The sequence below is a fragment of the Bacteroides sp. GM023 genome (genome assembly GCF_014750685.1).
Lineage (GTDB): Bacteria > Bacteroidota > Bacteroidia > Bacteroidales > Bacteroidaceae > Bacteroides.
Genome location: NZ_JAAXGE010000007.1, coordinates 403,701 through 519,043 on the forward strand (window position 1 = coordinate 403,701; position 115,343 = coordinate 519,043).

Genomic DNA, 115,343 nt, shown 5'->3' on the forward strand with positions numbered 1-115,343 from the left:
ACTCGTAGACTGCTTCCCCCGTCTTTACATTCACCAGCAGGTTGGAACCGCCTTTCAGAAAGACTTTCATCACGTCCGTTTGAGGGAAGTAATGTTTGGTGTAATTGCCAGTCTCTCCCAGTGGTTCCAGTAAAGTAAGTACTTTCTCCTTCTTCATTCCGGCTTTGTCCGGCAGGTTTTCTGTTATCTTATATTCTTTCCGCGTGATGGAGAAGTTCGGATTAATCGTATCGCGATGATTCATCACAATGCCGGAAATGGCATATATCAAGACCATTCCGGCAAAGAAAAATGATAAATCGCGGTGTATAATCCGACTCCATTTGCGGACGCTACTACTCCACTTCATATGAATTAGCTTCCATAAAATAGAATGATAAATACTCTTTTCCTGCGTTTGCTTTACGGTCGGCTATCTTGGCGCGGAAGTCTGCAATGCGGGATTCGGGCGTGTTGGCTGTTTCGCCGCGCGCTTTCTTCTCTGTGTCGCATCCGGCTTCGCCTGTTCCGTGTTTCTCGGCGGCTTGCGCTTTGAGTTGGGCTTCCCAGTTTTGGAGATAGGCTTCGTCGATGCGTTGCTCTTTCAATGTACCGGTGACACGAACGATAGAGTTTATGCATTTGGGGTCGAATGCTCCCAGTGTTCCGGCTTCTACACGGATTACTTGCGTGTCGTCACTGCCCATCAGGAAGATTTTCTTTGCGCCATGTTTGCAGGTATGTGTACAAACGCCTTCGATGGTTACTTCTTTTCCGGCAAGGCTTTCGGCATTTGCCAGGAGAGAATCGATTTCTAAAGCGGAAGAGACGGTTTGTTCCGTAGTTGCTTCTGACGCGCTTTTTTGTTGTTTGTTACCACATGAAGTTCCGATAATGGTTATTGCCATGAGGGCAATTGCGATTGTTAGCTTTCTTGTTTTCATTGTTACTGCTTTTGTTTTTTATATAGTTTGTAAATAGTTTATTGTTTTGTTTATAGCTTATAATAGTCAGTCCTATACGTAATGAGTTTCATCCCTACTTGAAACTATCTGTTTCACACCGGGGAACACTTTGTTTCATTACTTGAAACCATTCGTTTCACACCGGGAAACAAACAGTTTCAAGCCTTGAAACAAATATTAGCCTTTGGGAGGACGAATTAGTCTCTTACGCAACGGAGTTGCATACCAGCTTTGATGCTGACATAAGATAATGATAATCTGCCTTCCGGATACTTGGCTGTATTGATTGTACTCATCAATCCAAAGAACTGTATGTTGGTAAGTAGTCCGCTGGTGCTATTGTATATGGGCTTGAAGGCAGTCGAAGTCATATAATAGTTCATTGCCGGTTTTCCATGCCATGCAGCTTGAATTTTGTCATCACTGGCTATTGCAGTCTTTTGATAACTCCCCGCACCTGTAAGACTTGTTGCCATGCGAACACCGGAGAATTGATAATTGAATCCTGCGTCATTAAGTGACGGAATTTTGGCTCCATCATAAGCTGTATCATAGAAAAGAGCTTTATCACCGTCTTCCGGTACTTTGCCATCAACATCATTAGTAGATTTTCCTACCAGATTAAAGTATTCCAGGCGTGTCGGTATATGCCATCCCTTCGGACAGATACCTTGTGCTCCTTCAAAAGAGGTCAGATTAGTTTCTGTAATTTCCTTACCGCCAAATGCAGCTTGCAGGTCATAAAGATAACCTAATTCTTTTATTGCCTTTTCATCTGTTGTAGCTACGGTTGCACCTTCGGCTGTGATTTCATACGGATACCAAACATGGCTGTCGGCAGTCGGGTCGGTAGAAGGTGTGAGTCCTTTCGGTAAGTAGATAAGCGGTTCAGCCATCCAGGTTGTACCATTCGTCAAAGTTACAGTATTATACTTCACTCCATCATATAAGAAATAGTTCTCATCGAGATGTTCTTCGAATGGAACCTCATTGTCTGCACCGATTTCTCCTTCATCCGTCCAGTTCTCAATCTCACCGTTAAGAGTAACGATAATATCATCGGGTAATACACGAACGTTCACACTGTATTGTCCGCCTTGAGCCAACTTGGTAGAAGCGAGTTTCTGTGATAAAGTCTTGCCATCGGAAGTCGCTACTTCAAGCGTGAAAGCTACCGTTTGCGGAATTACGATGGCACGGTAAGTTTCGTTTGCCTTAACAACTTGTGCGGTAATATCTGTTGCTGTGGCGTTCTCGTCTGCTGTCACCGAAAGAGCTGCCAGGTCGACAGCAGCAGTAGGAACAGAACCTTTCAGTGCAACTGATAAAAGGTTGAATTCAGTGTCATTTTCCACATTGATAACCAGTTTGGTAAGGATATGCTTAAAGTTCATAACGACAGCATTGGAAGAAGGCAATACGCCTGACTTGCTTGCAGCGATAAGGTCGGATGCACTGTATCCGGTGGCCTGGTCAGTTTGGTTGGCTTTTACGGTGAATGATGTCGGAGCTCCGGCTGAATTATAAGGATAATAAGCCACTATCTGCGACTCGTCATTTCCTTCCGTGTACCAAAGTAAATCACCGGTGAATACTCCGTCGCTGAATGTCATCAGCTTATTTGCTGCATATACGAAGTCATTGCTTCGGGTGATTGTTACACCGATTTGGTCTGTGTTTTCGAAATTTGTTTCCGTAGCACGTGTGATAATAGGAGCGATGGTGATACGGCTATCGGTATCAATGGGCGTTGTTTCATTCTCTTCCTGCTGGCAAGATACCAACAGCGCAACTGCGAACATAAACGTCAAAATCTTTTTCATTGCTTAATAATTTAGTTTATATAAATATTACTTGTTTTTAAAAAGTGTATCCTAACTTAATGCCTTCGTTCCACCGGCTCGAACCTTCTATATAGTTGAGGTTGAAACCGTGCGTATAGCTTCCCTGTATCTCCGCGTAAATCCCATGATTGAAATGATAGCGTAATCCGAGATGGAGAGTGGCGTGCGTGGCGGTTGCATATTCATTTTGCAGGTTATAATAATCCGTCAAACGATAAGGCGGATTGCCCGGCTCTGTCTCCGTTTCGGCAGTCCGGCTTTTCTCGGTGAAGTTTCCCGTAGAAAAGGAAGCGGCTGCTTTCAGGTCGAATCTTCCGGTATGAAGAGTGCCGGAGATATAAGTCCGGCTACACAGCATCTTTTCCGAAGCGACATATGGGTACATTTGAGTCGTTAGACGCTTGAATGTAGATAATTCAGTGCCCAGGCGAAGCTCTCCGCGAGGACTTATAAGTTCATATTCGGGATGGACAAAGAAGGCGTCTTTCTCAAAGATACGGTTAGAACCTTGTATATGACTGGTTGTTATTCCGTTCACTGTTTCTTTGCTTATCACGTTTTCGTTGTTGACGAGGTGAGCCCATTTCAGATGTAATCGGATAAAATGTTCCTTATTCCCTTGTTTGAAACGATAACTCAGATGAGAAGTAATGCGGTCGGTAGGGAATTTGAACCAAATAGTCTCTTTTTCACCCGCCGAACCGGAAACGTGTGAATATTCAATATCTCCGTAAAATCCCTTCCATTGAAGTTGCAATGCTGCTCCGTGAGACAGTTCTTTGATAGGAAAGCCATTGATACCCGATTCACTTAGGTGGATTCCGCTGCCGTTCCATGCTTCATAAGCTCCGTACATAAGCCCCTTGTCCAAAAAGGCGTTGTATGAAGTTGCTGCTGTACCGATAACTTCCGCTTTCACCGATTCGCTGTTCTTGTTGAAGATATACGAAAGGCCGATTGCCAGTTCATCGACGTGATACATGACACTGGGAGCTACTTGCAGGTCGAGCCTGTAATTGGTATGCCGCAAGTCTTTTCGCTTTGAATAATTGGCGGAGGCAAAATCAATCTTTCCGCCCAATCGCCAGTTGGGGGCGATATCGGTTGCTATGCCGCCCATGAACGTATAAGTCTGCAAGTCTTTGCGTCCGGGAGTGAACTCCAGGATATCTACCGGATAGAATCCCGGATGGATAAACATAGAACCGCTCATATTCTTGCCCGAAGTATGGTCAAATGAGAATGAACCGGTCAGGGAGTAGCCTTTCAGATGGGTGATGGATTTAGCTATCGCCCCGGCGCTCCATGATTTTTCCGCTTCGGAATAGTTGCGGAAATCCCCGTGATTGTTTCGTCCGTACAGTTCGGCGTAAGAAGTGGTGATGCTGTCCATCATGATGCCTGTGACATTTGCTCCGGTATTCCAGGAGTTACGCCGTTCTATAATGTCATAGGTCTGTGCCGAAGCTGCGGACACCATGCATAGTAGCAAAAGACAGGCTATATATTTTTTTCTCATATCACTCATGCAAAGATTGTTTTTCTCGTTCATAAAAATCGGCGGAAGAATTGTTGGTATCCACCAGTATTTCATAGCCGGCTTCCTGTGTCGCTTCTTCATCTACATAGCGGTGCAGGCTGCGTCCGTTGTAAGTGGCGCTTTGCGTCACATATCCTGCGTCGATAGAAGGAGAAATACGCTTTTTATTGCTTGAAGAACCGCCGTAATATACTTCCGCACCGTCGATAATCCATTCCCAAGGGACGGCTATCACGCGGTCGCTTGTGCTGCCGGGTTTTTGTACGATGTTATCCTTTTCCAAAACGAATTCCTGTATGGTAATGTCCTTTGCCTTGAAAATAATTGTAGCGGGAGAGGATATCGAGTATGTATAAGCATTGGCCTGTCCCGTCTTTACTACAACGTTCAGATAATGTTCCGGTGTGATTTGGTCGCCCGGAGCCGGATGGTACTGGGTATTCGGGAAATGCACGTTGTTGTAGCAGACAAAATATCCGGGTTTGTTCAGATTGACGGATTGCGGGTATTGGGCTGCATGGTCGATAGCTCCGTTGATGGCAATTACTGCATCTTCTCCCGGCTGGAGCGGAAATGTCTTTCCGGTGCCGCCAAACTGCCATATACATTGGACGACGGGAGCGAAGTCACGGAAGAGTGTACTCCCAGTTATTGGGTCTTGTGACACCCATACATTGGTGGCTTGTGAATTGTAAGGGTCGAGTGTCCCGAAGCATAGACTGTCGAGATACTGTACTTCCGAATCGTTATTGTGCAGGATAATGTATTTGTCAGACTGGTAATCTCCTTCCAACGGCAGCTTCGTACAGCCACCGCAATAGATTTCCTTGATAATAATCGCTCCGGCTTTGGAATGAAGCAATGGAAGATTGAAAGTCATATTGTTATCACTCAGTTTCACATTGTCCGCCAGTCCGTTGAATATGTCCTGTCCGCTCTTGTCACTGATTTGTATGCGGTATATCCCTTTTGCCAGTGAGAATTTTGCCGCTCCGTTCTTGTCGGTTTTCGCTTTATAGGAATACCCTCGGTCTACATCTTCTATTTTCACGGCTACTCCTTCCCGGAGATATTCAGTGTATCCGTCCGGATAAACGGCGGTGACTTGTAAGGCATGTAACTGGCCGTCGTACGGATTCTCTTTATCTATGTCTGTACATCCCGTCAGGATGCTGATAACTGTCAGTAATACTATATAGATGGATTGCTTCATTGGTTTAAAGTTTAATGCGACAAGTGAGACCATAGTAGAAATCCGGGGTGAAGATGGCACTTATACCCGTAGCACGGGATTTCACATAAGGTCGTGAGTTTGTGAAATTGATAGCATTGAGAGACAGAGATATATGATCGCCAATCTCTTTGGTTATATTTATATTCGCAGAGAAATACGGATCGTACCCGTCAGCTGCGAATGTATAGGCATTCCCCGATTTACGTATCAGATAGGAGAATTCGGCTTTCTTCGCTTCCTCGGAAGTAAAAGGATGTATTTCATTATTCAGGTCGAGATACGCTACCGGCCAAATGGCTGTGTAGGAATCACCGTCATAAATACTTCCTCCTGTTTTAGTACTATTGCTTTCGCCTACATTGAAAGCGTATTCCTGTCCTTTATATTCCGAGATATTCTGCGAACGCTTCACAAGCGACGCTTCCAGTCGGCACGAGATAATCAGCCGGGCTTTCGGGATGCGGGTGATGGCTGTAATATTGGCGTCCAGTGAATGGGTACGCTTGCCATTGGCGGTTGTCGATGAATTGTCGCCATTGGCATAGATACCTACATATTGGTAGGAACGGTTGGCAAGATCGGTGTGCGACCATCCGTTCTGATAATAATAGGATAACGAATTATCTAAATACTTGGTATACGTATAAGCAGCATCTACCCGGATTTGTGTACGGATAGGAGTAATTTCCGGGAAATCGACAATCATTTCCGCGCCACGGCGAATCACATCCATTCCATTGTCAGGAGAGGTGGATTTTACAAAAGTCCGGTCGGTCACTTTCACATCCATCGGAGTCCAGTAATCCGCTGCATTGTCGCGTATATAAACCATTCCCGTCTGATTGTCTACATTGATTTGCGGATTCGCCGGCATAGTGAATCCATCCGGTGACTGGAGCACATCGTATGAAAACGGGGTATAAGTACTTGTGTATTTATACGGCAACTTCGTACGGTTGAAATATCCGACTAATGAAATCTTGGTACGGGCTATATTGAGGTCGATGCCTATCTCCGAGTTTTGGCTCTTTTGCCAACGAAGATTCTTGTTATGCAACAATGTATAAGGCTGGCTATAATACACATAAGACGACTCATTATTATTATAGGAGAAACCGAATGTCTGTATATCCCGGTATTCCTGTTTGGGATATAGCACATAGAAAGAAGGTAACTTCTCGGAAATCCCCCATCCGCCACGGATAGCGATATGCTCGTTCAACTGCCACCGGGCATTGAAGCGTGGAGAAAGACTGTTCAGACTCTTATATTCTGTCCCGCTGATAAACAGGTTTTCCCAACGTACACCTGCCATCAGCCTGAGCATCGTACTTCCGACAGGTAGCGACAAACTTTCTTCTGCATAAAAGGAAACATTATGCATATACGGATAGGAAGTATAAGGACGTGGACGGTAGCCGTTCGGAGCCAATGCAAGGTCTTTGTAATATTCCCCTTCACCTACATTCCCCGTAGCTTTCCACTGAACACCCGCTTTCAGATTACTGCTAACAGTCCCGAAACGGCGGTTCCATTCATACTTTAGAGATGCAGCATAATCCAGTTCCTTAGAATCAATCACCTGGTCGGCAAAATAAGTATATGGCAGTTTGTTTGCCAGAAAATATCCTTCCTGTGTGGCGTGTACTGCCGGTTGCTCTGATGCAGAGGAATTGAAAGTATGCGCATGCGAGTTATTATCATTATAATATACGGATGCGTCAAATTTCAGATTAGTTACCCATGACTTATTGAGCAACCATGACAATGAAGTGTTTGCACGGAATACGTTATCCCTCACTTTGGTATATTCGCCTGAATATGCGTCGGGGTCATCTTTCGTATTCATTCCGCCGATATTACCCGTAACACCGATATCGAACCGGAATACTTTGTTGAACGTATTGCTGTATCCGGCGGAGAAACTTCTTCTAGTATAAGAGGTATAAGGAGAAATCAGCTTTTGTGTAGCCTTTGTCCATTCTCCGTTCATGTTGATAACCCCTTTGTCATTCCCTAAATCAAATCCCTTTGCAAACGAAACCTGTTCCGTACGTGGATTGATGGACAGTAGAATATTCCAGGGGGTCTTTCCTTTCCTTGTGTGGATTTTAACCATGCCACTGTTCAAGTCGCCATATTCTGCGGATGGCACTCCTGTGATAACTTCCACCGATTCAATATCCGCCACGGCAATACTCCGGGTATCTGCACCGTTCATCTCGCCAAACGAACCATTATTGCCGATACGCACCCCGTCAACTTCTACGGCCGTTCCGAAAGCAGCATTGCCGGCTGTCGAACCGCCGCTGCGTAAAGAGAAAATGTTATTGGCAGTAAGGTCGGGAACTTTTGTTTTCCCCCCGGGAAGCAGAGCGGAAATGTCGCTCACATTGGATACCTGAAGATGCTCCAGGGCATTGCTACCGATAGTCAACGTCGTATTCAACTCATTCTTCGGAGCTTGTGCAGTGACAACCACATCTTCCAGTGCGAGCGTATTCTCTTTGAGCTGTATAGTCAGATTTTTAATATCGTTGCGTACATTTACAGGAACAGTCACTGGTACATATCCGAGGAAGGATACTTCTATATTATATTTCCCACTTTGTACTCCCGGTATCGTAAATTCTCCTTTCTGATTGGATACAGCCCATAAGTAGGTGCCTTTGATAATGATAGATGCACCGGGCAGGGGCGAATTTGTTTTAGCTTCGGTCACACGACCGGAGATTGTATAGATGTTTGAATCTGCAGCTACTTCTAATAGATTAAGAAATAGTAGCCCCCAGAATGCTATATTAAAAAGACAATACTTCATAGATAAGTTTTGCGCAAAATTCGTTAAAAACCGGGCGCTGGGCAATCGCAATAAGTGGCTATTTTAAGGAAGTAAAATACCTATAATAGGTGATGGTTGTATGAGTGTATACTTTTAAATCAAGGCAGTTACACCCAAAGTTAGTTCAAATCTGGTAGGGATATGAACCAAATGTTTTAGGCAAGAAACTCGAATGCTAAATTTATGCGCTAACTCTGTAAGAAATACTATTTCCAAGTGCATAAATTAATTCGTCGCACTATAGTCTTTCTTTCGTAGCACTATAGTCCAACGAAAGAGAGACTATAGTCAATGTTTCGTCGCACTATAGTGCTACGAATAAATATATGTATCTGAAGTGATTATATTTAGTATAACTCTGGAATAATTATTGCACACAGAGACAATAATTACAATCGTATGGGAAAGAAGCAGAATCCGTAGTTATCAAACTTATCCTGTATGAACTGGATGCTGCCAGCGTTCATAAGCTGACTATCAGAGAATATGAACCAGATTCTGAATATACTTATTGCTGGGGGACTGTCTGAGACAAGACTACTATTATGACGGTTGATGTATGGAATAAATATATGATGGAATATGCTCAAAAAATGTCAGCCTGCTTCTCGGTAGCATATTAGTATTTAGTTTAAAGGCTGGAAATGATTAAAAAGTGAGGAACCCTGTAACTATATGGGAATTCCCATCATCTTTTAGTAGAAATAATCTTTAGTGTAGTGGTTAATCTGAAACAAAGGGTTTAGTATATATTTGTTGTGTGAAGGTATTGGAGGCTGATTAAGTTCTTACAGAACTTGGTACATTGCTGATAGTAAACTTTCCATCCATGTTGGTGGTAGTTCCTATCGACGTGCCTTTCACTAGTACGGATGCCCCTACAACAGGCTGGTTGTCCTCTTCCGAAATGACAATACCTGTGATTGTTTTAGGTGTTTGGGCAATCGCCAGACCGATTCCTGCCAATAAGCAGGCCAATAACAACACAAATCTTCTTTTCATACGCTTACTAGATATTTGGTTAATATAATAGTTGTTTATTTGCTTGTATGCTTTTTGCAAAAATAAGCAGATTTTATTAAAATCAAAACAAAATAATAAAAAAAACATCAATTTATTTGCAGGGAAATTTGAAAGATGTAAGCGAATGCCGTTTTTCAAGAAAGCATATATTCTATGTTTGATAATATAGTGTTATTATTAATAAGGTATATCGTTACTTAATGGTGGTAAAGAGTACTTATGCCTTTAAATTCTTGATATCAGAGGATTATATTGACAAATATTCCCGATTTTGTAGAATAAATAGTCTTTAATATTAAGTTCTGTAAGAACTTTGAAGATCAGCTATATCGGGATGAAGACGGAAGAAATCCCCATTAAGCCGGGTGTCATGAAGATTGTTTTAAAATCAGATTCAGAAATTTTGCAGGAAGTGGTTGTAACGGGTATGACAAAAGTGGATAAACGACTTTTTACCGGTGCAGCCGACCGTTTGACAGCAGCAAGTGTAAAGCTGGACGGTCTGCCTGATATTAGCCGTGGATTGGAAGGAAGATCTGCCGGTGTATCAGTTCAAAACGTATCCGGAACTTTCGGTACGGCTCCTAAGATTAGAGTTCGTGGTGCTACATCTATTTATGGTAACTCCAAGCCATTGTGGGTAGTAGATGGTGTTATTATGGATGATGTTGTGGAAGTCAGCGCCGATCAATTATCTTCAGGAGATGCTGTTACTTTGATTAGTTCTGCTATTGCGGGACTGAATGCGGATGACATCGAAAGTTTTCAGATTTTGAAAGACGGTTCGGCCACTTCTATTTATGGTGCACGTGCTATGTCAGGTGTGATTGTTGTTACCACCAAGCAAGGTAAGGCAGGTACGAGCAGGTTGAGTTATACAGGTGAGTTTACTATGCGTATGAAGCCGTCTTATCGTAACTTTAACCTGATGAATTCACAAGATCAAATGGGCATTTATAAAGAAATGCGTGATAAGGGTGATTTGAACTTTGCCAGTGTGTATCGTGCTTCTAATAGTGGCGTGTATGGCAAAATGTATCAGCTAAATAATTGGTATGACAAAACCAATGGAATGTATGGATTGCCCCAAACTCCTGAAGCGCAGAATGCATATCTGCGCGAAGCCGAATATAGAAATACGGATTGGTTCGATTTGCTCTTTAGTAATGCCGTTATGATGAATCACTCCATCAGTTATGCTACCGGTACAGAAAAATCCACTTCTTATGTTTCTGTCAGCGCGATGGTTGATCCGGGATGGATGTTGCAGAATAAAGTACAACGATACACGGCTAACTTAAACAATAGCTATAAAATAGTCAAAGATTTGTCTCTTAACGTGATAGCCAATGCGTCTTATCGTCAGCAAAAAGCTCCGGGAACACTGGGACAGAGTTCTGACGCAGCTTCCGGTACGGTGAGTCGTGGGTTTGATATAAATCCGTATAGTTATGCTTTAAATACTTCCAGAACGCTCGATCCCAACGAGTATTATATGCGCAATTATTCTGATTTTAATATTTTCAATGAATTGAACGCTAATAATATCTCTTTGGATGTTATTGATTTGAAGTTTCAGGCTGAATTGAAATGGAAACTTTTTCATAAACTTGAATTGAGTGCCTTAGGTGCTTTGAAGTATTCCGCCACATCACAAGAACACAAAATACGCGAAAACTCAAATCAGGCATTAGCATATCGGGCTATGGGAGATGGTACGATTATCAACCGTAATTCGTGGTTGTATAAGAATCCGGATGATCCCTATGCACTTCCGGTATCTATTTTGCCTAAGGGAGGTTTTTATAATACAGCACAATATAAAATGTTGAGCTATGACTTTCGTGCTGCCGCTTCTTACAATGATATATTTAATGATACTCATATTATCAATGTTTATGCAGGTATGGAATCAAACGCTCAGAATCGTACGTCAAACAGTTTTGATGGTTGGGGTATGCAATATGACAACGGTGAGATTCCTTTCTTTGATTACCTTGCTTTCAAAAAACTCCGTGAAGGCAATACGAACTATTATGATCTTTCTAATAGTAAGAAGCGCAATGTAGCTTTCTTTGGTACTGCTACTTATTCTTATAAAGGACGGTATATTCTTACAGGCACAGGCCGTTATGAAGGTTCCAACCGTTTAGGTAAGTCCCGTGCTGCCCGTTGGTTACCTACCTGGAATATTGCTGGTGCATGGAATATGCATGAAGAAGAATTCTTTAAGAAATTAGAACCAGCTTTATCTCACTTCACGTTGAAAGCATCTTATAGCTTAACAGCAGACGTAGGCCCGAGTAACGTGTCCAATTCTAAGATTATTATTAATAGTTATACTCCTTGGCGTCCGTCGGCAGGTGTCTCTGAATCGGGATTGAAGATTGTAGACCCTGAAAATAGTGACTTGACTTATGAAAAAAAGCATGAGATGAATGTCGGTTTGGATATGGGCTTCCTTGATAATCGTATAAACTTTGAAGCTGCATGGTACAAACGTGATAATTATGACTTGATTGGTGCAATCACGACCGAGGGAGTTGGTGGGACGGTAGAACGTATGGCAAATGTGGCTTCTATGAAGTCTCATGGTTTTGAATTTACGCTTTCTACCCGTAATATTGAAAGCCGCAACTTTAGTTGGTCTACCGACTTTATTTTTGGATATAATAAGACAGAAGTGACAGATTTCAAATCACGTTCGCGTGTATTTGACTTGATTTCCGGTGTCGGCTTCGCTCGTGAAGGTTATCCGGTGCGCGGTTTGTTTTCTATTCCGTTCGAAGGCTTGGACTCTGACGGTTTCCCGATATTTAGTTTTAACGGGCAAACTGTTACAAAGGCAAACTATGGTAGTCTGAATCTTCAGCAATCGACAAATGTGGATTTCCTTAAATATGAGGGTCCTACTGACCCGACTATAACGGGAAGTATCGGTAATATTTTCACTTATAAGAATTTCCGTCTTAATGTATTCGTTACTTATTCAGGAGGTAACAAGGTACGTTTGGATCCAATGTTCCGCTCTTCATATAGTGACTTGGATGCCACTCCGAAAGATTTTAAAAATCGTTGGGTACTTCCTGGTGATGAAAATGTGACGGATATTCCGGTACTGGCCAGTTCTTTTGAGCGAAATCAGTATGCCAATCTAAGTATTGCTTACAATTCGTATAACTATTCTACTGCACGTATAGCTAGTGGTGCCTTTGTTCGCTTGAAAGAGATATCCCTTTCTTATGATTTCCCCAAAACATGGTTGAAATCCACTCCTATCAGTACTATTGGACTAAAGATACAGGGAACGAATCTTGCCTTGCTTTATGCCGATTCGAAATTGAATGGACAAGACCCCGAGTTCTTCCGTTCCGGTGGTGTGTCGGCTCCTGTCCCCAAACAGTTTACTTTGACATTAAAAGTTGGATTTTAAATAGTTGAAAGCGTATGAAAACAAGAAATAAAATAATACTATTGCTGGCGTTCGCATTGATGTCTATAATTACTTCATGTGAAAGTTATTTGGATACCATGCCTGACCAGCGTACGGAATTGAATTCCGTGAGAAAAGTGAAAGATTTGCTGATGTCTGCTTATCCCACAGCCTCGTCTATACAAATGGAAGAATTTATGTCGGACAACCGCATGGACAATGGCGAGAAATATGGTTTTCCTTCCAACATACTGATGCAGGCTTACCATTGGGAAGAAATGACTGATATTAATCAGGATACACCAAGATATCTGTGGGATGGATGTTATGGCGCTATTGCTGCTGCCAATCAGGCTTTACAAGCTATCGAAGAATTGGGTGACCCGGAAGATGCACAACCGTATAAAGGAGAAGCCCTGATATGTCGGGCATACGGACATTTCATTCTGGCTAAAATATTCTGTATGGCCTATGGGGATGATGCGGATACTGACTTGGGAATTCCATATATTACAGCTCCCGAAACAACTGTAGGTGTACATTACGAACGTGGTACATTGGCAGAAACTTATGCAATGATTGATAAAGATATTGAAGCAGGATTGCCATTGATAAGTTCCGAAGCCTATGATGTCCCTCAGTATCATTTCAATCATAATGCTGCCTATGCTTTTGCTGCACAGTTCAATTTGTTTTATAACAAATTTGATAAAGTGATTCGTTATGCTACCGAAGCTATCGGTGAAGATCCGTCGTCTGTATTGAGAAACATGGCTGGTTATGCACAGTTCCCTAGTTCTATGGAATACACATTAGCATATATTGACAGGGATGAACCTGCTAATCTGATGCTACAGCAAACCTTATCATGGTGGGGAAACAACTATAAATCAGCTTATCGTTATGGGCATAGTCGTGAGATTTGTGAAAAACAAACTATTTGGTCGAAAGGTCCTTATGGAACTTTGAAGGTGTATGAAAAAGTGTTGGGATATGGTGACCAATCTATTTTTGTTCCTAAAATGGATCAGTTTAAAGAAATAGCTAATGCCATTACAGGCAGCTATTATGGGCGTCAGGTTGCGTTTGCTTTCACTACAGATAAAACGCTATTGAATCGTGCAGAAGCTTATGTGCTCTCTGGGCAATATGATAAGGCTGTGGTTGATTTACAGTATTGGTATCGTATCAAAGCAGCTACTAAGATACCGGATAAAGAAGAGTTGAATCTTTTCTATGAAACAGTAGATCCTACAACTAACGGTAAGCCGCTTGACCCCAAGTTTGCCTTGGAAGCAGGTATGCAGACTAATTTGCTGAAAGCGGTTATTCATGCCCGCCGTATTGAAACAGTGCATGAAGGGGAAAGATGGCAGGATATTAAGCGTTTTGGCGTTGAGATTTCCCATAATTTGGAGAATGAGTCCCCTATCGTATTGAAAGCGCATGATCTTCGTAAAGCTGTCCAAATTCCAGCATCGGTTGTAGAGGCTGGCATGCAGAGTAATCCAAGATAGTTCAATGTTTGATAAAAAAGAATTTATTATGAGAAATTGGTATATATATTTGATTTGTATTCTAATGACTGGCAGCTTCTTTGCTTGCCAAAACGATGATTTGGAAGATCAAAGTATTTTTGATGTGTCCGAACAGGAACGGAGCGAGTTTGACCGCTGGCTGCTTGAGAATTATATTAATCCCTATAATATTGATTTTAAGTATCGAATGGAGCATATCGAATCAGATTATAGTCATAATCTTGTTCCTGCAGATTTTTGGCTGAGTGTGAAGTTGGCGAAGATAGTGAAACACTGTTGGTTGGAAGCCTATGACGAAGTAGGTGGAGTAGCCTTTACTCGCACGTGTGCCCCGAAAGTGATTCATGTCATAGGTTCTGCATCATGGGATAAAGGAACGATAACTTTGGGTACTGCTGAAGGTGGACTAAAGGTTACTCTATATATGGGGAACTGGCTTGACTTGACGAATATCGACCGTATGAATGAGTATTATTTTAAGGTGATGCATCATGAGTTTGCCCATATTCTTCATCAGAAAAAGAATTATCCGGTAGAATACGACAAGATTAGTGCCGGTAAGTATACGCCTACCGGATGGCAGAATCGAAAATTGCCGGAAGTCGCTCCTTTGGGTTTTGTTACACCATATGCAGGCAGTAAACCGAGCGAAGACATTGCTGAGGTGACCGCTTGTTACCTGACTTATCCGGCAGAACAGTGGGATGAAGTCATGGATTTGGCTGGAGAAGAAGGAGGCAAAATTATTGAACAAAAACTTACTACGGTAAAGAAATATATGATAGATGCCTGGCAGGTGGATATTGACCAACTCCGTAAAGTGATTGCTCGACGCACTAATGAGATAAGTGAACTTGATTTAGACCATATTTACTAAAAACAAATGCTGAAGTATGAAAAAACTGATTTATATTTTACTGGTGTTTACTATAGTCTGCTCTTCATGTGTGCAAGATGTGGATGATGTATATGATGCACCTGTAGCCCAACGAGTGGAGCAGGCTGTTCAGGAGTATCAAACTTTGTTGCGGAGTGCTGAATATGGATGGCTGATGGAGTATTATCCTTCTCCCAGCCAAAGTTATGGAGGATATCTGTATGTGATGAAATTTGTAGAAGGAGACAAGGTTATCGTTTCTACGGATGCTTTTGGGAAACCTCAAGAGACGGCAGAGAGCCTTTATTCCATTAAGAAAGATATGGGACCTACACTGAATTTTGATTCATATAATGCTTTGTTCAGTTATTTCTCTGATCCGGATATTACAGATGAAGCTGGTGGTTCAGGTAAGGGATATGAAGGTGATTATGAGTTTCTGCTCCGTTCACATACGGAGAATGAAATAATTCTTCGTGGAAAGAAAACGAAAAATATGATTAGAATGACCCGTCTGACTGGTCCTGGAGTAGATGTATTAACAAAATCGACCAGTATTTCGCAGAAGATGTTTGCCGTTTATTATACCGTTGAAATAGCTGGGGAACCGCAAACTGTTTTTATGCAGGAACGTAATTTTACTGTAACGTTGCCTACTGCTGAAGGAATGACTGTTGAGCAGAAGTGGTCATACCTCATTACTGATACGGGGCTTAAACTATATGCGCCGGTGGAAGTATCGGGCAAGAAAGTTCAGAATTTTGTTTATGATGCAGTTACCCAATCGTATAACTGTATTGATGAAGGGATGGAAAGTCTGAAAATTAAACCTGCTGCCTTACCTGAAGGATATATGCATTTCGATGATTTTATCGGTTCCTGGAAAATGACAGATTATGATAATAATACATACAATATTCAAATATCGAAGAAGTTTAAGGATGATTCTTTCTATATGAAAGGTCTGAATGCGAATTTCACTGTGATGCTGTATTATAATTATAAGCTGGGAAGAATAGAATGGCCTTCACAACTATTGCAAACGACTGGTGACGGGACTCGGATTTGGTTTTGTGCATGGGATGCTTTTGCCAGCACCAGCTTGTCGGGTAATACATCTTATAGGTTGATTGGAGAACCGAAAGCAGATGCTGGGAAAACGACTATTGAATGGACAAAGAATAATGGTACGTGGAGTGGTAAAACAGGATGGAATTCGTTTATACTATGGAAATACCCTAAAGAAGGTTCAAGTTCTGAATATAAGGATTGGGGACAATCACGATATAGGGGTGGCTTTACAATGATAAAGGACTAATAATAAGAGTTGAATTATGAATAAGATTTCAAATATACTGATAGCTGTAGTATTGCTTGTCCTACATGCAGGATGTAGTGATAGTGATGATACCTCATCAGTTAGTGCCTTAACGGTAGTCAAATCTGATGTTGAATATCCTTCTGAAGGAGGAAGTGGAACCATTCTATTGAAAACGACACAGGCTTTTGAAGCAGTGTCCAATGCCTCGTGGTGTACAATATCTGTTTCAGAAACGACTATAAATCTGACAGTTTCACCTAATTTGAATGTAGGGGCACGGAATGCGCTAATTGTGATTAGTACAGGTAATGAGAAATGTCAGGTAAATATTACTCAGATGGGTGATATGGCAGATTGTAATATAGAAGGAGAACATAAATTTTCTTTGTTGGGAGGAACTGTTGATTTTGAGGTGAATACACATCGGAATTATACCGTTTCTTCTGAAGGTGGAGATGGTTGGCTCACTTTCACAGATGATAAGGATGGTAAAATTCGAGTGAATGTTGCTTCAGGACCTTATAATTTGGCAGAACCAAGAACTGCTACAGTTACTGTAGCTATTGGTAATGTAAAATGGACAGGTGTTTTTGAACAATTACCTTTGGCTGGTGAATATGTCATCAGATATATTCGGGATAATGGAACTCAGGAGGGAGTATGTAGGCTTGATATAACAAATACTCCTGATACATATGATGTACGCTACTTGTCGGGAGTTCCTATTACGAATGCTGGTGGTTTACCCGGAAAAGCCCTTTATACGGATGGAAAACTAGCTTTTCCGATGGGAAGCCAGTTCTTGGGATATATGAATGTTACGGACTATGGCCAAGTTCCACTGTATATGTATGCGTATTGCAAAAAGGGAAACATAGTTCTCAGTGATGATTTACAATATATCGCTCCACTAGTACTCAATGCTGAAAATCAGTTAGAACTGACATTTGGTGATAATGGCGTATGGTCGAATGATGGCAGCCTTACTGTGGATGGATTTTATTATGCCTGTGTTAAGGACGGTAAGATAGTGAAGAATTGGGGCTCCATGACGGATATAGTGCTGATTCATAAATAATTCATGAAAGAATGCATAGGGAGTGGCTACTTGGTGGCTGCTCTCTATTGATCTTGATAAAACAGTTTTGATGTTGAACTTAAAATTAAGTATTATGATTATGAAACAGACCCTGCTTTTTTCTTTATTCATGTTGTTCGGATTAGTTGAAGTGATGGCGCAAACTACTGTTTTGCCACCTGATGAACCAGACTTTCCAGCATGGCCAGTTACTCCTTGTGGTGATCAGTACACAGAGTGTGTGAATATTACTGCTTCTATACAGTGGAAAGCTGGTGACATTGGAGAGGCTACTGTAGTTTTACCTTTTAGTTTGGATTATGCGCAACCTACTTATCTTTCAATTTCTACTAATTTTTCGTATACAGTTGATGGTAAGAATATTGATATTGTCTTTTTCTCATCGGCATTTGACCATAAAGTGGAATTAGAGTATGAGGATCAAAATTATAGTTATGGATATGCAGATACTGCTTCAGGGCATTCTTGCTTTGCTTACAAATTAAAATATAAAATATCTATAACTTTTATTTAATATTGGACTATTTGTTGAATACATCTCTAATAGAATTCCTTTAAGCCGCACGGCTTAATTTAGCTTTTGTGATTTTGGAGTGGTTACTCAGCTTCTGATCCCAATAACAAGGTATAGAACTAATAAACCGGCTTGCATTGCGATTCATATCGCGTTGCAAGCCGGTTCATTGATTGGGTTTATCTATAAATACCCGGATAGTATCACCGGGCTGATAGCTTAGACATTTTTTACTTTAATCAGATACTCGGCAATCTGAACAGCGTTCAGTGCGGCACCTTTCTTGATTTGGTCGCCCACAACCCAGAAAGTCAGTCCGTTTTCGTTCGTCAGGTCTTTGCGGATACGACCCACGTATACAGGGTCTTTTCCTGCCAGGAACAATGGCATCGGATATTCCTTTTCAGCCGGATTGTCCTGAAGAACCAGTCCTTCACCCTTGGCGAATGCTTCACGGGCTTCTTCAATCGAGATAGGGCGTTCTGTTTCCAGCCAAATACTTTCAGAGTGAGCACGCAATGCAGGAACACGTACGCAAGTAGCACTAACCTTGATGTCGGAGTGCATGATTTTACGTGTTTCATTAAACATCTTCATCTCTTCCTTCGTGTAGCCGTTTTCTGTAAATACGTCCACTTGCGGAATCAGGTTGAAAGCCAACTGATACGCAAACTTCTCTACAGTCACAGGTTCGTTAGCCAATACCTGGCGATATTGTTCGTACAATTCGTCCATAGCAGCAGCACCCGCACCGCTGGCTGCCTGATAGGTAGACACGTGCACGGTTTTTATATGAGAAAGCTTTTCGATGGCTTTCAGTGCAACTACCATTTGGATAGTTGTACAGTTCGGGTTGGCAATGACGCCACGAGGACGCTCCAAAGCATCTTCGGGATTTACTTCGGGCACTACCAAAGGTACATCGGCATCCATACGGAATGCGCTGGAGTTGTCAATCATCACAGCACCATATTTAGTGATGGTTTTCTCGAACTCCTTGGATGTGCCTGCGCCGGCAGAAGTGAAAGCAATGTCTACCCCTTTAAAGTCATCATTGTGTTGTAAGAGTTTTACCTCGAGCTGTTTACCGCGGAAAGTATAGGTTGTTCCGGCACTACGTTTAGAACCGAACAAAACTAACTCGTCCATCGGGAAGTTTCTCTCATCGAGCACGCGCAGGAATTCCTGTCCCACGGCTCCGCTTACGCCAACAATAGCTACTTTCATCTTTTTCTTTTGTTAAATTGTGAATAATGTAACTCTCCCCTTATTCTGTCGAATAGGAAAGATTTGGCTGCAAAATTATAACATTTTGCCATATAATCAGTATTTTGGATGAGAAAAAAGTTATAGAGCCGTGAGTTTTTGGCGATGACTGGCAAAACCGGCATTGAAATAACCTAAAACTAACGACTCAAACCCTGTAACTTATTGGTGGTATGCGAACTTTTTTGTTCCTTTGCATTGAATTCCTAAAGCTACAGCCTATGAACCTGTTTGATTTTAATTTTACCTTACCGATAACCGACCCTACCTGGGTATTCTTCCTGGTATTGATTATTATTCTTTTTGCTCCGATGATTCTCGGACGTCTGCATATACCTCATATTATTGGCATGATTCTGGCGGGAGTGGTGATTGGCGAACATGGTTTTCATGTGCTCGACCGCGACAGTAGCTTCGAACTTTTCGGTAAAGTAGGACTATACTATATCATGTTTCTTGCCGGGCTCGAAATGGATATGGAAGATTTCAAGAAGAATCGGACGAAGAGTTTTGTATTCGGCTGGCTTACCTTTCTGATTCCGATGGGATTGGGAATATGGAGTAGTATGAGTATGTTGGGATATGGTTTTCTCACTGCTGTGCTACTGGCCAGTATGTACGCTTCCCATACGTTGATTGCTTACCCTATTATCAGCCGTTATGGATTGTCTCGTCTGCGCAGTGTTAATATAACAATCGGCGGTACGGCAGTAACCGTTACCCTTGCTTTGATTATTCTTGCTGTCATAGGAGGTATGTTCAAGGGGACTGTCGATGGCTGGTTTTGGGGCTTTCTTGTAGCGAAAGTCGCTTTCCTCGGTTTTCTGATTGTTTTCTTTTTCCCACGTATCGGACGTTGGTTTTTCCGGAAGTATGACGACAGTGTAATGCAATTCGTATTCGTGCTGGCGATGGTTTTCCTTGGCGGCGGATTGATGGAGTTTGTGGGAATGGAAGGAATCTTGGGAGCTTTCCTTGCCGGATTGGTTCTGAACCGCTTGATTCCCCATGTATCTCCTTTGATGAACCGGTTGGAATTTGTAGGAAATGCGTTGTTCATACCTTATTTCCTGATTGGTGTCGGAATGATTATTGATGTAAGAAGCCTGTTTACCGGTGGGGAAGCATTGAAAGTGGCGGTTGTGATGACCGTGGTTGCTACCTTCAGTAAATGGCTGGCTGCATGGATTACGCAAAAGATTTATGGTATGAAACCGAACGAACGGAGCATGATTTTCGGTTTGAGTAATGCGCAGGCAGCGGCTACGTTGGCAGCGGTATTAATCGGACACGAGATTATCATGGAGAATGGCGAACGATTATTGAATGACGATGTACTGAACGGTACGGTCGTGATGATTCTTTTTACTTGTGTCATTAGTTCTTTGGTGACGGAACGTGCTGCCCGCCGTTTTGCTTTGGATGAAACAGTACAGTCGGAAGAAGAGGGAACAAACAAGAATAAGGAACAGATATTGATTCCGGTTGCCAACCCGGATACGATTGAAGACCTTATTAACCTGGCACTGGTGATAAAAGATGCCAAACAGAAGAATGCATTAATCGCATTGAATGTTATCAATGATAATAATAGTTCGGAAAAGAAAGAGTTGCAGGGAAAACGTAATTTGGAAAAAGCGGCGATGATTGCCGCTGCTGCCGATGTACCTGTCACGATGGTGAGTCGTTATGATTTGAATATTGCTTCGGGGATTATTCATACGATAAAGGAATATGAAGCTACGGATGTTGTCATCGGTTTGCACCGGAAAGCCAATATCGTGGATTCCTTCTTCGGGCATCTGGCTGAGAGTTTGCTGAAAGGTACGCACCGTGAAGTGATGATTGCCAAATTCCTGATGCCGGTGAATACCTTGCGGCGAATCAATATAGCCGTTCCGCCGAAGGCCGAATATGAAACCGGTTTTGCAAAATGGGTGGAACACTTCTGCCGGATGGGAAGTATCCTGGGATGTCGCGTGCATTTCTTTGCAAACGAACGGACTTTGATGCGGCTTCAGCATCTTGTAAAGAAGAAATATTCAGGAACACCGACCGAGTTTTCTACGTTGGACGAATGGGAAGACCTTCTTCTATTGACAGGGCAAGTGAATTTCGACCATTTGCTGGTTGTTATTTCCGCCCGTCGGGGGTCTATTTCTTACGATCCTTCTTTCGACCGTCTGCCGGCACAACTCGGAAAGTATTTCTCTAATAATAGTTTGATTATTTTGTATCCCGACCAGTTCGGCGAGCCGCAGGAAATTGTTTCTTTCTCTGACCCTCGCGGACATAATGAGTCGCAGCATTATGAAAAGGTTGGTAAATGGTTCTATAAATGGCTAAAGAAAAATTGATGGAAGAAAATAACTGGCAGCAAAGAACAGAGCTCCTTTTGGGAGAGGAAAAGATGAATCGCATCCGTAATTCCCATGTGTTAGTCGTAGGTTTGGGTGGAGTAGGGGCTTATGCGGCCGAGATGATTTGTCGCGCGGGAATCGGTCGGATGACGATTGTAGATGCCGATACGGTACAACCTACCAATATAAACCGCCAGTTGCCTGCCATGCATTCCACATTAGGAAAGACAAAAGCAGAAGTGCTGGCTGCCCGGTATAAAGATATAAATCCGAATATTGAGCTGAGGGTTCTTCCTGTCTATCTGAAAGATGAAAATATACCGGAACTGCTGGATGCCGATAAGTATGACTTTGTAGTAGATGCTATTGATACAATCAGCCCGAAATGTTATCTGATTTTTGAAGCGATGAAGCGTCGTATCAAGATTGTTTCCAGTATGGGGGCAGGAGCGAAAAGCGATATCACACAGGTTCGCTTTGCCGACCTTTGGGATACCTATCATTGCGGACTAAGCAAAGCAGTGCGGAAGCGTTTGCAGAAGATGGGAATGAAACGGAAACTTCCGGTAGTGTTCAGTACCGAACAGGCTGACCCGAAAGCTGTATTGCTGACCGATGATGAACAGAATAAGAAATCGACTTGTGGAACAGTCAGCTATATGCCGGCTGTGTTCGGATGCTATTTGGCGGAATATGTCATTAAACGATTATAAAAGGCTATTATGATAAAACTAGAAGGAATAACGAAGAGTTTCGGTTCATTGCAGGTGCTGAAAGGGATTGACCTGGAAATCAACAAAGGAGAAATTGTCAGTATCGTAGGCCCGAGTGGGGCAGGTAAAACTACCCTGTTACAGATAATGGGTACTTTGGACGAGCCGGATGCAGGAACGGTGCAGATTGACGGAACGGTAGTCAGCAAGATGAAGGAGAAAGAACTGTCTGCTTTTCGTAATAAAAATATAGGTTTCGTATTCCAGTTCCATCAACTTCTGCCGGAGTTTACGGCATTGGAGAATGTGATGATTCCTGCATTTATTGCGGGCGTATCTTCAAAAGAGGCAAATGAACGTGCAGTGAAGATACTGGAGTTTATGGGGCTTGCCGACCGTGCTTCTCATAAGCCCAATGAACTGTCGGGCGGAGAGAAACAACGGGTAGCGGTAGCACGTGCTTTAATCAATGACCCAGCTGTTATTTTGGCCGATGAACCATCCGGAAGTCTCGATACACATAATAAAGAAGATTTACATCAACTGTTCTTTGACCTAAGGGACAGACTGGGGCAGACATTCGTCATTGTCACCCATGACGAGGGACTTGCCAAAATCACCGACCGGACAGTGCACATGGTGGATGGCATGATTAAAAAAGATTAATTAAGAAACCTAACTTCTAAAAATGGATACCAAAAAGGTAGAGGCTTGCGTGGTTTCTACCTTTTTGCTATATATTTGTAGTCGCTTCTCTACGGAAGTCTGTGAAGATGATAGTAGAGTGTTTGTTTTGTTTGTGTGTGATGCATTCTTGTCTGGTGTGATAGGAATGCATCTTTTTTTATAAATCACAACAAACGTATGGCTCCAACCTTTCAAAGTCATCAGGAGTAAACTCCTCATAGAGCGATAACTGTTTCAGGCTGTTTATGCTTCCCTTCTTTTTCCGGTACTCTACGATTACTTTCGCTTGATAGAAGTTAATATACGGGTGATACATCATTCGTTCCAAACTGGCTTTATTTAAGTTAATACGATGTATCTGACCGGCATCAATAGAAAACCAGGGACGGAGCTTCTCTACCTTTAGCTGAATCTCCTGTAATTGCTCTATCCGGCAAAAAGCTCCTAACCGCTTGCGGTAATTCACAATCTTTCGGGCAATACCGCTACCGATTCCGGGAATCTTCTTGAGTTCGGTGGTGTCTGCTAAATTAAGATTAATCACAGTACCGGGTTGGTATTTGAATATCGTATCCCGTTGTACGCTTTGTGCAGTCAATAACTGTACTGTATCTTTTGATTGGAGATTCTCCGTAATCTGAATATAAGGAAGGAGAGTCTGGTATTGTTCTTCCTTCAATCCATATATCTTTCGAAAGTCTTCCGGGTGGCGGAATCGTCCTTGCTTTCTTCGGTAATGCAGAATATTCTTAGCCATCCATGGCGGTAATCCGAGAGACAGGAAAGTCATGGAATCAGCAGTATTCGGGTCGAAGACAGTCAGTTTAATTTTCTTTTCAGGAAACGGCTGAAAGGAATTGCCGGCAGATTTCCGATGAGGCTCGGTCTTTTTGAGGGACGCGATAAACTCGTTGTATTCTTTTTCGAACTTCTCCTGTTCTGTGGCATCCACTTCTTTAGGATGCTCGAAAAGCGGGAATAGCAGGGGAATAGAGAATACCCCTAAAATAAGAACGACAAGGACGATAATGCCTTGTCGTTCAGTTTTAGTGAAATAAAAGAAGTCTTTCCACATTATAGTTTGATGAATCCCAGTTCATTGATAAATATCAATGTGATGGCGATTGGTGCAATATACTTTAATATAAAGATGATGAGTTTGTATACAGGGACTTTTAATGAACCGTCATTGGTAATTTCTGACCACACCACCTTCTTGTCGAGATACCATCCTGTGAAGAGGGAAATGCACAATCCGCCAAGTGGTAACATGATTTTAGCTGTTACGAAGTCGAACAGGTCGAACATTCCCAAACCAAAGACGGTGAATCCTTTTGTTACCCCTAACGATAACGAACAGATTATCCCGAAGAATATACATCCGCCGGTAACCAGTCTTGCCGCTTTCCCACGAGAGAACTTAAATTCTTCGTGCAAATAAGCCGTCACTACTTCGTGCAGGGAAATGGTAGAAGTCAATGCCGCCATAGCCAGCAATGTATAGAACATCACAGAAAATATGTATGCTAACACGGGTGCTCCACTAAATGCCTGCTGAAATACATTAGGCAGTGTGATGAAGATAAGGCTAGGGCCGGCTCCTGGCTGAATACCTACGGAGAAAGCTGCCGGGAAAATGATAAATCCCGCCAATATCGCCACAAAGGTATCAATGATACCTACGCTAAAAGCAGTTTTAGTCAGATTAGTCTCTTTACTGAAATAGGAAGCGTATGTACAGAGACAACCCATCCCCAAGCTGAGAGAGAAGAAGGCTTGTCCCATAGCACTCAGAAATACATTCCCGTCCACCTTGCTAAAGTCCGGTTTCAGCAAGAACTCAATACCTGCCCCGGCTCCCGGTAGCGTAACCGAGCAGACTACCAATATGAGGATAATAATAAATAAGGTAGGCATCATAATCTTGGAAGATTTCTCAATCCCTTTTTCTACTCCTTTTACGATAATGAAGTGAGTAATCAGCAAGAAGGCTACCAGCCATACAACCGGGCGCCACGGGCTACTGGAAAACTCCTGGAAAGAAGTAATGAACTCACCGGAAGTTTTTCCGGCGAAGCCATTGGACGCTGCTTCAAATATATATTCAAGTGTCCATCCTGCCACCACAGAGTAGTAGCTAAGTATCAGGAATCCGGCTAATACTCCCATCCGACCTACCCAACGCCAGTGTGTGCCAGGAGCCAGTTTTTGATAAGCTCCTGCGGTATTTGCTCTCGAGCGACGTCCTATCAGAAACTCAGCAATCATAATAGGAAGTCCCAAAAGGAGTATACAGCCTAAATAAATCAATATAAAAGCTGCGCCTCCATGATTTCCTGTTTCATAAGGAAATCTCCATATGTTACCCAATCCTACTGCCGAGCCGGCGGAAGCAAGTATTACGCCTAGCTTACTGCCGAAGTTCGCTCTGTCATTTTTCGCCATAAATCTTGTTTTGTCTTACAAATCGTTATAAATTCATGTATTAAAGTGCAAATATAGAAAATGATACTTATATTTGCGCCGAATCTGTAATTTTATTTAGATATGCTATCTTATATTAAGAAATATCCTGTATCGCTTTTTATAATACTGACTGTGATTTACCTGTCGTTCTTTAAACCGCCTAAAACGGATTTGAATGAAATTCCAAACATAGATAAACTAGTCCATATTTGTATGTATTTCGGTATGTCGGGAATGTTATGGCTGGAGTTTTTGCGGGCACACCGCCGGGATAATGCGCCGATGTGGCACGCCTGGGTAGGTGCATTCATTTGCCCTGTTCTTTTCAGTGGTTGTGTGGAACTGATGCAGGAATACTGCACGAGTTATCGTGGTGGAGATTGGCTGGATTTCGCAGCTAATTCCACCGGGGCGATTTTGGCAAGTTTAGTAGCCTACTATGTGGTGAGACCGAGAATGATAAAAAAATAGTGTTTATAAGCGTTCTACTGTTGAACTTAGCTTGATACCGTTAGAACCTTTGATGAGAATGGTATATCCTTTCGGTTTGTTTGCTTCCAGCTCTTTGATGACTTCCTGCACATTGGCATAAGTCTTGAAAGAGTGTTGTGCGGCTGCGAACTGTTCTCCTACGAGCCATACTTTCTCAAAATCGCTTTCTTTGATATAATCTGCAATCTTCTGATGCTCAACGGCACTTTCAGCACCCAGTTCCCTCATGTCTCCCAATATAAGCATCTTATGAGGAACTGTCATGTTGCGGAAGTTTTGCAGGGCAGCCATCATACTGGTCGGATTTGCATTATATGCGTCGATAATCAACGTGTTATCATCCGTCTTTTTGAGCTGGGAACGGTTGTTTTGCGGCGTATATTCCGCTAAAGCTTCATCAATCAATTTTGCTTCTACTCCGAAGAAACGTCCGATAGTAATGGCAGCCAAAGCGTTCGGGAAATTATATTCGCCGATAAGCTGCGTGCGGACTTGATGAATATCCCCGTCTTTGCCCGCTTTCCATTCGAAAGCAAGATAAGGGGAATTATCCGTGATGTGTCCGTTGACATACAAATCGTCCTGCGTACCATAAGAAACCAGGTTCAATCCACCAGCTATATTCATTAAATACGAATTGTCGTGATGGATGAAAACGGTAGATTCTTCTTTCTTACGGAGAAAGTCATACAATTCTCCTTTCGTCTTGATAACTCCCTCGAAAGAGCCGAATCCTTCCAGGTGAGCTTTGCCCACATTGGTGATAATACCATAATCAGGTTCGGCTATTTCACTAAGGAACTTGATTTCTCCCTGATGATTGGCTCCCATTTCAATGACGGCGAGGTCATGTTCCGGTTTCAGCCGGAGCAAAGTCGTGGGTACGCCTATGTGATTGTTGAGATTACCTAATGTATAAAGAACATAGTGAGCTTTGCAAAGAACCGAGGAAATTAATTCTTTGGTAGTCGTTTTCCCGTTTGTTCCGGTGATACCAATCACACGTGTACCGAGTTGGCGGCGATGGTAGTTGGCAAGTTGTTGCATGGTTTGCAGACAGTCGTCTACAAGTATATATCGCCGGTCGCCTTCTACGGCATATTCAGCTTCATCGACAATGGCGTATGCACACCCTGAATCCAACGCTAACTTGGCAAATGCATTACCGTTGAACGACTCGCCTTTCAAGGCGATAAACAAAGAACCGTCCGGGCAGTTCCGGCTATCAGTAGTGACTGATTGGCACTCCTGAAAAATTTGGTAAAGAGCAGCAAGTTTCATAACCTGAACTTTAATTTAAAACGCTGCAAAGATAGGCTATTCTTTCGGATTTGGCAGGAGTTCGGGCAGTTTTTTACTTAGACATGAACCAAAGGTAAAGTCAGTACCATCCGGCATCCACCGGTGTACGAAGCGTCTATTCGCAGACTACCACCTAACTTTTCTACAATCCCCCGGCTGATGGGAAGTCCGAGCCCGGTTCCCTGTGTGAAAGAGTTCGCTTTGTAGAAACGGGAGAATACCACATCCTGCTGTTCTTCCGGGATACCGATTCCCGTGTCGGTCACAGTGATTTCCAGCTTCTTTTCTGCTTCCAATACAGAATAAGCAATGCGGATACTGCCGCTAGTTGTGAATTTGGCAGCATTATGTGCCAGGTTATTCAGGGCTTGTGAAACACGTTGTGGATTACTAGAGATAAACAAATACTCTCTTTCCGGTTCGAGTAGCACTTCTACACCCGGCTGCCTGTTGTCTTTGGCTACTTCGTATGCAAGCTGACAGACCGTATTTATATCCGTCTCAGTATTTACAGGAAGCTCGTCATATTGGTCTAACTCGGATAAGGTAAGTACATCAGTGACCAGTCGAAGCAAGTCGTTACTGTTACTCTTGATGATATTGACAAACTCTTGGGTTTCCGGACTGTTACTGTAATGGTCACTCAAAACCTGCGAGAAACCTATAATAGAATTGAGCGGCGTGCGGATTTCGTGTGTCATACTTTGAATGAATGTCGTTTTCATCCGACTGTTGGCTTCTGCTATATCCCTGGCTTTGCGCAATTCTTCCCGTGAAACCGTTAATTCTTCGTTACTGGTCTTCAGTTCCGCTTCCGAAACTTTCAACTTACGGTTCAGGAAGTTCTCCCTGTACAGGAACATGAATACAATACCCAGTACAATAATCAATGAGATAATTAGCGTTGTTTTATTATGTATCTCTTTTTCCTGTGCCTGAAGCATAAGCTCCTTCTTTTCAGAATTGAGCTTCTCCACATTGAGTAAAGTGGCGAACTCGCTGCTAGCCATTTGCTCATTGGTTATTTTCAATGAATCTTCGGCCTTGATATACATTTGCAGGTATTTGGCAGCCTGGCTCATGTTGCCCATGTCGCTGTATATTTCTCCTTTTGTGCGGTAGTGGCTGCTGTTAAGCGCGCTTTCGCTAAGGCGTTGTTCCTCCATTTCCTGCCTGTCGGCGGCTTCCAGAGCTTTCTGATACTGTTTGGTCTGCTTGTAGTAAAGGCATTCCATGTTGTAGAGCCGTTTCTTGATAGATTCCAGTCTCTTGTCCTGGTCAAACTCCTGTTTACATTCCTCTAGTATATTCTCGGCAGCCGGGAAATTTTCGAATTTGCTATAATAGTTGATATACTCCAGCTTCGCAGTAATCTTTTGAATAGGAGAGTTGGCGGTTTCGATGGATTTCTCCAGCGCTTTCAATGCTTCTTTGGGCTTATCCTGATTGATATAGTAATTGGCTATTTGAGTATAAGTTTGAGAAATATTATAGTTCTCGAGCTTATATTTCTCGGTCAGTTCGATTTCTTTCAGACGCCATTCGCAGGCCATGCCATCCAGTCTTTTGACGGTGTAGATTTGAGACATGATGTTATAGCAACGGGACAGACCTGTCTTGTCGTCCTCATCCTGCGCTTCTTTCAGCATTTTTTGTGCTTCGTAGAATGCCAGGTTGGGTCTGCCTGTTTTCAGATAGTAGGTGATGAGCCTGTTGGCCCACGCGAAATAATAATATTTGGGTTGGTGGGTAGCCCGGGCGAAATTCTTCACCTTGTCGGTGTAGAAGATAACACTGTCTTCCTGCGTCCCCTGGAAATAATAATAGTCCAATTGGGTAGCAATGGCTACTGCCTGCATGCGTGTGTCATGCTGTTCGGCAGCCATATTGAACAAGGTGTCAGACATGCCGAGCACAACTGGTTCTAACAAGTATTCCTGGCAACGCTGATAATATTCATACAGAGTAGAATCAACGTTAAATGTTTCAGCCTCTTTTTGAGCTTTGGCAGAAGCTGTTAAGAACAAAAGGAAAAAAATAAATCCTACGCGAATGAGGGGTAATCGGCACATGGTATGAATTTTTCGGTTTCTTCTATTGATTGCAAATATACGTTTATTTATTATTTTTAGTGCAATACTTGCTTTTTTTATCTACATTTGTAGGCAATCTAAAAGGAATAGTATCAATGATGAAACCTATATCTCCTATTTATATAAATGTAAAAGGGCGGTTGCTCGACCTCGCTACTCCGCAGGTGATGGGTATTTTGAATGTAACTCCCGATTCTTTTTATTCCGGCAGCCGGATGCAGACCGAAGAGGACATTGCAGCCCGTGCCCGGCAAATCATTGACGAAGGTGCTTCCATTATCGATATAGGGGCTTATTCTTCCCGTCCCAACGCTGAACATATCTCTGCTGAAGAAGAAATGCGCAGGCTTCGCACCGGACTGGAAATCCTGAACCGTAACCACCCGGACGCTATTATTTCCGTAGACACTTTCCGCGCCGATGTAGCGGAACAATGTGTGAAAGAATACGGAGTCGCCATCATCAATGACATAGCTGCCGGTGAGATGGACGACCGGATGTTCCGTACAGTAGCCGAACTGGGTGTGCCCTATATCATGATGCATATGCAGGGAACGCCGCAAAGTATGCAGAAAGAACCTCATTACGACAATCTGATAAAAGAAGTCTTTCTGTATTTCGCCTGCAAAGTGCAGCAACTCCGTGACTTGGGAGCAAAAGACATTATCCTCGACCCGGGCTTCGGCTTCGGCAAAACATTGGAGCATAATTATGAACTGATGGCACACCTCGAAGAATTCAGTATTTTCGAGCTTCCGGTATTGGTCGGAGTATCCCGGAAATCAATGGTTTATAAATTATTGGGCGGAACCCCACAAGATTCGCTGAACGGGACAACTATCCTGGATACTGTTGCGTTAATGAAAGGAGCGCATATTCTCCGGGTACATGATGTACGCGAAGCAGTAGAAGCCGTCCGAATCACGGAAAAGATAAAAAAAGAAAGTTCATATAGCAAATAAAAGAAGATAGCATGTTTTTTGAATTTGGCATAAAAGATTTTATTGATATTCTGCTGGTAGCTTTGCTGTTGTACTATACCTACAAACTGATGAAAGCGTCCGGCTCCATCAAGGTTTTCACCGGCATCCTTGTTTTTATCCTGATTTGGCTGGTAGTGACCCAGGTACTGGAAATGAAACTGCTCGGCTCTATCTTCGACACATTGATGAATGTGGGTGTGATAGCCTTGATTGTCCTTTTCCAGGACGAGATACGCCGTTTCTTATTAACTTTGGGTTCTCATCGCCATGTCAGCGCGTTAGCCCGTCTTTTCAACGGTTCGAAGAAAGAAGCTTTGAAGCACGACGACATTATGCCGGTAGTTATGGCTTGTTTGAGTATGGGTAAACAAAAAGTCGGTGCATTGATTGTCATTGAACATAATGTCCCTCTAGATGAAATCGTCCGTACAGGTGAAGTTATCGACGCAGCAATTAACCAACGCTTGATTGAAAATATATTCTTCAAGAATAGTCCCTTGCATGACGGCGCGATGGTTATCAGTAAGAAACGTATCAAAGCGGCCGGATGTATCCTTCCTGTATCCCATGACTTGAATATTCCCAAAGAATTAGGATTGCGTCACCGCGCAGCTATGGGAATCTCGCAGCAATCGGATGCCCATGCTATCATTGTCTCCGAAGAAACGGGTTCCATCTCCGTAGCCTATCGCGGACAGTTCTATCTCCGTCTGAATGCGGAAGAACTGGAAAGCCTGCTGACAAAAGAAAACTGATTTTAGCTATCATATAATAATGTTCAAAAGATGAGGGTCATAAAGTAACCATCATCTTTTGACCATTGCTTTTTCTGCCTGTTTGAACCATTTTGCTTTATTTCCAACCCTTTTTGAACGATAATTATGCCCTCTCATTTAGGTGAATCGCCTACCTTTGCCGTATACTATTAAAATTCTATTTTTGAATAAACCATGAAAAACAGAATCTTTGCTTTACTGGTACTTTTTACAGTTGTTATTTTTAGTGGTGCACAGGCACAGACTACTGCCCGCAAGTTCGAGGCTGGTAAGAACACATTCTTGCTGGACGGCAAACCATTTGTGGTGAAAGCAGCCGAGCTGCATTACACCCGTATCCCGCAAGCATATTGGGACCATCGTATCGAAATGTGCAAAGCGTTGGGGATGAATACGATTTGTATTTATATCTTTTGGAATATCCATGAACAGGAAGAAGGAAAATTCAACTTCTCCGGTCAGAATGATATTGCCGCTTTCTGTCGTACCGCACAGAAACATGGCATGTATGTCATTGTCCGTCCCGGCCCGTATGTATGTGCGGAGTGGGAGATGGGCGGACTTCCCTGGTGGCTGCTGAAGAAAAAAGACGTTGCCCTGCGCACGCTCGACCCTTATTATATGGAACGTGTCGGCATCTTTATGAAAGAAGTCGGCAAGCAACTGGCTCCGCTGCAAGTGAATAAAGGCGGTAATATCATCATGGTACAGGTGGAAAACGAATACGGCTCTTACGGAACCGACAAGCCCTATGTGTCTGCCGTACGTGATTTAGTCCGCGAATCCGGTTTTACCGATGTTCCTTTGTTCCAATGCGACTGGAGCAGCAACTTCACAAACAATGCCCTTGACGACCTTATATGGACAGTGAACTTCGGAACAGGAGCCAATATTGACCAACAATTCAAGAAACTCAAGGAGCTACGCCCCGAAACTCCCCTGATGTGCAGCGAATTTTGGAGCGGTTGGTTCGACCACTGGGGACGCAAGCACGAAACGCGTCCTGCCAAAGATATGGTGCAAGGCATCAAGGATATGCTCGACCGTAATATCTCCTTCAGTCTCTATATGACTCACGGCGGAACGACCTTCGGACATTGGGGTGGTGCCAACAACCCCGCCTATTCCGCTATGTGCAGCTCCTACGATTATGATGCACCCATTAGCGAACCCGGCTGGACAACAGAGAAATACTTCCTGCTGCGCGACCTTCTGAAGAACTATCTTCCCTCCGGTGAAACCTTGCCGGAAGCTCCCGCTGCATTGCCCGTAATAGAGATTCCCGAGTTTCATTTCACCAAGGTAGCTCCGCTTTTTTCTAACTTGCCCGAACCGAAACAATCGGTAGAAATCCAACCGATGGAACAATTCAACCAGGGATGGGGAACAATCCTGTATCGTACTACTTTGTCCGAAGCCACCGCCGCAGGCACAACCCTGAAGATAACAGAAGTGCATGACTGGGCGCAGATATATGCCGACGGCAAACTCCTGGCACGTTTAGACCGTCGCAAAGGGGAGTTTACAACCCCGCTTCCCGCACTGAAGAAAGGTACACAACTGGATATTCTTGTTGAAGCTATGGGGCGTGTCAACTTCGACAAATCCATCCACGACCGGAAAGGTATCACCGAAAAGGTGGAACTTATCTCCGGCAATCAGACGAAAGATCTAAAGAATTGGACAGTGTATAACTTCCCGGTAGACTACTCTTTCATCAAAAACAAAAAGTATAACGACACCAAAATCCTGCCGACCATGCCTGCCTACTACAAGAACAGCTTTAAACTCGATAAAGTGGGAGATACCTTCCTTGACATGAGCACATGGGGCAAAGGTATGGTTTGGGTCAACGGTCACGCTATGGGACGTTTTTGGGAAATCGGTCCGCAGCAAACCCTCTTCATGCCAGGCTGCTGGCTGAAAGAAGGAGAGAACGAAATACTTGTCCTGGACTTGAAAGGCCCGGCAAAAGCCACTATCAAAGGCTTGAAGAAACCTATCCTTGATGTACTTCGTGAGAAAGCACCGGAAACACATCGCAAAGAAGGCGAAAAACTGAATCTGTCAACAGAGAAAGCCATATACGAAGGCGCCTTTACCCCGGGTAACGGCTGGCAGGAAGTGCGCTTCACAGCACCGGTGAAAGGACGTTTCTTCTGTCTCGAAGCATTGTCTCCGCAAGCAAACGATAACATTGCCGCCATTGCAGAATTTGACGTATTAGGCGTGGACGGCAAACCGGTATCCCGCGAACACTGGAAGATTCGTTACGCCGACAGCGAAGAAACCCGCAGCGGCAACCGTACTGCCGATAAGATATTCGACTTGCAGGAATCCACTTTCTGGATGACAGTGGACAATGTTGCCTATCCACATCACTTGGTTATTGACTTGAGCAAAGTAGAAACAGTAACCGGTTTCCGCTATCTGCCCCGTGCTGAAAAGAATTATCCGGGCATGATTCGTGAATATCGCGTATATGTGAAACCTGCGGATTTCAAATATTAAATAATCGTACATAAATTATCATACATCAATAATCATACACCAATTATCACCATACACCAAGCATTGAATATAAAATGAATATGAAGAAATACACCACCCTCTTGGCACTCCTTTTTATAGGAGTGCTGACTGGCTACTGCCAGCAATCCGCCTACCTGTTTGTTTACTTCACCGGAAATAAGATGAGCGAAGAAGCCATCCGGATGGGCGTCAGCCTTGACGGATATAATTATAAAGCTCTGAATGGCAACCAGCCGATACTTGATTCCCGTGTGATAAGCTCTACGGACGGAGTACGCGACCCGCATATACTGCGTTGCGAGGATGGCAAAACATTCTATATGGTGGTTACCGATATGGTATCAGGAAACGGATGGGAATCTAACCGTGCCATGATATTATTAAAGTCGAAAGACCTGGTGCACTGGACTTCCAACATTGTGAATATTCAGAAGAAATACCCCAACCAGGAAAATCTGAAACGTGTATGGGCTCCCCAAACCGTCTATGACAAGGAAGCCGGAAAATATATGGTATATTGGTCAATGAAACATGGCAACGGCGCAGATATTATTTATTATGCATACGCCAATAAGGACTTTACCGACCTCGAAGGCGAACCGAAACCCTTGTTTTTGCCGAGGAATGGAAAATCATGTATCGACGGCGACATCATCTATAAAGACGGACTTTACCACCTGTTCTACAAAACGGAAGGGGATGGAAACGGAATCAAAAAAGCGACCGCTCCCTCTCTGACTTCCGGGCAATGGCAGGAATCCAACGACTATAAACAACAGACCAAAGAAGCCGTAGAAGGCTCGGGCATCTTCCCGTTGACAGGCTCTGACAAGTACATCCTGATGTACGACGTATATATGAAAGGCAAGTACCAGTTTACAGAAAGTACCGACCTCGAAAACTTCAAAGTAATAGATCATGTCATCAGTATGGACTTCCACCCACGTCACGGCACAGTGATGCCCATCACCGAAAAAGAACTGAAACGCTTGTACAAAGCCTACGGCAAACCGCAGTTCTGATACTGGAAAATCATACATAATACTATAAAGCTGTACAAATTACTCTTGTTCGCTTGTTTCTCATACGCTTTTGAATAATAATTGGTAGATTTACACTTAAAAGTAGTTCGTTAGAACAATGAAAATCTTATCTTTGCGATTGATAATCTTAATGACGCATATACCATGAGAAATTTACTCCTACTGTCAGTTGTCTTGTTTTTATCGTTTCAACAGGTCACTTTAGCTGCAATCAGAGAAACGACGAATATTCCTGATTCAGTTTACCTTTTTTCGTATGCTACTTCCGGTGACGACGGACGCAGCGGACTTCGTTTTGCTTGGAGCATGGATAAGGAAAAATGGTTTGAAGTCGGCCGCAATTACGGCTATCTCCGTTGCGATTATAGCCGTTGGGGTTCACAGAAAAAGATGCTCGACCCTAATTTGAAGCAATCGTCCGATGGCGAATGGCTTTGTACCTGGAAGCTGAACAATCACGATGGATACGGACAAGCCACATCGAAAGACCTGATTTACTGGACTAGCCAACAATATCCCCGCACCACCTCCGACTTCGACGGAGCGAGAACCAAAGCGACCGTTGCCGGCGAAGAACAAAAAGGAACTATCAACCGCGTGGCATGGACACTGGTGGACGGATTGAATAAGGACTATGAATGGAATCAATACCGGAATACCCTTCATGCGGAACGTCCCGTTCAGGATGGCGAACGTTTCGCCGGATTGAAACCCGTAAAAGCCACAGTTACCGTACAGCCGGAACATGCAAAAGCTATTAGCGACCTGCTACTGGGAGCTTTCTTTGAAGATATTAATTATTCGGCAGATGGCGGACTCTATGCTGAACTGATTCAGAACCGTGACTTCGAATACACTCCTTCCGACCGCGAAGGGGATAAAAATTGGAACAGTACACACTCCTGGACATTAAAAGGCGATAAAACGACTTTTACGATTGATACGGTCGCTCCTATACACCGGAATAACCCGCATTATGCTGTACTGGCAATAGAACGCCCCGGTGCGGCATTGGCAAACACAGGCTTTGATGAAATCGCATTAAACAGCGGAGAGAAATATGACTTCTCTGTCTTTGCCCGTGTGCCGCAAGGTACATCCAATAGACTACAGATTCGCTTGGTAGACAGCGAAGGAAACATCTGCGGAGAAACATCCCTGAATATATCTTCCCGCCAATGGAAAACCTATAAAACGGTGATAACTGCCAAAACCACCGCCGATACCCATCTTGAAATTATCCCTCAATCGGCAGGCGAATTGCACCTGGATATGATTTCCTTATTCCCGCAAAATACGTTCAAAGGGCGTAAGAACGGGCTTCGCAAAGACCTGGCGCAAGTATTGGCGGATATTCATCCCCGCTTCATCCGTTTCCCCGGTGGCTGTGTGGCTCATGGCGACGGACTGAAAAACATTTATCAATGGAAAAACACCGTCGGCCCTCTTGAAGCACGCAAGGCGCAACGTAACCTTTGGGGCTATCATCAAAGCATGGGACTGGGGTATTACGAATATTTCCAATTCTGCGAAGATATTGATGCAGAGCCGCTTCCGGTACTTGCAGCCGGTGTCCCTTGTCAGAACTCTGCCTGCCACGGTGATTTGAGAGGCGGACAGCAAGGCGGTATCCCGATGGACGAGATGGGTGCTTATATTCAGGATATTCTTGACCTGATAGAATGGGCGAACGGTGATGCCAAAAAGACAAAATGGGGAAAAGTACGTGCCGAAGCCGGACATCCGAAACCCTTCAATCTGAAATATCTCGGAATCGGTAATGAAGACCTTATCACCGATATTTTCGAGGAACGCTTTACGATGATATTCAATGCCATCAAGGAGAAACACCCTGAAATAACAGTCGTAGGTACAGTAGGCCCCTTCAATGAAGGCACAGATTATGTGGAAGGTTGGAAATTGGCGGATAAATTAGGTATTCCGATGGTAGACGAACATTATTACCAGTCTCCGGGATGGTTCCTGCACAACCAGGACTTCTATGACAAGTATGACCGCAACAAAAAGACGAAAGTTTACCTAGGTGAGTATGCCACTCATATCCCCGGACGAAAGGCGAATATCGAAACCGCATTGACAGAAGCACTCTATCTGACTGCTTTGGAACGTAACGGTGACATAGTACACATGACTTCCTATGCCCCGCTATTGGCAAAAGAGAAACATACTCAATGGAGTCCCGATTTAATCTATTTCAATAACCGGGAAGTGAAACCTACCACCGGATACTACGTGCAGAAACTCTACGGACAGAATGCCGGAAATGAATATCTGCCGTCCAGAATTGTGCTTGACAATAAAGAAGATAAAGTACAGAAACGCTTTGCTTCTTCCATCGTTCGTGACTCGGCAAACGGAGATGTGATTGTGAAGTTAGTCAACCTGCTTCCCGTAGAGATTAATACAAGTGTAGGCCTCACCGGAATAGGCGCCGTGCAATCTTCAGCCCAAAGAACAGTATTGGCAGGCAAGCCGGCAGATACTCCGTTGCCTATAGAAGATACAATGGAAGTAGCTGAAAAATTCGACTGCCAGTTACCCGCTTATTCTTTTACAGTGATCCGGATAAAGAAGGCAAATGAGAAATCGTCACAAGATAAAGAGAAATCGTCACAACATAAATAATCAGAAACAATGGTTTATATGAAGAAACTTATAGGCACTCTATTAGCCAGTTTTTGTCTGACTTCCCTGACGGCACAGGATGTAGTTGTGAAAGGCCCGGATGAGAAACTGCAATTAGTCGTATTTACTTCTCCCACAGAAAAGCCAACCTATTTCATTACCTACAACGGAAAGCCAATGCTGGAGAAATCTCCTTTGGGTATGAACACCAATATCGGTGACTTCTCCAAAGGAATGAAACTGACAGGACACGCCGTCAGCCCGATTGATACCGTTTATCATCAGAATCGTATCAAAACCTCTCAAATCCATTATCAGGCGAACGAACTGATTTGTAACTTTGAGAACCCGAAAGGACAGAAGATGAACGTAGTCTTTCGTGTCAGCAACAACGATGTAGCTTTCCGCTACACTCTGCCCCGTCAGGATGGAAAAGGAAGCGTGACTGTTACTGCCGAAGAAACCGGATTCCGCTTCCCGCAGCAAACTACCACTTTCATGTGTCCGCAAAGTGACGCCATGATAGGATGGAAACGTACAAAACCCAGTTATGAAGAAGAATACAAAGTTGACGCACCTATGGGCGAACGTTCCCAATACGGACATGGATACACTTTCCCTTGTCTGTTTCGTGTAGGTGATGATGGCTGGGTATTAGTCAGCGAGACAGGTGTGGACAGCCGTTACTGCGGTTCGCGTTTGAGCGACGTACGTGAAGGAAACCTGTACACTGCCGCCTTCCCGATGGCGGAAGAAAACAATGGGAACGGAACAACTTCCCCGGCATTCGCGCTTCCCGGCGCTACTCCCTGGCGTACTATTACCGTTGGCGAGAACCTGAAACCGATAGTCGAGACTACGATTGCCTGGGATGTAGTAACTCCCCTCTATGAAACGAAACATGATTATCGTTTCGGACGTGGCACCTGGAGTTGGATTCTTTGGCAGGATGACAGCATCAATTATGACGACCAGGTTCGCTATATAGATTTAGCTGCCGCTATGGGGTATGAATATGCACTAATCGATAACTGGTGGGATACACGTATCGGACGTGACCGGATGAAATCTTTGATTGAATATGCCCGTAGCAAAGGCGTAGAACTGTTCTTATGGTATAGTTCTTCCGGCTATTGGAATGATATTGAACAAGGACCTGTCAACCATATGGATAACGCCATCATCCGCAAGCGTGAAATGAAATGGCTGCAAAGTCTTGGAGTGAAAGGAATCAAAGTCGATTTCTTCGGTGGCGACAAACAGGAAACGATGCGTCTGTATGAAGATATCCTCAGTGATGCCGACGACCACGGTCTGATGGTCATCTTCCACGGCTGTACCATCCCTCGCGGTTGGGAGCGTATGTATCCGAACTACGTAGGAAGCGAAGCGGTACTGGCATCCGAGAATATGGTTTTCAACCAACACTTCTGTGACGAAGAAGCCTTCAATACCTGCTTGCATCCGTTTATTCGCAATACAGTGGGGAGCATGGAGTTTGGCGGTTGTTTTCTGAATAAACGTCTGAACCGTAATAACGACGGCGGTACGACTCGCCGCACTACTGATATCTTCCAGTTGGCTACCACCGTATTGTTCCAAAATCCTGTTCAGAACTTCGCCCTTGCTCCGAATAACCTGAATGACGTTTCTTCTGTCTGCATGGACTTTATGAAAGCAGTTCCCACCACATGGGATGAAACACGCTTCATCGACGGCTATCCCGGTAAATACGTAGTCCTGGCTCGCCGTCACGGTGATACCTGGTATCTGGCCGCCGTAAATGCAGGGAAAGAACCTTTGAAATTGAAACTGGATTTAGACATGTTTGCCGGAAAAACGATATCCCTGTATAAGGATGACAAGAAAGGTGAACCGCAGCTTGTTCCGTTGAAAGTGAAAGAGAACGGTAAGGTGCAGTTGGAAATTCTTCCGCAAGGTGGTGCTGTATTGATAAACAAGTAAATAACTGCTGCAATAAGAAGAAAATAAACAATACTTTTGTTTGTCTTTTGGCTTGAAATTGTTATCTTCGTTATATTGTTTAACCATAAAAAGATAATAGCCATGAACACAAAATTATTAAGTCTTCTTATTGCACTGTTTCTGTGTTTACCATTGTCTGCCCAGCATCAGAAAGAATCTGCTCCCAGGGTCGATAGTAACGGAGTTTTTTTAACTCCTGATAAGATGCCGGAGTTCCCGGGCGGAATGCAGGCTATGATGAAATACTTGTCAACCAATGTCAAATATCCTGCTGATGCTCAGAAGCGCGGCGTTTCAGGACGTGTAATCGTACAGTTCGTCGTAATGGAAGACGGGACACTGGGGCAGGAGAAAGTTGTGCGCGGAGTAGATTCCTTGTTGGACGAAGAAGCTATACGCGTAGTGAAAGCAATGCCCCAATGGTCGCCGGGGATAGCGGACGGTAAGACGGTAAAAGTACGTTTCACGCTCCCCATCACGTTCAATCTGTCAAAAGGAAAAGACAATCATGCTCCGAATATGAATAGTATTCCCGAGCTTACCATACCTGTCGGCGAAGAAATCACTAATAAGACATTGGTAGGCGTATGGCAAAGTTGTCTCCTTCAACCTAACGCACAGGAGTATAAAGTAGCATTATTACCCATTCTGAAAGTTGTCTCTGCCGATAATACATTTATGAATATAATGACACGTGGCAGGGATGCCCGTTCGAATGCTGTTATTTTTTCCCGTGGGGAATATAGCTTACCTTCAGACAGTCTTTATATAGAGACATTGGGAAAATCCTCAGACCCTATTTTCACCGAAGGAACGGAGAATAAAATCAGTGTGGAACGCTTGCATGACAATCTGATAAAGTTATCGTTCTCAATCCCGGAGAAAGAAAAGCGATGGGTGGAATATTGGTTCCGTGTTCCGTCGCTCGATGTGAAGATGATGGCTGACTGATGATTGTTTTGAAGCGTTGTGGAATCATATGGAAATGATTGTTCGGCAAAAGTTTGGTAGAATCATTATTTATAGCGTAATTTGTGTAGCATAAAAAGTGCTACAATAATTACGCTATAAATAATTGCTTGAATATGAATGACGTAAGTAATCCTTTTTTGATTTATGCCTATGCTGGTCCTAAGTATTTCTGTGATCGGATGGAAGAAACGGAACATTTGATTTCCGCTTTACGGAATGGAAGAAATGTGACCTTAATGAGCCCCCGCCGTATGGGTAAGACCGGATTAATACAGAACGTTTTTCATCAGATACGACGGGATTATCCGGAGGCAGCTTGTTTTTACATGGATATTTTTTCTACGACATGTCTGGATGATTTTATCATTCAGTTCGGGCAGACTGTGATTGGCAAATTAGATAATTTATCGCAGAAGACGTTGGCGGCAATCAGTGGCTTCTTTAAAAGTTGCCGTTTAGTGTTTTCTCCCGATGTCTTAACGGGAGTGCCACAAGCAACTCTTGATTTTCAACCTTCCCAGGCGCAAGCGACATTGAAAGAGATTTTTGATTACTTGGAACATTCGGGAAAGGAATGTTATATCGCTATTGATGAGTTTCAGCAGATAACTGAATATCCGGTAAAAGGGGTAGAAGGCTTGTTACGCTCTTACATCCAATTTTTACCTCATGTACATTTCATTTTCTCAGGAAGCAAACAACATCTTATGGCAGAAATGTTTGGTTCGGCGAAACGTCCTTTTTACCGGAGTACGGAAAATATGAATCTGGCACCAATCCCTTTGGAACATTATTCTCTTTTTGCCATACGTTGGATGCAGGCAGGAGGAAAAGAATTGAGTGATGGACTTTTTCAGATGATTTATCAACGGTTTAATGGTCATACATGGTATATCCAGTATGTACTGAACCGACTTTATGAACAAAGGGAGACTGTTTTGAATGAAACCATATTTGAGAAATGTTTGGCGGATATAGTTCGTTCCGAGGTGGATGAATACCAGCGTTTATATGGTATGTTGACCGAAAATCAGTCAACTTTGTTGCGCGCTATCGCCCGGGAGCAGTTCGTAGCAGCTATTAATAGTTCCATATTTATTAAAAAGTATGGATTGAAAGGTTCGAGTAGTATTAATGCAGCTCTTAAATTTCTGATTAATAAAGAATATGTGTTTAAGGCGGAAGAGGGATATTGTGTATACGACCGTTTTATGGAATTGTGGTTGCAAACATTACCTTATGCTGGTATACTAAAATAATCATATTCAAGAAAATACCCTTCACCTTTCACAATGCCCTATTCATCGGCATTAGCGGGTGAAGGGCAGGTCTTTACCTTTCTTTCACCACTCTTTCATCTTTTCCTTCTCGTTCTTCACCCATAACTATATATACTGGATATCTTCTTAATGGAAGCCGGATATAACAAGTAATCGGGGCAGAAGTAGTAATAGATAACCTCTTGTCCCTTATAGATAAACTTCTTATCTATAAGGTCTAAACTTCCTTTCTATAGGAACTAAACTTCTTTTTGATTACGAGTAAACTATAAACGCAATCTTTGTTTTTATAAATGAAACCTTCATTTATAAAAATGCAAGCTTTGATTTTATAAATGCAACTTGCATTTATAGATTACAATTAGTAAAGATGAACTTTATATACTGAGGATAAGAAGTTTACCTATAATATACAGGAAGTTTGTTAGTAATGAATCAGAGTCAGGCTGCTAATGGTTGGGGAAGACTACGTAGGGGAATCATATACAGCCTGAAAAAGAGAGGAGTGTGGGTGGAAAGCGGTGAGAGTTTCCGAGATGGCAAGTGGAAAATGAATGAAGGGTAGAAAGGCTGGGGTGAAGGGTAGGTGAAAGGCTACCCTTCACCCTTTGATGCCGATGAACAGGGCATCGTGAAAGGTGAAGGGCATTTCTGAAAAAATGAATAATAAGTGCTTGGAAATTCTTCCGGCCTTACTACTGTCTATTTCTAGTACAAAGGAATATGGGAAATCTTCAGCATTGGCATCCGATAAACTTTAATTCTTGAGGAACCCGTTATCTTCCCATTTTTCTGTATCTTGAGGAACTGCTAATGAAACCAAAGACTATATTTAAGGTGTAGGGACTACGGGACGAATCGTTCCGTCTCCGTTGAACTCCATCCGATCTATGCAGACTTCCCGGTGCCATCCCGGTCCATTCTTCAGGAACTCTTTATTAATACGATGATAAACGATAAACCACCTGTCTTTCTTGGGAATTTGCAGAACAGAGCAATGCGCCGGACCATAGATTTCATTTTCGGGCGATTGTATCAGAATGACAGGCTCTTTGGCCACCTGGATAGGGCCTAACGGAGAATTGGCGGTACCATAAGCCACATGATAATTCGGTGAACCGGTATCATCCACAGACCAAAGGAAATAGTAGATACCTTTCCGATAGAATACATAAGGCGCTTCGCGGAAAGCATACGTTTCCAAAGTACCGCCTTCGGGCGTCATCACTTTGACAGTCTCGTCTTTGATAGACACCATATCTTCGTTCAATTCGGCACCTGCCATATATCCATTCCCCCAATAAAGGAAACTCTTGCCGGATACGGGGTCGGTGAATACATCCACATCAATCTGCTGTCCTCGTCCTACAGGAGAAGAAGTAATGAGCGGTTTCCCTAAATCCGTGAAAGGGCCGGTAGGCGAGTCGGCTATAGCTACGCCTATTTGTTTGCCTTGATTGGTGGCAGGATTCGCACTGTAATAAAAGAAATATTTATATTTTCCGTCTATCTTTTTCTCTTCGATGCAGGGTGCCCACGCATTACCGTTCGCCCATGCTACATCCTTGTTCATATCCAGTATCACCTTTTCTTCTTTCCAATCCTTTAATTCTTTCGATGAAAAGACCTTGAAATAACTTCCGCCCCATCCGGGAAAACCGTCACTTGTGGGATAGATATAGTAACGCTTGGTTTGTTGGGAATATAAAACTTCCGGGTCGGCATGGAAACCGGGTAAAACAGGATTACGAAACCCTTTTTGTGCTATGGCTTCTGATGCTCCGATAAGACACAGACAAAGAAAAAATGTTTTGAAAAATAGATGTTTCATATTCTTGATGGTAACTTTGGTTTAATGGAACAAAAATAGCCTTTTCTTTTTTATATTTTGGTTACATATACGTCAAAGAGGGAAGAATATCATTCAAATATCATCATAGAGACGCATAAAGGATAAATGATATCATATTCTTATCGTATTTGCACTTTATACAGACAAAAAAGACCGATAATTCCACATCTTTGCAATTTGAATCTTCTATATTTGTAACTGTTACTAATCTAGGAGAGATATGAAAAATACAGCAAGTATGTATGCTTGTTTTAAGAGAACAGTATTGTTTTTTATTTTACAGTTGATAGTTATGGAGTTTCATGCTGCCATACCTTCATATGCTGTAACTTCCCATTTTAATTTTAAGCAACTCACCATATTCAATAGCCTTCTCACGGATGAAGTGCAGAAAGTTTATCAGGACAAGGATGGATTTATGTGGTTTGCCACCCGTTATGGCTTTTTCAAGTACGACGGTTACCGGACTACGCTTTATAAATCCAACCTGTATTCTCCCGGCTTGCTTACCAATAACAATATTTATTGCCTGGGCGATGATAATGATTTCAATCTTTGGATTGGTACTCAGGAAGGGTTGAACGTACTGAACAAGAAAACCGGTGAGATACGTAAATTCCTGTCCCCCGTCATTCCCAACAACATCGTTTCCTGTTTATTGGTGACGCGGGACAATAGCGTTTGGATAGGAACTGATTCCGGCCTCTGCCGGTATATAGCCGAACGCGATTCTTTTGCCGTGTACGGAGCGGAAGCGTCCGGCGGAGTGTTGAACTATACAGCCATCAAGTCATTGTACGAAGATTCCGAAGGGGACTTGTGGATTGGAACCTGGGAAGCGGGGCTTTATCGGTATTCACCGGGTGAAGAAAAGTTTTATGCTTATCCTGCCATAAACGACCGTAATTCGGCTCATGTAATCTATGAAGATTGCTATAAAAATATTTGGGTGGGCAGTTGGGCGCAGGGGCTTTTCAAAGTCTTGAATCCTAAAGACATGGAGCACGTTTCTTATGTCAACTATACACACAAGACAGGCGACGCAAATTCCCTGTCGGACAATATCGTTTATGATATTTCGGAAGATGCCTATACAAACACATTGTGGATTGGTACGCGTAGCGGCCTTAGTGTAATGGAACATGAAAAACCGGGAGTCTTTATCAATTACAATTCGAGGAATTCTCTTTATCATATCCCTTGTGATGAAATCAATTCTATCTTTCGGGATAGCTTTGGCAATATGTGGCTGGGCTCCATCGGAGGCGGTGTCCTGATGACCGATACTTACGAACCTCTATTTATCCGCCATAGTCTCAACCTTCAGGACGAGGACATTCCTACCACATCGGTGAAAGCCTTGTTTGTAGACTCTGAACGCAATATCTGGCTGGGAATAGGAACCTACGGACTCGCCTGCCAGGACTATACCACAGGTGAACTGACGCTCTATTCGCATATGCCCGAATTTGCCGATATAGCATCCGTGCCGACGATAAATTCCATCATCCAACGGAGAAACGGAGAAATATGGTTCGGTACTTATGACGGCGGACTTTTCATTTACCGCAAAGGCGAGAAAGTAAAGAACCTGCTTCCTAATGATTGTGACTTCATAGGCACTTCTTGTGTATCCGCCCTTTACGAAGACGAAGCCGGCAACTGTTGGGTAGGTACTCGCGGAAGTCTTGGGATAAGAATGGCAGACGGCAATGGGTATAAATTCGGATGGATGGATTTCGGCGACGGTTATTCTACGAATTGGATTTTTGTGAAAGATATAATAGAAGATAAAGACCATAGCATATGGATAGCCACGTCAAACTTCGGAATTATCCATATTACAGGTGATTTCAGCCAGCCTTCCACATTGAAATACGCCAATTATAGCTTTCGTAATGGCAAATTACTGACTAACACCGTACTGTGTCTTTTCACCGACCAGCTTGGCAGATTATGGGCCGGAACGGAAGGGGGCGGACTGTACCTCTACAACCGTGAAAAACAGTTTTTTGAAGAAAAGAACCGTGAATATAACATTCCGGGCGATATGGTGGGAAGCATTGAAGAAGATAAGAAAGGGAATCTTTGGCTGGGTACGAATGCCGGACTCGTGAAGCTGAGTGTACAGACAGCAGGAAAAGAACCTTCCGTCCGGGTATATACGGCAGCCGACGGATTGCAGGATAATTTCTTTATCGCCCAATCTTCCTGCAACTGGGACGGAGAACTTTTTTTCGGTGGATACAAAGGATATAACAGTTTCTTCCCCGACCATATGGAAGACCGCCAATGCGAAGTTCCCTTCCTGATTACGGATATTAAAATCTACAATCGCTCTTTCAATACACTTCCACAGGAAGTCCGGCAGCGGATTTCTCCCTATATGCCCTCTTTCACCGAACGGATAGAACTGCCGCATGAATACAATAATTTCAGTATAGAGTTTGCCGCGCTCACTTATAAGAATCCTGAATTGAATCAATATGCGTATCGACTGGATGGCTTCGAAAAGGAGTGGCAATACACCAATGCCGAACGGCGTTTTGCTTACTACAACAATCTGAAAAGCGGTACTTATAAATTCCAGTTGAAAGCCGCCAACGAGAACGGAATGTGGAGCGGCTATATCCGTGAGTTGACCGTCGTGGTACTTCCTCCCTTTTGGGCGACCTGGTGGGCTTACCTTATTTATATAACCATCGTACTCATTATCGGCTTCTATCTGTATCGTGCAGCCAAGAATCGTATGCTATTGCGAAACGAACTTCGCTTGCGTAAAATGGAAAAGGCAAAAGCGGAAGAGTTGAATCATGCCAAGTTGCAGTTCTTCACCAACATTACTCATGAATTACTGACGCCGCTGACTATCATTTCCGCCACAGTGGACGAGCTGAAAGTTCAGGCTCCCGACCATAACGACCTTTATTCTGTAATGAGCAGTAATATCCGCCGGTTGATTCGACTTTTGCAGCAGATACTGGAATTTCGCAAGGCAGAGACAGGCAATCTCAAACTCCGTGTATCGCCGGGTGACATTGCGGCTTTTGTCAGGAACGAAGCCGAGAGTTTCCAACCATTAATAAAAAAGAGGAAGATACACTTCTCCGTTATCTGTGACCCGGATTCCGTCATCGGCTATTTCGACCCGGACAAACTGGATAAGATTATCTATAATCTTCTTTCCAACGCAGCCAAGTATAACCGTGAGAATGGATATATACAGATAAATCTTTCGTATGCGGACAATCAGGATTTTATTCTTCTCCGCATCAGAGACAATGGGAAAGGCATCGCGAAAGAAAAGCAGAAAACCCTCTTCCAACGTTTCTATGAGGGTGATTACCGGCGGTCGAACACCATCGGTACGGGTATCGGGCTTTCTCTGGTCAAAGACCTGGTAGAGTTGCACGGCGGAACCATCACTGTGGAAAGTGAAATGGACAGAGGTACGGAATTTATTGTCATGCTGCCTATCGACCGTTCTTATTTTGAAGAAGAGCAGATAGATGATGAAGCGATTCTTCCCGTACAGAAAGTGATTGATTATGAAGAACCGGAAGAAGTTGTTCATGTTCCCTCTGCCGGCAATGAAGAAAACACGATTCTGCTGGTAGAAGATAATGAAGAATTGTTGCAGTTGATGGTGAAACTTCTGAAGCGTGATTACAATGTTTTCACTGCCGAGAACGGGAAAGAGGCTATTGTCGTTTTAGAGAATGAAGACATCGACCTGATTGTCTCGGATGTGATGATGCCTGAGATGGATGGTATCGAGTTCTGCAAATATGTGAAAGGAAAATTGGAGATCAGCCATATCCCGGTGATTCTGCTGACCGCTAAAAATAAGGAAGAAGACCGTGCGGAAGCCTACGAAGTAGGAGCAGATGCCTTTATCAGCAAACCGTTTAATCTGACAGTGCTTCATGCCCGCATCCGCAATTTATTGAAATACAAGGAAAGAATGGCGCATGACTTCAAGAACCAACTCGTTTTTGAAGTGAAGGATTTGAACTATACCAGTCTTGATGAGGATTTTATGCAACGCGCCATCGACTGTGTGAATAATCATTTAGATGATTGCGACTTCGACCAGCCGCAGTTTGCCGAAGAAATGAGAACCAGTAAATCTACCTTATATAAGAAGTTGAAGTCCTTGACGGGACTCAATACGTCTGCCTTTATCCGTAATGTTCGCCTGAAGGCAGCTTGCCGGATTATGGAAGAAAAAGGAACGGCAGTACGCGTATCCGAATTAGCGTATGCGGTAGGATTTAATGACCCCAAATATTTCAGTTCCTGCTTCAAGAAAGAATTCGGAATGTTACCTTCCGAATATATCGAACGTTTTATTCAGAATGAAGAGAAGGATTGATTCCTTCTCTTTTATTTGTCCGGTATATTGCCGTCGTGAGAGGGCTTTTTATGTCGAATTATCATTCAATTTAGTGGAATATCTAAAATTCAACCTCGAATAAGTATGATTGGAGTCCGGTTGGAGGGCGATTGCCTATGTTTGCAGTGGTTGTTCGAGATAGAAGAGCCACGTAGTTTATTTAATGTTTAATCTTAATGTTTATACTAAATGGAAAAACAAAAGACCTTCCATGAAAGACAAGTGGGAAATAAATATCGGTTGGTTCCGGTAGTGCTCTCATTGTTCTTATTTCTTTTGATTCCTCTGAAAGGCTATAGTGACGAAAGTCCGATGCCGGAGGTAGTGCAACAAAACTCCAAAGTAAAAGGTACGGTGAAAGATGCTCATGGGGAGCCTGTCATTGGAGCGAATGTGACGGTAGTGGGTACTTCCAGTGGCTCGATTACCGATATGGATGGAAACTTCTCTGTGGATGCGGCGCCGGGCGCGAAAATTAAAGTTAGTTTTATAGGTTACAAAGACCAGATAGTAACCGTTAGAAAAGGTATTAGTCTCAATATAGTATTAGAAGAAGACGCGTTGTCACTGGGAGAAGTTGAAGTCGTAGCTTACGGTGTGCAGAAGAAAGTATCCATTACGGGTGCTATCTCCTCCATGAAAGGAGATGATTTGTTGAAAACTCCTGCGGGTTCTATTTCCAATATTCTGTCCGGTCAGGTGACGGGTATTTCTTCTGTGCAGTATTCCGGTGAGCCGGGTGCCGATGCTGCCGATATCTATGTGCGTGGTATTGCTACATGGCAAGATGCCTCTCCGTTGATTCAGGTGGATGGCGTAGAACGTGATATGTCGCAAATCGACCCCAATGAAATTGAAAGTGTGACTATTCTTAAAGACGCTTCAGCTACGGCGGTATTTGGTGTGCGTGGAGCGAATGGTGTAATTCTTATCACAACCAAGCGTGGTGCACAGGGAAAGGCTAAAGTTTCTTTCTCTACTTCAGTCGGTGTGAACCTGCGTACGAAGGAATTGGAATTTGCCAATTCCTACCAGTATGCTTCTTATTATAATATGATGAAAGTTGGCGACGGTGGTAATCCTGTTTTCACAGACGACCAGCTTACTACTTTTCGTGACCAGACCAATCCTTTGCTCTATCCGGATATTAACTGGATTGATTATTGTATGAATAAGGCTGCTTTCCAGTCGCAACACAATGTCAATATCTCCGGTGGTACGGATAATATGCGCTATTTTGTGTCCGCAGGTATGTTTACCCAAGGCGGTATGTTCAAGCAGTTCAATGCCGGTGAAGATTTCGACTTCGATTATAAGCGTTATAATTATCGTGCGAATCTGGACTTTGATGTCACTAAGACCACACTGCTTTCGGTGAATATCGGCGGTCGTATCGAAGTGAAACGTACTCCCGAATCGGGAGAAGACCAAAACCAGTTGTTCCGTAAACTTTACTGGGCGGTTCCTTTTGCGGGTGCCGGTATCGTAGATGGTAATCGGGTGGTGTCCAACTCGACATATCTCCCGTTTACAGGCGCCGATGGGTTGAACTCTTATTATGGCAAAGGTTTCCGTACATTGACAACCAATGTGTTGAATCTTGACTTAATTCTCGACCAGAAACTGGATTTCATAACGAAGGGACTCTCTGTTAAACTGAAAGGGTCATACAACTCAGAATATGCGACTACAAAGAAAGCCACTTCTTCCATTGCTTACTATGTGCCGGTTACTGACGACAAAGGTGCCGTTACTTTCCGTAAAGAAGGAAGCGACAGTCAGTTGAGTTATAGCGATGGCGATTTCGGCAAGGCGCGTGACTGGTATATGGAGTTAGCTTTAAGCTACAACCGCAAATTTGGCGATCACAATGTAAGCGGACTTGTGCTTTACAATCAATCGAAGAAATATTATCCGGGCGGAACGTATTCTTATATTCCTTCAGGCTATGTAGGTCTTGTAGGACGCGTCACCTATGACTGGAAAACACGCTATATGGCGGAATTCAACGCAGGTTACAATGGTTCCGAGAACTTTGCTCCCGGTAATCGTTACGGTTTCTTCCCTGCAGGTTCAGTAGGATGGGTTGTTAGTGAAGAACCTTTCTTCGCCCCTTTGAAGAAAACATTGAATTATCTTAAAGTCCGCGCGTCAGTTGGTATGGTAGGTAATGACAAGATGGGAAGTACACGCTTCTTGTATCTACCCGGTTCTTATGGTTACGGTTCGGGAAGCAATCAGAATACTCACGGATATTATTTCGGACAGAACGTAAATGCCATCAAGCCTGGTGCGTATGAGGCTACTAGCTCAAATCCGGACGCTACATGGGAGACTTCAGTCAAGCAAAACTATGGTATCGACCTAACTATCTTAAATGAGCGTTTGAGTATTTCCGCCGATTATTTTGTAGAAAATCGTAAGGATATTCTAGTTGAACCGGATTACCTTCCTTCTATATTAGGTATGACACTTCCGGTTGTCAATGTAGGTAAGGCGAAGAATGAAGGTGTTGAACTGCAATTGAAGTGGAATGATAATCTAAATAAAGAGTTCCGTTATTGGGCTAACTTTAACCTCTCTTATGCAACCAACAAGATTGTATATATGAATGAAGTAGCTCAGGATGAACCGTGGATGTATAAGACAGGACGCCGTATCGGTTCACGTTCGATGTATAAATTCTGGGGATTTTATGATGAAACGGCTGATATACGCCATCAAGAAGAATTCGGACGCGCCATTGCCGACCATGGAATTACTTTATCACCGGGTGATGCAGTGTATGTAGACCTGAATGGTGATGGAAAAATAAATGGTAATGACTATACACGTAATATCGGTTTCACGGATGTACCGGAATATACCGCAGGTTTGAATGTAGGATTCTCCTGGAAGAATTTCGACTTCTCCATGCAGTGGACGGGTGCCTGGAATGTAGACCGTATGTTGAGTGAGTTCAGACAACCGCTAGGTGATACGCAGCAGAAAGGTTTGTTGCTCTATCAATATGAAAACACATGGCGTTCTTCCGAAGATACTTTCACTGCAAAGTTTCCGCGTATAACGGAAAGCCATTCGAAGAATAACTATGCCGGTTCTGATTTGTATCTGATTAACGCGAGTTACTTGCGTCTGAAAAATGTAGAGATTGGCTATAACTTCGATTTCTCTTTTATGAAGAAACTCAAGTTGAGTAATTGCCGCTTGTATGTGAATGGTTACAACCTGCTGACTTTCACGGGATATGACTGGGGAGACCCGGAAAATCGTCAGAGTGACCGTCCTAACTATCCGCTCACCCGTGTATTTAATATCGGTTTGAAGTTAGGATTCTAATATCTTCATTTTAGCTTAAAAATAAAAAGAATATGAAACATTTGACTAAATGGTTTATAACGGCCTTTGCAGGAATCGCAATCTTTTCTGCATCCTGTGTCGATGAAATAAAATTCGGCGATAGTTTTCTTGAAAAAGCACCGTCTTCGGGTGAATTGAATAAGGACTCTATTTTTGGAAAAGCCGAGTATGCCCGTGCATACCTTTGGGATGCTTACAACAAACTCTATTTCGGTTTGCCTTATTATTGGGATTCCTGGAATAAAGGAATGAATACCGGTATGTTTGAAACGATGTCCGATTGTTGGCATAGCCATAACAGTTGGGACGGTGTGAATCGTTTATATTACTCGGGTGCTTACAAGGCCAGTGATGAAGATGATTCGAATGAGACTCGTTTCAGCTATACAAAAGAAAGATGTTGGGAGGCTATCCGCCAGTCATTGACATTTATCGAGAATGTGAACCTTGTGCCCGATATGGATGATGAAGAGAAGACACGTCTCACAGCGGAAGCGAAGGTTGTCATTGCTTCCCGTTATTTCGACCTTTTCCGCCATTTCGGTGGCCTTCCGTTGTTGGAAAAAGCATATGACGTACAGGCAGAATATGAGCTACCCCGCGCTACTGCGGAAGCTACGGTAGAATTTATGATTCGTATGCTGGACGAAGCTGCCGCTACACCATCTCTTCCCTGGAGCTTGGGAGCAGATGATGTCAACTGGCAGGGACGTTTCACCAAAGCTGCTGCTATGGGCTTGAAATGCAAAGTGTTGCTGTTTGCAGCCAGTCCGCTGTTCAATGATAATGAACCGTATTGCACGGAATCTCCTCAAGAAGCGGTGACAAATCATCAGGTGTGGTATGGCAGCTACAATTCAGATTGGTGGACACGGTGCTGGAATGCCTGTAATGCGTTCTTTACCGAGTTGGAAGCCAGTGGCGGTTATTCATTGATGGAAGCCAGCGGCACTACCAGCGCTGCTTATCGCGACGCCTTCAATAAAGCTTATTTTATTCGCCAGAATAATACGGAAGTCTTGATTTCAACCCGTGTCTCCGGACAGCATGGAAGCTGGTGGTTCCAATGGACAGGCTTTGTTGGCAACGGCGGATATACTCCGACACTGGAATATATGAAAATGTTCCCGATGAGTGATGGAACTCCGTTTACAGATGCTCTCCTGGCAGATGGCGGCGACCCGTTCTTCACAGATAATGATTATAACAAACCGGTTCGCGACCCACGCTTGTATGAAACCATCTTGGTGAATGGAGCAAGCTACGGTGACCACGCTGCCGAACTATGGACAGGTGGACGTGAGAATGAGAATAGCACGAGCACTGAAACGGGCACAACAGCTACCGGATTCCGTCTTTATAAATTCTATAAGGAAGGCTCACTTTCCGGTATTTATCCGCATTGGCCTTATCTGCGCCTTGCCGAGGTATATCTGATTTATGCGGAAGCCTGCCTGAAAGCAAAGAATGATTTGGCTGGAGCTATCAAACTGGTCAATACGGTACGTTCCCGCGTTGGTTTGGGAGGTTTGGCAGAATGTAATCCGGGTAAGAATCTGACTAACAATGCCGATGCCTTGTTGGAAGAAATTCTTCGGGAGCGCGCTTGCGAACTGGGATTGGAAGATGTCCGCCTGTTTGATATGATTCGTTATAAACGTGCCGATTTGTTCAGGGCTCCGTTGCACGGACTGATGATTTACCGTAATGACGGCGGTGGTAATACTCCGTGGTCGGGTACGAGTGGCAACAGTTCCACCTTCCCGAATAAACCTTCGGATTTCAAGTATGAGCCTTTCACGATTCGGAGTATCGCCCGTTCGTGGTGGAGCAACTTTAGCCCGAAGTGGTATTTGCAGGCTTTCCCGCCTTCCGAAGTGAACAAGGGATATGGATTGACACAAAATCCGGGTTGGTAATGTTGGACAGAAACAACGGTTAATTTTAGAAAGAACAATATGAAAAAATATAAAATAATAGCTTTGGCAATGTTAGCTTGCGTCAGCCTGAAAGGTATGGCGCAGGAAGAAAACAGTGTAACCGGAAAGGTGGTTGACAAGTTGGGCAATCCGGTGGCGGGTGCATTGGTTTCCATTGAAAACAATCCGTTGATACAGGAGGTTACGACTGACAGGAACGGGCTGTTTGCAATCACTGCGGATAAAGAACATCTTTTAAGAATACGGACAGGACGCGACGATACGAAAGTAGTGCCGGTGACGACCGGAAAAGCAATGACTATTGTTTTCGACTTTTCCGGCGAGAAAGTGAATGTTGGTTTCGGATTGAATCAGACAAATGCAGAATCTACGGGAGCCGTATCTACTGTATATGCCGACCAGATAGACAACCGTTCTTCATTCGGTGTGGGAAATTCCTTATATGGCAATGTAACGGGATTGACCACCATGCAAAAGACGGGTACAGCGTGGGACCAGATTCCTTCCATGACTATCCGTGGCCTGCAAACCCTGAACGGTAATAATGGCATTCTTTTGGTAGTAGACGGGCTGGAACGTGATAATAACTGGCAGGTCTTGAATTATATTACTCCCGAAGAAGTGGAATCGGTAAGTGTTCTTCGTGACGCTGCGGCAGTGGCTCTTTATGGTTACAGAGGTATCAACGGTGTTGTCAATATCGTCACCAAGCGCGGTAAATATAAAACGAGAGAAATCAATTTCTCCTACGACCATTCTTTCGACTTTCAGACGCGTGTTCCGGAGATGGCAGATGCTTATACATACGCCAGTGCGGTGAACGAGGCTTATACGAATGCCGGTAAATCCGCCCGCTATTCGCAGAATGAGCTGGACGCTTATAAAAGCGGCAAATATCCCTATTTATATCCGAACGTGAATTGGGCTGACGAGGTGTTCAGGGACCAGGGAGCATCGGATATTGCTACGTTAAGTTTCCGTGGAGGTTCTACGAAGATGCGTTATTTCACTTTGCTGAACTTGCAGAATAACCGGGGCTTTATTGATAATACCGGTACGAATGACGGTTATTCCACTCAGAACAAATATTCAAGAGCTAATTTCCGTACCAATCTGGATATTGATTTGAGTCCGAAAACACGTATGCAGGCCAATATTATGGGAGTACTGAATGAGTTCAGCCGTCCGGGTTTGGGTAGTGATAATTTGATGTATAAGATTGTCTCTGTACCGTCGGCAGCTTTTCCTGTCAAAACGGAAGACGGACTGTGGGGAGGTAACTCTACATGGGACGGTTATAATAACCCGGTTGCCTTGACGCAGGGACGCGGATATTCCAAAGGACATACACGTGCTCTGTATGCAGACATGAAGTTGAGTCAGGACTTGTCATCCGTAACTAAAGGTTTAAGTGCTTCCGTGCGCATGGGATATGATAATATCGCTTCTTACTGGGAGAACTATACGGTGAACTATAAATATGGAATGAAATCTGTGGCGGGTTGGACCAATGGAGAGCCGGCAACGCTGACTGATTTCACGGGAGGTTCTGTGAGCAGTGTAGCAGGAGATAATGCCAAACTTGACTGGCAATACCGTTCATTCAATTTTCAGATGAATGTGGACTGGTCGCGTACTTTCGGCAAGCATGATATTTATAGTATGTTGTTGTACACCTATAAATACGATAACAGCAATGGAACGAATAACTCTTTATATACTCAGAACGCGGGTTGGTATACGCATTACGGATACAACAACCGTTATTTTGCGGATTTCACCTTGATGACTTCGGCTTCCAATAAACTGGACCCGGACAGCCGTTGGGGACTGGCGCCTACAGTCGGCCTGGCATGGGTGCTTTCTAACGAGGATTTCATGAAGAACCAGCGTGTTATTGACTTTATGAAACTGCGTGCTTCATTCGGTATCATCCGGACGGATAATATTCCTGCCGACGGCTATTGGCATACGACAATGGTAGGTGGAAGCAGTTATCCTGTAGGAGCCGATTTTACAGGTGATGGCGGTTGGACGGAAGGAAGACTTCCTTCTCTGAACGGAACTACCGAAAAAGCATATAAGTATAATCTGGGTTTGGATATGTCTCTTTTGAAAGGATTGACTCTGACTGTCGACGGATTTTATGAAAGACGTTCGGACATCTGGGTAAGTTCCGCCGGACAAAATTCGGCTGTATTGGGTGCATCGAGTTCTTACGTGAATGCAGGTATTGTGGATAGCTGGGGCACGGAGATTGGACTGGATTATACCAAGCAAATCGGTAATTTCCAACTTCGTGCGGGAGGTACATTCTCTTATAGCCGCAGTAAGATTATTGAAATGATGGAATCACCGCAGGCATATGACTATCTGCGTTCTACGGGCAAACCTGTCGGACAGATTTTCGGCTTGCAGGCAACGGGCTATTTTATGGATGATGCCGATGTGGCAAACAGTATTCCGCAACAGTTCGGACCGGTAAGGGCAGGTGACATCAAGTACAAAGACATCAACGGCGACAATGTGATTAATGAGAATGATTATATACCTATGGGATATAACTCTACTTGTCCGGAAATCTATTACGGATTCAATGTCGGACTGGAATGGAAAGGACTGGGCTTCAATGCTTATTTCCAGGGAGTAGGTAATTATACCTCTGTCCTGTCGTCCAATCTGTATCTTCCGTTGATTGACAATACGAATATCTCCCAATATGCCTATAATAACCGCTGGACACCGGAAAACCCCAATGCCCGTTTCCCTCGCCTAAGCACTGAAACGGTGGATAATAACTTGAAGACAAGTTCGATATGGTTGGCCGACCGCTCTTTCCTGAAGTTGCGCAATTGTGAGGTGTACTACAAACTCCCTTCTTCCTGGTTGAGCAAGATTAAGATGAAAAATGCAAAGGTGTACGTTAGAGGAACTGACTTGTTCAGTATCGACAGCATTGACCTGACTGACCCGGAAGCTATGGGAAACAACGTTTATCCTGCTACCCGCTCCGTACATGTCGGTTTGTCGATAGGGCTTTAAAAGAAACTTTAAATCTTGAACTTTAAAAACTTACAACGATATGAAATTAAAGAATATATGTCTTGGTATAGTTTGTGTGGCAGCTTTGTCGGCCTGTGCTGATAAGATGGACTACCACGAATATACTACTTATGATAAGGAATATGTTTTTTCTGACTTCGGCCGTACCGCCGGATTCGTGAATAATATCTATTCCTACCTGGATGCTGATTTGCCGGGCCTTGTGTCTTTGGCGTCCGCTTGTGATGAGGCCGAGATGGCGCTTACCTACTCTTCGGTGCTGGACTACACGAACGGCAACTGGAGTGCCTTGAATCCCAAATCGCAATGGGGATACTACAATGCTATCCGTGAGATAAACTATTTCCTGAAAGAAGGAACCGACCTGGACTTTTACGACTTGCGTTTTCAGATAGATTATCAGTCGCAGATGAACCGGTACAACCGCTATCCGTATGAAGTCCGCCTGTTGCGTGCTTACTACTACTTCTTGTTGGTTCGTGCCTATGGAGATGTTCCTTTCACTACGGAAGTGCTAACCGAAGCGGAAGCCAATTCTATCACCCGTACACCTGCTTCGGAGATTTTCGACTTTATCGTGAAAGAATGTGACTTGGTGGCTGTTAAACTTCCGGTGAAATATTCCGGTCTGGATAACGATGCTGCCGGTGGTACCGATAATCCCGAAACAGGACGCGTGACGCGTGGAGTAGCTTTGGCGCTGAAAGCCCGTACATTGCTTTATCGTGCCAGCAAACTATTCAACGAAAGTGAAGATAAAACACTTTGGAAAGAAGCTGCAACGGCTACCAAAGCTGTGATTGATTATTGCAACGAGAATGAAATCACCTTAGGAGCGTATACCGCTTTGTGGGGAACTGACAATTATAAGGCTTCGGAAGTGATATTTGCACGCCGTCTTGGAGATATGAACAGTCCCGAATGGTATAATTTTCCGATTGGTATGGAAAATGCCAATTCCGGTAATTGCCCCACACAAACGTTGGTAGATGCTTATGAAATGCAAGACGGCAGTAGCCCTGACCCAAGTAATCCATATGAAGGAAGAGACCCGCGTATGGGAATGACGATTGCGGTGAACGGGGATAAGTGGCCTGATGCCAATCCTTATCCATTGGAAATTTACTACGGAGGAAGAAACGGACTGCCTATTTCGTATGCGACTCCGACCGGTTACTATCTGAAAAAATACCTGGATAGCTCCATCGACATCAGCGATAGCGATGGCACCGGTGGTAAACGCCATAGTTGGATAACTTTCCGCTTGGGAGAATTTTACCTGAATTATGCGGAAACGGTATTCAAGTATCTGGGTTCTGCGGACGCTACATCCGGTGAATTTGACATGTCGGCACGCGATGCAGTCAACAAAATACGTAAACGTACGGGAGTGAATATGCCGGAATTTCCGTCAGGAATGAGTAATGCTGACTTTTGGACTCGCTATAAAAAAGAACGTATGGTGGAACTTGCATTTGAAGGTCATCGTTTCTGGGATATTCGCCGTTGGAAAGAAGGAGGCATCACCAGTATTTCACGAATGGGAATTACCTTGAATGTCAACCAGACATTGACTTACACCAAAACAACGAAGTCGTTGGTTTGGGAGGATAAGATGTATTTCTATCCGATACCTGATTCTGAGATACGGAAGAATACAAATCTGACTCAAAATACAGGTTGGTAAAAGAACATACGTGTTTAATTCATTAAAAAGAGAAACTATGAAATTGAATTTTAAATATATAATTGCGGCCGGCTTACTTGTTTGCATGGCGGGGTGTGATGATAAACTTGAAACCTTTGAGGTCGTGGGAAGTACGGCTGCACCTGTTGCCATTGCTCCGTCCACTGTTAGCTCGCAAGCGTTGCCCGGACAGATTAACCTGTCCTGGGAGCCTGTCGAAGGAGCTTATGAGTATCTGAAGATAAAGTATTATGACCCTTTGCAAAAGAAGGAAATCTATCTGGTTGCTTCCAACGGAACATCTGAATTATTGATAGACAATACCCGTGCACGATTCGGAGATTATTCGTTCTTCTTCCAAACATTTAATGCCGCCAATCAGGGAAGTGCGGTGACGGAGATAAAAGCCGCTTCGGGAGCTGCTCCGGCTGTGAATACGGAAGTGTCCCGTACGAAGGTGAACCTGACGGTAGAGCAACTTTCCTGTAACTATCCCGATGCTTCCGAAGGTATCTTTAAGTATTTGATAGATGGTGACACAGGGTCAAGTTCTTTTTTTCATACCAACTGGCATTCTCCGCAAGCGCCGTTGCCTCATTATATACAAATAGATTTTAATGAAGAGCATGAGAACTTTGCGTTTGAGTATTACACACGTGATACCAGTAATTCGGATGGGTATCCGACATCTGCCGAACTACAGATTAGCAATGATGGAGCAAATTGGGAAACGGTCTCTGCTTTAAGCGGATTGCCGGCTGTACGCAAGACGCGGTATGCTACGGAATTTATAATGCCGGGCAAGAAGTTCAAGCATTTCCGTTTCAACGTAACGACGAGCTCACAAAGCAAAAACTATTTCCACATCGGGGAGATTGTTTTTTATGATGCGGAGGTCGATATCTATGACCCCGAAACTGTTTCTTTGGATTAATTTAAAATAAAACGTAATAATGAAAAGGAATAAGATATGGATGGTCGCCTGTATGGTGGCGGCTAGCGTCAACGGTCTGTATGGCTGTGACGATGACAAGGATTTCAGTTACAATGGGAATCTGGACTTGAATTTGCTGGGACTGAAACAAGCTCGGGAAATATGGGACGGTAGCCAGTGTAATATAAAGAGTGTCTTTGATTCGGATTCGGTAATTGTCGATTTCTCCTATGATTTGAGCCTTGCCTTATACCAAAATAGGAAAGCGGAAAAAGATGTTGTAGTAGGTTTGACAGTCGATGCGGACACGTTAACCAAAGCGACAGCCCGGGCAGACGAAGGAGGTATCTACGCCGTATATGCCAATGCGGAACTCCTGCCTGCGGACTATTACATTCTTTCATCGGATAAGATGGAGTTGTCTGCCGGAAAGTCAGAATCAGATAAGGTGGAATTGATTGTTTATCAAGCGGATTTGACTACGTTGGTAAACGAACGTAAAGCGAGCGCTAACTTTGTGCTACCGTTGAAAATCAAGGATTCATCCTCTTATACTATAAACGATAAGACGAATACGATGATGTTCTTCTTTACTGTGACATATGTGCCGGAGGTGATACCGTCCGGTCCCGAATATGAGCCGGATACGGAAGGTGTGCCTGACGATCATACGCTAACGGGCGGATATAAGCTATTGTGGCATGATGAATTTAATGGCATAGGTATTCCTAATCCTGATATGTGGCGTTTTGAAGAAGGTTTCCAGCGTAATGAAGAAGATCAGTGGTATCAGTCGGACAATGCCAGGATGAATAAAGGTGCCTTGGTGTTTACAGCCAAAGAGGAACGTGTGAAGAATCCTAATTACAATGCGGGAGCAACAGGCGGAAATGCATGGAAACAGACTCGTGAATATGCGGAATACACGTCTTCCTGTATCGTTGCGAAAGGTGATTATGCCTTTAAATATGGAAGGATAGAAGTGCGTGCTAAAATACCTGTTGAGCAAGGAGCCTGGCCTGCTATCTGGTCTACAGGCAACTGGTATGAATGGCCGTTGGGTGGAGAAATTGATATCTTGGAATTTTATAAGGAAAAGATTCATGCCAACCTGTGTTGGGGAGGTTCTGCCCGTTGGAGCGGTACGTGGAACTCGAAGAACTATCCGATTACCCAATTTACTTCTGCCGACTCTGAATGGGCAAATAAATATCATATTTGGCGAATGGATTGGGATGAGAAGTATATCCGTATTTATTTGGATGATTTTTTATTGAATGAGACGGATTTAAGCACAACCGTTAATAAAGGTGACCATGGTGCGGGAGACGGTGGATATATCAACCCCTATTCAAATGATTTTAATGGGTTCGGTCAACTGATGATGCTGAATCTTGCGATTGGTGGTATTAATGGGCGACCTATTCAAGCAAAATTTCCATTAGAATATTGCGTTGACTACGTACGGATTTATCAGAAATAGTAATTTCAGCTTGTCCCGTATTATCAAACCCTTTTCGGAATCTTTGAATAATACGGGATAACTGTTATTTTGCAATGATGAAAATCATATGATTATGTTGAAACAAGACTATAAAAAAAGACTCGTGTACATATTCCTTGCTCTAGGCGTATTGTTCGGCATTTCTGTTCAGGGTTGTGGCTTGGTTGCGGATGGAGATAAAGGTATCATTTCCGGCGAAGTGTGGAGAGACATGAATGGAGATACCATTAATGCACATGGTGGCGGGCTTATATTCCATGAAGGAAAATATTACTGGTTTGGTGAAAACCGCCCTGCATCCGGTTTTGTAACAGAGAAGGGAATTAACTGTTATTCTTCAGTGGACTTATGCGACTGGAAATACGAAGGAATTGCTTTGGGTGTCTCCGGTGAAGAGGGGCATGATATTGAAAAAGGATGTATCATGGAACGCCCGAAAGTGATATATAATGAGAAAACCGGAAAGTTTGTAATGTGGTTTCATTTAGAATTGAAAGGTAAGGGATATGAACCTGCACGGGCTGCGGTGGCAATTAGTGATTCTCCTGCCGGACCTTACCGGTTTATCCGTTCCGGTCGTGTCAATCCGGGTATCTATCCGTTGAATATGGGCACTGAGGAGCAGGAAATCGAATGGGACTTTTCTGAATATAAGGAATGGTGGACCCCGGAATGGTATAGTGCCATTGAAAAGGGATTGTTCTTGAAAAGAGATATGGAAGGCGGGCAGATGTCCCGGGATATGACCTTGTTTGTAGATGATGACGGGAAAGGCTATCATATTTATTCTTCGGAAGATAACCTGACATTGCAGATTGCCGAATTGTCTGATGATTATCTCGGCCATACAGGCAGGTATATACGCATTTTTCCCGGCGGACATAATGAAGCCCCCGCTATTTTCAAGAAAGACGGGACGTACTGGATGATAACTTCCGGTTGTACGGGGTGGGAGCCTAATAAAGCCCGGTTATTAACTGCTACTTCGATTCTTGGAGAATGGAAACAACTTCCGAATCCATGTGTCGGAGAGAAAGCGGATAAGACGTTCGGGGGACAGAGCACCTATATCCTCCCTTTGCAAGGGAAGGAAGACCGGTTTGTTTTTATGGCAGATAGCTGGCGTCCGGAGAGTTTATCGGATTCACGTTACATCTGGCTGCCTATTCAATTTAATGAAAAAGGAATACCTTTTATAGAATGGGTTGATAGGTGGAAACCTTATTAATTTCGTATATATAACTGTGTCTGTATGAAATTTGGTCTTTTTGTATCCCTTTTTTGACACAAATTTGGACGTTGTTTTTATGAGTATGAACTATCTTTGTAAACGAAAAACCTATAATAATATCATGAACTTGAATAGACATTGCGTACTACTATTGCTTATGGCAATCTTGATGATACCGTCACAAGACCTGTCGGCAAAAAAGAAGAAACAAGTGAAAGAACCGACCGACCGTGAGTTATGGGCGGGAGTGATGTATCGTATGGCTGAACCGGTGCTTAGTAATATGAGTGAAGGCAAGCTACAGGAAAATATGTTGGTAGAGTTAAGCCCGACATGGGACGGAAGAAATAAAAGGGTTACTTATATGGAATGTTTCGGACGTCTGATGGCAGGACTGGCTCCCTGGATTTCATTGCCGGATGATGATACATCCGAAGGTATCCAGCGGAAACAACTGCGTGAATGGGCGCTCAAGAGTTATGCGCAGGCTGTCGACCCGGAAAGTCCCGATTATTTGTTGTGGAGAAAGGAAGGGCAAACCTTGGTAGATGCCGCTTATATCGCGGAAAGTTTCATAAGAGGATATGACGCTTTATGGGTTCCGTTGGACAGCGTGACAAAACAACGTTATATTACCGAGTTTACACAGCTTCGTCGGGTAGATCCTCCTTATACGAATTGGTTATTGTTCTCTGCTACCGTAGAAGCCTTTTTGCGGAAAGCGGGTGCGCCAAGTGATACTTACCGCATAGCTTCGGCGTTGCGTAAAGTGGAAGAATGGTATGTCGGTGATGGCTGGTATTCAGACGGAAAGGACTTTGCTTTCGACTATTATAATAGCTTTGTCCTGCATCCCATGTATATAGAACCATTGGAAATAATGACTAATGGCGGAAAGAATAAAGTATGGAATATGCCGGACTGTGATTACAACCGTGCAGTAAAACGGATGCAACGTTTCGGAATGATTTTGGAACGGTTCATCTCTCCAGAAGGGACGCTCCCTGTTTTTGGTCGTTCTATTACCTATCGTACAGGAACTTTGCAGCCTTTAGCATTACTGGCATGGAGAGAATGGTTACCCAAGGAATTGCCAAATGGACAAGTACGTGCAGCCATGACAGCAGTTATTAAGCGAATGTTTGGTGATGACCGTAATTTCAATGAGAAAGGATTTCTTACTTTAGGTTTCAATGGCAAGCAACCGAATATATCCGACTGGTATACAAATAATGGTAGCTTATATATGGCATCACTTGCTTTCCTGCCGCTCGGACTTCCGGCTGATCATCCTTTCTGGACATCTCCTGCCGAAGACTGGACAAGTAAAAAAGCCTGGGAAGGGAATGACTTTCCGAAAGACCATGCTTATCATTAAAATGAATTAACCAACAAATATTGATTATATATGACTAGACTATTATTACTGTTTGTAGCTTGCATAGGCTTGCTTCCAATATCTGTGCAGGCTCAGAAGAACACGAACTTTATTCCCGGAGAAGTGTGGAAAGATACCGATGGAAATCCGATTAACGCTCATGGCGGCGGACTTCTTTATCACGATGGTACCTATTATTGGTATGGTGAATACAAAAAAGGAAAAACCATCTTGCCCGAATGGGCTACCTGGGAATGTTACCGTACAGATGTGACCGGAGTAGGTTGCTACTCTTCCAAAGACTTGCTGAACTGGAAATTTGAAGGGATTGTACTTCCGGCAGTAAAAGATGACCCGAATCATGACCTGCATCCGTCCAAAGTATTGGAACGTCCGAAAGTGGTTTATAATAAGAAAACGGGCAAGTTCGTAATGTGGGCGCATGTGGAAAGTGCCGATTACAGTAAGGCTTGTGCCGGAGTTGCTGTTGCCGATTCTCCTGTCGGACCGTTCATCTATCAGGGAAGTTTCCGTCCTAACGATGCAATGAGCCGTGACCAGACTGTTTTTGTAGATGATGATGGTCGTGCCTATCAATTCTATTCTTCAGAGAACAATGAAACCATGTATATCAGCCTGTTGACTGACGACTATCTGAAACCTAGCGGACGCTTTACACGTAATTTCGTGAAAGAATCCCGTGAGGCTCCGGCAGTATTCAAATATAACGGTAAATATTATATGCTCAGTTCCGGCTGTACAGGCTGGGACCCGAATGTGGCTGAGATAGCAGTCGCTGATTCTATTATGGGTACGTGGAAAACTATCGGAGACCCATGTACCGGGCCGGATGCGGATAAGACATTTTATGCACAGAGTACTTATGTGCAACCAGTTGCAGGGAAGAAGGATGCATATATCGCTCTGTTCGACCGTTGGAAAAAGAAAGATTTGGAAGACTCCCGCTATGTATGGTTGCCTGTATTGATAAAAGACGGAAAAATTACTATCCCCTGGCAGGAGAAATGGAATCTTTCCTTTTTCGATAAATAATAAAGAATACAAGCATGAAACGGATATTGCTACTACTTTGCGGGATTATGCTGGTTCCTGTGTTATGCTACTCCCAACATTTGGTGGAAGTGGGGAAGGGGTATAGCTGTACTTCAGTCAACACTGCGGTATTCCGTAATAATTCCCTGGTTACCCATGGAGATGAGCAGTACATCAGCTATTATGATGCTGACGGTTATCTGACACTGGGAAAACGCAAACTGGACTCCGGACAATGGACGCTGCATCGTACCCAATACCAGGGAAATGTAAAAGACGGCCATAATATCATCAGTATGATGGTGGACGGAGGAGGCTATGTGCACGTTTCTTTTGACCATCACGGTCATAAACTGAATTATTGCCGTAGTATTGCTCCCGGTTCTTTGGAATTGGGAGATAAAATACCAATGACCGGAGTAGATGAAGGAAATGTTACTTATCCCGAATTCTATCCTTTGGCGGGCGGAGATTTATTGTTTGCCTACCGTTCCGGCTCTTCCGGTCGTGGCAACCTGATAATGAACCGTTACTCATTGAAAGAACAGAAGTGGGCTCGTGTGCAGGATGTACTGATTGACGGAGAAAATAAGCGAAACGCCTATTGGCAGTTATACGTTGATGAACAAGGGACTATCCATCTTTCATGGGTATGGCGTGAAACCTGGCATGTAGAGACAAATCACGATATTTGTTATGCCCGTTCGTTTGATAATGGAGTGACTTGGTACAAATCCAGTGGGGAGCAATGTGAACTCCCGATTAAACTTTCGAATGCGGAATACGCTTGCCGTCTGCCGCAGAACTGCGAATTGATAAATCAAACGAGTATGAGTGCCGATGCGGGTGGGAATCCTTATATAGCTACGTATTGGAGAGCTCCCGACAGTGACGTACCGCAATATCGTATTGTATGGAATGATGGAAAAGTATGGCATCACCGTCAGGTAACCGACCGCAAAACACCTTTTAGCTTGAAAGGCGGTGGCACGAAGATGATTCCTATCGCCCGTCCGCGTATTGTCGTAGAGGGTGGAGAAGTTTTTTATATTTTCCGTGATGAAGAACGGGGAAGCCGTGTCTCAATGGCTCACGCTGCCGATGTCGGCATCGGCAAGTGGACGATAACGGATTTAACCGACTTTTCGGTAGATGCCTGGGAACCGTCACACGACACAGAACTTTGGAAGAAACAACGAAAACTGCATCTATTTGTGCAGCACACTCGCCAGGGGGATGGCGAACGTATCGCAGAGATTGAACCTCAAATGGTGTATGTGTTGGAAATGGATATGAATACAAATAAATAAAGATATGAAGAATTTATACGTAACTCTTTTTTCGGTTTTTCTCCTGGGCGGTATGGTCTGCGCAAGCTGTGCGGACAAGAAAACCGATTCTTCGGAAGAAGTGATAGAGATAATTCATAAGGTGAATGGGTATTGGCAGACAAATCACCCTGAACACGGACGTTCTTTTTGGGACAATGCCGCCTATCATACCGGGAATATGGAAGCCTATTTCCTGACCGAAAAGTCTGAATATTTGGAATATTCGAAAGGTTGGTCGGAACACAACCAATGGAAAGGTGCCAAATCGGACGACAAGACCAGTTGGAAGTATAGTTATGGGGAAAGTGACGACTATGTACTTTTCGGAGATTATCAGATTTGTTTCCAGACGTATGCCGATTTGTACAATTTAGAACCGGATACACAAAAGATAGCCCGTGCCCGTGAAGTGATGGAATATCAGATGAGTACCCCTAACCATGATTATTGGTGGTGGGCAGATGGCTTGTATATGGTAATGCCTGTAATGACAAAGATGTATAACATCACGAAGAATCCGCTTTACCTGGAGAAACTGCACGAATATCTTACTTACGCCGACAGTATCATGTATGATGAAGAAGCCGGACTTTACTATCGGGACGGTAAATACGTATATCCCAAGCACAAAAGCGTGAACGGTAAAAAAGATTTTTGGGCACGTGGAGACGGTTGGGTATTGGCAGGATTGGCTAAAGTACTAAAGGAGCTTCCTGAAACAGATAAGTATCGTAAGGAATATACAGATCGTTTCTGTACCCTGGCAAAGTCTGTTGCTGCCTGTCAGCAACAGGAAGGTTACTGGACTCGCAGTATGCTTGACCCGGAACATGCGCCGGGACCGGAAACCAGTGGAACCGCTTTCTTTGCCTATGGTTTGCAGTGGGGCATAAACAATGGCTTGCTTAACTCCGAACAATACCAGCCCGTAGTTGAAAAAGCATGGAAATACCTGTCAACGGTTGCTTTACAACCCGATGGAAAGATTGGTTATGTGCAGCCGATTGGTGAGAAAGCGATACCCGGTCAGGTAGTAGATGCAAACTCTACTTCAAACTTTGGTGTGGGAGCATTTTTGTTGGCTGCCTGTGAGCGTGTACGTTGTTTGAATAAATAGTTTAAGGCACGGATTACACGGATTTCACGGCTTTTGGAAATACAGTTATATCAAGCAACGTGAAATCCGTGTAATCCGTGCTTTAATTCAGCATCAAACTCATATATGGATTTAACTTCTTGAGGATTCTCTCTGTCAATTCACTTATATTCATTGAAATATGTGTGCCGGGCATCCGTTCGTTACTATATCTGCACTTACCTTTCGACAGATAATAATAACCATTATTCACCGATAACTGCTTATCTGATACTTCCAATTGCATCTCATCTTCAGGATAGGCTGAAGCATAAATCTGCAAAACTTCTTTGGCATTGATAATCCGTGCCATCCCTAGTGAATGTTGAGGCAGTTTCTCATCGGAAGGTAACAGTTGAGTCATGCGGTTACATCCGGTATGTTGTTTGATGGCATGCAGCAGACTATGCTCTGCATCCTTATCCTCTGCCAAAAGTTCATTGATGATGATGCGGCTTTCTCCCCTGTATATAATGGCTATTCCTCTTATTTCGTTTGCTCGTTTGGCTACAAAGACGTTTCCGCCACTGATAGGAAGGTCTGCCATGATAACCTGAAAATCCTCTAAGGTGTGTTGAATACAACAAGGACGTTCGGACAGCTTCTTATTCAAATATGAATAGGTCTCATTCTGAAGTTCAGAAACAACATCGACATTAATTTCTTTGGAAGGGATAAATTCCGGTAAAGTAATCTCCTTGACCGAATACTGGAAAACAGAAGCATACCCCATATGTTTATAATAATCGAATAGCCATGGCTCTGCCGGTATCAACGTACTGAAATGTACTCCGTTCCGTAACATTCGCGCAAATGATTGGGATAAAAGCTCGCGCATGACTCCCTTGCTTCGGAAGTCAGGATGCGTGCAGGCTCCTGAAATATAGGAAGTCTGCACCGTTTCTCCACAGAAAGTCATGGGATAGGGGAGCATTTGAAGCGCAGAAATGACCTCGTCACCACTTTGGATAGCAACGTTCACTTCGGTTTTGTAGCGTAGTCTGAAGTACATATCAACAAACTCTTCACTATCTTCGAAGCAGATTTTCCATAAAGCTTTTACTTGTTCCTTTATTATCATATTCACTGAGAAATTACCATTTAACCATATCCATCGGATGAGTCTTCAGACAAGCCATATATTTTTCAAGAATCGTCACCGGTTGATAAGAAAGTTTGGCTTTCCGTAAGCCTTCAATACCTAAATCCTCTTCCCGGTTGATATAAATATACTGTTCGGGAATCCGGTTCGCAAATTCATAATTAATCATGGCATACGCGCCATCGATGCTCGTATCCGCTTTTTCTACATGCACGCCGAATGTCTCGTGATTGATAGGCATACCGAAAGTGAATGCAACGATTTTGCCATTCACATGAAGGATACCACCAGTCAGTCCGAGAGCTTCGAAGTTATGAAGGGCATAAATCAAGGCACGGCGTTCGTTGCCCGTTCCCTCCTGTTGGTCGCAATTATTCACTTTACACCATTCGGCTTCCAAATCCAGACATTCCTGAATACGGTCGGGAGTAATCGGTGTATATTCATAATCCGGGTATGTATTACGGAATCGGTTGATATGATTCCTTTTCGCCTGGAACTTCTTGCCTTTTAAAGTAGAAAGGTCACTCCGCAGATAAATGTAATCTGCATAATCACGGTCTTCCGTGAAAGTGAACTGTCCGGGAAGAATAGCTTCGAGGTCGGCACGCATATTACTGCATACTCCCAGCATACAAAATGGCTGGTTCTCTTTGGCGGCATCTTCTATCAACTCTTTCAACACGGCTTTCAGGTCGCCGGTTCCCACAGGCATCATGTAGGCTAGTCGTTCTCCTGCCCAGAATTTGAATACTAAAAAGTTGTCGATTACTGCAAATTGAGTATCATATAAGAATCTCCAGCTACAAAGATTGGAGAATGACAGGTCGCAGTTACGTCGCTCACTTTTCATTGTAAATGAGGTAATCGTGTCTTTATCTGCTAATGTGATATCTTTAAATGGAATCATAAGATTGCGTTTTGCGTTTAACTCTTTATATAACGGAAAATCAGGCGATTTTGTTTTTACAGAATACCTAATAATCGAAGGATAGTAGGTGTCAGCAATGCGGTGAATATTCCGTTCAGCGTTAATCCCAGGCTGGCATATGCTCCATATTTACTGCTGACATCCATCGCAGTCGAGGTTCCGACAGCATGGGCGGCCGTTCCCATAGAAAGCCCTTGGGCGATAGGACTGCCTACGCGCATAATCTGCATTGTCTTGAAACCACAGATTGCTCCCAATAATCCGACTGCCACTACAACTGCCGCTGTCAGTGATGGAATACCGCCGATGGCTTTCGTTACTTCCATCGCAATCGGGGTAGTCACTGATTTCGGAGCGAGGGATAGGATTACTTCTTGTGAAGCCCCCATAAACTTCGCAATCAGCACTACCGAAATGACTCCGACGATACAGCCGGCCAGTTGCGACAAGAGAATCGGTAATAACTGTTTCTTAATCATTTCCAACTGAAGATATAAAGGTACGCCCAAGGCAACAACAGCCGGACGCAGCCAAAATTCGATAAGATGTCCTCCTTTATTATAAGTCTCATAAGAGATATTAGTCATTTTAAGGAAGATGATAAGGACGGCGATGGTCAGTAATATCGGGTTAAGTAACACTAGCCCTGTTTTCTTCTGAAGCAATTTGGCAAAGAAGAAAATCCCGAAGGTAATAGCCAACAGGAAGAAGTCATTTTCTAAGAAGCTCATTTTTCTTTATTAGTTAAGTTGGTCTTGTCTCTACGGTGAAGTTTCTCCGGCAGATGGAAATCTGAAAGATGCAGTTTGCGTGCCAGCTTAATCTGACGCGCCAGTCTGAACTTGCGGACAATCTGATGAACCCATCCCGTTACTACCAGCACAAGGGCGGTACTAACGATTGTTGCTATCACTATCGGCCAGAATTCAGCCGCAATAACATCGAAGTATAACATAAGTGCCACACCGGGCGGAACAAAAAAGAATCCTAAGTTAGCCACGAGAAAGTCGGACAATCCCTGTACCCAATGCAGTTTAATCCAACCTAATTTCAAAAAGAGGGTGAGCAGCAGCATACCGATGATGCTGGAGGGGAGCTTGATACCCGTAAGATAAACTATTAATTCACCCAAAGCCAAACAGCCAAATAAAATGGCGCACTGACGTATCATATACTAATTACCTATTGATTTTGTTTGAAAACGCTGCAAAGGTATGAAAAATAGGAGTACAGTGTTAAATATTATAATATTTTAGACTTGGAAGCAAAATATGGACGAAATTGTAATGTGGATATTGCAAAATTGACTACTTTTGCACCGCAAATTACAAATCGTAAGTAGGTTTTATAATATTATTCAATATATCTATGCTCAATTTAATCAACCAAATCGTTGAACGCGCGAAAGCAAATCGCCAACGTATTGTTCTTCCTGAAGGAACAGAAGAACGCACATTAAAAGCTGCCAATATGATTTTGACAGACGAAGTTGCCGACCTTATCTTATTAGGTAAACCGGCTGAAATTATCGAACTCGCTGTAAAATGGGGCTTGGGAAATATCGGTAAAGCGACTATCATCGACCCGGAGACTTCCCCGAAACACGAAGAGTATGCACAGTTGCTGTGTGAACTTCGTAAGAAGAAAGGAATGACGATCGAAGAAGCCCGCAAATTGACGAATGACCCTTTGTTCTTTGGTTGTTTAATGATGAAGAGTGGCGATGCTGACGGTCAGTTGGCTGGTGCACGCAACACTACCGGTAATGTATTGCGCCCTGCTTTGCAGATTATCAAGACATCTCCGGGCATCACTTGTGTATCAGGTGCCATGTTGCTGTTGACTCATGCTCCCGAATACGGAAAGAATGGAATTCTGGTAATGGGTGACGTAGCCGTAACTCCGGTTCCGGATGCTAACCAGTTGGCGCAGATTGCTGTTTGCACAGCTCAGACAGCTAAGGCTGTTGCCGGTATCGAAAATCCGAAAGTAGCTATGTTGAGCTTCTCTACCAAAGGTTCTGCTAAACACGAAGTGGTAGACAAAGTGGTAGAAGCTACTAAGATTGCCAAAGAAATGGCTCCGACTCTTGATTTGGATGGCGAACTGCAAGCAGATGCTGCTCTTGTTCCTGAAGTGGGTGCAAGCAAAGCTCCGGGCTCAGATGTAGCCGGACAGGCAAACGTACTGATTGTTCCGAGTCTGGAAGTAGGTAACATCTCTTATAAATTAGTTCAACGCCTGGGACACGCTGACGCTATCGGCCCGATCCTTCAAGGTATCGCCTGCCCGGTAAACGACCTGTCTCGCGGTTGCTCTATCGAAGATGTATATCGCATGATTGCCATCACAGCCAATCAGTCTATTGCTGCAAAAGCAAACAAATAAGTACAAGTATTAGATATAAAGTATTAAGTATTAAATCGACAACAACATGAAAATTTTAGTTTTGAACTGCGGAAGTTCATCTATTAAATATAAATTGTTCGATATGACCACTAAAGAGGTAATTGCTCAAGGTGGTATCGAAAAAATCGGCCTGAAAGGTTCATTCCTGAAACTGACTTTGCCGAACGGCGAAAAGAAAATCCTGGAAAAAGATATTCCTGAACATACAGTAGGTGTGGAATTTATCCTGAATACATTGATTAGCCCTGAATATGGTGCAATCAAGTCTTTGGATGAAATCAATGCGGTAGGTCACCGTATGGTACACGGAGGCGAACGTTTCAGCGAATCTGTATTGCTGAACAAGGAAGTGTTGGAAGCTTTTGCAGCTTGCAATGACTTGGCTCCGCTTCACAACCCTGCTAACCTGAAAGGTGTGAATGCAGTTTCTGCTATTCTTCCGAACATTCCACAGATAGGTGTTTTTGATACGGCTTTCCATCAGACAATGCCGGATTATGCATATATGTATGCTATTCCTTACGAATTGTACGAGAAATATGGTGTACGTCGTTACGGCTTCCACGGAACTTCTCATCGTTACGTATCAAAACGTGTATGCGAATTCCTGGGTGTTAATCCTGAAGGAAAGAAAATTATCACTTGCCACATCGGTAATGGTGGTTCTATCGCTGCTATCAAAGATGGCAAATGTATCGACACTACTATGGGCTTGACTCCGCTGGAAGGTTTGATGATGGGTACCCGTAGCGGTGACATCGACGCCGGTGCAGTGACATTCATCATGGACAAAGAAGGCTTGAACACAACCGGTGTTTCCAACCTGCTGAACAAGAAGAGCGGTGTACTGGGTATCTCCGGTGTATCAAGCGATATGCGCGAACTATTGGCTGCTTGTGCTGCCGGCAATGAGAAAGCAATCCTCGCAGAAAAAATGTACTACTACCGCATCAAGAAATATATCGGCGCTTACGCTGCTGCACTGGGTGGTGTAGATATCGTTTTGTTCACAGGTGGTGTTGGTGAAAACCAGTTCGAATGCCGTCGTGAAGTTTGTAAGGATATGGAATACATGGGCATCGAACTTGATAGCGATGTGAATGCGAAGATTCGTGGTGAAGAAGCTATCATTTCTACTCCTGCTTCCAAAGTGAAAGTAGTAGTGATCCCGACAGACGAAGAACTGTTGATTGCATCGGATACATTGGATATTTTGAGTAAATAAGCATATACTCTTAATCTATAGAAAAAGGCGGCTCGGAAACGAAGCCGCCTTTTTTGTATCTTATCTTTAATGAGTTTCATTTTTTTTGCCTTACTTTGTATTCTGAAATAGAGTCATAACCGATTGATATGCGTTACTCCGTCATAATCCCTGTTTATAACCGTCCCGATGAAGTGGACGAATTATTGCAAAGCCTCACCGCACAACACTTTAAAGATTTTGAAGTGATTGTTGTAGAAGATGGTTCATCTATTCCCTGCAAAGAAGTGGTAGACCGATATACCAATCGGTTGGATATAAAATACTTCTTTAAGCCTAATTCCGGACCGGGACAAAGTCGTAATTACGGGGCGGAGCGTAGCGAAGGAGAGTACCTTATTATATTAGATTCAGATGTAATTCTTCCCGAAGGATATTTTGATGCAGTAGAGAAAGAACTAGTATTATCTCCTGCAGATGCTTTTGGCGGCCCTGACCGTGCACATGATTCCTTTACCGATATTCAGAAAGCAATCAACTACTCCATGACTTCCTTCTTCACTACAGGTGGTATTCGTGGCGGGAAGAAGAAAATGGATAAATTCTACCCCCGCAGCTTCAATATGGGAGTGCGACGGGCGGTGTATGAAGCTTTGGGAGGATTCTCAAAGATGCGTTTTGGTGAAGATATTGATTTCAGTATTCGTATTTTCAAAAGTGGTTATACCTGTCGTCTTTTCCCTGACGCATGGGTATATCACAAACGGAGGACTGATTTGAAGAAATTCTTCAAACAGGTTCATAATTCCGGTATTGCCCGTATCAACCTTTACAAGAAGTACCCTGATTCGCTGAAGCTGGTACATCTGCTTCCGGCAGTATTCACATTAGGAGTAGCTATTTTATTATTGGGAACGCCGTTTTGCGTATTTAGTATCACGCCAATTCTTCTTTACGCATTGCTGGTCTGCATAGATTCCACGATTCAAAATAAGAGTTTGAGTATTGGAATATACTCCATTGCTGCCGCATTTATTCAACTTATCGGCTACGGTACAGGCTTTTGGCGTGCATGGTGGCAACGCTGTATCAGAGGGAAAGATGAGTTTGAAGCATTTCAAAAGAACTTCTATAAATAAGTTCGTATGCTTCTGATTTGTATCTGTACAGTTATGGACTGGAATACTTATATACTTGAAATTTAATCTCTTAGAGTTTCCTGTAATTTCCATGTAAGGAAACGCTAGTTTCCCGCCTTAGATACTGTCGTTTCCATACGAGGACACGCGCGTTCCCCAGTATGGAAACTGGCGTTTCTCTATATGGAAACGAACTAGGCATTTTATATTCTTTTCCATAACCTCTATCATTAAATAAAATAAGGCTACCTTTACACTCTCAAAACATAGAAAATGGAAAACAAACACAAGTTATCCATCAACCAATGGGCACTGGAAGACCGCCCACGGGAGAAAATGATGGAGAAGGGAGCAGCAGCATTGAGCGATGCCGAACTACTCGCTATATTAATCGGCTCCGGAAATACGGAAGAAAGTGCTGTTGAACTGATGCGACGCTTACTCCTGGATTGTGATAATAATCTTAATTCTTTGGCTAAATGGGAAGTTTGTGACTTTTCTCGTTTCAAGGGTATGGGGCCTGCAAAGAGCATTACGGTCATGGCCGCTTTGGAACTGGGAAAGCGGAGAAAGCTGCAAAGTACAAAAGAAAGGCTTCGCATCACTTGCTCAAAAGATATCTATGACATTTTTCAACCTCTAATGTGTGACCTTGAACAGGAAGAGTTTTGGGTTTTATTACTCAATCAGGCAACGAAACTGATAGATAAAGTCCGCATAAGTACCGGTGGAATAGACGGAACATATACAGATGTACGTACTATTCTTCGGGAAGCACTCTTGCAACGGGCTACACAAATAGCCGTAGTCCACAATCATCCTTCGGGAAATATTCATCCCAGTCAACCGGATAAAACATTAACTGAACATATCCGCCAGGCAGCAGATACTATGAATATTCATTTGATAGACCATGTCATTGTTTGTGAAGACGGCTTTTTCAGTTTTGCAGACGAAGGCTTGCTCTGAATAAACACAGTATGGGATAAAGGAATAAGTAGATAAATAGCCCCCCCCTTACTTCCTACATTCATTTTTATATTGAGTAGGTGTCATACCTGTATACTGTTTGAATGCAGTACTGAAATAGCGAAGAGTGGTGAATCCCACCTGGTCGGATATTTCGGTAAATGTAAGGTCTGTTGTTTTCACCAGGACAATAGCTTGCTCCATACGGTACTTATTGATATAGTCGTTTGCTCCCATATCAGTAATAGCCTTTAGCTTGTTGTAAAGCGAAGTCTTGCTCATTCCTATTTCTTTGCAGATGAAAGGAATGTCCAGTGCAGGGTTACTAATATTCTCAGATATGAGCGTATTGAACTTTAGCAAGAAAGCTTCATCCGCCTGACTGAAAGTGCTTTCCAATGGTTGAGGGAAAATACCTACATGTTGATAATGCTCCTTGGTCTGTTCGCGGTTATACAAACGGTTTTGTATGATTTTTATTAGTGAATCTACTTCGAAAGGCTTTCCCAGATATGCGTCAGCTCCAATCTTATAACCATATTGCCGGCTCTGTTCGTCATTTCGTGCAGTCAGCAATACAACGGGGATATGGCTGATACTGATATCTTCTTTTACAGCCCTGCATAAGTCGTAACCATTCATTCGCGGCATCATGACGTCGCTTACTATAATATCCGGGATTTGCTTCCGGGCTATCTCTAAAGCCTCTTCGCCATCATACGCTATATAGATACTTTTGAATAAGTCCTTCAATTCTTTAGAGAAGAAATCGGTCAGATTCCGGTTATCGTCTACAAATAGCAGCGTGTAGTTACTGGTCGAGAAATCATGGACTTCAGGAGTCTTTATATCATCATTGATTTCCGGGGCAATCAGTTCATTTATATAAGGCTTGGGCTGACAGATTATGTCACCGGCTTCTTGCGCCAGCGGTAAATAGAAAAAGAAAGTAGCCCCTTTATCCTCATTATTTATAGCTCCAATTTGCCCTTTGTGTAGCTCCACCAACATTTTGGCATATGAAAGCCCGATACCGCTTCCACCCATTTCACGATCTCCCTGATAAAAGCGTACAAATACTTTCTCTAACTCTGTATCTTTCAAACCCTCTCCCTGGTCGGATACGGATATACGTACATAAGATTCTTCTCTATGCGTCCGGATAGTGATAGTCGTGTTCTCCGGGCTATGTTTCAAAGCATTTGTCAACAAGTTGGTGACGACGATGGTACACATATCCTTGTCAAATACAACATAATCTATACTATCATCAAGCTCATAAACAAATTGAACCTGCTTGGCAGTACCCTCATCAACGAAATCGGCTCCTGTTTCTTTAATCCACGGATTCAGTTGGTAAGACTGAAGTTTCAGTTTCGTTTCACCGACTTCCATTTTGCGCACATCCAGTACCATGTTGATAAGGTCTTTCATGCGTTGGGTTTGCTTATGTATATTCTTCAGCGGCAGATAATTACTGTCTGACGGATGAAGCGTCTTTAATATACGGCTCAACGGAGCATATATCAAAGTCAGCGGAGTTCTTAGCTCATGGCTGATATTGATAAGGAAACGTACTTTCTCTTCGTACACCTGCTGCTCGTGTTCTTTCACAATCCACTTCATCTTGTTCTCCTTCCGTCGGAGCAGGATAAAGATAAACTGCGTCACAAGTCCGATCACACAAACGATACAAAGAGAAATAAACCACCAGGTTCTGTACCAGGGCGGAGAAACAGTCAATGTGAATAACAGTTGCGGTGGAGTCTGATTACCCTCTTGCGTGTTGCAACTCACCATGATAGGATAAGTTCCCGGTGCGAGGGAAGGAATGACCAGCTCAGGATTATAACTTTCCGCGTCGAAATCATTCATCTGAAAACGATACACTTTGAGACGAAGAATATCCGCCCCATAAGTCATCACACGGATTTTGATATTCTTGCTGTTCCAGGGAACAGATATTCTATCTTGCTTCAACTGATACATTCTGTTTTCTCCGTTGACGGTCAGTTCGGCAAGACGAATTTCGGGAGAGTCCGCACTCTTTTCTATTTTAGTATCTGCGTTGATGCATAATAATCCTTTAATACCCCCCATATAAATATTCCCTTTTCCCGATATAAGGCGGGGCTTGGAGAGATATTCGTTGGGCGAGATACCGTCAGTCTCCCCAAACAGGACAAAACGTTTGGCATCGGTAAGCCAGGCGAACAACTTTTGTTCGGCTCCTATCCACACCTTTCCTTTATCATCACAGAGAACCGTATTCACCTCATTAAATAAAGAAGTCGGAATCTGTTCAAATTCACGCGTATCCGGATGATACACATAAAGCCCGCGATTGCTGGCAATCCAAAACAGCCCCTTGTCATCGCGTGAAACAGCATTGAGATAAATCCCTTTGGGCGCTCTCGTAAGTATTTCCATCGTATTGGTCGTGCGATTCAGACTGTAGATATGATACGGATCATTCATATACGTAGTTGTCGCATCATGCGTGATGGCACAAAGCATACCTTTTATATTGATGTCTTTTGCACAGGAGACAGGTTCCAACTTCCGGGTGGAAATATCATACCGGTACGGTGGAGAACTCAGCAATAATACCGAGTTCGGAAGATCCTGATAAAGATTGACCGGCTGACCACTGTACCGTATGTTCCTCTCCAACGAAGGACTGGTGATAGGAAAAATCCTTTTCCGGCCAGAGCGCTTGTCGAAGATAAAGATACCTTTGGAGAATATGGAAACCAGCAACTCATTAGGCGTAAATCCACTGATAGAAACAACCTTGTCCCCCCACGTATCCGGATAATGCCTGAATGTTCCCGTGGAAGGCGTGAACTTATTGATGCCACCGCCATCCGTCGCTATCCACAGCTCTTCGGAAGAAGGTTCCTGATATAAATGCAGAACAGTATTCTGGCTCAACCCTTTATCATATCCCAATACGACATTCGAATAAGTTCGCATGGATACCTCGCGGATATTGATAAGCCCTTCCCGCTTGCTTCCCGCCCACATATTATTGGCAGAGTCACCGTGCAGGCAAAGAATCGTATTGGTAGGAAGCGAGTGCGTATCGCCCGAAATATGCTCCAATACGGTAATATTCCCATTCTCGGGATTCAGGATATTGATACCGCCACCGTCCGTTCCCATCCATATTTTCCCGTTGAAATCGGTCATACATAATACAATGTCACTGCTTAGACTGGAGTTCTGAGTATTGTAATTTGCTATCAGTTTTCCCTCTTTTGAGAAACATTTGATACCGTCATTGTAAGTTGCCAGCCATATCCGCTGTTGGGAATCGACCATCATATCTACATTACTATCTCCGAATTCGAAAGGAAACGGAGTGATTTCACGAGTCTTCCGGTTCATCTGCACGATTCCTTTCTGCCAGTTGAGACAAAGCACAATATCCGACTTCCAAAGTTGTACGGAACGTATAATAAATGGTTTTTCCGTCTTGAACTCCTGTACAAGGGAAAGTTCATTGTCGGTATAGGAATACTTATAGAGCTGGTTGATACCACCGAACAGGAGACCGTCCTCTGTCTTACATACGGAATATGCCACGACCGGACGGTTGTTTTGCTTGGGAATATAGAAATTATCGTGAATAAGTGAATAACGTGCAATCCCCCTTGTGGTTAATATCCAGGTAGCCTGTTGCCCGTCTTCGATAATTTGCAGGATACTGTCGCCGGGCAGGGAACTGTCGTTGTCCGGTTCCGAAGTATACCTTTTCAGTTCTTCTCCGTCAAACCTGATAAGTCCTTTGGGAGTACCTATCCAAATAAAACCTTTCTGTTCCGTATAGATACAGTTGATGATAGAAGGCATTCCGTTTTGCGAGCCGATCTGTTTGAAATCAAAATGATTGCCTGTTGCCGGAAGGATGCTTATTACCAAGAAGGTTAGCAGAAAGAATATGTGTTTAGCCTGGTTGGTTCTTCTCATTCATTGTAGTATTAAAGGTCTTGCTGAAACAAAAGTATGACTATTTCCGCTAAAACGAAAGGAATGATTCCAAAAAAATATCAGTTGGTTCTCAAAATCATCCTGATGGTATCCAAAAAAAGACAGATGACGTTTTTTGGAAACATTTGGGCGATTTTATGAAGCCGCTAATATAGGGAATAGCCTATTTTTGGAACGTATTTCTATGAGGCGGCAACTGATTCGGGAAATACTGCCGGCCTGTGAAATTCAAACTTTAAGTATTAACTTTAATGTAATGTTATGAAGAAAATGCAGATCAGGATGCAACTAGTGTGTATCTTTTCGATGCTTTTGCTGTTTCTCCCTGCCGATGTTTTTGCGCAACAGGGAACTATTACCGGAAAGGTAGTAGATGAACGTGGAGAATCTGTAATCGGAGCAACCGTCATGATGAAAGGTTCTGCCGATGGTGCTATTACGGATTTGGATGGAAACTTTTCAATAAAAGGTAAAGTGGGGAGTATCCTCATTATCACTTATGTCGGCTATGCTCCTTTGGAGACGAAAGTTACTAAGTTGTCCGGCAATCGTTACGTATTAAAAGAAGATTCGGAGATGCTGGATGAAGTAGTAGTAGTCGGCATGGGAACCCAAAAACGGAATACCATTACTGCGGCTGTAGCTACTGTCAATTCGGATGCTATCGCTACCCGTCCGGTGACCGATGTTACCAGCGCGTTGCAAGGTAACGTGGCCGGTTTGAACTTTGCTTCGGATGCTTCGGAGAGCGGTACGGGCGGTGAAGTCGGCGGAGAAATCAAGTTCAATATCCGTGGTATCGGCTCTATCAATGGCGGTGAGCCGTATGTATTGGTAGATGGAGTGGAACAAAGTTTGCAGAACGTCAATCCTGCCGATATAGAAAGTATCAGCGTACTGAAAGATGCTTCCGCCGCGGCGGTTTACGGAGCACGTGCAGCTTATGGCGTGGTGCTGGTTACGACAAAGAGCGGTAAACAGGATAAGGCAAGAGTGACCTATCGCGGCTCCGTCGGTGTCAGTTCACCTATCAATATGCCGAAGATGATGAACTCGGTAGACTTTGCCAATTACAAGAATGCCTACCGTGCCTCTATCGGTGAGTCTCCCTATTTCTCGCAGGAGACTATCGGACTGATGGAACAGTTTATGCAGAATCCGTATGGTGAAGGATTGCCCGGTATAACGGCAAATCCTGATAATACAGGCTGGCGTGGGGGCGAATCCCAGTATGCCAATACGGACTGGTTCGATTACTTCTATAAGAATAGCTCTCTGCGCCATTCACATAATCTGAGCATTTCGGGCGGTTCCGAGAAAGTGACCTATTATGTAGGTATGGGATATACCTATCAGGGTGGTTTGCTGGACCGTGTAGAAGATTCTTTGGACAAATACAATGTGAATACTAAATTTCAGATTAAACCGAATGATTGGTTGAAGTTCAATTTCAACAATAACATTACGTTGAATCTGATTTCCCGTCCGCTTCCCAATATGTCTATCCTGTATCATCAGATTGCCCGCACGGCGCCCAATACCGTTACGGAAGTCCCCATCTCAGGCCCCTACAATCTCCCGTCGTGGAACGAAGGACTCTATCTGGATAATGTGAACTATTCACAAAACCGGATTTCGGATGCGATGACTTTCGCAGCTACGGTTACCCCCTTGAAAGGTTGGGATATTATGGGAGAGATGAAAGTACGCTTTGACGTTGAGAATGATAAATTCCTGCAAAAACAACCCAGGACTACACGCCCCGACGGTACGATAGAGAACGTGACGGCACCTCGACAGGGGTATTCCTATCCCGGAATTGAATATTCAAATTCACAGTGGGGCTCGATGACACGTGGAAACAAGTTCAATTACTACCTGTCTCCCAGCGTCTCATCTTCTTATACGAACCAGTGGGGAGAGCATTTCTTCAAGGCAATGGCGGGTTACCAAATGGAAGTACAGAACAACTCGAGTATGTACGCCTATAAGGACGGCGTGATAAGTGATGATACCTACTCCTTCGACAATGCCAACGGAAAATCTTACAACGGCGAAGCGCGCGACCATTGGGCTACCATGGGATTCTATGCCCGCCTGAACTGGAACTATCAGAATATCTACTTCCTGGAGTTCAGCGGACGCTATGACGGTTCTTCCCGTTTTGCTTCCGGCAACCGTTGGGGATTCTTCCCTTCCTTCTCTGCCGGTTATGACATCGCCCGTACTGACTACTTCAAACAATTGAACGTGCCTGTCTCCCAGTTAAAGGTACGTGTATCCTACGGACGTTTGGGAAATCAGAACGGAGCCGGACTGTATGACTATCTGAATTTCATGACTCTGCGCCCTGAATATTCATCGGCCTGGTTACTTTCCGGTATAACTTCTGCTACACCTGTACGCGGAACGGTTGCGCTGACCCCTTCCATGGTAAGCCCGTTCATCTCCTGGGAAAAAGTGGATAATGCCAACCTGGGTATCGACCTGAGTCTGTTGAACAACCGTTTGACTATTACTGCGGATATTTATCAACGTATGACGAGAGACATGATTGGCCCGGCCGAAGCCATTCCTGATATCGGCGGTATCGCAGTCGACCAGCGGGCAAAGGTGAACAATGCCACATTGCGCAATCGCGGATGGGAATTATCAGTTAACTGGGCAGAACAACTAAAGAACGGCTTCAGCTACGGTATCGGATTTAATATCTTCGATTATAAAGCCATCGTTACCAAATACAATAATCCCGAAGGATTGATTTACAATAACCATACCGGTCTTGGACGTAACAAAGGCTATTATCAAGGCATGGATTTGGGAGAAATCTGGGGATACGAGGCCAATGACCTGTTCCTGACCAACCAGGAAGTGGACGAATATCTGAGAAACGTAGATATGTCTTTCTTCAAGCCGAATAAAGACTGGCAGCGTGGTGACCTGAAATATGTCGATTCGAATAATGACGGCAAAATAGACCCGGGAGCAGGTACGCTGAAAGACCACGGCGACCTGAAAGTTATCGGTAATACGACTCCGCGCTATTCATTCGGTCTGAATCTGCATGCAGGTTATAAAGGATTTGAAGTGTCAGCCTTGTTCCAGGGCGTGATGAAACGTGATTATCCGATGGCTGCAAGTACCTATCTATTCAGTGGCGACTCGAATTTTTTCAAAGAGCACCTCGACTATTACAACGTATCTAATCCGGGCGCTTACCTGCCACGACTGACCAAACCGGATAGTCCCGAATATAACGCGAATGCAGGCTACAACACAACCCGCTATCTGCTGAACGCCGCCTATATGCGTATGAAAAACTTAATGGTGTCTTATTCCTTCCAGCCGAAGCTGATAAAGAAGATAGGACTGGAGAATCTGAAAGTATATTTCACTTGCGACAACTTGTTCACCATTGATAATTTACCGAATGTCTTCGACCCGGAAACTTTGAATCAGGTGAATACATGGGCCGGTGGTAGTAACGAGACTGCTCCGGGGCTGACTTCTCCGATGAAACAGAATGGTAACGGAAAGGTATATCCGTTAAATAAAAACTATGTATTCGGTGTTGAATTTACTTTTTAAACAGTAGAAAATCATGAAAAAGATATTAATAATGGCTCTTGTAGCCGCTTCGATAGGGTCGCTTTCATCCTGTGCCGATTTCCTGGACAGAGAACCCATGACCAAGCCGGAAGCGGGTACGTTCCTGACCGGACAGATTCAGGTTGAGAATTATATCAACGGACTTTATATCACATTGCCTTCTTTCAGTAAATTCGGCATGGGAGTCCGCAGCGAAGAAAAAAACAGTGATAACATCATTGCGGAGAAATATGACCCGCGCCTGCATGGACAGAACAATCAGTTCAGCGGAGCTTCCGACTGGCAGACCGGATTTCAGAATCTGCGCAAAGTGAACTACTTCTTCTATTATTATAAAGTACCGGAAGAACTGGAAACACAGGATGTACTCTCCCTGAAAGGAGAAGCATATTTCTTCCGCGCTTACTGGCATTTCTATTTATTGAAGAAGTTTGGCCCTATTCCCGTGATGGATTCTTTTTGGGATGAGAATGCAACGGTGGGAGGCTTACAGATTCCTGCAAAGTCGCGTAATGAGGTTGCCAAGTTTATTTTGAGTGATTTGGAACAGGCGAAAGGTATGCTGAACTCACGCAGCAAATATTCGGGAATCCGTGTGAATAAAGAAGCTGCTATGGTATTGGCCATGAATGTTGCCCTGTATGAAGGCACCTGGGAAAAATACCATGAAGGTTCCGACTTCGCTTCACCCGCCAATGAATCGGCTTATTTCCTGGGCGAAGTACTAAAGTGGGGAGATGAATTGTTCAAATGCGGCATCGACTTGTATAAGACAGGTGTAAATCCCGGAGATGCTTATGCTGTCCTGTTCAACAGTACCGATTTGTCGGGAATAGACGAAGTGCTGCTGTGGAGAAAATATTCAAATGAAGAAGGAGTCTTCCATTCGGTGAATGCGAACCTCAAAGCCGGTGTCGTAGACACGGAAGGTGCTGCCGGCATTACGCAAAGCCTGGTCGATAACTATCTGAATGAGGATGGTACCTTTATTAATCCTAAAGACGAGAAATTCAAGGATTTCATAAAAACCTTTGAAGGTCGTGACCCCCGGCTTATTCAGACAGTGATGAACGAAGGAGCGAAGTTTGCTTCCGCCACTACTGCCCGCCCGATGCACCTTGAAGCATACACGGAAACAGCCAAAGACAAAATCAGCGCTCCCAAACTGGCAGGAGACGGCAACTCCCGTTCCTTGACAGGCTACCATACCCGTTTGGGTATCGACACTACGTTTGTGAATGGTAATGGTGAAACGGCTTTGCCTGTGATTCGCTATGCAGAAGCGTTGCTTGCCTATGCTGAGGCTGCCGCAGAACTGGGGCAATGCACTGAAGATGTATTGACAAAAACGCTGAAAGCCCTTCGCGAACGTGCCGGAGTAACTTATGTAAAACCTGCTTCCCGTGATGCCAACTTCAGCAGTTTCGGTTATGAACTGACACCTGTCTTACAGGAAATCCGTCGTGAACGCCGTTCGGAACTGGCTTTGCAAGGTTTCCGCCTGGACGACCTGATGCGTTGGAAAGCCGATAAACTGATTGTCGGACAACGGGGCAGAGGTGCTTATGTGGGCGATGAATCTCTCTTGTTCGGTGCTTTCAGCCCTGAAAATCAAAAGACTATCCGAGAACGGCTCACCGTGGATGAACAAGGCTGGGCTGACCCGATGGCAGGAACATTAACGAATGGGTATCAATTCCATGCAGACAGGGATTATCTGTTGCCGATTCCCCCTTCCGAACTGGAACTGAATAAGACCTTACATCAAAACCCGAAGTGGTAATCATACTAATGATATAATATAAATACATTATGAGAAAGTATTTCTATGGGTTATTACCCATTTGCCTGTTGATACTGGTAATGACAGGCTGTAATGACACCGAGACTATCATTTCGATAGGAGAAACCCGAAACCTGGTAGCGGAGATTAGTACTCAAAGTGCTGCCATCGGAGATAAAGTGGTGTTTACCGTTAAGATAGACCAACAGAATAACAACCTGGCTTTGGATGAAGATATTGACGTGACTTTGACTTTTGCCGGTAAGGACGTGAATCAGAAGGAAGTATCTGCTTCTGATATCTTTGACGGATTTACAGGACATATCGCCTTGCAGAAAGGAGAGCAACAAGGTTTTGCTGAGTTTACAGTCAAAGAAAACCTGACTGATTATCCCGTTTCCGGTACTATCACCGCATATGTCAGAGGATATCAGATTAATGCTGCCGAACGTCCGATTGTTGTTTCCGACAGACACTATACGATTATGTCACTGAAAAACAATTCGGATAATACAGTGAAAGAATATGGCTATTTTGTGTTACTCGCCACAGTGGGAGCACCGGCTAAGGAAGATGTGAAAGTCTTTATTACTACGGGTTCCGGTGAAGGAGACAAGTTCAGTAATTTACCGGAATACCTGATTGTGAAGGCCGGTTATCAGACGGCGGAGTCAGACCCCGTGCGTATCGAAGGACAGCAGGGGACAAATGACTTTGAATCCGTTTCCTTATCTTTCTCTACGGATTCGGAAGCGCATCCTTTGTATGGGAATAAACTGGATATTAAAGTAACGGATATAGATGGAGGATTGGACGAAGCGACCAAGATGTACGATGAACGTTGGGTATATATTGACCCCGACCAGGTATTTGTTTCTGCAACGAATGAAAAGGCTGTGGAAAAATGGGACGCTACGAGATATGCTTCCGCTTTGGAAATCAAAGAAGGGGACCCGCATCCGAATGAATCGTTGGCTGCACAGGGATGGATGTTCCTGAATTCTTACGAGTTCCATCCGATTAGTGCATTGACACAGGGCGGAGCAGAAGAACCGAATGAATATGGTAATCGTCCGCCGCGCTTCATGGCGGCACAAAATGTAGCCAATACGCAGAAAGTACAGGCTGTCGTGAATGAGAAATATTCAACGATGACACAGGAAGGGTATTTGAGAATGTGGTGCGCGCGTGACCCGGGATTGGCAACTACAGGCGGAGTGACCGGAACAAGAGATTATGGAGTGTCGGCTTTCTATGCAAGTAAGTTTGACGGTGTGCCTACCGGTGCCGATTCATGGGAAGCGAATAATGTGCGTATCCTGCCGGGAACCCGTGTTGAAGTCAGAATCCGCATACGTGGAAAGAAACACTCTTTCAATACGGCAGTGTGGTTCCAGGGAAATATCAGAAACGTGCAGTGGTCTACTTATGGCGAGGTCGATTTGCTGGAAAATCCGGCAAACAAGAAAGGCGGCAGTGTAGGCGGCATGAATAACGCTTGGCAGACTTTCCACTGGAATGATAAAACGATTTCGGAGAATGCCGATAAATACCGGCCGACTTCGGGCTCGATAGGCATATCGGATATGGATGATTTTGATATCTATTGGATGGAGTGGAGAGACAATAACGAAATCGTTTTAGGTATCAACGGTAAAGAGAATCTATGTATCAAGCGTGACGGCAGCTTTACGGGAAGTCTCGGCGGTTCGCGATGGAACAGTTCTACGCACTGGCCGTTTGAAGACGGTTACAATCCGGAAGGTATGCACTTGCTGCTGACTTTTGCGGGTTGCAATGAATGGGCGCTGGATAATAACCTGGCGGAAGACTGGGCGGATGATTTCAAGAATATTTCTTATCAGGACAGCAAGACCAGTAACGATACACCTCGTATGGAAATAGATTGGATACGTTTCTATAAGAAGTCGAACTATGGTTATTATGGCAATGGTACTCCGAGCCGTAACAAGCCGATGTATTAGTAGTTGCTAAATTTAAGATGTTGAATCAGATAAACTTTGATATAATTATGAAAAGAGTTTATTATTTATTGAGTATTGGACTGTTGAGTGCAATCGGCCTGACTTCTTGCGGAGAGGATGAGATTGTGAATGAGAATGCGGGTGGGGGAGACGACGCTGCCGGTGAACTCGCCGATTATACGCTGACCGCTTCTATCAGACAGTCGGAAGCTTTGGGACGCGCCAACATACAGGAAGGTGTATATGCCTGGAATAGTGAAGATGCTTTCACCTTATTGAATCGTAATACGGGCAAGAATTATCGTTTTGCCATTTCTTCAGCTTACAATGCTGCGCAACCTAAGGCAGAAGCGGAGTTTGTTGGTCAGGCCGCAGTGAAAAACGGGCATAAGGTGATTGCGGTATTTCCTGAAAAGGAGATAAAGGCATTCAATGAGGTGGCTACTTTTACCATGCCGGAAGTCTGTACGCAGACTGCCGGTACGGCGGAGTTGAAAGCTACTACGTATATGATAGCTGCCGGGAATGTAGCTGATAATAAGATTCCGGCATTGACTTTCTCACCGTTGACCGCACTTGTTCAGTTTAATCTGACGAACACTTCCGATCGTGAACTCAAAATACGGACTATCACCATGGAAACGGATGATAACGTATTTCCGGCTGAAGTGAAGATTAATGATAACGGAGAAGTGAAAAGCTACTCAGGCATGCGCAAGAAAGTGATACTGGATATGCAGGGGCAGGCATTGGTTGTGAACGGAACGCTGAACGGGTATGTAAATTTGCTGCCTACCACGTATGGAGATACCAGGCTGATAGGAAGTAATGCGCCGTTGAGCATCACTGTTAATGTGTTGAACAACGACCAGGAACAGGATATTATCCTTCTGAAGGAAGTTCCCATGAAAGATTTGAAGAATAAGATAGGACTCGATATGGACGCTTCTGCCTATCAGTTTGCGGCAGGCAGGCTGTATAAGATGGACTTTGAACTGGATTATCGTTTCAAAGTGCCGGAAGAAGGATATCTGATTGATGATGACGGGAATATACATATCTATAATAAGACGGGTCTCCTGGGATGGAAGCAGATTATGGAGCAGCATCGTGGCGTGACGGTTACTTTGGAAAAAGAATATATTGAAAATGGCGTGATTGATTTTGGTAACGAAATATGGGAACCGATTTCTGCCTTTAGCGGTACATTCGATGGTAATGGCGTTACGATTGAGAATCTGATGATAGCTGAGGAAGGATTTATCGCGAACAATAATGGAACGATTCGGAATCTGACTCTTAAAAATCCGGGATTCTCCAGTGATATAGCTACCGGTACGGGTACATTGGCTGCCGTTAATAATAGCATTATTGAGAATTGCAGCATTGAAGGTCTGACTGCTACGGTTACGAAACCTGCTAAAGTAGGCGGACTGGTAGGACAGAATGCCCAGGGCGCAAGGATAGAAAATTCCAGTGTAGTAAGCGGAACTATTACGCTAAGACTGAATGCCAGTGATTCGGGTAACGCAAACCTGGGTGGTTTGGTCGGTGAGAATTATAGCGGAACGGGTTTGATTATCAACTCATTCGTAGGAGCAGTCGCTATTATCCATCCTACTAATTCGGCAGGTGCTTCAAATGTTGGCGGACTCGTAGGATACAATAATTTGGGTAAGATAAAAGGTTGCTATTCGTTGGCGGAGATGACTATTAATTGTTCGGCACAGGCCGGTGGATTGATTGGAGTGAATGCCAACGGTACTGCACTTGCTTCTTATGCAGCCGGTACAATAAGTGGTAGAGTAGCCAATAATACAGGCGGATTGATAGGATTCAATAATGGAGGTACTACTATCGTCACAGCCTGTTACGCAACCACCCTGCTATCGGCTACGACCTCGAACAGTGGTAAGTTCGGTGCTTTCATGGGAACAAACAGCGGAAATGCCGCCGAATGTTATTTCATTAATGAAACAGTGAATAATGCCACAGGCAACAACTCGTCAAACGGTATCGCGAAGGTGACGGCAGAAAGTCTTAGAAGCAAAGTGCGTTATCTGAACCTGGCGATAGAAGAAGCCGAACCGGGCTTTGGATTTAATTTCAAAGTGAATGAGGATACGGGAACGAATACACTTCAACCATTAGTTCTGCAACCGGCAGTGTCCGTTCCGGGCTTCGGTGGGTCAGACTTCGGAGATGGTGGTGATATTTAACGAATTGATAACAGAAAAAGATTAAACCATGAATAAAATATATTCTTTATTAGGGATAGGGCTGCTTACCGCAGCCGCCCTAAGCTCTTGCAGCGAAGATGTTATTATGGACGAGGGCAGGCAGGTGCCGCAGGGAGAATTGGGAGCATATACGACTGTCGCTTCTATCCAGGGCTATAAAACGACGGAGAAAGAGCCATCGACACGTGCCAACGTGCAGGAGGACGGGCGTTCCTTTATGTGGAATACGGATGATGCAGTCACCATATGGAATGGAACGAACGGCTATAATTTCACTTCTGTGAGCTATGATGATAGCGAGCCGTCGAAGAATGTGGAATTTACGGGAAATGGCGCCTTTACAGAGGGAGCCACCGTATGGGGTATCTATCCTAAAAAAGATTCCCCGACTACGGCGAATGCTTTTACTTTCACATTAGCGGATAATGTGACGCAGAGCGGGGATAAACCGGAATTGCAAAGTACAATGCATATGCTTGCCAAAGGTACGGTAAACGGAACAACTGTCACTAATCTGAATTTTGAGCATCTGACGGCGCTCTATCAATTTAGTATCAGGAATTTACGACCTGATGGTTATAAGATAAAGAGCGTTACCGTTTCATGCGAAACTGCTATATTCCCAAAAACATTGACTGTTTCGGGAGAAGAGAAAACGTATAGTGATAAAGTAGCTAGCCGGACGTTGAATCTGTCAAACCTTGAAATAGCCAAAAATGCGGTTGGATACGGATATATGAATTTCTTTCCAATACCGGATATGGCGGAAGATACGGAACTGACTTTCACCGTTACTGTACAAAAAGGGAGCGAAGAGCCGGAAACCATTGAGAAGAAAGGAAAGGTTAGTGAACTTTATGATGCAGAATCGGTGGTCGCCGGAGATGGATATAAGTATATCGCGGGAAAGAGATATGGCGTGTCCTTTGCTTTAGTCGCAGAGTTGGGATATGAGGAGACGGAACCTAATAAGTATTTGGTTACCAAAGAGGAAGGACTTATAAACCTGGCAAGTGATTTAACGATTATCGGTAATGCTGCAACAGTAATAACCTTGAATAAAGACCTTGACTGGACCGGTAAGGAAGCATGGACTCCGATAACCGAATTTAAAGGAATATTCGATGGTAACAATAAAAAGATTTCTAATCTTACCATTCAGGATAACGCAGGCGGCATGGGCTTATTTGCCAAGAATAGTGGTACGATTAAGAACCTGACACTGGAAAATATAACGATAAATAGCGCAACAGCTACAACGATTGGTGCCTTTGCCGCTACAAATTCAGGAATAATCCAGGCTTGTACGGTCATCGGAGGAACATTTACTGCCAATGCTAATAATACGACAATGGGTGCCTTTGCCGGAATCAATAATGTGGCAGGCGCGGCAATCATTGATTGCAGACTGGAAGGAAATGCGACCCTTACCGTTGCCAATGGTGTAAAAGCTGACTTCGGCGGACTTGTAGGTACCAACGGCAACTGGAATGCTCCCAATATAAAAGGTTCTTCTGTTGACGAGACTGTCACTTTGGTGTATAATGGCGCGAATACAGGCTCAGTTGGTGGACTGGTAGGCTGGAACAAGGGTGGAGTTATAACCGGTAGTTATGCTTTGCCGGTAATCCGTCTGAATACGGCGGCAAATGCCGGTGGTTTGGTCGGAGCCCATAATAATAGTTCTAAACTCATCGCTTCATATGCAGCAGGTTCGATAACGATTTCTTCAGGTTCCAGAGTAGGTGGACTGATTGGTAATAGTGGTTCTCCTGCTACTGTTACAGCTTGCTACTCAACGATTACAATAGCTTCAGCTACGAACATTGGCGGCCTGGTCGGCGGATGGAACGCTGCTGCGTCTATAAGCGAATGTTACTTTATGAATAGTAACAATGCTTCCGGTGGTGCTGCTATTGCTTCGGGTGCGAGCAAGGTAGACAGTGCGGACGAACTTCGTAGTAAAGCTGCCTCTATGAATACCGCCGTTTCTGATTCAGGTTTCGAATTTACTGCAAATCCGGCTGATGATAACGCACCTTTGAGTATTCGGAAAATAGAATAGTTGTAATATACTTGAATAGTGAATCCTCTTGTTCTTCCTTGTTTTCATACGTCAGAAAAGGACGAATGAGAGGATTCTTATTAATCTCGATGTACAGATATGACTAAAAATAATATTATTATAGCGTTACTGCTGACAGGGCTGTTCTTTAATAGCAATTGGAATACATATGCGGTTTCCGGCAATCCTTTGATAGTGCCTGCTCCGGTACAAATGACAATAGGGGAAGGAGAATTTTCGTTTTCTCCGAACACAGTCTTTGCAGTAGAGAATAAGGAACAGAAAAAGATAGTGGATAACTTTGCTGCATTATTTATGCAAGCAGCCGGATTTACTCCGAAGGTTGAAATCGGAGTGAAAGAAGCCGCTGTCCGCCTTACAACCGATGTTGAGATGAAGCCGGAAGCCTATCACTTGCAGGTATCTGCCGGACATATCCAAATAAAGGCGGCCGATGAGAAAGGTTTCTTTTATGCACTTCAGACGCTGCGTCTGTTACTGCCGCCTGTTATAGAGAATGTAGTCCGGGTAGATGCGGAGTGGAAGATTCCCGCTGTTACTATCAATGATGAGCCACGCTTTGGCTATCGGGGGATGATGTTGGATGTTTCCCGGTTCTTTACGCCGAAAAAAGAAGTGCTGCGTATTATCGACTGTATGGCAATGCTGAAACTGAACATGCTGCATTTTCATTTGAGTGATGATAACGGCTGGCGACTGGAAATAAAGAAATATCCACGCTTGACAGAAGTAGGAGCCTGGTGTGTGAATCGGGGGGATGCAACTTTTCCCGACCGTAGAAATCAGAAACAGGGTGAACCAACTCCCAAAGGCGGATTTTATACGCAGGAAGATATAAAGGAAATTGTCGCTTACGCTGCCGAACGTCAGATACAGGTTATCCCTGAAATTGATATTCCGGGACATTCCAATGCAGCTTTGGCTGCTTATCCACAGTATGCGTGTCCGGTAGTGGAAGATTTTATTAGTGTGTTGCCGGGATTGGGTGGCAGTAATACGGATATTATCTACTGTGCGGGGAATGATAAGACATTTGAATTCTTGCAAGGAATCATGGATGAAGTGACTGAATTGTTTCCTTCCAAGTATATACACCTGGGTGGTGACGAAGCATGGAAAACGTACTGGAAGAAATGCCCGTTGTGCCAGGCACGGATTCGTGAAGAAAAGCTCAAAGATGAAGAAGCCTTGCAGGGATATTTTATGAACCGGATGGGCAAGTACCTGCAAACTAAAGGTAAAGTATTGATGGGATGGGATGAATTGACACACAGTAAGATTCCTGAAGATGCCGTGATATTCGGGTGGCAAGGATATGGAGAAGCCGCCTTGAAAGCGGCGGCACAAGGACATCGTTTTGTGATGACTCCCGCTCGTGTGACCTATCTGATTCGCTACCAAGGACCTCAATGGTTTGAACCGCTGACTTACTTCGGAAACATTACTCTGAAAGACGTATATGATTATGAACCCGTGCAAAAAGGCTGGAAGCCTGAATATGAACCTTTATTAATGGGGGTACAAGCCTGTATGTGGACGGAATTCTGCAACAAGCCCGAAGATGTGACCTATCATATATTTCCCCGTTTGGCTGCATTGGCCGAAATTGCTTGGGCACCTAAAGGGACTAAAGACTGGCGTCGTTTTCTGAAAGCTATGGATAACTACACGGCTCATCTGAATGCGAAAGGAATCATATACTCCGAATCTATGTATAACATCCAGCATACGGTTACCGCCAATAACGGTAAACTGAATGTCAAACTGGAATGTATCCGCCCCGATGTAGAGATTCGATATACGACTGATGGTATGCAACCTGGAAAATCTTCGGCTTTATACACTGAATCATTGGAAATAAATAGTACAACTTACTTGAAATGTGCTACCTTTGCCAATGGCAAACAAATAGGACAAACACTAGATCTGCCCTTAGTGTGGAATAAGGCTACTGCCAAACCGATACTGAATGCTCAAAAGATTGATAATTTGCTGACTAATGGTGTGAGAGGAAGCCTTCGACAGTCCGATTTTGAATGGCGCACATGGGATGCTATGCCGGAAGCATCTTTTACAATTGACTTATTGCAACCGGAAGTGATTCATGAAGTGGCGTTAGGATGTCTTACGAATTATGGTATGGGAGCGCATAAACCCAAGTCCGTCAAGGTTGAAGTTTCTGAAGATAATGCGCGTTTCACAGTAGTAGGTGAGAAATCTTTCACTTCCGATGAAATCTTTAAAGAAGGTAACTTTATTGAGGATATTGCATTTAAGATAAATAATGCAAAGGCACGATATGTACGTGTGACAAGCAGGAATGCAGGTCTGTGTCCGGAAAATCATTTGCGGCCGGGACAACAGTCGCGCTATTATTACGATGAAATTATTATAAAATAAGTATAGGAATTATTTATATAGGTATTATTTATATATGAAACGAATCTTTGTTAGCTTGGTGTATATCTGTTTGGTTCTGATGACATATGCTCATGAACCGGAGTTCTCAACAGCCGGATTTTTCCGATTACCGGATACTGGCCGTGAAGTGTATTCAATGAATCCGGCCTGGCGTTTCTATAAAGGGAGCGTTATCGGTGCCGAAGCAAAGGAATTTGATGATAAAGCCTGGCGGGTAGTCTCTTTGCCTGACGGCATCGAGTATCTTCCTACCGAAGCCAGCGGATGCATCAACTATCAGGGAGAGATTTGGTATCGCAAACATTTTACTCCATCGGATGCGCTGAAAGGAAAGAAGTTATTTCTGCACTTTGAAGCCATCATGGGGAAAAGCAAGATTTATGTAAACGGTAAACTGTTGGCGGAGCACTTCGGTGGTTATCTCCCCGTATCGGTAGATGTGACCGATGCTTTGAAGTGGGGAGAAGATAATGTCATTGCCGTATGGGCTGATAATAGTGACGATCCTGCTTATGCTCCCGGAAAACCACAGGATGTACTGGACTATACTTACTTCGGCGGTATTTACCGGGACTGTTGGCTGATTGCGCATAATCAGGTGTTTATAACAGACCCGAACTACGAGAATGAAATAGCCGGAGGCGGATTGTTTATATCTACAGATAATATTTCAGAACAGTCAGCGGATATTTTGTTGAAAGCGCATATACGCAATGATAACAAACAGAATTTTGCAGGAAACATCGGCTATTCGTTAGTAGACCGGGACGGAAAAGAAGTAGCGTCGTCGGATGTGAAACTAAGTATCCGTAAAGGGGATGTGATAAGCCGCAGTTGTAAGATGAAAGTGGAACAACCTCATTTATGGACGCCTTCATCACCGTATTTGTATAATCTGTATGTACGTATTTATGATAAGAATGGGATGGTCGTGGATGGGTATCGCCGCCGTGTGGGTATCCGTAGCATTGAGTTTAAAGGCAAGGATGGTTTTTGGCTGAACGGAAAACCATATGGAAAGCCGTTGATAGGCGCCAATCGCCATCAGGATTTTGCAGTGGTGGGAAATGCGGTAGCCAACAGTATTCATTGGCGTGATGCCAAGAAACTGAAAGACTTGGGGCTGGAAGTGATTCGAAACGCGCATTGTCCACAAGACCCCGCGTTTATGGATGCTTGTGACGAACTCGGTCTGTTTGTTATCGTGAATACTCCGGGATGGCAATTTTGGAATGATGAACCGATTTTTGCCAAGCGGGTTTATAATGATATTCGTAATTTGGTTCGTCGTGACCGTAATCATCCTTGTGTGTGGTTGTGGGAACCGATATTGAACGAGACATGGTATCCCGAAGATTTTGCCGGACGTGTGAAAACAATCGTCGATGAAGAATATCCTTACCCGTCTTGTTATTCAGGATGTGATACACAGGCAAGGGGAGCGCAATATTTCCCGGTTCAGTTCTGCCACCCGATGGAAGTGTCGAAACGCGACCCGAAGATTACTTATTTTACACGTGAATGGGGAGATAATGTAGATAACTGGAGTTCGCACAACTCTCCGAGCCGTACAGCCCGTAACTGGGGAGAACAACCTATGTTGGTACAGGCTGCGCATTATGCTTCTCCATATTATGACTATACTTGTTATGATGCTTTGTACAAGGAATCTCCCTGGCATGTCGGTGGTTGTTTGTGGCATTCGTTCGATCATCAGCGCGGTTATCATCCCGATCCTTTCTATGGCGGAGTGATGGATGTATTCCGTCAGCCGAAGTACTCTTATTATATGTTCAAAGCCCAACGTCCGGCTGAAGTTTCTGATGGAATTGCGGAAAGCGGTCCGATGGTATATATCGCTCACGAGATGACACCGTTCTCTAATAAAGACGTAACAGTTTACTCAAACTGCGATGAAGTACGCCTGACGGTTAATAAAGGCGGAAAGGTCTATACTTACAAGAAAGATAAAGCACGAAAAGGAATGCCTTCACCGATAATCACTTTCCGCGATGTCTTTGATTTTATGACGGATAAGAAGCTGACTCGTGAAAAACACGAGGAAGATGTGTACATGCTGGCAGAAGGACTAATCGACGGAAAAGTAGTGGCTACGCATAAAGTACTGCCCGCCCGTCGTGCCGAACAGATTCGTTTAAGGGTGGATAACGAAGGTATGAACTTGCGTGCGGATGGCTCCGATTTTGTGACGGTTATAGCCGAAGTCACTGATAAAAACGGCAATGTAAAACGCCTGAATAACTATTATATCAAGTTTTTTATCGAAGGTGAAGGACGTATCCTGGGAGATGCCGGTGTGTTGGCAAATCCTGCTCCCGTGAAGTGGGGAAGCGCTCCTGTACTGATTCAGTCCACTACGAAACCGGGTAAGATAAAGATTACGGCTAGTGTCTTGTTCGAAGGTTCACAAATGCCTGTAAGTGGAGAACTGGAGTTGACTACCTTTGCCCCGATGTATCCATTGCTCTTTGACGCGAAAGAAGAATCGCTAATCAAACAGGTAGAATCATCCTCGATGGATGATAAAAAGAATGATGCCGAACTGGAATTGGAACGATTGCGTCGTGAACTGAATGAGTTGAAGTTAAAGGAAGTGGAAAGACAGCAGACTGATTTCGGTGAAAAGAGAAATTGATACTCCTTTCGCAACAATTTACTATCCCGGTACGTTTTTTTATTAACCGGAGATAGAGAATAATAGTATATTCTTTAGGCACGGGATACGCATTCCGTGCCTAATTTTTCATGTTTCGTTTTTTATCTCTATCTTTGCGATACAAATAAATAGTAAGAACATATGGAAAAAATAGAAATAGAAGAGAAGATTGTAGCCATGCTAAAGACGGTATATGACCCGGAGATTCCGGTGAATGTATATGATCTTGGCCTGATTTATAAAATCGATGTCTCTGACAATGGAGAGGCAGTACTTGATATGACACTGACAGCCCCCAATTGCCCGGCTGCTGATTTTATCATGGAAGATATTCGCCAGAAAGTAGAATCAGTAAATGGTGTGAACTCGGCTACCATTAACCTGGTCTTCGAACCGGAATGGGATAAGGACATGATGAGTGAGGAAGCGAAACTCGAACTGGGTTTTCTTTAGTTATGAGTGAACAGTATCCACACTTACAATTCATAACTTACCGCTTATAACTTACAACTCATAACCTACTGCTTATAACTAACAACTAGAAAACTCATGAAGAACGTTTATTTCCTTTCCGATGCGCATCTTGGCTCCCGTGCCATTGAACACGGACGCACCCAAGAAAGACGCTTGGTGAACTTTCTCGACAGCATAAAGCACAAGGCTTCCGCCGTGTACTTACTGGGGGATATGTTCGATTTTTGGTATGAATTCCGGTTGGTGGTTCCCAAAGGATATACCCGCTTTCTAGGAAAAATATCCGAACTGACGGATATGGGAGTGGAAGTTCATTACTTTATTGGTAATCATGATATCTGGTGTGGCGATTACCTTACCAAAGAATGTGGCGTCATCATGCACCATCAGCCGCTGACTACCGAAATCTATGGGAAAGAATTCTATCTGGCCCATGGCGACGGATTGGGAGATCCGGACAAGACGTTCAAACTGCTTCGCTGGATGTTCCATAGCTCCACTTTACAAACGTTGTTCTCTGCCATCCATCCCCGTTGGAGTGTCGAATTAGGTTTGTCATGGGCAAAACGCAGCCGACAGAAACGAATTGACGGGAAAGAACCGGATTATATGGGAGAGAATAAGGAGCACTTGGTGTTGTACACTAAAGAGTATTTGAAAAGTCATCCGAATATCAATTTCTTTATTTACGGACATCGCCACATTGAACTTGATTTGATGTTAAGTGCTACTTCCCGTGTCTTGATTTTAGGGGATTGGATTAATTTCTTCTCTTATGCCGTGTTTGATGGCGTGAACCTTTTCCTGGAAGAATATATAGAAGGAGAGACGCAAGTATAAGGCAAAAAGTTTCAACCCCGTTTGGAACTAATAGTTTCACGGTATGAAACAACTAATACGCTTAAATGGACGGGAAAGGAGCTCATACTTGAGGTGAGAACTCTATACTGATAAGAATATATTTAAAGCAATAAATCCCTGCTTCAACACTGTGAAGTAGGGATTTATTACATTATCATAGGTTATCTTCTATGGTAGTTCTGATAACAATTGCACAATTAATTATTTACTTGAAAACTTGTGTATAGTTTGAAGCTATTGGCAGGTATAGTAACAGGCTGTGCATCACTGCTAGTTACATTCAATGTCTCGCCATTCAATTCATACCAAGTTCCTGTATTGCCAAAGTGTACACTCGTATTAATCTGCTCATTCTTGAAATTACCTACTACAACCAATTTCTTTGTAGTGGATTCCAATCTTAGATAACGACCTTGATCCCAATCGGAAACACTTACTTTCCAATCCTTGAAAGCGTTATTACTGAATAGCTCAGGATTCTCATTGCGCAATTTCAGCAAAGTGCTATAAGTCTCATATAAGCCTTTCCGGTCTTGATTATCAAGATAATCCCATTTCACAGGTTTGGCATCAGTATTCTTGTCAGAACCCATTTCGCCATTGTACTTATACTTGATAGAATAATCATACCCAAGTTCTCCAAACTGCCAAATCATTTTCGGCCCTGGTACAGTCAGGAAGAATGCTGCATTTGTTTCCAGTTGTTTCATACGAACAGCAAGGTCTGCATTCTGAAGATTACCGTCAGCTGTTTGCATATATGCCACTCTTTCTTCATCATGACTTTCCATGTAATTGACCCAACCACTTGCAGTAATCTGGTTATTCCGCATGGATGAGAAGTCGGAACCTGCTGATTTTCCCATACCCGACTGGCAATAGTTGTAATTCATATTATGCCATAGTTTCATTCCTGCATTGGCCAATTCTGACTCTTCAGCCAAATCACAGAAGTGTTCGAGTATCATCACTGCGTTAGGATTAGTCGTGTTGACTGTTTCATAATAATCTTTCAGGATAGCAATACGGGAATCATCCTTATTGCTTGCCGTTGATTCAGTACTCTTGTTTTGAGTAAATCCTTTGGTCAGGTCAAAACGGAAACCGTCAAACTTATACTCTTCCAGCAAGAACTTCAAGTTGCGTTTTACGAAGTCACGTACCAGCGGTGATTCGTGGTTAAAGTCATGGAATACGCTGAATGGATGCGGAGCATCAACATTGAACCACGGATTGTTCTCGGCAGTCTTGCTTTCTTTCGAATTCCAATAGAGTTTAGCGAATGGATGGCTTCCTGTAGCATGGTTATAGACAACATCTAACAGTACTGCGATGCCTTGCTTATGACATTCGTCAATGAATTGTTTATATTCCTCTTTCGTGCCATATGCTTTGTCCATTGCAAAATAATAACATGGATTATATCCCCAACTATTATTTCCGTCGAATTCCTGTACAGGCATCAGTTCAATCGCATTCACTCCCAAGCTCTTGATATAATCCAAATGCTTCGTAGCTTCTTTAATAGTACCGGTAGCAAGTTCGGCTCCTGTTTGTGTAAAGTCGCGGAACAGCAGTTCGTATATTACCATATTATCCGTATTTTCAATCTTGAAATCGGACACCTGCCAACTGTAGGATGCCGGCTTCGTTTGGAATACAGAGACAATGCCGGTTGTCTTTCCATTCGGATACTGTATGGCACTAGCCGGATAAACTCCCTGTTCTACAAGATATTTATCATTCGAGCCATCCAAAACCTTTTCACAATAGGGGTCGCCAATGCGGACATTGCCGTCTTTTTCGCTGCCCATATAATATTGGAAACCATATTCTTTGGTAGGATCAATGCTTGTAACCGTAAACCACCAGAAGTGTTTGTCATTATCACGCTTCATCTGATATTCTGTGCTAAGTTCCCAATCATTGAAGTCGCCAATCAAGCAAGCATAATCCTTATAATTACCGTCCGTATCCAAATCGTATAGTGCAAAAGTTACAGATGTTCCGTCAACAGATGGATGAATTCCTGCTTCATTTACCGGACAGGCGGCTATCTCTACCGGAGCAGGTGTGAAGGTCTTGTCTCCGGTGACTGTGATAAAGAAGTCACTGGTTTTCTTTTCGGTGGTCAGTACGTCCTCATTGCGGAAGAGGATGCAGACATTCTGAATGTTAGCTGCATTTTCTGCACCGAACCATTCGCGTACTGTCGGAGTGAGCGTAAAGCACCAAATGTTATCCGCAACTTTCTCTGCCTTATATTTATCTTCATTTATTCCCCATTCTGTAGGAACATACATCCAGTCGTTAATGCCGATGTGGACATATACATTACCTGTGTATCCATACAAGTCGTCACCGGCAGCTGCTTTATACCAGATTTTACCTTGTTTGTCACCGTTGAATTTAGTCGGGTAATTATTGAGTCCTTCTACTAACTCTTCAATAGACGGCTCGTGGTCCAGTTCGGGAAGTTCCGGTCCGGTGATTAACATCTCATGGTTTTCGTCGGAACAGGCTACTATCGTCAACAGACAGAATAGCATCCAGAATATATGTCTTATATTTTTTTTCATACTTGTTCAATTTAAGAAGGTGAGAACCACCCTCATGCAAGATGATGGTTCTCTGCCATTAACTAATTATTATTTTTAATCAGAATGAGACGTCCGTTAAGGTATAACTTAACTGTATATTCTCCCGGAGTGTCTAGTTCTATGTTTCCTGCACCACCATCGGCATTGAGTGCATCCAAGCTTCCGCCGATAGCTGTATTCCAGCTCTTGTTTATACGAATCTTGAATTGATTGGCAGACAATGTAGTTGTTGTACTCCAACATTTCTCCGTATCATCGTAAGGCATATCAGTTTCTGCTTCTTCGCTCCATCCACCAACGGTAGCATCACCAATAAGGCCTATTGAGCTTATTTTAACGGCACTGATTTCTTTCCTGTCATCGTACATATTCACCTTCAAGAAGTAGTTTCCTGCTTCGGACACTTGCATATTATCGCTCCCATCAACAGGCAATATTCCTGTCTTTTCCAGAAAATACGAATATCCATAGTCACCATCATTCCATGAAGGACCGGCTGTTAGCTTAAATTGATTCTCGATGGATACTGTGCCGAATAGCAGTTTACTATCTACTCCCGTCATAGTGGAAGAGTTGTAAGGAGACCAAGAGTCAGCTACAGGTACCCACAAGAAGTTAGCATACGACAATTTCTCTACTTCGTAAGTTCCATTCATCATGTCAATCGTTATCTTAACACTCTTATAGTCATCTCCGGCTGGTATTTGGATAGCATTGGCATCATCCTTTTGAACTAAATTCCCTTCTAATGCTTCTCCTTGCAGTGTGCCGTACTTTTTACCCGAAACGGATTGGATAGTGAATTCGGAAGCTTGAACAACTCCGTCACTATTGGTTAAAGCAGGTACAGTTACTGTAAAAATCGGATTAGCATATACGTCGCCGCTTTTATTACCAAAGGCAACCTCTTTGTTGAAAGTTAATGAACCTGTTAAATAATAGGCTCCCTCAATGACCGGGGCTTTCGGAGTTACTTTTAATTCGTAGCTTTCGGCCGATGCTGCATATACTGTTTTTCCGGTAGCTATATATGCGGTTACTACTGCATTCATGGTGCGTTCTACCGGACGGATACCATGTATCTGTGCCACTGCATTTTGTAAATCTTCCGTTGTTGCATATCCTCTGTCATCTACTGTTAAAGTCACTTTGTTATCTAACTTCATTTTATAGGATAAAGTAGCTTCTTCTTGAACGACAGGAGCTGTAAATACAGCAACCACTACGGATTCTTCCGAAACATTTCCCAAATTGATTGGGTCTACACCTGTGGCTGCAAAGGTAATCTTTCCGGCGGCTTCTTCCTGTCCGTAAGACTGTGGAGAAGCTACCCCTTCATTAAAATCTTCGTTGCAAGCTGTCAGTGAGGCAGCCAGTAACATGGTTATATATATTGATAATTTTTTCATATCTATCTGCATTTAAGATTCATCTATTTAGCTTTGAAGTAATAGCACTCATCCAATTCGTTGAATAGTACAGTATAATCGCCCGGTTTGCAGCTGATCGTAGCACCGTCAACAAATGAGCCGAACGGGAATATCTCTCCGCCCCAAGTCTTGTCACCGGAAGTGAATTTGGCTTTGCAACTTGATGCGATTGTGATGTTGGCATACCATACATGTGAGTGCTCCATGGTTACTTTGGTCAATTCAACAGTTTCCGAACCATAAGTCAATGTAATAGCATCATATTCTGTCGGCTGAGTCTCGAAAGTAGTTGCTTTCATGGTCAGTTTATTCTCAATCGTATTCAGATGAAGCGTGTACCAGCCTGCTGCATCCACTTTTATATTTTGAGAATTCTTGTCATTAACCAAATTGGTAAAGCCTTCACTGTCCGCATTTCCCCATTGGTCATCCCATGCGCCGGGAACTGCTACGACTTTGAATCCTTCTCCGGCAGGAACATATCCTGTGTAAGTAAATTCTCCTTTACCCGTATTTGCGTCATACGCATAGCCTTTTACCAGTGACATCGGGAAATAAGCGCTTCCCGCTTCCATGGTAGGATTTCCCCAGGGAACTTCTCCGATGAAATTACCTAGCAAATAATAGGTCGCCGGAACGGCGTCAGATATATCCATATAATAAGGTATTACTTTCAATTCTATCGAATTGGAATATATAGGATAACTTTTATTTGCGATATTGGCATATAAACGTACAAACACACTCATCGGCTCACCATCGTAATCATTCTCCGATGCCCATCCGGCAAGTTTTACGATTGCCTTATTCAATTCCTGAGCACTGGCATCCACTTTTGCCGATGTAGATGTAGAGGGTAATGTCAGATAAGAAGCATCTGCCGTTTCCGTTTCGTCAGTCCATTTATTTGTTAAATCCGCTTGCACGGTATAAGTCACTACGGCAGGATAACCGTAATCCGGTTGCGTGCAAGTCAGTTCGACATTCTTGGATTGGTTCAAGTCATAGACATTGGACGCTGCGTTGGCAGGAGTGTTCAATACAAAAGTAGTAGGTTCCTGTATGGTAGGATTCGAGTCCCTGTCATCTTCGCAGGCAGTCAGCAAGGCTGTTGCTACTAATATGGACGTCAGTATATTTATTTTTTTCATATTACTCTGTTTATTTAAAAGTATAACTTCGGTCTGATTTAATACTCGGGATTCTGATCCAGATTCGTATTTGCATTAATATCATTGGCGGGAATAGGATAAATGTTACGGAATTCCTTGATTCCGGTACCTTGCTTTTCTCCACCTTTCCAATCCCAGCTATAGTCGGAGTTGCCACCGAAATTGCCAAAACGGACTAAATCGATACGGCGGCGACCTTCAAACCAGAACTCACGTGCCCATTCGTCACGGATATCCGTCAATGTATATGAAGCGGCTTCAGTAGCATTTGCACGTTTGCGAATTTCACGCATGGCTTCTACTGTCTCTTGGTTAGAAACACCGTTGTTCTCACGGATGCTGGCTTCTGCCACAATCAGATAAGCTTCTGCCATACGAAGAAGAGGAATATCCATATCCGGATTGTCCGTATCGCTGGTCAAACCACCATCTGCACGGATATTCGAGAACTTGGCACACGCAAATCCGTCTGTAAAGCTCATGTTGTCTCCTGTCGATGTCGTTCTTTGTACTCCGCACATCAAAGCGCGGTCGTCTTTTGCGGCTACTACCATCTGATCTTCCAATACGGAAGGAGCATCTTTCACGTTCGGGAAGAATTTGGCTACCATTGCCTGACGACAATGCGGGCCACCCCATCCCTGCTTGCTTCCCCATGGATTCATGCCTGTATCACTCTTGTGCGTACCGGCGATAAGGAACAATGAGCCACCCCAACTTTTGGTTTTCACGCCATCTTGCAGAATCGGTAATATCACTTCCTGTCTTGCCTTGTTTACATTGCTTCCATCATTATCTGCCATGAACAGGTGTTTGTAGGTAGGAGCCAGTTTATAACCCGAACCAATTACTTTTTGGGCGTACTCTTTGGCCTTTCCCCATTGAGGTGTACCGGTGTAAACTTCTGCGTTGAGATACATACGTGCCAACAATAACCAGGCAGCAACGCGGTCTACACGACCATAAGTTGATTGGAGAGGTTGCGCTAATGTAGCTGTGGCATCATCGCCGATTTCTTTCAATTCCTCTTCTATCTTCACAAACAAGTCCGCACGTTTGATTTGTTGAGGCTTCTCGGTAGAAACCTTATCGCAATACGGAGGATTGCCGAACAAATCCATCAGATAGTAGTTGTTCAAAGCGCGGATGAAGCGAACCTCTGCACGCTGGCGTGTACTCTCGTCATCTGTCAGTCCTTCCGTTTGTTCCATGAAGTAGTTGCACAAAGTGATGTCGAATGTCAGACGATAGTAAAGTCCTGTCACAATTTCATTGGAAGAGCTCCAACTGCAATCGGCGATACTGGCGACACCGGCGTCATTCCATGAATTGACAATCGCTTCGTCTGTCATCAATTGGTTGGCACACCAGGTCATACGGTAGAAAGAAGAAGTACCTTCGTCAATATCGTCCAGGTCACCACTTCCGTCAGGACCTTTTTGCCCTGTGAGTCCAAGAGTTCCATATATCTTATTAAAAACGCTTGCCTGATCGAATGTCATCACGATGTTCGGGTCGATAGGAGTGGCATCCAGGTCACCGATACATGAAGTCACACTGACTGCCAGTAATAGTGAGGCAGCCGATAGGATTGATTTTATATATCTGAATTTCATAATTGGTATTTTTAGTAGGTTTAGAAATTAAGGCTCAAACCGATAAGTGTAGTCAGGGGACGTGGATAAATATTGTTATCCAATCCATTTTCTACTTCAGGATCAAGTCCTTTGTACTTGGTGATAGTGAATACGTTTTGTACGGCTGCATATACGCGTCCGCTAAGCGGAGCACCGAACAACTTCTTGAATGTATATCCCAGAGTGATGTTGTCACATTTCATGAAAGAAGCATTCTGTACGAATTGGTCGGACAATAAAGTATTATCACTCAGACTTTGGATATTGTTGGCAACTCCCATTAACGGACGGTTGTTCAGCGCACCGAATGAATAGATAGAAGTCGGGTTACAATCGGAACCACCTGCTTCGACGGAATTATATACATAATTATTCAGGCTGGCACGCAATGAGAAACTAAAATCCCATGACTTGTAAGAAAGACGGGAAGTAAGCCCCATTAATACATCGGCTGTCGGTTTCTTATAGAAGTAGCGGTCGTCACCATTGATAATTCCGTTACCGTCACGGTCTACAAATTCATTCTCAATAGCTTTGCCGTTTTCGTCATAAACTTGCTGGTAAACATAGAAAGAAGAAGCCGGATGTCCGACGGCATGTGCCATTGCTTTCATATCACGTCCGCCACCGATGTTATCTCCGGCAGCCACATAATAATTTTTGCTATCACCTGAGGTTAGCTTAGTGATTTCGTTTTTGTTGTAAGTGATATTGAAACCGAGATCCCATGTCAAGTCTGTAGTTACAATTGGTTTTGAATTGATGGAGAATTCCACACCGGAGTTTTCCAGTGAACCGACATTGGACAATACCTTGTTCTTGAAATTCGTTCCTGCAGAAACGAATACGCTGTTCAGCAAATCAGTGGTTTTGCGATAGTAATAATCCACTGAACCGTTGATGCGGTTGTTCAGGAAGCCGAAGTCTACACCTACATTATAAGTGGTAGTCTTTTCCCATTTCAGATCCGGGTTGTATGCATTCGGACGGTAAGTGATTCCCTCTCCCAAGATAGGATAGTAAGCACCGTCTTTATTTGTTTCATAAACAGCCAGATAAGGATAATCTCCTGAATTGATATTCTGTTGTCCGGTAATACCATAGCCGAGACGGAGTTTTAAATCGGAAAGTACATCAACGTCTTTCAGGAAAGCTTCTTCTTTCAATTTCCATCCCAAAGCAAAAGACGGGAACAATCCCCAGCGGTTATCTTTGTGGAAACGAGAAGAACCATCCTGACGTACGGTTGCGGTAAATAGATAACGGTTCAGCAGTGTATAATTGAGACGACCGAAGAAAGATACGAGGTAGCTTTCTGTAGCCGAACCGCTTGCGGTATTATTGTAGCGCTGACCTCTGTTCTCTACCACATTGTTTGACAACGGATAGAGTCCCCAATATTCCTGGTCGGACGTATCATGGAAGTGCTGCCATTCATAACCGGCCATAACGTCGAAATGATGTTTGTCGGTGAAATCTTTACTGTATTGCAGATAAGCATTCAAGGAAAGGTTGTATTTGTCTTTTTCTTCCCATCCATAGCTACCATAATAGTTGTTGGTAGAAGAATAGGGAGAGACATCCGTGTATTGTTTACCTGTAGAGAGATCCATACCACCGTTCACGTGTGCGTGCAAGTCCGGCAAAAAATGAAACTTATAGTCCAGTTCCAAGTTACCGATCAAAGATTTGGAAATGGCGCGGTCGTTCTTTTCTTCCAATAAGGCAACTGGGTTACCGGGAGCATTGCCGTTGAAAGTACGTTTCCATGTATCATCGTTCAAAGAAGAAGCATCCGTATTCCATTGGAAATATCCGTCAAAATAATATTGATGGTAAGGATCGTCGGAACGAACGGACTGTGTTGGGTCAAAACTTACAGCAGAACCTACTGCGCCACCGTCAGCATAACGGTTCTTGGCAATCATACCTTTCAAGTTGGCATTCACTTTCAGATGATCCTGAAAGAAAGAAGGAGCCAGGCTGACAGAAGCTGTATAGCGTTCAAACTTGGATGTCTTTACAATACCGTTCTGATTGGTATAACCGAAAGAGACGCGGTAAGGCATATTTTTTAATCCGCCTGAAATGGTGAGATTATGGTCTGTACTTACGGCTGCACGGAAGATTTCTTTCTGCCAATCGGTATTAGCGTTCCCTAATTTGCTATAGGCTTCACTATCTTCTCCCCAAATGTCCTTGATGAAAGAACGGAATTGGTTGCCATCCATCACATCAACGGTCGATTTTACATTGCTGACAGATAGATTTCCGTCATAAGAAATGGTGGGACGTGCGCCTGCCTGTCCTTTTTTCGTCGTAATGATGATGACACCATTGGAAGCACGAGAACCATAAATAGCGGTAGCTGAAGCATCTTTCAATACGGTGAAACTTTCAATATCATTCGGATTAACCATAGACAACGGGTTGGACAAACCTTTCACCCCTTTATTATCCATCGCCAAACCATCAATTACAATCAGCGGGTCGTTTTCCGCAGTCAGCGAAGAACCGCCACGGATACGAATCGTTGCGCCTGCACCCGGAGCACCGCCTTTGCTGACAACACTCACACCGGCAATCTTACCGGTCATCATGTCCTGTGCGTTAGTAATCAGACCTTTGTTCAGTTTATCAGGTTTGATTGCAGTAACCGAACCTGTCATATCATTCTTCTTCACCGAACCGTAGCCGATAACGACTACTGCGTCCAGTACCTGAGAATCATCTTCTAGCGTAACTATTACAGAAGAAGCTGCTTTCACTTCTGCAGATTTATAACCAACGAATGAAACGGAAAGAATAGCATCTTTCGGCACATTCAGCATAAAGTTACCATCAAAATCTGTTATAGTTCCGTTGGTTGTACCTTTCACCAGTACGTTTGCACCGATGACAGGCTCACCCGTTGTGTCTTTCACATGCCCCTTGACAGCTATTTGCTGTGCAAATGCTCCGATGGAAAGGAAGAGTCCTACCAACAATACAAGCAGGGCTTTTAGTCTTAAGCTCTTTTTCATGTCTCTAATTTAAAGTTATTTTATCAAAATCAAATATTTCTCTCTAAAAAATACCTATTGAAAACTATATTCTCCCAATCTTATTGCCTATTACCTAAAATTTCTTTAGTCCCTTTACTTCTGCCTTATTCTTTACTTCTTTGATACTGATGGCATAACCGCCACCATTGACAGCCTGTAGATTCAGTTTGCTCTTGTTTGTCAGTATACCTTTTTTGATAGTATAAGCCTGCGGATTTTTCTCCCAGTCAGCATCTTTTGCATCTGCGTAAACAGTGGCAACATATTGCTTGCCCGGAGTCAGGAAGTCGAATACCAATTTGGAAGTGTGACCGTTTTCACCTGCTGTGCAGCCTACATACCAGTCGTCAGTGCCTTTTGCCTTGCGGGCGATGGTGATATATTCTCCCGGTTCTGCTTCCAGATACTTGGTTTCATCCCAGTCGAGCGCTACGTCTTTGATAAACTGGAAAGCATCCATAAAGCGTTCGTAATTCTCCGGAATATCGGCAGCCATTTGCAGAGGACTGTACATGGTTACGTACAATGCCAACTGACGGGCGATGGTAGAGCGTACCTGTGAATTGTTCGCAGGATTCATCTTGTTACAGTGAGTTTCGAAGATTCCCGGAGTATAATCCATCGGGCCACCAACCAGGCGAGTGAAAGGAAGGATGGTAGTGTGATATACTTTATTTCCGCCGAATGACTCATATTCAGTTCCACGTGCGGATTCGTTACCAATCAAGTTAGGATATGTGCGGCAGATACCAGTCGGACGGGTTGCTTCGTGCGCATTCACCATAATTTTGTAGTCGGCTGCTTTGGTCACTGCATACAGATAATGGTTGTTCATCCATTGTCCGTAGTGATGTTCGCCGCGGGGAATGATATTGCCTACATAACCACTCTTTACTGAATTGTAGCCATTGTCTACCATAAACTGGTAAGCTTTGTCCATATGACGTTCGTAGTTGCGGACAGATGCGGAAGTTTCGTGGTGCATCATCATCTTGATGCCTTTGCTTGCTGCGTAACGTTGAATCTCCTTCACATCGAAATCCGGATACGGAGTGACGAAGTCGAATACATAATCTTTGCTGTTGCCGAACCAGTCTTCCCAGCCTTCGTTCCAACCTTCTACCAATACGGCATCAAATCCGTTGGCTGCTGCGAAGTCAATATAACGTTTTACATTGGCAGTGTTGGCAGAATGTTTGCCGTTCGGTTTTGTTTTAGAGTAATCGGTTTCACCCAATTTTACGCTGGTCAATTCGTCGGTATAAGCCCATGAACCTTTTCCGGTAATCATGTCCCACCATACGCCGATGTATTTCACTGGTTTCACCCATGAAGCGGCATCCGCGATTTTGCAAGGTTCGTTCAGGTTCAGGGTGATGCGGGATGCAAGGATATTGCGGGCATCATCGCTGACAATCACGGTACGCCACGGAGTATGGCTAGGAGTCTGGATATATCCTTTGTCTCCTTTTGCGTCAGGAGTCAACCAAGATTCAAATACCATATTCTTGTCGTCCAGGTTCAGATGCATACAAGAGTAGTCAATAAGAGCTGCTTCGTGAAGGTTGATATATAAACCATCATCTGTTTTCATCATCAGTGCAGTCTGTACACCTGTCTGTGAAAAAGGAGTCTGCGAAGAGTTCGGGGTGATAGCCTGTTTCATCAAACCTCTGATTTCCGACAGGCGGGAGATGGTATAATCATATTCCTGAGTATCATAGTCACCCGGTATCCAGTAAGCGATATGGTCGCCTGCCATTGCAAATTGGGAATGCTCTTCTTTGATGATGAAATAATTCAGAGATTTCTGCTGTGGAAATTCGTAGCGGAAGCCTAAACCGTCATTGAACAAACGGAAACGAATGAGGATGGAACGGTCATTCATTGGCTGATACAGGTTTACTGCCAGCTCATTATAATGATTGCGGATTTCTTTTTCTTCTCCCCATACCGGTTGCCAGGTTTCGTTGAATGTGGAAGTCTTTGCGTCTTTCACCTCAAAGCCGTTATAAAGATTCGTCTTTGAATCAAGCTTGGTAAGATCCCTGCGGTCTACCCAGTCGAAGTCTGTGCGGGTATTGTCTTCTTTCTTTAATTCCAGTCCTAAGGTGCTAGGTTTGATAACCGTTTTTCCTTTATAAATCAAGTCGTACGTAGGAGCACCTTCCTTGTTAACCTGGAAGGTCATTACCAGATTTCCATCCGGTGAAGTCAGTTTCTGTTGTGCATTCGCTATAAACGAGATACAGAGAATTGCGATGAGCAAAAGATTCTTTTTCATTTTATTTTATGGTATTAAATTGTAAGCTAACCGATATTTTAATTCCTTTTGTTTCGGATATTGCAAATGTAGCATCCGTCTGAACCCAGTCTGTCAATTAGAATAAAAATACAAGCCAGTATAAACTTTATTATTTTGATTTACAGTTGAATAAGTGAATGTACGCTCGGCATAAATATAAGTCTCAGTGAACTTTTTTAGAAGGATAAAAGGTATATTCCACGGCTTGGAAGTGTTAAATCATTTCCTAACTCCATCTTTTTGTCCTCTAATACATTGGTTGCGGAAGAATCGGGCAGTATTTCCTGATAAGAATTCAAGTCGATAGTCTGTTCCCGGTCTGTCCCGTTGAGAAAAACAACGACTGATTTATCGCCCAGTTTTCGTTCGTATGCATATACGCCTTTATTCGGTGCGAAGTGTTTCAGTTTTCCCTTGGCTATGACCTCATTTCCTTTTCTCCATTGAAGCAACTTTTGAAGATAAGAGAATGCTTCATTCTGTTGCGGAGTGCGGTTTGCTGCCTCAAAGTAATTATGCGCATCATTCTGCCAGCCACCCGGAAAGTCACAGCGAAGTAATCCGTCACCGTTTGCTTTATCGGCAGCCATTAAGATTTCAGTTCCGTAATATATCTGCGGAATGCCGCGTGTTGTCAAAAGGAATACTAATGCTTGTTTGTATCGGTTCAGGTTTTGTGTATCAGCTTCCGAACGATAGAAACGGGAAGTGTCGTGATTATCAAGGAAGATCAGCAGATTCATCGGGTCGGCAAAGACGATATCTTGTGACAAGTATTCATAAAGCCGGCACAGTCCGCCGTTCCAGTCGGTTGTTTCTTCGTCAAAGGCTTTGTTCATATGTTCCATCAATGGGAAGTCCATGACAGTGGGCAGGTAGGTGTTTTTAGGATAGGTCAGCTTGCTGTCTTTCTGCCAGTAGGAGATAAGTACATTGCTACCTAACCAGGTTTCACCCACAATATTGAATCTCGGATATTCTTCGTTCACAGCCTTGCACCAATGAGCCATCATGTCAAAGTCTGCATAAGGGTGTGTATCCTGGCGGATTCCGTTAATACCGGCATACTCTATCCACCAGATACTGTTCTGAATCAGATAATTGGCTACATGACGGTTTCTTTGGTTGAAATCCGGCATAGCCTGGCTGAACCAACCGTCAACAGCAATTTTCTTTTCATAATCAGATGCGTACGGATCTAGTTGGGTAGCAGTCTTGAAGCTTGTCTGTACATAGTTTCCTTTGAAATTGAACCAATCTTTGGAAGGCATATCCTTATACAGATAGTTTTCATCTCCACAGTGGTTGAAGATCATGTCCATTACCACTTTCATTCCTTTGGCATGTGCCTGGTCTACAAGATTCCGGAATTCTTCGTTACTTCCGAAACGGCGGTCTACCTGATAATAATCAGTGATGGCATAGCCGTGATAAGAACCTTCCTTCATATCATTCTCCTGAATCGGATTCAGCCATATACTCGTCACTCCTAAATCAGCAATGTAATCCATATGCTTTTCTATTCCTTTGAAATCACCGCCATGGCGGGCAAAGGCATCGTTGCGGTCTACTCTCGCTTCCAACATTCCGGGAATTATGTCATTGGAAGGATCACCGTTTGCGAAACGATCCGGCATAATAAGATAAAGTACATCGCTGGAGTTGAAGCCTTCCACTTCGGAAGCATCCGGCTTCCTTTGTTTGAGTTCGTAAGGAATGGCAGTTTGTTTTTTACCTTGTTTCAGGATAATATTGAATTTCTGCGGGGTTGCTTCCGATGTATTCAGATAGATAATCAGATAGTTCGGATTTTCTTGTTTAACTACCTCTTGCAGAGTGATGTCCTGGGAAGAGATGCTAACTTCTGCAGACGCTATATCTTCACCGTATAGCAAGACTTGCAGTTCCGGGTTTTTCATTCCTGCCCACCAAAAAGTAGGGGCTACTTTTTTTATAATAGTTGCGGCATATACAGGGCTGCAACCGAATAGTAGTACAAGTAAGAGTACAAATAGAAAATTCTTTTTCATGGTAACATAGATTTTAAATGTTTGCTCGGAGAACCGATGTTGCAAATGTAGGGGGATAGGATACTGTATTTTGAGACTAGAATATAAATATAAATACTTTATGATGTTATTGCATTGATAATGAGTGTGCTATTGCTTTGTGGACAACCGTAAAATACAAGTGAGAATTAAAATACTTTTGACCAAAAATTTCATTATCATGACTATATTCATTATATTTGTGACATCTTTAAAAAGTAACCTATGAGAAATGTAACCTATATCTTATCTTTTCTTTTAGTTTGTACGACTTCATCGTTTGCAAAACAGACTGGTGGTAATGCGGCAGTTCTTAAAAGACTGGATGATATTATCAATAAGAAAGAAACCTTTCAGATCCAGAAAGAAAAGGATATTGATGCTTTGAAAGTGCAACTTGCCCATTCGGTTACTCCTGCTGATAAATATAGGTTATATGGTTCGTTATTCGATGCCTATCTTCATTATCAAGCAGATTCTGCGCTTCATTATATAAATAGGAGACAGCAGATTCTTCCTCAACTGGAACGTCCGGAATTAGCAAACGAGATTACCATTGACCGCGCCACGGCATTGGGAGTGATGGGAATGTATATTGAAGCTATGGAAGAACTGGAGAAAATAAATCCGGCGAAGCTGGGCGAACAAACATTATTATCCTATTATCAGACGTATCGTGCCTGCTATGGCTGGCTTGCAGACTATACCACCAATCGGGAAGAAAAGAAGAAATATCTGAAGAAGACTGATTTATACCGCGACTCCATCATAAGTATTATGCCGCCCGAAATAAATCGCACGATTGTTTTGGCAGAACAATGCATAGTCACAGGTAAGGCTGATACGGCCTTGGTGATGCTTAGTGACGCGCTGAAAGATGCGGTCGACGAACGTCAGAAAGTATATATATACTATACGATGTCCGAAGCGTACGGCATGAAGAAAGAGATGGAGAAAGAAGTCTATTATCTCATATTGACAGCTATTGCCGATTTGGAATCTTCTGTCAGGGAATATGCTTCGTTGCAGAAGCTGGCGCATCTGATGTATGAATTGGGCGATGTAGACCGCGCTTACAAATATCTGAGTTGTTCGATGGAAGATGCAGTAGCCTGTAATGCCCGTTTGCGCTTTATCGAGGTGACGGAATTCTTTCCTATTATAGACAAAGCTTATAAACTGAAGGAAGAAAAAGAACGTGCGGTTTCCCAGGCAATGCTTATCAGTGTCAGTATGCTGTCTTTCTTTCTTCTTATTGCCGTTTTCTATTTGTATCGCTGGATGAAGAAACTGTCTGCCATGCGGCGTGATTTGAGCCTGGCGAACAAACAAATGCAAGTCGTGAACAAAGAGCTGGAACAAACGGGGAAAATTAAAGAAGTATATATCGCCCGTTATCTCGATAGATGCGTCAACTATTTGGATAAACTGGAAACTTATCGCCGTTCATTAGCTAAATTGGCTATGGCATCCCGCATCGAAGACCCGTTCAAAGCCATAAAGTCCGAACAATTCATCCGTGATGAACGGAATGAGTTTTATAATGAGTTCGACAAGTCTTTCCTGAAACTTTTCCCGAATTTCATTACTGCTTTTAATGATTTGCTGGTAGAAGAAGGACGCATATATCCGAAATCCGACGAACTTCTGACCACGGAACTCCGCATCTTTGCACTTATCCGTTTGGGGGTAGTGGACAGTAATAAGATTGCCCATTTCCTGGGCTACTCTTTGGCAACTATATATAATTATCGTAGCCGCATGCGCAATAAGGCAGCCGGCGATAAAGACCGGTTCGAACAGGATGTGATGAATCTATAGTCTGATTTGGAAGATAGTTCTTGTATTACAGCTTTGTAATATATAAGGTGAATAATGCCTATAAATGAAGGTAATATCCACTATTAGTATGCGAATATCCACTGCGTATCTCCATTTTTTTCTACCTTTGTAGACAACTAATCTAATAATAAATTTACTAAAGAATGAAAAAGTTAATCTATTCGTTGTTCTTTGTCCTCATTTCCGTTGCAGCAAACGGTCAGGCAAAGTACATATTCTATTTCATCGGGGATGGAATGGGAGTGAACCAGGTAAATGGTACGGAGATGTATCAGGCAGAACTTCAAAACGGACGCATCGGCGTCGAGCCTTTGTTATTCACTCAATTTCCGGTCGCTACCATGGCCACTACTTTCTCTGCAACTAATTCTGTAACCGACTCTGCTGCCGCAGGTACCGCACTGGCTACGGGAAAGAAAACCTATAATCACGCTATTTCTGTAGGAGAAGATAAGAACGCGATTCAGACGGTAGCCGAACAAGCAAAGAAAGCCGGCAAAAAAGTAGGTGTCACTACTTCTGTCAGTGTAGATCATGCTACTCCTGCCGCATTTTATGCACACCAACCGGATCGTAATATGTATTATGAAATAGCTCTTGACCTGCCGAAAGCTAATTTTGACTTTTATGCAGGCGGTGGTTTCCTGAAACCGACTACCTCTTTTGACAAGAAAGATGCTCCGAGCATTTTCCCTATCTTTGAAGAAGCCGGATATACAGTTGCACGGGGTTACAACGACTATAAAGCTAAATCCGGAAAAGCCGACAAAATGATTCTTATTCAGGAGGAAGGTGCTAACCCGTCTTGCTTGCCCTACGCAATTGACCGTAAAGAAGGTGATCTGACATTAGCACAGATTACAGAAAGCGCTATCGACTTCCTGACTAAAGGTAAGAACAAAGGCTTCTTCCTGATGGTAGAAGGTGGAAAGATCGACTGGGCTTGCCATTCAAACGACGTCGCTACTGTATTCAATGAAGTGAAAGACATGGACGACGCTATTAAAGTAGCTTATGATTTCTACAAGAAACATCCGAAAGAAACACTAATCGTCGTTACCGCTGACCACGAAACCGGTGGAATCGTTCTCGGTACAGGTAAATATGAATTGAACCTGAAAGCACTGCAATATCAGAACCATTCAGCTGACGGACTTTCTCAACGTATCAGCGAATTGAGAAAAGCGAAAGGCAACAAAGTGACCTGGGAAGATATGAAAGAATTTCTTGGTAAAGAAATGGGTTTCTGGAAAGAACTGCCTATCTCTTGGGAACAGGAAAGAACATTGCATGACGAATTTGAGAAATCATTTGTGAAGAACAAAGTGGTGTTTGCTGAAAGCATGTACTCAAAGAGCGAACCGATGGCCGCATGCGCAAAACGCGTAATGAATGAAATCGCTATGGTCGGCTGGGTAAGCGGCGGACACTCTGCAGGTTTTGTTCCAGTATTCGCTATCGGAGCAGGCTCTCATCTGTTCGGTGAAAAGATTGATAATACTGAAATCCCGAAGAGAATTGCTAAAGCGGGAGGATATAAATAAGAAATTGAGAATTGAAAATTGAGAATTGAGAATTAGGCTGCGCAATTATTATTCTGCAAAGTAATTCTCAATTCTCAATTCTCAATTCTCAATTTTTCACACGTCCTACGTAAGAACCGTCACGAGTGTCGATTTCGATTGTTTCACCTTCACTGATGAACAAAGGAACACGAACGGTTGCACCTGATTCCACAGTAGCGGGTTTCAATGTGTTGGTAGCTGTATCACCTTTCATACCCGGTTCTGTATAAGTAACTTTCATCTGAACCTTGATCGGCATGTCTGCGTAAAGTACAGTTTCGGTAGAAGCGTCAGAAACAACCTCAAGTACTGCACCTTCCAACAGGAAGTCAACACCGTTGATCAGGTCATGAGCGATAGGGTGCTGGTCGAAAGTTTCCTGGTTCATGAAGATAAAATCTTCTCCTTCTTTATATAAGAATTGGTAAGGACGACGTTCAACACGTACATCTTCCAGTTTTTCACCGATGTTGAAACGACGTTCGAGAACGTATCCGCTAACTACATCTTTCAGTTTAGTACGCATGAAAGTGTTACCTTTACCTGGTTTTACATGCAGGAATTCTACACAGAAATAGAGCTTTCCGTCCATACGGATACAAGTTCCGTTTTTGATGTCTTGAGCATTAATCATACTACTGTTTTTCTTTTTATATTATTGTTATTTAATTGTTTTCGTTGGAAATCGAGTGCAAAAGTAATCTAAATCGGTAAAAAACACAAAAACTTTTGAGCAAAAATGAGTTATCTCTTGGTTAATTTAAAAAAAGTGCCTATTTTTGCAGCCCGATTACGTAGAATAATAACATAAAAACAAGATACAGTAATGAAAAGAACATTTCAACCCTCTAACAGAAAGAGAAAGAACAAACACGGTTTCCGTGAGAGAATGGCATCGGCTAACGGTCGTAGAGTGTTAGCAGCTCGCCGTGCAAAAGGCAGAAAGAAACTAACTGTTTCTGATGAGTACAACGGACAGAAGTGATAATCACCTGTCATCAGGGAAACAAAAAAGGCGGAGAATTTAATCTCTGCCTTTTTTGTTTCCCTGATTTCTGAAAAAGAGAATGTTAAAAAGCCCTACTATGGACTTTTGTATATTATTTTTTCTTTTCTTTGTAGCCGAATGTAGAAAACCATAAGCAAA

General features: G+C 43.5%; 73 protein-coding genes (1 of these 73 only partly in view). 47 read left to right on the forward strand and 26 right to left on the reverse strand.

Annotated features, from left to right (window positions below):
* The 7 genes from HC965_RS16855 to HC965_RS16885 all read right to left on the reverse strand — a co-directional run.
* Positions 1-349, reverse strand: partial view of a PepSY-associated TM helix domain-containing protein gene (locus HC965_RS16855; protein WP_191032546.1) — the 5' portion only. The gene continues 218 nt to the left of window position 1, outside the view; only the first 349 of its 567 coding nucleotides appear in the window; the start codon lies at positions 347-349; its stop codon lies off the left edge, out of view.
* Positions 336-923, reverse strand: coding sequence for a hypothetical protein (locus HC965_RS16860; protein WP_191032547.1), 588 nt, complete (start codon positions 921-923; stop codon positions 336-338). The genes HC965_RS16855 and HC965_RS16860 overlap by 14 nt, the downstream gene beginning before the upstream one ends.
* Positions 924-1,141: 218 nt before the next feature.
* Entirely contained in the window at positions 1,142-2,767 is a 1,626-nt protein-coding gene (locus tag HC965_RS16865) for a fimbrillin family protein (RefSeq protein ID WP_191032548.1), read from the reverse strand.
* Positions 2,768-2,804: 37 nt separating this feature from the next.
* Positions 2,805-4,316: a DUF6850 family outer membrane beta-barrel protein gene (locus HC965_RS16870; protein ID WP_191032549.1), complete on the reverse strand. Its 1,512-nt coding sequence runs from the start codon at positions 4,314-4,316 to the stop codon at positions 2,805-2,807.
* Complete coding sequence (locus tag HC965_RS16875) at positions 4,309-5,541, reverse strand: DUF4876 domain-containing protein (protein WP_191032550.1); 1,233 nt, start codon at positions 5,539-5,541, stop codon at positions 4,309-4,311. The genes HC965_RS16870 and HC965_RS16875 overlap by 8 nt, the downstream gene beginning before the upstream one ends.
* 4 nt (positions 5,542-5,545) lie before the next feature.
* On the reverse strand, positions 5,546-8,383 hold the full coding sequence (locus tag HC965_RS16880) for a TonB-dependent receptor (RefSeq protein WP_191032551.1): 2,838 nt from the start codon (positions 8,381-8,383) through the stop codon (positions 5,546-5,548).
* A gap of 801 nt (positions 8,384-9,184) precedes the next feature.
* Positions 9,185-9,406, reverse strand: coding sequence for a carboxypeptidase-like regulatory domain-containing protein (locus tag HC965_RS16885; protein WP_044655635.1), 222 nt, complete (start codon positions 9,404-9,406; stop codon positions 9,185-9,187).
* Positions 9,407-9,719: 313 nt separating this feature from the next.
* Here HC965_RS16885 and HC965_RS16890 point away from each other — a divergent pair, with 313 nt between their 5' ends.
* The 6 genes from HC965_RS16890 to HC965_RS16915 all read left to right on the forward strand — a co-directional run bounded on the left by HC965_RS16890 (position 9,720) and on the right by HC965_RS16915 (position 18,209).
* Complete coding sequence (locus HC965_RS16890; RefSeq protein ID WP_370539988.1) at positions 9,720-12,860, forward strand: SusC/RagA family TonB-linked outer membrane protein; 3,141 nt, start codon at positions 9,720-9,722, stop codon at positions 12,858-12,860.
* A 14-nt stretch (positions 12,861-12,874) separates the two neighbouring features.
* Complete coding sequence (locus HC965_RS16895) at positions 12,875-14,377, forward strand: RagB/SusD family nutrient uptake outer membrane protein (RefSeq protein WP_191032553.1); 1,503 nt, start codon at positions 12,875-12,877, stop codon at positions 14,375-14,377.
* A 28-nt stretch (positions 14,378-14,405) separates the two neighbouring features.
* Complete coding sequence (locus tag HC965_RS16900) at positions 14,406-15,275, forward strand: putative zinc-binding metallopeptidase (protein ID WP_223854927.1); 870 nt, start codon at positions 14,406-14,408, stop codon at positions 15,273-15,275.
* Positions 15,276-15,291: 16 nt separating this feature from the next.
* Positions 15,292-16,593, forward strand: coding sequence for a DUF4302 domain-containing protein (locus HC965_RS16905; RefSeq protein ID WP_191032555.1), 1,302 nt, complete (start codon positions 15,292-15,294; stop codon positions 16,591-16,593).
* Positions 16,594-16,609: 16 nt separating this feature from the next.
* Complete coding sequence (locus tag HC965_RS16910; protein WP_191032556.1) at positions 16,610-17,674, forward strand: BACON domain-containing protein; 1,065 nt, start codon at positions 16,610-16,612, stop codon at positions 17,672-17,674.
* 100 nt (positions 17,675-17,774) lie between these two features.
* Complete coding sequence (locus tag HC965_RS16915) at positions 17,775-18,209, forward strand: hypothetical protein (protein ID WP_191032557.1); 435 nt, start codon at positions 17,775-17,777, stop codon at positions 18,207-18,209.
* Positions 18,210-18,428: 219 nt separating this feature from the next.
* Here HC965_RS16915 and HC965_RS16920 read toward each other — a convergent pair whose 3' ends face one another.
* Positions 18,429-19,436, reverse strand: coding sequence for an aspartate-semialdehyde dehydrogenase (locus HC965_RS16920; protein WP_191032558.1), 1,008 nt, complete (start codon positions 19,434-19,436; stop codon positions 18,429-18,431).
* Between the two features lie 260 nt (positions 19,437-19,696).
* Here HC965_RS16920 and HC965_RS16925 point away from each other — a divergent pair, with 260 nt between their 5' ends.
* The 3 genes from HC965_RS16925 to HC965_RS16935 are packed head-to-tail and all read left to right on the forward strand — an operon-like array spanning position 19,697 to position 23,214.
* Entirely contained in the window at positions 19,697-21,832 is a 2,136-nt protein-coding gene (locus tag HC965_RS16925) for a cation:proton antiporter (protein ID WP_191032559.1), read from the forward strand.
* Positions 21,814-22,548, forward strand: coding sequence for a ThiF family adenylyltransferase (locus HC965_RS16930; protein WP_191032560.1), 735 nt, complete (start codon positions 21,814-21,816; stop codon positions 22,546-22,548). Before HC965_RS16925 ends, HC965_RS16930 begins: the two co-directional genes overlap by 19 nt.
* Positions 22,549-22,557: 9 nt before the next feature.
* The gene (locus tag HC965_RS16935; protein WP_191032561.1) at positions 22,558-23,214 is read left to right on the forward strand and encodes an ABC transporter ATP-binding protein; all 657 of its coding nucleotides are present in this window, start codon (positions 22,558-22,560) and stop codon (positions 23,212-23,214) included.
* Between the two features lie 178 nt (positions 23,215-23,392).
* Here HC965_RS16935 and HC965_RS16940 read toward each other — a convergent pair whose 3' ends face one another.
* Both HC965_RS16940 and HC965_RS16945 read right to left on the reverse strand, forming a co-directional pair.
* On the reverse strand, positions 23,393-24,310 hold the full coding sequence (locus tag HC965_RS16940) for a helix-hairpin-helix domain-containing protein (RefSeq protein WP_191032562.1): 918 nt from the start codon (positions 24,308-24,310) through the stop codon (positions 23,393-23,395).
* Positions 24,310-25,680 (reverse strand): sodium-dependent transporter, encoded by a 1,371-nt coding sequence (locus HC965_RS16945; protein WP_191032563.1) that lies wholly within the window; start codon positions 25,678-25,680, stop codon positions 24,310-24,312. Before HC965_RS16945 ends, HC965_RS16940 begins: the two co-directional genes overlap by 1 nt.
* Before the next feature lie 102 nt (positions 25,681-25,782).
* Between HC965_RS16945 and HC965_RS16950 the strand changes: the two genes are divergently transcribed.
* Entirely contained in the window at positions 25,783-26,172 is a 390-nt protein-coding gene (locus HC965_RS16950) for a VanZ family protein (RefSeq protein WP_191032564.1), read from the forward strand.
* A 3-nt stretch (positions 26,173-26,175) separates the two neighbouring features.
* Here the strand turns inward: HC965_RS16950 and murF are convergent, their stop codons facing one another.
* Entirely contained in the window at positions 26,176-27,474 is a 1,299-nt protein-coding gene (murF, locus tag HC965_RS16955; RefSeq protein ID WP_191032565.1) for a UDP-N-acetylmuramoyl-tripeptide--D-alanyl-D-alanine ligase, read from the reverse strand.
* Between the two features lie 77 nt (positions 27,475-27,551).
* Entirely contained in the window at positions 27,552-29,567 is a 2,016-nt protein-coding gene (locus HC965_RS16960; protein ID WP_191032566.1) for an ATP-binding protein, read from the reverse strand.
* A gap of 116 nt (positions 29,568-29,683) precedes the next feature.
* On the opposite strand from HC965_RS16960, the gene folP reads away from it, so the two are divergent.
* The 9 genes from folP to HC965_RS26780 all read left to right on the forward strand — a co-directional run bounded on the left by folP (position 29,684) and on the right by HC965_RS26780 (position 42,371).
* Positions 29,684-30,550, forward strand: a complete 867-nt coding sequence (gene folP / locus HC965_RS16965) for a dihydropteroate synthase (protein WP_191032567.1) — start codon at positions 29,684-29,686, stop codon at positions 30,548-30,550.
* 11 nt (positions 30,551-30,561) lie between these two features.
* A complete protein-coding gene (gene cdaA / locus HC965_RS16970; protein ID WP_191032568.1) occupies positions 30,562-31,326 on the forward strand; it encodes a diadenylate cyclase CdaA in 765 nt (254 codons plus the stop codon).
* Positions 31,327-31,521: 195 nt separating this feature from the next.
* Positions 31,522-33,858: a beta-galactosidase gene (locus HC965_RS16975; RefSeq protein ID WP_191032569.1), complete on the forward strand. Its 2,337-nt coding sequence runs from the start codon at positions 31,522-31,524 to the stop codon at positions 33,856-33,858.
* 74 nt (positions 33,859-33,932) lie between these two features.
* Complete coding sequence (locus HC965_RS16980) at positions 33,933-34,901, forward strand: glycoside hydrolase family 43 protein (RefSeq protein WP_191032570.1); 969 nt, start codon at positions 33,933-33,935, stop codon at positions 34,899-34,901.
* A gap of 165 nt (positions 34,902-35,066) precedes the next feature.
* Complete coding sequence (locus tag HC965_RS16985) at positions 35,067-37,568, forward strand: alpha-L-arabinofuranosidase C-terminal domain-containing protein (RefSeq protein ID WP_191032571.1); 2,502 nt, start codon at positions 35,067-35,069, stop codon at positions 37,566-37,568.
* An 18-nt stretch (positions 37,569-37,586) separates the two neighbouring features.
* On the forward strand, positions 37,587-39,533 hold the full coding sequence (locus tag HC965_RS16990; protein ID WP_191032572.1) for a glycoside hydrolase family 97 protein: 1,947 nt from the start codon (positions 37,587-37,589) through the stop codon (positions 39,531-39,533).
* Between the two features lie 102 nt (positions 39,534-39,635).
* Entirely contained in the window at positions 39,636-40,505 is an 870-nt protein-coding gene (locus tag HC965_RS16995) for a TonB family protein (protein ID WP_191032573.1), read from the forward strand.
* Between the two features lie 134 nt (positions 40,506-40,639).
* Entirely contained in the window at positions 40,640-41,785 is a 1,146-nt protein-coding gene (locus tag HC965_RS17000; protein ID WP_191032574.1) for an ATP-binding protein, read from the forward strand.
* A gap of 451 nt (positions 41,786-42,236) precedes the next feature.
* A complete protein-coding gene (locus HC965_RS26780) occupies positions 42,237-42,371 on the forward strand; it encodes a hypothetical protein (RefSeq protein ID WP_255508747.1) in 135 nt (44 codons plus the stop codon).
* Positions 42,372-42,638: 267 nt separating this feature from the next.
* Here the strand turns inward: HC965_RS26780 and HC965_RS17005 are convergent, their stop codons facing one another.
* Positions 42,639-43,637, reverse strand: coding sequence for a family 43 glycosylhydrolase (locus tag HC965_RS17005; RefSeq protein ID WP_191032575.1), 999 nt, complete (start codon positions 43,635-43,637; stop codon positions 42,639-42,641).
* A gap of 241 nt (positions 43,638-43,878) precedes the next feature.
* Between HC965_RS17005 and HC965_RS17010 the strand changes: the two genes are divergently transcribed.
* The 12 genes from HC965_RS17010 to HC965_RS17065 all read left to right on the forward strand — a co-directional run bounded on the left by HC965_RS17010 (position 43,879) and on the right by HC965_RS17065 (position 66,652).
* Positions 43,879-48,033, forward strand: coding sequence for a hybrid sensor histidine kinase/response regulator transcription factor (locus HC965_RS17010; protein WP_191032576.1), 4,155 nt, complete (start codon positions 43,879-43,881; stop codon positions 48,031-48,033).
* A gap of 210 nt (positions 48,034-48,243) precedes the next feature.
* On the forward strand, positions 48,244-51,393 hold the full coding sequence (locus HC965_RS17015; protein WP_191032577.1) for a TonB-dependent receptor: 3,150 nt from the start codon (positions 48,244-48,246) through the stop codon (positions 51,391-51,393).
* 32 nt (positions 51,394-51,425) lie between these two features.
* Positions 51,426-53,333: a RagB/SusD family nutrient uptake outer membrane protein gene (locus tag HC965_RS17020; protein ID WP_191032578.1), complete on the forward strand. Its 1,908-nt coding sequence runs from the start codon at positions 51,426-51,428 to the stop codon at positions 53,331-53,333.
* A 39-nt stretch (positions 53,334-53,372) separates the two neighbouring features.
* Positions 53,373-56,396 (forward strand): SusC/RagA family TonB-linked outer membrane protein, encoded by a 3,024-nt coding sequence (locus tag HC965_RS17025; RefSeq protein WP_191032579.1) that lies wholly within the window; start codon positions 53,373-53,375, stop codon positions 56,394-56,396.
* A 40-nt stretch (positions 56,397-56,436) separates the two neighbouring features.
* Positions 56,437-58,104, forward strand: a complete 1,668-nt coding sequence (locus HC965_RS17030) for a RagB/SusD family nutrient uptake outer membrane protein (RefSeq protein ID WP_191032580.1) — start codon at positions 56,437-56,439, stop codon at positions 58,102-58,104.
* 37 nt (positions 58,105-58,141) lie between these two features.
* Entirely contained in the window at positions 58,142-59,038 is an 897-nt protein-coding gene (locus HC965_RS17035) for a discoidin domain-containing protein (protein WP_191032581.1), read from the forward strand.
* Positions 59,039-59,057: 19 nt separating this feature from the next.
* On the forward strand, positions 59,058-60,521 hold the full coding sequence (locus HC965_RS17040) for a family 16 glycosylhydrolase (RefSeq protein WP_223854928.1): 1,464 nt from the start codon (positions 59,058-59,060) through the stop codon (positions 60,519-60,521).
* 94 nt (positions 60,522-60,615) lie between these two features.
* Positions 60,616-61,770: a glycoside hydrolase family 43 protein gene (locus HC965_RS17045; protein ID WP_191032582.1), complete on the forward strand. Its 1,155-nt coding sequence runs from the start codon at positions 60,616-60,618 to the stop codon at positions 61,768-61,770.
* 124 nt (positions 61,771-61,894) lie between these two features.
* Positions 61,895-63,151: a DUF2264 domain-containing protein gene (locus HC965_RS17050; protein WP_191032583.1), complete on the forward strand. Its 1,257-nt coding sequence runs from the start codon at positions 61,895-61,897 to the stop codon at positions 63,149-63,151.
* Between the two features lie 30 nt (positions 63,152-63,181).
* Positions 63,182-64,204 (forward strand): glycoside hydrolase family 43 protein, encoded by a 1,023-nt coding sequence (locus HC965_RS17055; protein WP_191032584.1) that lies wholly within the window; start codon positions 63,182-63,184, stop codon positions 64,202-64,204.
* A gap of 14 nt (positions 64,205-64,218) precedes the next feature.
* Entirely contained in the window at positions 64,219-65,514 is a 1,296-nt protein-coding gene (locus HC965_RS17060) for a BNR repeat-containing protein (protein WP_191032585.1), read from the forward strand.
* A gap of 4 nt (positions 65,515-65,518) precedes the next feature.
* Positions 65,519-66,652: a glycoside hydrolase family 88 protein gene (locus tag HC965_RS17065; protein WP_191032586.1), complete on the forward strand. Its 1,134-nt coding sequence runs from the start codon at positions 65,519-65,521 to the stop codon at positions 66,650-66,652.
* Positions 66,653-66,734: 82 nt separating this feature from the next.
* Here the strand turns inward: HC965_RS17065 and HC965_RS17070 are convergent, their stop codons facing one another.
* The 4 genes from HC965_RS17070 to HC965_RS17085 are packed head-to-tail and all read right to left on the reverse strand — an operon-like array spanning position 66,735 to position 69,874.
* Complete coding sequence (locus HC965_RS17070; RefSeq protein ID WP_191032680.1) at positions 66,735-67,751, reverse strand: GNAT family N-acetyltransferase; 1,017 nt, start codon at positions 67,749-67,751, stop codon at positions 66,735-66,737.
* A 13-nt stretch (positions 67,752-67,764) separates the two neighbouring features.
* Positions 67,765-68,682 (reverse strand): DUF2156 domain-containing protein, encoded by a 918-nt coding sequence (locus HC965_RS17075; protein ID WP_191032587.1) that lies wholly within the window; start codon positions 68,680-68,682, stop codon positions 67,765-67,767.
* Positions 68,683-68,738: 56 nt separating this feature from the next.
* Positions 68,739-69,434: an LrgB family protein gene (locus HC965_RS17080; RefSeq protein ID WP_191032588.1), complete on the reverse strand. Its 696-nt coding sequence runs from the start codon at positions 69,432-69,434 to the stop codon at positions 68,739-68,741.
* Positions 69,431-69,874, reverse strand: a complete 444-nt coding sequence (locus HC965_RS17085; protein ID WP_191032589.1) for a CidA/LrgA family protein — start codon at positions 69,872-69,874, stop codon at positions 69,431-69,433. The genes HC965_RS17080 and HC965_RS17085 overlap by 4 nt, the downstream gene beginning before the upstream one ends.
* A 197-nt stretch (positions 69,875-70,071) precedes the next feature.
* Here HC965_RS17085 and pta point away from each other — a divergent pair, with 197 nt between their 5' ends.
* From pta to radC, 4 genes are all read left to right on the forward strand, one after another.
* The gene (gene pta / locus HC965_RS17090) at positions 70,072-71,091 is read left to right on the forward strand and encodes a phosphate acetyltransferase (protein ID WP_191032590.1); all 1,020 of its coding nucleotides are present in this window, start codon (positions 70,072-70,074) and stop codon (positions 71,089-71,091) included.
* Positions 71,092-71,137: 46 nt separating this feature from the next.
* Positions 71,138-72,337, forward strand: a complete 1,200-nt coding sequence (locus tag HC965_RS17095; protein ID WP_191032591.1) for an acetate kinase — start codon at positions 71,138-71,140, stop codon at positions 72,335-72,337.
* Between the two features lie 128 nt (positions 72,338-72,465).
* Positions 72,466-73,455, forward strand: coding sequence for a glycosyltransferase family 2 protein (locus HC965_RS17100; RefSeq protein WP_191032592.1), 990 nt, complete (start codon positions 72,466-72,468; stop codon positions 73,453-73,455).
* Positions 73,456-73,728: 273 nt separating this feature from the next.
* A complete protein-coding gene (gene radC, locus HC965_RS17105; protein WP_191032593.1) occupies positions 73,729-74,424 on the forward strand; it encodes a DNA repair protein RadC in 696 nt (231 codons plus the stop codon).
* Positions 74,425-74,472: 48 nt separating this feature from the next.
* Here the strand turns inward: radC and HC965_RS17110 are convergent, their stop codons facing one another.
* On the reverse strand, positions 74,473-78,396 hold the full coding sequence (locus HC965_RS17110) for an ATP-binding protein (protein ID WP_191032594.1): 3,924 nt from the start codon (positions 78,394-78,396) through the stop codon (positions 74,473-74,475).
* A 282-nt stretch (positions 78,397-78,678) separates the two neighbouring features.
* Between HC965_RS17110 and HC965_RS17115 the strand changes: the two genes are divergently transcribed.
* The 9 genes from HC965_RS17115 (at position 78,679) to HC965_RS17155 (ending at position 96,532) form a co-directional block, all read left to right on the forward strand.
* Positions 78,679-82,005 (forward strand): TonB-dependent receptor, encoded by a 3,327-nt coding sequence (locus HC965_RS17115; RefSeq protein ID WP_191032595.1) that lies wholly within the window; start codon positions 78,679-78,681, stop codon positions 82,003-82,005.
* Positions 82,006-82,018: 13 nt separating this feature from the next.
* A complete protein-coding gene (locus HC965_RS17120) occupies positions 82,019-83,809 on the forward strand; it encodes a RagB/SusD family nutrient uptake outer membrane protein (protein ID WP_191032596.1) in 1,791 nt (596 codons plus the stop codon).
* A gap of 29 nt (positions 83,810-83,838) precedes the next feature.
* Positions 83,839-85,794 (forward strand): DUF5006 domain-containing protein, encoded by a 1,956-nt coding sequence (locus HC965_RS17125; protein WP_191032597.1) that lies wholly within the window; start codon positions 83,839-83,841, stop codon positions 85,792-85,794.
* Between the two features lie 47 nt (positions 85,795-85,841).
* Positions 85,842-88,013 carry a GLUG motif-containing protein gene (locus HC965_RS17130; protein ID WP_191032598.1) on the forward strand — a complete coding sequence of 724 codons (2,172 nt, stop codon included), beginning with the start codon at positions 85,842-85,844 and terminating at the stop codon, positions 88,011-88,013.
* Positions 88,014-88,041: 28 nt separating this feature from the next.
* Entirely contained in the window at positions 88,042-90,099 is a 2,058-nt protein-coding gene (locus HC965_RS17135) for a hypothetical protein (RefSeq protein WP_191032599.1), read from the forward strand.
* 99 nt (positions 90,100-90,198) lie between these two features.
* Positions 90,199-92,520 (forward strand): glycoside hydrolase family 20 protein, encoded by a 2,322-nt coding sequence (locus HC965_RS17140; protein ID WP_191032600.1) that lies wholly within the window; start codon positions 90,199-90,201, stop codon positions 92,518-92,520.
* Between the two features lie 34 nt (positions 92,521-92,554).
* On the forward strand, positions 92,555-95,197 hold the full coding sequence (locus HC965_RS17145) for a glycoside hydrolase family 2 TIM barrel-domain containing protein (protein WP_191032601.1): 2,643 nt from the start codon (positions 92,555-92,557) through the stop codon (positions 95,195-95,197).
* A 162-nt stretch (positions 95,198-95,359) separates the two neighbouring features.
* A complete protein-coding gene (locus HC965_RS17150) occupies positions 95,360-95,671 on the forward strand; it encodes a metal-sulfur cluster assembly factor (protein ID WP_191032602.1) in 312 nt (103 codons plus the stop codon).
* Positions 95,672-95,767: 96 nt separating this feature from the next.
* Positions 95,768-96,532: a UDP-2,3-diacylglucosamine diphosphatase gene (locus tag HC965_RS17155; protein WP_191032603.1), complete on the forward strand. Its 765-nt coding sequence runs from the start codon at positions 95,768-95,770 to the stop codon at positions 96,530-96,532.
* A gap of 218 nt (positions 96,533-96,750) precedes the next feature.
* On the opposite strand, the gene HC965_RS17160 is transcribed toward HC965_RS17155, so the two are convergent.
* The 7 genes from HC965_RS17160 to HC965_RS17190 all read right to left on the reverse strand — a co-directional run bounded on the left by HC965_RS17160 (position 96,751) and on the right by HC965_RS17190 (position 110,771).
* A complete protein-coding gene (locus HC965_RS17160; protein ID WP_191032604.1) occupies positions 96,751-99,132 on the reverse strand; it encodes an alpha-amylase family glycosyl hydrolase in 2,382 nt (793 codons plus the stop codon).
* A gap of 62 nt (positions 99,133-99,194) precedes the next feature.
* Positions 99,195-100,562 carry a DUF5115 domain-containing protein gene (locus HC965_RS17165; RefSeq protein ID WP_223854930.1) on the reverse strand — a complete coding sequence of 456 codons (1,368 nt, stop codon included), beginning with the start codon at positions 100,560-100,562 and terminating at the stop codon, positions 99,195-99,197.
* A gap of 23 nt (positions 100,563-100,585) precedes the next feature.
* On the reverse strand, positions 100,586-101,734 hold the full coding sequence (locus HC965_RS17170; protein WP_191032606.1) for a SusE domain-containing protein: 1,149 nt from the start codon (positions 101,732-101,734) through the stop codon (positions 100,586-100,588).
* A gap of 38 nt (positions 101,735-101,772) precedes the next feature.
* Positions 101,773-103,371, reverse strand: a complete 1,599-nt coding sequence (locus HC965_RS17175; RefSeq protein WP_191032607.1) for a RagB/SusD family nutrient uptake outer membrane protein — start codon at positions 103,369-103,371, stop codon at positions 101,773-101,775.
* Positions 103,372-103,391: 20 nt separating this feature from the next.
* Positions 103,392-106,415 (reverse strand): TonB-dependent receptor, encoded by a 3,024-nt coding sequence (locus HC965_RS17180; RefSeq protein ID WP_191032608.1) that lies wholly within the window; start codon positions 106,413-106,415, stop codon positions 103,392-103,394.
* Between the two features lie 94 nt (positions 106,416-106,509).
* Positions 106,510-108,720, reverse strand: coding sequence for a glycoside hydrolase family 97 protein (locus HC965_RS17185; RefSeq protein ID WP_191032609.1), 2,211 nt, complete (start codon positions 108,718-108,720; stop codon positions 106,510-106,512).
* A 197-nt stretch (positions 108,721-108,917) separates the two neighbouring features.
* Entirely contained in the window at positions 108,918-110,771 is a 1,854-nt protein-coding gene (locus tag HC965_RS17190; protein WP_191032610.1) for a glycoside hydrolase family 13 protein, read from the reverse strand.
* A 243-nt stretch (positions 110,772-111,014) separates the two neighbouring features.
* Here HC965_RS17190 and HC965_RS17195 point away from each other — a divergent pair, with 243 nt between their 5' ends.
* Together HC965_RS17195 and HC965_RS17200 are read left to right on the forward strand one after the other, a co-directional pair.
* Positions 111,015-112,610 (forward strand): DUF6377 domain-containing protein, encoded by a 1,596-nt coding sequence (locus HC965_RS17195; RefSeq protein WP_191032611.1) that lies wholly within the window; start codon positions 111,015-111,017, stop codon positions 112,608-112,610.
* Positions 112,611-112,774: 164 nt separating this feature from the next.
* Positions 112,775-114,175: an alkaline phosphatase gene (locus HC965_RS17200; RefSeq protein ID WP_191032612.1), complete on the forward strand. Its 1,401-nt coding sequence runs from the start codon at positions 112,775-112,777 to the stop codon at positions 114,173-114,175.
* Positions 114,176-114,263: 88 nt separating this feature from the next.
* Here HC965_RS17200 and efp read toward each other — a convergent pair whose 3' ends face one another.
* On the reverse strand, positions 114,264-114,830 hold the full coding sequence (gene efp / locus HC965_RS17205) for an elongation factor P (RefSeq protein WP_191032613.1): 567 nt from the start codon (positions 114,828-114,830) through the stop codon (positions 114,264-114,266).
* 192 nt (positions 114,831-115,022) lie between these two features.
* Between efp and rpmH the strand changes: the two genes are divergently transcribed.
* A complete protein-coding gene (gene rpmH, locus HC965_RS17210; protein WP_004299762.1) occupies positions 115,023-115,181 on the forward strand; it encodes a 50S ribosomal protein L34 in 159 nt (52 codons plus the stop codon).
* Positions 115,182-115,343 lie beyond the last annotated feature (162 nt).

Coding starts and splice junctions, on each gene's coding strand:
- HC965_RS16860 (WP_191032547.1), bottom strand. CDS start 923: ATGAAAACAAGAAAGCTAACAATCGCAATTGCCCTCATGGCAATAACC.
- HC965_RS16865 (WP_191032548.1), bottom strand. CDS start 2,767: ATGAAAAAGATTTTGACGTTTATGTTCGCAGTTGCGCTGTTGGTATCT.
- HC965_RS16870 (WP_191032549.1), bottom strand. CDS start 4,316: ATGAGTGATATGAGAAAAAAATATATAGCCTGTCTTTTGCTACTATGC.
- HC965_RS16875 (WP_191032550.1), bottom strand. CDS start 5,541: ATGAAGCAATCCATCTATATAGTATTACTGACAGTTATCAGCATCCTG.
- HC965_RS16880 (WP_191032551.1), bottom strand. CDS start 8,383: ATGAAGTATTGTCTTTTTAATATAGCATTCTGGGGGCTACTATTTCTT.
- HC965_RS16885 (WP_044655635.1), bottom strand. CDS start 9,406: ATGAAAAGAAGATTTGTGTTGTTATTGGCCTGCTTATTGGCAGGAATC.
- HC965_RS16895 (WP_191032553.1), top strand. CDS start 12,875: ATGAAAACAAGAAATAAAATAATACTATTGCTGGCGTTCGCATTGATG.
- HC965_RS16900 (WP_223854927.1), top strand. CDS start 14,406: ATGAGAAATTGGTATATATATTTGATTTGTATTCTAATGACTGGCAGC.
- HC965_RS16905 (WP_191032555.1), top strand. CDS start 15,292: ATGAAAAAACTGATTTATATTTTACTGGTGTTTACTATAGTCTGCTCT.
- HC965_RS16910 (WP_191032556.1), top strand. CDS start 16,610: ATGAATAAGATTTCAAATATACTGATAGCTGTAGTATTGCTTGTCCTA.
- HC965_RS16915 (WP_191032557.1), top strand. CDS start 17,775: ATGAAACAGACCCTGCTTTTTTCTTTATTCATGTTGTTCGGATTAGTT.
- HC965_RS16920 (WP_191032558.1), bottom strand. CDS start 19,436: ATGAAAGTAGCTATTGTTGGCGTAAGCGGAGCCGTGGGACAGGAATTC.
- HC965_RS16925 (WP_191032559.1), top strand. CDS start 19,697: ATGAACCTGTTTGATTTTAATTTTACCTTACCGATAACCGACCCTACC.
- HC965_RS16930 (WP_191032560.1), top strand. CDS start 21,814: ATGGCTAAAGAAAAATTGATGGAAGAAAATAACTGGCAGCAAAGAACA.
- HC965_RS16935 (WP_191032561.1), top strand. CDS start 22,558: ATGATAAAACTAGAAGGAATAACGAAGAGTTTCGGTTCATTGCAGGTG.
- HC965_RS16940 (WP_191032562.1), bottom strand. CDS start 24,310: ATGTGGAAAGACTTCTTTTATTTCACTAAAACTGAACGACAAGGCATT.
- HC965_RS16945 (WP_191032563.1), bottom strand. CDS start 25,680: ATGGCGAAAAATGACAGAGCGAACTTCGGCAGTAAGCTAGGCGTAATA.
- HC965_RS16950 (WP_191032564.1), top strand. CDS start 25,783: ATGCTATCTTATATTAAGAAATATCCTGTATCGCTTTTTATAATACTG.
- murF (WP_191032565.1), bottom strand. CDS start 27,474: ATGAAACTTGCTGCTCTTTACCAAATTTTTCAGGAGTGCCAATCAGTC.
- HC965_RS16960 (WP_191032566.1), bottom strand. CDS start 29,567: ATGTGCCGATTACCCCTCATTCGCGTAGGATTTATTTTTTTCCTTTTG.
- folP (WP_191032567.1), top strand. CDS start 29,684: ATGATGAAACCTATATCTCCTATTTATATAAATGTAAAAGGGCGGTTG.
- cdaA (WP_191032568.1), top strand. CDS start 30,562: ATGTTTTTTGAATTTGGCATAAAAGATTTTATTGATATTCTGCTGGTA.
- HC965_RS16975 (WP_191032569.1), top strand. CDS start 31,522: ATGAAAAACAGAATCTTTGCTTTACTGGTACTTTTTACAGTTGTTATT.
- HC965_RS16980 (WP_191032570.1), top strand. CDS start 33,933: ATGAATATGAAGAAATACACCACCCTCTTGGCACTCCTTTTTATAGGA.
- HC965_RS16985 (WP_191032571.1), top strand. CDS start 35,067: ATGAGAAATTTACTCCTACTGTCAGTTGTCTTGTTTTTATCGTTTCAA.
- HC965_RS16990 (WP_191032572.1), top strand. CDS start 37,587: ATGAAGAAACTTATAGGCACTCTATTAGCCAGTTTTTGTCTGACTTCC.
- HC965_RS16995 (WP_191032573.1), top strand. CDS start 39,636: ATGAACACAAAATTATTAAGTCTTCTTATTGCACTGTTTCTGTGTTTA.
- HC965_RS17000 (WP_191032574.1), top strand. CDS start 40,640: ATGAATGACGTAAGTAATCCTTTTTTGATTTATGCCTATGCTGGTCCT.
- HC965_RS26780 (WP_255508747.1), top strand. CDS start 42,237: ATGAATCAGAGTCAGGCTGCTAATGGTTGGGGAAGACTACGTAGGGGA.
- HC965_RS17005 (WP_191032575.1), bottom strand. CDS start 43,637: ATGAAACATCTATTTTTCAAAACATTTTTTCTTTGTCTGTGTCTTATC.
- HC965_RS17010 (WP_191032576.1), top strand. CDS start 43,879: ATGAAAAATACAGCAAGTATGTATGCTTGTTTTAAGAGAACAGTATTG.
- HC965_RS17015 (WP_191032577.1), top strand. CDS start 48,244: ATGGAAAAACAAAAGACCTTCCATGAAAGACAAGTGGGAAATAAATAT.
- HC965_RS17020 (WP_191032578.1), top strand. CDS start 51,426: ATGAAACATTTGACTAAATGGTTTATAACGGCCTTTGCAGGAATCGCA.
- HC965_RS17025 (WP_191032579.1), top strand. CDS start 53,373: ATGAAAAAATATAAAATAATAGCTTTGGCAATGTTAGCTTGCGTCAGC.
- HC965_RS17030 (WP_191032580.1), top strand. CDS start 56,437: ATGAAATTAAAGAATATATGTCTTGGTATAGTTTGTGTGGCAGCTTTG.
- HC965_RS17035 (WP_191032581.1), top strand. CDS start 58,142: ATGAAATTGAATTTTAAATATATAATTGCGGCCGGCTTACTTGTTTGC.
- HC965_RS17040 (WP_223854928.1), top strand. CDS start 59,058: ATGAAAAGGAATAAGATATGGATGGTCGCCTGTATGGTGGCGGCTAGC.
- HC965_RS17045 (WP_191032582.1), top strand. CDS start 60,616: ATGTTGAAACAAGACTATAAAAAAAGACTCGTGTACATATTCCTTGCT.
- HC965_RS17050 (WP_191032583.1), top strand. CDS start 61,895: ATGAACTTGAATAGACATTGCGTACTACTATTGCTTATGGCAATCTTG.
- HC965_RS17055 (WP_191032584.1), top strand. CDS start 63,182: ATGACTAGACTATTATTACTGTTTGTAGCTTGCATAGGCTTGCTTCCA.
- HC965_RS17060 (WP_191032585.1), top strand. CDS start 64,219: ATGAAACGGATATTGCTACTACTTTGCGGGATTATGCTGGTTCCTGTG.
- HC965_RS17065 (WP_191032586.1), top strand. CDS start 65,519: ATGAAGAATTTATACGTAACTCTTTTTTCGGTTTTTCTCCTGGGCGGT.
- HC965_RS17070 (WP_191032680.1), bottom strand. CDS start 67,751: ATGATAATAAAGGAACAAGTAAAAGCTTTATGGAAAATCTGCTTCGAA.
- HC965_RS17075 (WP_191032587.1), bottom strand. CDS start 68,682: ATGATTCCATTTAAAGATATCACATTAGCAGATAAAGACACGATTACC.
- HC965_RS17080 (WP_191032588.1), bottom strand. CDS start 69,434: ATGAGCTTCTTAGAAAATGACTTCTTCCTGTTGGCTATTACCTTCGGG.
- HC965_RS17085 (WP_191032589.1), bottom strand. CDS start 69,874: ATGATACGTCAGTGCGCCATTTTATTTGGCTGTTTGGCTTTGGGTGAA.
- pta (WP_191032590.1), top strand. CDS start 70,072: ATGCTCAATTTAATCAACCAAATCGTTGAACGCGCGAAAGCAAATCGC.
- HC965_RS17095 (WP_191032591.1), top strand. CDS start 71,138: ATGAAAATTTTAGTTTTGAACTGCGGAAGTTCATCTATTAAATATAAA.
- HC965_RS17100 (WP_191032592.1), top strand. CDS start 72,466: ATGCGTTACTCCGTCATAATCCCTGTTTATAACCGTCCCGATGAAGTG.
- radC (WP_191032593.1), top strand. CDS start 73,729: ATGGAAAACAAACACAAGTTATCCATCAACCAATGGGCACTGGAAGAC.
- HC965_RS17110 (WP_191032594.1), bottom strand. CDS start 78,396: ATGAGAAGAACCAACCAGGCTAAACACATATTCTTTCTGCTAACCTTC.
- HC965_RS17115 (WP_191032595.1), top strand. CDS start 78,679: ATGAAGAAAATGCAGATCAGGATGCAACTAGTGTGTATCTTTTCGATG.
- HC965_RS17120 (WP_191032596.1), top strand. CDS start 82,019: ATGAAAAAGATATTAATAATGGCTCTTGTAGCCGCTTCGATAGGGTCG.
- HC965_RS17125 (WP_191032597.1), top strand. CDS start 83,839: ATGAGAAAGTATTTCTATGGGTTATTACCCATTTGCCTGTTGATACTG.
- HC965_RS17130 (WP_191032598.1), top strand. CDS start 85,842: ATGAAAAGAGTTTATTATTTATTGAGTATTGGACTGTTGAGTGCAATC.
- HC965_RS17135 (WP_191032599.1), top strand. CDS start 88,042: ATGAATAAAATATATTCTTTATTAGGGATAGGGCTGCTTACCGCAGCC.
- HC965_RS17140 (WP_191032600.1), top strand. CDS start 90,199: ATGACTAAAAATAATATTATTATAGCGTTACTGCTGACAGGGCTGTTC.
- HC965_RS17145 (WP_191032601.1), top strand. CDS start 92,555: ATGAAACGAATCTTTGTTAGCTTGGTGTATATCTGTTTGGTTCTGATG.
- HC965_RS17150 (WP_191032602.1), top strand. CDS start 95,360: ATGGAAAAAATAGAAATAGAAGAGAAGATTGTAGCCATGCTAAAGACG.
- HC965_RS17155 (WP_191032603.1), top strand. CDS start 95,768: ATGAAGAACGTTTATTTCCTTTCCGATGCGCATCTTGGCTCCCGTGCC.
- HC965_RS17160 (WP_191032604.1), bottom strand. CDS start 99,132: ATGAAAAAAAATATAAGACATATATTCTGGATGCTATTCTGTCTGTTG.
- HC965_RS17165 (WP_223854930.1), bottom strand. CDS start 100,562: ATGAAAAAATTATCAATATATATAACCATGTTACTGGCTGCCTCACTG.
- HC965_RS17170 (WP_191032606.1), bottom strand. CDS start 101,734: ATGAAAAAAATAAATATACTGACGTCCATATTAGTAGCAACAGCCTTG.
- HC965_RS17175 (WP_191032607.1), bottom strand. CDS start 103,371: ATGAAATTCAGATATATAAAATCAATCCTATCGGCTGCCTCACTATTA.
- HC965_RS17180 (WP_191032608.1), bottom strand. CDS start 106,415: ATGAAAAAGAGCTTAAGACTAAAAGCCCTGCTTGTATTGTTGGTAGGA.
- HC965_RS17185 (WP_191032609.1), bottom strand. CDS start 108,720: ATGAAAAAGAATCTTTTGCTCATCGCAATTCTCTGTATCTCGTTTATA.
- HC965_RS17190 (WP_191032610.1), bottom strand. CDS start 110,771: ATGAAAAAGAATTTTCTATTTGTACTCTTACTTGTACTACTATTCGGT.
- HC965_RS17195 (WP_191032611.1), top strand. CDS start 111,015: ATGAGAAATGTAACCTATATCTTATCTTTTCTTTTAGTTTGTACGACT.
- HC965_RS17200 (WP_191032612.1), top strand. CDS start 112,775: ATGAAAAAGTTAATCTATTCGTTGTTCTTTGTCCTCATTTCCGTTGCA.
- efp (WP_191032613.1), bottom strand. CDS start 114,830: ATGATTAATGCTCAAGACATCAAAAACGGAACTTGTATCCGTATGGAC.
- rpmH (WP_004299762.1), top strand. CDS start 115,023: ATGAAAAGAACATTTCAACCCTCTAACAGAAAGAGAAAGAACAAACAC.